Origin of the sequence: uncultured Sphingomonas sp. (assembly GCF_964235535.1) — a bacterium.
GTDB lineage: Bacteria > Pseudomonadota > Alphaproteobacteria > Sphingomonadales > Sphingomonadaceae > Sphingomonas.
Map to the genome: position 1 here is coordinate 1 of NZ_CAXSBH010000002.1, position 111508 is coordinate 111508.

The 111508-nt window shown below is 69.6% G+C and carries 110 protein-coding genes, 3 tRNA genes and 1 pseudogene (1 of these 114 cut by a window edge); 40 read left to right on the forward strand and 74 right to left on the reverse strand.

From position 1 onward, the window contains the following. Positions 1-143 precede the first annotated feature (143 nt). The 3 genes from cobC to cobT are packed head-to-tail and all read right to left on the reverse strand — an operon-like array spanning position 144 to position 2409. Positions 144-656 carry an alpha-ribazole phosphatase gene (gene cobC / locus ACFE7F_RS01315; protein WP_375402034.1) on the reverse strand — a complete coding sequence of 171 codons (513 nt, stop codon included), beginning with the start codon at positions 654-656 and terminating at the stop codon, positions 144-146. Further along, positions 647-1411, reverse strand: coding sequence for an adenosylcobinamide-GDP ribazoletransferase (gene cobS, locus ACFE7F_RS01320; RefSeq protein ID WP_375402035.1), 765 nt, complete (start codon positions 1409-1411; stop codon positions 647-649). Before cobS ends, cobC begins: the two co-directional genes overlap by 10 nt. Then, a complete protein-coding gene (gene cobT, locus ACFE7F_RS01325; protein WP_375402036.1) occupies positions 1408-2409 on the reverse strand; it encodes a nicotinate-nucleotide--dimethylbenzimidazole phosphoribosyltransferase in 1002 nt (333 codons plus the stop codon). Before cobT ends, cobS begins: the two co-directional genes overlap by 4 nt. Positions 2410-2726: 317 nt before the next feature. On the opposite strand from cobT, the gene ACFE7F_RS01330 reads away from it, so the two are divergent. After that, positions 2727-3614, forward strand: a complete 888-nt coding sequence (locus tag ACFE7F_RS01330) for an SGNH/GDSL hydrolase family protein (protein ID WP_375402037.1) — start codon at positions 2727-2729, stop codon at positions 3612-3614. Positions 3615-4034: 420 nt separating this feature from the next. On the opposite strand, the gene ACFE7F_RS01335 is transcribed toward ACFE7F_RS01330, so the two are convergent. Beyond that, positions 4035-4127: transfer RNA gene (locus ACFE7F_RS01335), tRNA-Ser, on the reverse strand. A 144-nt stretch (positions 4128-4271) separates the two neighbouring features. Here ACFE7F_RS01335 and ACFE7F_RS01340 point away from each other — a divergent pair. After that, positions 4272-4982 carry a DUF1134 domain-containing protein gene (locus ACFE7F_RS01340; protein WP_375402038.1) on the forward strand — a complete coding sequence of 237 codons (711 nt, stop codon included), beginning with the start codon at positions 4272-4274 and terminating at the stop codon, positions 4980-4982. Positions 4983-5200: 218 nt separating this feature from the next. Here ACFE7F_RS01340 and ACFE7F_RS01345 read toward each other — a convergent pair whose 3' ends face one another. Together ACFE7F_RS01345 and pyrC are read right to left on the reverse strand one after the other, a co-directional pair. Further along, a complete protein-coding gene (locus tag ACFE7F_RS01345) occupies positions 5201-6313 on the reverse strand; it encodes an FAD-dependent monooxygenase (RefSeq protein WP_375402039.1) in 1113 nt (370 codons plus the stop codon). Next, on the reverse strand, positions 6310-7335 hold the full coding sequence (gene pyrC, locus ACFE7F_RS01350; RefSeq protein ID WP_375402040.1) for a dihydroorotase: 1026 nt from the start codon (positions 7333-7335) through the stop codon (positions 6310-6312). Before pyrC ends, ACFE7F_RS01345 begins: the two co-directional genes overlap by 4 nt. A gap of 80 nt (positions 7336-7415) precedes the next feature. Between pyrC and ACFE7F_RS01355 the strand changes: the two genes are divergently transcribed. Together ACFE7F_RS01355 and ACFE7F_RS01360 are read left to right on the forward strand one after the other, a co-directional pair. After that, the gene (locus ACFE7F_RS01355) at positions 7416-8150 is read left to right on the forward strand and encodes a YgfZ/GcvT domain-containing protein (protein ID WP_375402041.1); all 735 of its coding nucleotides are present in this window, start codon (positions 7416-7418) and stop codon (positions 8148-8150) included. Positions 8151-8172: 22 nt separating this feature from the next. Further along, complete coding sequence (locus tag ACFE7F_RS01360; protein WP_375402042.1) at positions 8173-9108, forward strand: carbon-nitrogen hydrolase family protein; 936 nt, start codon at positions 8173-8175, stop codon at positions 9106-9108. A 92-nt stretch (positions 9109-9200) separates the two neighbouring features. Here the strand turns inward: ACFE7F_RS01360 and ACFE7F_RS01365 are convergent, their stop codons facing one another. The 21 genes from ACFE7F_RS01365 to acs form a co-directional block, all read right to left on the reverse strand. Beyond that, positions 9201-9590, reverse strand: a complete 390-nt coding sequence (locus tag ACFE7F_RS01365) for an ImmA/IrrE family metallo-endopeptidase (RefSeq protein ID WP_375402147.1) — start codon at positions 9588-9590, stop codon at positions 9201-9203. 91 nt (positions 9591-9681) lie between these two features. Then, positions 9682-10059, reverse strand: a complete 378-nt coding sequence (locus tag ACFE7F_RS01370; RefSeq protein WP_375402043.1) for a hypothetical protein — start codon at positions 10057-10059, stop codon at positions 9682-9684. A 271-nt stretch (positions 10060-10330) separates the two neighbouring features. After that, the gene (locus ACFE7F_RS01375) at positions 10331-11467 is read right to left on the reverse strand and encodes an OmpA family protein (RefSeq protein WP_375402044.1); all 1137 of its coding nucleotides are present in this window, start codon (positions 11465-11467) and stop codon (positions 10331-10333) included. A 140-nt stretch (positions 11468-11607) separates the two neighbouring features. Next, a complete protein-coding gene (locus ACFE7F_RS01380; RefSeq protein WP_375402045.1) occupies positions 11608-12111 on the reverse strand; it encodes a DUF2793 domain-containing protein in 504 nt (167 codons plus the stop codon). A gap of 10 nt (positions 12112-12121) precedes the next feature. Beyond that, on the reverse strand, positions 12122-14275 hold the full coding sequence (locus tag ACFE7F_RS01385; protein ID WP_375402046.1) for a phage tail protein: 2154 nt from the start codon (positions 14273-14275) through the stop codon (positions 12122-12124). A gap of 1 nt (position 14276) precedes the next feature. Continuing rightward, positions 14277-15335 carry a DUF2163 domain-containing protein gene (locus tag ACFE7F_RS01390; RefSeq protein ID WP_375402047.1) on the reverse strand — a complete coding sequence of 353 codons (1059 nt, stop codon included), beginning with the start codon at positions 15333-15335 and terminating at the stop codon, positions 14277-14279. Further along, entirely contained in the window at positions 15332-17590 is a 2259-nt protein-coding gene (locus tag ACFE7F_RS01395; protein WP_375402048.1) for a DUF2460 domain-containing protein, read from the reverse strand. Before ACFE7F_RS01395 ends, ACFE7F_RS01390 begins: the two co-directional genes overlap by 4 nt. A 228-nt stretch (positions 17591-17818) precedes the next feature. Further along, complete coding sequence (locus ACFE7F_RS01400; RefSeq protein ID WP_375402049.1) at positions 17819-18397, reverse strand: tail tape measure protein; 579 nt, start codon at positions 18395-18397, stop codon at positions 17819-17821. Beyond that, positions 18390-18593, reverse strand: a complete 204-nt coding sequence (locus ACFE7F_RS01405; protein ID WP_375402050.1) for a phage tail assembly chaperone — start codon at positions 18591-18593, stop codon at positions 18390-18392. The genes ACFE7F_RS01400 and ACFE7F_RS01405 overlap by 8 nt, the downstream gene beginning before the upstream one ends. After that, a complete protein-coding gene (locus ACFE7F_RS01410; protein WP_375402051.1) occupies positions 18590-18901 on the reverse strand; it encodes a gene transfer agent family protein in 312 nt (103 codons plus the stop codon). The genes ACFE7F_RS01405 and ACFE7F_RS01410 overlap by 4 nt, the downstream gene beginning before the upstream one ends. A gap of 156 nt (positions 18902-19057) precedes the next feature. Continuing rightward, entirely contained in the window at positions 19058-19465 is a 408-nt protein-coding gene (locus tag ACFE7F_RS01415) for a phage major tail protein, TP901-1 family (RefSeq protein ID WP_375402052.1), read from the reverse strand. Continuing rightward, a complete protein-coding gene (locus tag ACFE7F_RS01420; protein ID WP_375402053.1) occupies positions 19465-19863 on the reverse strand; it encodes a DUF3168 domain-containing protein in 399 nt (132 codons plus the stop codon). Before ACFE7F_RS01420 ends, ACFE7F_RS01415 begins: the two co-directional genes overlap by 1 nt. Then, the gene (locus ACFE7F_RS01425; protein ID WP_375402054.1) at positions 19860-20051 is read right to left on the reverse strand and encodes a hypothetical protein; all 192 of its coding nucleotides are present in this window, start codon (positions 20049-20051) and stop codon (positions 19860-19862) included. The genes ACFE7F_RS01420 and ACFE7F_RS01425 overlap by 4 nt, the downstream gene beginning before the upstream one ends. After that, the gene (locus tag ACFE7F_RS01430) at positions 20048-20392 is read right to left on the reverse strand and encodes a head-tail connector protein (protein WP_375402055.1); all 345 of its coding nucleotides are present in this window, start codon (positions 20390-20392) and stop codon (positions 20048-20050) included. The genes ACFE7F_RS01425 and ACFE7F_RS01430 overlap by 4 nt, the downstream gene beginning before the upstream one ends. A 174-nt stretch (positions 20393-20566) precedes the next feature. Next, complete coding sequence (locus tag ACFE7F_RS01435; RefSeq protein WP_375402056.1) at positions 20567-21580, reverse strand: phage major capsid protein; 1014 nt, start codon at positions 21578-21580, stop codon at positions 20567-20569. Between the two features lie 111 nt (positions 21581-21691). After that, a complete protein-coding gene (locus tag ACFE7F_RS01440; RefSeq protein WP_375402057.1) occupies positions 21692-22126 on the reverse strand; it encodes an HK97 family phage prohead protease in 435 nt (144 codons plus the stop codon). Then, positions 22126-22425 (reverse strand): DUF6127 family protein, encoded by a 300-nt coding sequence (locus tag ACFE7F_RS01445; protein WP_375402058.1) that lies wholly within the window; start codon positions 22423-22425, stop codon positions 22126-22128. Before ACFE7F_RS01445 ends, ACFE7F_RS01440 begins: the two co-directional genes overlap by 1 nt. Next, positions 22422-23516 carry a phage portal protein gene (locus ACFE7F_RS01450; protein ID WP_375402059.1) on the reverse strand — a complete coding sequence of 365 codons (1095 nt, stop codon included), beginning with the start codon at positions 23514-23516 and terminating at the stop codon, positions 22422-22424. The genes ACFE7F_RS01445 and ACFE7F_RS01450 overlap by 4 nt, the downstream gene beginning before the upstream one ends. Before the next feature lie 15 nt (positions 23517-23531). Then, complete coding sequence (locus ACFE7F_RS01455; RefSeq protein WP_375402148.1) at positions 23532-24827, reverse strand: DNA-packaging protein; 1296 nt, start codon at positions 24825-24827, stop codon at positions 23532-23534. A gap of 77 nt (positions 24828-24904) precedes the next feature. Next, the gene (locus ACFE7F_RS01460; protein WP_375402060.1) at positions 24905-25378 is read right to left on the reverse strand and encodes a hypothetical protein; all 474 of its coding nucleotides are present in this window, start codon (positions 25376-25378) and stop codon (positions 24905-24907) included. Between the two features lie 232 nt (positions 25379-25610). After that, positions 25611-27542, reverse strand: coding sequence for an acetate--CoA ligase (acs, locus tag ACFE7F_RS01465; RefSeq protein WP_375402061.1), 1932 nt, complete (start codon positions 27540-27542; stop codon positions 25611-25613). Between the two features lie 336 nt (positions 27543-27878). Between acs and ACFE7F_RS01470 the strand changes: the two genes are divergently transcribed. Together ACFE7F_RS01470 and ACFE7F_RS01475 are read left to right on the forward strand one after the other, a co-directional pair. After that, on the forward strand, positions 27879-29726 hold the full coding sequence (locus ACFE7F_RS01470) for a phosphoenolpyruvate carboxykinase (GTP) (RefSeq protein ID WP_375402062.1): 1848 nt from the start codon (positions 27879-27881) through the stop codon (positions 29724-29726). Between the two features lie 344 nt (positions 29727-30070). Next, positions 30071-30718 (forward strand): PEPxxWA-CTERM sorting domain-containing protein, encoded by a 648-nt coding sequence (locus ACFE7F_RS01475; protein ID WP_375402063.1) that lies wholly within the window; start codon positions 30071-30073, stop codon positions 30716-30718. Between the two features lie 95 nt (positions 30719-30813). Here the strand turns inward: ACFE7F_RS01475 and ACFE7F_RS01480 are convergent, their stop codons facing one another. Continuing rightward, a complete protein-coding gene (locus ACFE7F_RS01480) occupies positions 30814-31638 on the reverse strand; it encodes an oxygenase MpaB family protein (RefSeq protein ID WP_375402064.1) in 825 nt (274 codons plus the stop codon). Between the two features lie 74 nt (positions 31639-31712). Between ACFE7F_RS01480 and ACFE7F_RS01485 the strand changes: the two genes are divergently transcribed. Next, positions 31713-32102, forward strand: a complete 390-nt coding sequence (locus ACFE7F_RS01485) for a hypothetical protein (RefSeq protein WP_375402065.1) — start codon at positions 31713-31715, stop codon at positions 32100-32102. An 11-nt stretch (positions 32103-32113) separates the two neighbouring features. On the opposite strand, the gene ACFE7F_RS01490 is transcribed toward ACFE7F_RS01485, so the two are convergent. From ACFE7F_RS01490 to ACFE7F_RS01500, 3 genes are read right to left on the reverse strand one after another with little or no spacing between them, the layout of a single operon-like run. Next, positions 32114-32251, reverse strand: coding sequence for a hypothetical protein (locus ACFE7F_RS01490; protein ID WP_375402066.1), 138 nt, complete (start codon positions 32249-32251; stop codon positions 32114-32116). 25 nt (positions 32252-32276) lie between these two features. Continuing rightward, positions 32277-33233, reverse strand: coding sequence for a diaminopimelate epimerase (gene dapF, locus ACFE7F_RS01495; protein WP_375402067.1), 957 nt, complete (start codon positions 33231-33233; stop codon positions 32277-32279). Next, positions 33230-33898 carry a glutathione S-transferase family protein gene (locus ACFE7F_RS01500; protein ID WP_375402068.1) on the reverse strand — a complete coding sequence of 223 codons (669 nt, stop codon included), beginning with the start codon at positions 33896-33898 and terminating at the stop codon, positions 33230-33232. The genes dapF and ACFE7F_RS01500 overlap by 4 nt, the downstream gene beginning before the upstream one ends. A gap of 119 nt (positions 33899-34017) precedes the next feature. Between ACFE7F_RS01500 and ACFE7F_RS01505 the strand changes: the two genes are divergently transcribed. Together ACFE7F_RS01505 and ACFE7F_RS01510 are read left to right on the forward strand one after the other, a co-directional pair. Then, the gene (locus ACFE7F_RS01505) at positions 34018-34776 is read left to right on the forward strand and encodes a hypothetical protein (RefSeq protein ID WP_375402069.1); all 759 of its coding nucleotides are present in this window, start codon (positions 34018-34020) and stop codon (positions 34774-34776) included. 158 nt (positions 34777-34934) lie between these two features. After that, complete coding sequence (locus ACFE7F_RS01510; RefSeq protein WP_375402070.1) at positions 34935-37253, forward strand: beta strand repeat-containing protein; 2319 nt, start codon at positions 34935-34937, stop codon at positions 37251-37253. Positions 37254-37509: 256 nt separating this feature from the next. Here ACFE7F_RS01510 and ACFE7F_RS01515 read toward each other — a convergent pair whose 3' ends face one another. Then, positions 37510-37977 carry a DUF6456 domain-containing protein gene (locus ACFE7F_RS01515; RefSeq protein ID WP_375402071.1) on the reverse strand — a complete coding sequence of 156 codons (468 nt, stop codon included), beginning with the start codon at positions 37975-37977 and terminating at the stop codon, positions 37510-37512. A 50-nt stretch (positions 37978-38027) separates the two neighbouring features. Between ACFE7F_RS01515 and ACFE7F_RS01520 the strand changes: the two genes are divergently transcribed. Together ACFE7F_RS01520 and ACFE7F_RS01525 are read left to right on the forward strand one after the other, a co-directional pair. Then, the gene (locus ACFE7F_RS01520; RefSeq protein ID WP_375402072.1) at positions 38028-38609 is read left to right on the forward strand and encodes a helix-turn-helix domain-containing protein; all 582 of its coding nucleotides are present in this window, start codon (positions 38028-38030) and stop codon (positions 38607-38609) included. Between the two features lie 49 nt (positions 38610-38658). Next, positions 38659-40107: a M48 family metalloprotease gene (locus ACFE7F_RS01525; RefSeq protein WP_375402073.1), complete on the forward strand. Its 1449-nt coding sequence runs from the start codon at positions 38659-38661 to the stop codon at positions 40105-40107. A 5-nt stretch (positions 40108-40112) separates the two neighbouring features. On the opposite strand, the gene ACFE7F_RS01530 is transcribed toward ACFE7F_RS01525, so the two are convergent. The 8 genes from ACFE7F_RS01530 to ACFE7F_RS01565 all read right to left on the reverse strand — a co-directional run bounded on the left by ACFE7F_RS01530 (position 40113) and on the right by ACFE7F_RS01565 (position 44932). Then, positions 40113-40188: transfer RNA gene (locus tag ACFE7F_RS01530), tRNA-Val, on the reverse strand. Between the two features lie 37 nt (positions 40189-40225). Beyond that, entirely contained in the window at positions 40226-41050 is an 825-nt protein-coding gene (locus ACFE7F_RS01535; RefSeq protein WP_375402074.1) for a winged helix DNA-binding protein, read from the reverse strand. 90 nt (positions 41051-41140) lie between these two features. After that, positions 41141-42604, reverse strand: a complete 1464-nt coding sequence (locus ACFE7F_RS01540; protein WP_375402075.1) for an NAD(P)(+) transhydrogenase (Re/Si-specific) subunit beta — start codon at positions 42602-42604, stop codon at positions 41141-41143. A gap of 23 nt (positions 42605-42627) precedes the next feature. Beyond that, positions 42628-42921 (reverse strand): NAD(P) transhydrogenase subunit alpha, encoded by a 294-nt coding sequence (locus ACFE7F_RS01545; RefSeq protein WP_375402076.1) that lies wholly within the window; start codon positions 42919-42921, stop codon positions 42628-42630. A 4-nt stretch (positions 42922-42925) separates the two neighbouring features. Further along, a complete protein-coding gene (locus tag ACFE7F_RS01550) occupies positions 42926-43072 on the reverse strand; it encodes a hypothetical protein (RefSeq protein WP_375402077.1) in 147 nt (48 codons plus the stop codon). Between the two features lie 3 nt (positions 43073-43075). Continuing rightward, positions 43076-43291, reverse strand: a complete 216-nt coding sequence (locus ACFE7F_RS01555) for a type II toxin-antitoxin system HicB family antitoxin (protein WP_375402078.1) — start codon at positions 43289-43291, stop codon at positions 43076-43078. Between the two features lie 251 nt (positions 43292-43542). After that, positions 43543-44670 carry an NAD(P) transhydrogenase subunit alpha gene (locus ACFE7F_RS01560; protein ID WP_375402079.1) on the reverse strand — a complete coding sequence of 376 codons (1128 nt, stop codon included), beginning with the start codon at positions 44668-44670 and terminating at the stop codon, positions 43543-43545. A gap of 4 nt (positions 44671-44674) precedes the next feature. After that, positions 44675-44932, reverse strand: a complete 258-nt coding sequence (locus ACFE7F_RS01565) for an aa3-type cytochrome c oxidase subunit IV (RefSeq protein ID WP_375402080.1) — start codon at positions 44930-44932, stop codon at positions 44675-44677. Positions 44933-44935: 3 nt separating this feature from the next. On the opposite strand from ACFE7F_RS01565, the gene ACFE7F_RS01570 reads away from it, so the two are divergent. After that, positions 44936-46411 (forward strand): sigma-54-dependent transcriptional regulator, encoded by a 1476-nt coding sequence (locus tag ACFE7F_RS01570; protein WP_375402081.1) that lies wholly within the window; start codon positions 44936-44938, stop codon positions 46409-46411. A 14-nt stretch (positions 46412-46425) separates the two neighbouring features. Here ACFE7F_RS01570 and ACFE7F_RS01575 read toward each other — a convergent pair whose 3' ends face one another. The 7 genes from ACFE7F_RS01575 to glmM all read right to left on the reverse strand — a co-directional run bounded on the left by ACFE7F_RS01575 (position 46426) and on the right by glmM (position 56154). After that, on the reverse strand, positions 46426-49695 hold the full coding sequence (locus ACFE7F_RS01575; protein WP_375402082.1) for a PAS domain S-box protein: 3270 nt from the start codon (positions 49693-49695) through the stop codon (positions 46426-46428). A 302-nt stretch (positions 49696-49997) separates the two neighbouring features. Then, complete coding sequence (locus ACFE7F_RS01580) at positions 49998-50888, reverse strand: bestrophin family protein (RefSeq protein WP_375402083.1); 891 nt, start codon at positions 50886-50888, stop codon at positions 49998-50000. A gap of 51 nt (positions 50889-50939) precedes the next feature. After that, positions 50940-52007: a dihydropteroate synthase gene (folP, locus tag ACFE7F_RS01585; protein WP_375402084.1), complete on the reverse strand. Its 1068-nt coding sequence runs from the start codon at positions 52005-52007 to the stop codon at positions 50940-50942. Beyond that, positions 52004-53140, reverse strand: a complete 1137-nt coding sequence (locus tag ACFE7F_RS01590) for a site-specific DNA-methyltransferase (RefSeq protein WP_375402085.1) — start codon at positions 53138-53140, stop codon at positions 52004-52006. Before ACFE7F_RS01590 ends, folP begins: the two co-directional genes overlap by 4 nt. A 180-nt stretch (positions 53141-53320) precedes the next feature. After that, on the reverse strand, positions 53321-53923 hold the full coding sequence (locus ACFE7F_RS01595; protein ID WP_375402086.1) for a ribonuclease HII: 603 nt from the start codon (positions 53921-53923) through the stop codon (positions 53321-53323). Then, positions 53920-54690, reverse strand: coding sequence for a bifunctional hydroxymethylpyrimidine kinase/phosphomethylpyrimidine kinase (thiD, locus tag ACFE7F_RS01600; protein ID WP_375402087.1), 771 nt, complete (start codon positions 54688-54690; stop codon positions 53920-53922). The genes ACFE7F_RS01595 and thiD overlap by 4 nt, the downstream gene beginning before the upstream one ends. 126 nt (positions 54691-54816) lie before the next feature. Beyond that, positions 54817-56154, reverse strand: coding sequence for a phosphoglucosamine mutase (glmM, locus tag ACFE7F_RS01605; protein ID WP_375402088.1), 1338 nt, complete (start codon positions 56152-56154; stop codon positions 54817-54819). Positions 56155-56221: 67 nt separating this feature from the next. Here glmM and ACFE7F_RS01610 point away from each other — a divergent pair, with 67 nt between their 5' ends. Then, positions 56222-57463: a dicarboxylate/amino acid:cation symporter gene (locus tag ACFE7F_RS01610; RefSeq protein ID WP_375402089.1), complete on the forward strand. Its 1242-nt coding sequence runs from the start codon at positions 56222-56224 to the stop codon at positions 57461-57463. After that, positions 57460-58452 (forward strand): aldo/keto reductase, encoded by a 993-nt coding sequence (locus ACFE7F_RS01615; protein ID WP_375402090.1) that lies wholly within the window; start codon positions 57460-57462, stop codon positions 58450-58452. The genes ACFE7F_RS01610 and ACFE7F_RS01615 overlap by 4 nt, the downstream gene beginning before the upstream one ends. 419 nt (positions 58453-58871) lie before the next feature. Here the strand turns inward: ACFE7F_RS01615 and ACFE7F_RS01620 are convergent, their stop codons facing one another. After that, positions 58872-60410, reverse strand: coding sequence for a peptide MFS transporter (locus ACFE7F_RS01620; RefSeq protein ID WP_375402149.1), 1539 nt, complete (start codon positions 60408-60410; stop codon positions 58872-58874). 182 nt (positions 60411-60592) lie between these two features. On the opposite strand from ACFE7F_RS01620, the gene ACFE7F_RS01625 reads away from it, so the two are divergent. Both ACFE7F_RS01625 and ACFE7F_RS01630 read left to right on the forward strand, forming a co-directional pair. After that, positions 60593-61165: a nitroreductase gene (locus ACFE7F_RS01625; RefSeq protein ID WP_375402150.1), complete on the forward strand. Its 573-nt coding sequence runs from the start codon at positions 60593-60595 to the stop codon at positions 61163-61165. A 43-nt stretch (positions 61166-61208) separates the two neighbouring features. Beyond that, positions 61209-61562: a GntR family transcriptional regulator gene (locus ACFE7F_RS01630; RefSeq protein WP_375402091.1), complete on the forward strand. Its 354-nt coding sequence runs from the start codon at positions 61209-61211 to the stop codon at positions 61560-61562. 126 nt (positions 61563-61688) lie between these two features. Here the strand turns inward: ACFE7F_RS01630 and ACFE7F_RS01635 are convergent, their stop codons facing one another. Together ACFE7F_RS01635 and ACFE7F_RS01640 are read right to left on the reverse strand one after the other, a co-directional pair. Next, the gene (locus tag ACFE7F_RS01635; RefSeq protein ID WP_375402092.1) at positions 61689-62507 is read right to left on the reverse strand and encodes an arylamine N-acetyltransferase; all 819 of its coding nucleotides are present in this window, start codon (positions 62505-62507) and stop codon (positions 61689-61691) included. Between the two features lie 5 nt (positions 62508-62512). Further along, on the reverse strand, positions 62513-64201 hold the full coding sequence (locus ACFE7F_RS01640) for an acyl-CoA dehydrogenase (protein ID WP_375402093.1): 1689 nt from the start codon (positions 64199-64201) through the stop codon (positions 62513-62515). A 50-nt stretch (positions 64202-64251) separates the two neighbouring features. Between ACFE7F_RS01640 and ACFE7F_RS01645 the strand changes: the two genes are divergently transcribed. Continuing rightward, positions 64252-65223 carry an L-threonylcarbamoyladenylate synthase gene (locus ACFE7F_RS01645; protein WP_375402094.1) on the forward strand — a complete coding sequence of 324 codons (972 nt, stop codon included), beginning with the start codon at positions 64252-64254 and terminating at the stop codon, positions 65221-65223. On the opposite strand, the gene msrA is transcribed toward ACFE7F_RS01645, so the two are convergent. After that, the gene (gene msrA, locus ACFE7F_RS01650; protein ID WP_375402095.1) at positions 65220-65768 is read right to left on the reverse strand and encodes a peptide-methionine (S)-S-oxide reductase MsrA; all 549 of its coding nucleotides are present in this window, start codon (positions 65766-65768) and stop codon (positions 65220-65222) included. The two genes, ACFE7F_RS01645 and msrA, sit on opposite strands and share 4 nt — an antisense overlap. A gap of 73 nt (positions 65769-65841) precedes the next feature. On the opposite strand from msrA, the gene galE reads away from it, so the two are divergent. Next, positions 65842-66846 (forward strand): UDP-glucose 4-epimerase GalE, encoded by a 1005-nt coding sequence (gene galE / locus ACFE7F_RS01655; RefSeq protein WP_375402096.1) that lies wholly within the window; start codon positions 65842-65844, stop codon positions 66844-66846. Here the strand turns inward: galE and ACFE7F_RS01660 are convergent. From ACFE7F_RS01660 to folK, 3 genes are all read right to left on the reverse strand, one after another. Next, entirely contained in the window at positions 66843-67439 is a 597-nt protein-coding gene (locus ACFE7F_RS01660; protein ID WP_375402097.1) for a phosphatase PAP2 family protein, read from the reverse strand. The two genes, galE and ACFE7F_RS01660, sit on opposite strands and share 4 nt — an antisense overlap. Positions 67440-67489: 50 nt before the next feature. Further along, positions 67490-67565 (reverse strand) — tRNA-Lys (locus tag ACFE7F_RS01665). 22 nt (positions 67566-67587) lie between these two features. Then, positions 67588-68064: a 2-amino-4-hydroxy-6-hydroxymethyldihydropteridine diphosphokinase gene (gene folK, locus ACFE7F_RS01670; protein ID WP_375402098.1), complete on the reverse strand. Its 477-nt coding sequence runs from the start codon at positions 68062-68064 to the stop codon at positions 67588-67590. 22 nt (positions 68065-68086) lie between these two features. Between folK and ACFE7F_RS01675 the strand changes: the two genes are divergently transcribed. Next, entirely contained in the window at positions 68087-68749 is a 663-nt protein-coding gene (locus ACFE7F_RS01675; protein WP_375402099.1) for a uracil-DNA glycosylase, read from the forward strand. Positions 68750-68910: 161 nt separating this feature from the next. Here ACFE7F_RS01675 and aguB read toward each other — a convergent pair whose 3' ends face one another. The 4 genes from aguB to rpsD all read right to left on the reverse strand — a co-directional run bounded on the left by aguB (position 68911) and on the right by rpsD (position 72109). After that, complete coding sequence (gene aguB, locus ACFE7F_RS01680; RefSeq protein WP_375402100.1) at positions 68911-69771, reverse strand: N-carbamoylputrescine amidase; 861 nt, start codon at positions 69769-69771, stop codon at positions 68911-68913. A 98-nt stretch (positions 69772-69869) separates the two neighbouring features. Next, entirely contained in the window at positions 69870-70841 is a 972-nt protein-coding gene (locus ACFE7F_RS01685; RefSeq protein WP_375402101.1) for an agmatine deiminase family protein, read from the reverse strand. Positions 70842-70874: 33 nt separating this feature from the next. Then, positions 70875-71168 carry a hypothetical protein gene (locus tag ACFE7F_RS01690; protein WP_375402102.1) on the reverse strand — a complete coding sequence of 98 codons (294 nt, stop codon included), beginning with the start codon at positions 71166-71168 and terminating at the stop codon, positions 70875-70877. A 326-nt stretch (positions 71169-71494) separates the two neighbouring features. Beyond that, positions 71495-72109 (reverse strand): 30S ribosomal protein S4, encoded by a 615-nt coding sequence (rpsD, locus tag ACFE7F_RS01695; protein ID WP_375402103.1) that lies wholly within the window; start codon positions 72107-72109, stop codon positions 71495-71497. 200 nt (positions 72110-72309) lie between these two features. Here rpsD and ACFE7F_RS01700 point away from each other — a divergent pair, with 200 nt between their 5' ends. Then, a complete protein-coding gene (locus ACFE7F_RS01700) occupies positions 72310-72609 on the forward strand; it encodes a chorismate mutase (RefSeq protein WP_375402104.1) in 300 nt (99 codons plus the stop codon). Here the strand turns inward: ACFE7F_RS01700 and ACFE7F_RS01705 are convergent. The 4 genes from ACFE7F_RS01705 to ACFE7F_RS01720 all read right to left on the reverse strand — a co-directional run bounded on the left by ACFE7F_RS01705 (position 72606) and on the right by ACFE7F_RS01720 (position 75426). Continuing rightward, entirely contained in the window at positions 72606-73346 is a 741-nt protein-coding gene (locus ACFE7F_RS01705) for an RNA methyltransferase (protein ID WP_375402105.1), read from the reverse strand. The genes ACFE7F_RS01700 and ACFE7F_RS01705 overlap by 4 nt on opposite strands. Beyond that, the gene (gene nrdR, locus ACFE7F_RS01710; protein ID WP_375402106.1) at positions 73343-73804 is read right to left on the reverse strand and encodes a transcriptional regulator NrdR; all 462 of its coding nucleotides are present in this window, start codon (positions 73802-73804) and stop codon (positions 73343-73345) included. Before nrdR ends, ACFE7F_RS01705 begins: the two co-directional genes overlap by 4 nt. 141 nt (positions 73805-73945) lie before the next feature. Then, positions 73946-74110: a hypothetical protein gene (locus ACFE7F_RS01715; protein WP_375402107.1), complete on the reverse strand. Its 165-nt coding sequence runs from the start codon at positions 74108-74110 to the stop codon at positions 73946-73948. Between the two features lie 11 nt (positions 74111-74121). Beyond that, positions 74122-75426 carry a serine hydroxymethyltransferase gene (locus tag ACFE7F_RS01720; protein ID WP_375402108.1) on the reverse strand — a complete coding sequence of 435 codons (1305 nt, stop codon included), beginning with the start codon at positions 75424-75426 and terminating at the stop codon, positions 74122-74124. A gap of 100 nt (positions 75427-75526) precedes the next feature. Here ACFE7F_RS01720 and ACFE7F_RS01725 point away from each other — a divergent pair, with 100 nt between their 5' ends. Together ACFE7F_RS01725 and ACFE7F_RS01730 are read left to right on the forward strand one after the other, a co-directional pair. After that, on the forward strand, positions 75527-76087 hold the full coding sequence (locus tag ACFE7F_RS01725; RefSeq protein ID WP_375402109.1) for a Uma2 family endonuclease: 561 nt from the start codon (positions 75527-75529) through the stop codon (positions 76085-76087). Continuing rightward, positions 76087-76539 (forward strand): DUF3429 domain-containing protein, encoded by a 453-nt coding sequence (locus ACFE7F_RS01730; RefSeq protein WP_375402110.1) that lies wholly within the window; start codon positions 76087-76089, stop codon positions 76537-76539. The genes ACFE7F_RS01725 and ACFE7F_RS01730 overlap by 1 nt, the downstream gene beginning before the upstream one ends. Here ACFE7F_RS01730 and ACFE7F_RS01735 read toward each other — a convergent pair. The 3 genes from ACFE7F_RS01735 to murI form a co-directional block, all read right to left on the reverse strand. Next, a complete protein-coding gene (locus ACFE7F_RS01735; protein ID WP_375402111.1) occupies positions 76536-76970 on the reverse strand; it encodes a DUF695 domain-containing protein in 435 nt (144 codons plus the stop codon). The genes ACFE7F_RS01730 and ACFE7F_RS01735 overlap by 4 nt on opposite strands. After that, a complete protein-coding gene (gene hemA, locus ACFE7F_RS01740; RefSeq protein ID WP_375402112.1) occupies positions 76967-78211 on the reverse strand; it encodes a 5-aminolevulinate synthase in 1245 nt (414 codons plus the stop codon). The genes ACFE7F_RS01735 and hemA overlap by 4 nt, the downstream gene beginning before the upstream one ends. Before the next feature lie 89 nt (positions 78212-78300). Beyond that, positions 78301-79095, reverse strand: a complete 795-nt coding sequence (murI, locus tag ACFE7F_RS01745; protein ID WP_375402113.1) for a glutamate racemase — start codon at positions 79093-79095, stop codon at positions 78301-78303. A gap of 101 nt (positions 79096-79196) precedes the next feature. Between murI and plsY the strand changes: the two genes are divergently transcribed. From plsY to ACFE7F_RS01760, 3 genes are read left to right on the forward strand one after another with little or no spacing between them, the layout of a single operon-like run. Continuing rightward, complete coding sequence (gene plsY / locus ACFE7F_RS01750; protein WP_375402114.1) at positions 79197-79832, forward strand: glycerol-3-phosphate 1-O-acyltransferase PlsY; 636 nt, start codon at positions 79197-79199, stop codon at positions 79830-79832. Then, positions 79825-80940, forward strand: coding sequence for a DNA-processing protein DprA (gene dprA, locus ACFE7F_RS01755; RefSeq protein WP_375402115.1), 1116 nt, complete (start codon positions 79825-79827; stop codon positions 80938-80940). The genes plsY and dprA overlap by 8 nt, the downstream gene beginning before the upstream one ends. Positions 80941-80999: 59 nt before the next feature. Then, positions 81000-81368: a DUF4440 domain-containing protein gene (locus ACFE7F_RS01760; protein ID WP_375402116.1), complete on the forward strand. Its 369-nt coding sequence runs from the start codon at positions 81000-81002 to the stop codon at positions 81366-81368. 228 nt (positions 81369-81596) lie between these two features. Here the strand turns inward: ACFE7F_RS01760 and ACFE7F_RS01765 are convergent, their stop codons facing one another. The 3 genes from ACFE7F_RS01765 to ACFE7F_RS01775 all read right to left on the reverse strand — a co-directional run bounded on the left by ACFE7F_RS01765 (position 81597) and on the right by ACFE7F_RS01775 (position 83498). Further along, positions 81597-82376, reverse strand: coding sequence for a class I SAM-dependent methyltransferase (locus ACFE7F_RS01765; RefSeq protein WP_375402117.1), 780 nt, complete (start codon positions 82374-82376; stop codon positions 81597-81599). A 157-nt stretch (positions 82377-82533) separates the two neighbouring features. Then, positions 82534-83007 carry a type II toxin-antitoxin system VapC family toxin gene (locus ACFE7F_RS01770; RefSeq protein ID WP_375402118.1) on the reverse strand — a complete coding sequence of 158 codons (474 nt, stop codon included), beginning with the start codon at positions 83005-83007 and terminating at the stop codon, positions 82534-82536. Next, complete coding sequence (locus tag ACFE7F_RS01775) at positions 83007-83498, reverse strand: hypothetical protein (RefSeq protein ID WP_375402119.1); 492 nt, start codon at positions 83496-83498, stop codon at positions 83007-83009. The genes ACFE7F_RS01770 and ACFE7F_RS01775 overlap by 1 nt, the downstream gene beginning before the upstream one ends. 157 nt (positions 83499-83655) lie before the next feature. On the opposite strand from ACFE7F_RS01775, the gene topA reads away from it, so the two are divergent. Together topA and ACFE7F_RS01785 are read left to right on the forward strand one after the other, a co-directional pair. Next, complete coding sequence (gene topA / locus ACFE7F_RS01780) at positions 83656-86253, forward strand: type I DNA topoisomerase (protein WP_375402120.1); 2598 nt, start codon at positions 83656-83658, stop codon at positions 86251-86253. Continuing rightward, positions 86250-87134 carry an SDR family oxidoreductase gene (locus tag ACFE7F_RS01785; RefSeq protein ID WP_375402121.1) on the forward strand — a complete coding sequence of 295 codons (885 nt, stop codon included), beginning with the start codon at positions 86250-86252 and terminating at the stop codon, positions 87132-87134. Before topA ends, ACFE7F_RS01785 begins: the two co-directional genes overlap by 4 nt. A gap of 235 nt (positions 87135-87369) precedes the next feature. Here ACFE7F_RS01785 and panC read toward each other — a convergent pair whose 3' ends face one another. Next, complete coding sequence (gene panC, locus ACFE7F_RS01790) at positions 87370-88206, reverse strand: pantoate--beta-alanine ligase (RefSeq protein WP_375402122.1); 837 nt, start codon at positions 88204-88206, stop codon at positions 87370-87372. 77 nt (positions 88207-88283) lie between these two features. Here panC and ACFE7F_RS01795 point away from each other — a divergent pair, with 77 nt between their 5' ends. Together ACFE7F_RS01795 and ACFE7F_RS01800 are read left to right on the forward strand one after the other, a co-directional pair. Beyond that, positions 88284-89138, forward strand: coding sequence for a division plane positioning ATPase MipZ (locus tag ACFE7F_RS01795; RefSeq protein ID WP_375402123.1), 855 nt, complete (start codon positions 88284-88286; stop codon positions 89136-89138). After that, entirely contained in the window at positions 89135-89395 is a 261-nt protein-coding gene (locus ACFE7F_RS01800; protein WP_375402124.1) for a J domain-containing protein, read from the forward strand. Before ACFE7F_RS01795 ends, ACFE7F_RS01800 begins: the two co-directional genes overlap by 4 nt. 55 nt (positions 89396-89450) lie before the next feature. Here the strand turns inward: ACFE7F_RS01800 and ACFE7F_RS01805 are convergent, their stop codons facing one another. Further along, a complete protein-coding gene (locus tag ACFE7F_RS01805) occupies positions 89451-91274 on the reverse strand; it encodes a hypothetical protein (RefSeq protein ID WP_375402125.1) in 1824 nt (607 codons plus the stop codon). Between the two features lie 219 nt (positions 91275-91493). Between ACFE7F_RS01805 and pgmG the strand changes: the two genes are divergently transcribed. The 3 genes from pgmG to ACFE7F_RS01820 are packed head-to-tail and all read left to right on the forward strand — an operon-like array spanning position 91494 to position 94180. Continuing rightward, positions 91494-92864, forward strand: a complete 1371-nt coding sequence (pgmG, locus tag ACFE7F_RS01810; RefSeq protein WP_375402126.1) for a phosphoglucomutase/phosphomannomutase PgmG — start codon at positions 91494-91496, stop codon at positions 92862-92864. Between the two features lie 32 nt (positions 92865-92896). Then, positions 92897-93364, forward strand: coding sequence for a PH domain-containing protein (locus ACFE7F_RS01815; RefSeq protein ID WP_375402127.1), 468 nt, complete (start codon positions 92897-92899; stop codon positions 93362-93364). A 51-nt stretch (positions 93365-93415) separates the two neighbouring features. After that, positions 93416-94180: a 3'-5' exonuclease gene (locus ACFE7F_RS01820; RefSeq protein WP_375402128.1), complete on the forward strand. Its 765-nt coding sequence runs from the start codon at positions 93416-93418 to the stop codon at positions 94178-94180. On the opposite strand, the gene ACFE7F_RS01825 is transcribed toward ACFE7F_RS01820, so the two are convergent. Beyond that, positions 94177-96585, reverse strand: a complete 2409-nt coding sequence (locus ACFE7F_RS01825; protein WP_375402129.1) for a TonB-dependent receptor — start codon at positions 96583-96585, stop codon at positions 94177-94179. The two genes, ACFE7F_RS01820 and ACFE7F_RS01825, sit on opposite strands and share 4 nt — an antisense overlap. Positions 96586-96740: 155 nt before the next feature. Here ACFE7F_RS01825 and ACFE7F_RS01830 point away from each other — a divergent pair, with 155 nt between their 5' ends. Both ACFE7F_RS01830 and ACFE7F_RS01835 read left to right on the forward strand, forming a co-directional pair. Then, positions 96741-98390, forward strand: coding sequence for an alkaline phosphatase D family protein (locus tag ACFE7F_RS01830; protein ID WP_375402130.1), 1650 nt, complete (start codon positions 96741-96743; stop codon positions 98388-98390). Positions 98391-98403: 13 nt separating this feature from the next. Next, positions 98404-98802 carry a reverse transcriptase-like protein gene (locus ACFE7F_RS01835; protein ID WP_375402131.1) on the forward strand — a complete coding sequence of 133 codons (399 nt, stop codon included), beginning with the start codon at positions 98404-98406 and terminating at the stop codon, positions 98800-98802. A gap of 18 nt (positions 98803-98820) precedes the next feature. On the opposite strand, the pseudogene ACFE7F_RS01840 reads toward ACFE7F_RS01835, so the two are convergent. Then, positions 98821-99408 (reverse strand): annotated as a pseudogene (locus tag ACFE7F_RS01840) (TetR/AcrR family transcriptional regulator); the annotation flags it as partial. A gap of 101 nt (positions 99409-99509) precedes the next feature. Here ACFE7F_RS01840 and ACFE7F_RS01845 point away from each other — a divergent pair. The 6 genes from ACFE7F_RS01845 to ACFE7F_RS01870 are packed head-to-tail and all read left to right on the forward strand — an operon-like array spanning position 99510 to position 107696. Beyond that, positions 99510-100697, forward strand: a complete 1188-nt coding sequence (locus ACFE7F_RS01845) for an efflux RND transporter periplasmic adaptor subunit (RefSeq protein WP_375402151.1) — start codon at positions 99510-99512, stop codon at positions 100695-100697. A 6-nt stretch (positions 100698-100703) separates the two neighbouring features. After that, entirely contained in the window at positions 100704-103904 is a 3201-nt protein-coding gene (locus tag ACFE7F_RS01850) for an efflux RND transporter permease subunit (RefSeq protein WP_375402132.1), read from the forward strand. A 4-nt stretch (positions 103905-103908) separates the two neighbouring features. Next, entirely contained in the window at positions 103909-105438 is a 1530-nt protein-coding gene (locus ACFE7F_RS01855; RefSeq protein WP_375402133.1) for an efflux transporter outer membrane subunit, read from the forward strand. A gap of 58 nt (positions 105439-105496) precedes the next feature. Then, positions 105497-105781, forward strand: coding sequence for a hypothetical protein (locus ACFE7F_RS01860; protein WP_375402134.1), 285 nt, complete (start codon positions 105497-105499; stop codon positions 105779-105781). Between the two features lie 32 nt (positions 105782-105813). Continuing rightward, positions 105814-107142 carry an APC family permease gene (locus tag ACFE7F_RS01865; RefSeq protein ID WP_375402135.1) on the forward strand — a complete coding sequence of 443 codons (1329 nt, stop codon included), beginning with the start codon at positions 105814-105816 and terminating at the stop codon, positions 107140-107142. Then, positions 107139-107696 carry an SAM-dependent methyltransferase gene (locus ACFE7F_RS01870; protein WP_375402136.1) on the forward strand — a complete coding sequence of 186 codons (558 nt, stop codon included), beginning with the start codon at positions 107139-107141 and terminating at the stop codon, positions 107694-107696. Before ACFE7F_RS01865 ends, ACFE7F_RS01870 begins: the two co-directional genes overlap by 4 nt. A gap of 43 nt (positions 107697-107739) precedes the next feature. Here ACFE7F_RS01870 and ACFE7F_RS01875 read toward each other — a convergent pair whose 3' ends face one another. Beyond that, complete coding sequence (locus tag ACFE7F_RS01875) at positions 107740-108141, reverse strand: response regulator transcription factor (protein ID WP_375402137.1); 402 nt, start codon at positions 108139-108141, stop codon at positions 107740-107742. A gap of 9 nt (positions 108142-108150) precedes the next feature. Then, a protein-coding gene (locus tag ACFE7F_RS01880; protein ID WP_375402138.1) for a PAS domain S-box protein crosses the window boundary here: on the reverse strand, positions 108151-111508 show its 3' portion. It continues 266 nt past the right edge of the window; only the last 3358 of its 3624 coding nucleotides appear in the window; the start codon falls outside the window, past its right edge; it ends in the stop codon at positions 108151-108153.

The window sequence follows — 111508 nt, forward strand, 5'->3', positions numbered from 1 at the left end:
GCCCTTGCCGTTGCCGGTGTGGACCAGCACCAGCCCGCGCTCCGGATCGGCCGCCGCCTTGCGCTTGGCCTCCTGTTCCGCCTTGAGCGCCCGCATCCTCGTCTTGTGGTCGTCGCCCTCGTCCATGCCCGTTCCCGTCCCGTTCAGATGGTGATGCGGCCGCCATAGGGCAGCGTGGAGCGCCACGCATCCTCCCGGCCCGCCTGCGCGAGCGCGGCGCGGATCACGCCGTTGTGCGTGACGATCAGCGTCGTGCCGCCTATCGCGCGGGCGTCGGCCAGCGCTTCTGCAACACGCGCGGAAAATATGGCGACACTTTCCCCACCATGCGCGCGGGCATGATGGAAATCGATGGCCCAGCCGTCGATCTGGTCTCGCGGCAGGTCGTCCCAATGGCGGCCCTCCCACGCGCCGAAATCCATCTCGGCCAGTCGATCGTCGACATGCGGCACCAGGCCAGTCGCGTCGGCGACGAACTCGGCCAGCCGCCGGCAGCGGCGCAGCGGACTGGTCAGGATCCGGTCGACGCGCGACAGGCTGGCCGACACGGCGGTCGCGTCGGCCACGAAGCTATCCGCGCATTCGAGGTCGGTCGCCCCGTAGCAGACACCGGCCGCGACCGCCGGCCGCGTGTGGCGAAGCAAGATCAGGCCCATGCGAGCAGCCCCAGATAAATGCCGACCTCGCTCAGCTGCTGCACCGCGCCAAGGCAGTCACCGGTATAGCCGCCCAGCCGCCGCTCGAACACCAGCCGCGCCGCGCCGTGGCCGATCCCGAGGCCGGCGAGCGCGAACAGGACGCCGGTGCCTCCAATGTTCCACCCGATCGCGGCGGCGATCAGCGCGCCGGTGCCCAGCGCGACGAGCAGGCTTCCGGCCGCCACGCCGTCGGCGGTGAACTTGCCCGTGCCGTCGTCGCGCGCGTAGCGGCTCGTGGCGACGACCAGCACCGCCGAGAGCCGGCTCAGTCCATGCGCCGCGATCAGCGCGATCGGAACCGTCGGCGGCGGCAGCGCGGCCAGGGCGGCTATCTTGAGCGCCAACACGATCGGCAGCGCCAGCGCGCCATAGGTGCCGATCCGGCTGTCGCGCATGATCTCCAGCGCGCGCGCGCGGCCTGCGCCGCCGATGCCGTCGAACGTGTCGGCAAGCCCGTCCTCGTGAAACGCGCCGGTCAGGAGCAGCGTCGCCGCGCAGGACAGCAGGATGGCGATCAGCGGCGTGAACGGTCCGGCGGCGGCGAGCATGACCAGCGCCGCCGCGCCGCCGACCAGAATGCCGACCAGCGGGTAATAACGGACCGCGGCGCGCAGCCGCCCGGGCGTGTACGCTCCAGCCGGCACCGGCAGCCGCGTCAGGAACTGGACGGCGACGGCGAAGGTCGCGGCTTCCTCGCGCGGTCGAAACGTCAATTCCGTCCGCTCACGCCCGCGTCCTCGAAGGTGGCCATCTCGCGCAGCATCGCGGCCGCGGCCTTGACCAGCGGCCAGGCAAGCAGCGCTCCCGTCCCTTCGCCCAGCCGCATGCCGAGATCGAGCAACGGCTCCGCGCCGAGATGATCGAGCAGCAGTCGATGCCCCGGCTCGGCCGAGCGATGCGCGAAGACCACGGCGTCGCGGCTCGCCGGCTCCAGCTTGGACGCGGCGAGCGCGGCGGCGGTGGCGATGAAGCCGTCGACAATCACGATCCGCCCGGTCGCGGCCGCGCCGATCGCCGCGCCCGCCATCATCACGATCTCGAACCCGCCATATTCGCGTAGCGCAGCGCCGGACGGCAGGAGCGGATCGGTGCGCGACGCGGCCCCGGCCAGAACCGCGCGCTTGCGGTCCAGCCCGGCCGCGTCGACCCCGGTGCCGGGACCGACCAGATCGCCCACTGTCCGGCCGAGCAGCTTCGCCCCGACCAGCGCCGCCGCCGAGCTGTTGCCGATCCCCATCTCGCCCAGGCAGATCGCGTCCCCTGGCGCGGCCTCGGCGAGCTCGCGCCCGATCGCCAGCGCGGCGTCGCACTCGGCTTGCCCCATCGCCGGCTCGATCGCCGAATTGCGCGTGCCGGCCGCGATGCGGCGCGAGATCAGCGCGGGATGGGCGATCGCCTCGCCCGCGACGCCCGCATCGACGATGCGCACCTCCACGCCCACCGAGCGCGCGATGACGGTCGCGGCGGCTCCCCCGTCCAGGAAGTTCACGAGCATCTGCCGGGTGACCGTCTGCGGGTAGGCCGACACGCCGCCTGCCGCGATCCCGTGATCGGCCGCGAACAGAAGCAGCGTCGCGGTCTCGATCGTCGGGGTGAGCGAGTCCTTGAACCGGGCGATCCGAGCTGCCAGCGTCTCCAACCGCCCAAGTGAACCCGGTGGTTTCGTTTTCGCATCGAGTGCGCGTGCGATCTGGGCATCCGATAACGGCAACTTGGAAAACCTCGTGCTGGTCGTGGAACGACGGCCTATCCCAAGAAGGTCGCGCGCGGAACCGAAACGCCTCCTACTCGCAGCCGCTCGCAACGACGCGCGGCGGGAACTGCGATGAGGGGCAATGCCCGGCTCACATTGCCTGGGAACGATCAGATCGGCAGGCGCAGTCCGGCGACGCGCAAACAACGATCGTGCCCGCAGCGTATCGCTTCCATGGAAGCGGCCGTTCGTTCGACCTGATGCATTCACGCGAGGACGACCTGTATGAACATCGACGGCCAAGGGTATGACCCTACCCGTGCCGGAGGCGAGTCATGACGTACGGACGCATCATGAAATGGGGAGCGCTCGGCAGCGTGGGGGCGGTGGTCGCGGTCGTAGCGGGATACTTCTATCAGGTCCGCAAACCGCCGGCCGCCAACTCCTGGTACGTCGCGCTGGGCAGCTCCTACGCGGCGGGACTGGGACTGGGACCGCGCGCACCGGGCAGCCCGGTCGTCTCTCGGCGCAGCATCAACGGTTATCCGCAGCAGCTTGCCCGCCTGTTGAGGGTGCCATCGTTCACGGACATGACGTCGTCCGGATCGACGGTGCGGCATGTCATGTACGGAGGCCAGATGATGCTCGGGCCGCAGATCGACGCGCTTGGTCCGGAGACGCGCCTGGTGACGCTGACCGCCGGCGGCAACGATGTCGGCTATATCGGTGACCTCACGGCGATGGCGTACCGGAACGGTGGCGGTGTTCTCGGTGCGGCCATCGGCGCCTTTTGGAAGGGTGCCAAACCGGTGGCGGAGCGCGACTTCGTATCGCTGGATGAAAAGCTGCGGGCAACGCTGCGCAAAATCGCCCGACGGTCGCCCCATGCTCGGATCGTTGTGGTCACCTATCCCACGATCCTGCCTGGTCAGGGCACCTGCCCGTCGATCGGGCTCACCGAGGAGCAGGCGGCGCTGATGCGCACGGTTGGTGAGAAGCTGGCCCAAACGACGCGCGCCGTTGGCACCGGTGCCACGATCGTGGACATGGCCGTGCTGTCGGCAGGTCACGATGCATGCAGCAAAGCGCCCTGGGTGAACGGCTTCGAGCCGGAAACGGGAGCCAGCTTCCATCCAACGCTCCAGGGCGCGCGCGCGACGGCCAAAGCGATCAAGAACGTGGTCGGGTCCGTGTCTCCAACGGCGGCTGCTGGCCTCCATTGATTAAAACCGGCCGGACCGCGGACCACCTGGCGCGGGCTGCTCAGGGTCGAAGCGGCCATGTCCGTCGGAACCGGCGACGATCCCGTTGGATGGCGCCACGTCCTCCATGCGCTCGACGCTCGCCGTCACGTCCTAATGGAACCACCCCTCCGCCCCAAGTTCGGTCCAACGGTCGAAAATCGCCCGGATGACCGCGGTGGAGACCGCCGGCGTCGGCAAGCTTTCACGGCTTCTCCCGAGTAAGAGCCTCCCGGACTGCGTGATCCCTCAGCAACGGCGCCCCCTCCGATCTCGGGGATAGCCCCCCAGCTTGGCCCGGCTTCGGATGGATGCTGATGGATGATACGGAACGCGTCCGCCCGATAAAACCGCGAAAATCCAAGGTTTCTGGTCGGGTCTGGACGTCTTCGGACGGTCCGCTGGCGGAGACGGAGGGATTCGAACCCTCGGTACGGGTTTACCCCGCACGGCGGTTTAGCAAACCGCTGGTTTCAGCCACTCACCCACGTCTCCGGAACGGCCACCCGTCCGCTATAGCCAGCACGCCCCCCGCGATCAACCGCCCGGCGCATCGAGTGCGGGAGCGGCAGTTCGTTCATTGCATGGTCAGCCCGCCGTTGGTTAATGTGCAGGCAAGGTGTTCGGGGAGTAGTCGCGATGCGTGGGTGGATAGTCAGTCTGGGGACGGCGGCGCTGGCGTTGGCCGCGCCGGTTTCGGCGCAGGTGCGCACCATCGATCCCAACCGGCCGGTCGACGCCGACCTTGCGCCCCGCCCGCCCGCGCGCGACCCCGCGCCGATGCAGGACTTACCCGACGAGCCTTCCGCGCCGGTGCCTACCGCTCCGGCCGCCGACCTCGCTCCCGACGCGGCGACGCGCGCCGCCGACACGTTCGAGCGCGACGACCTGATCGCAGCGGGCGAAGATGTTTTCGGGAAGGGGGCAGCCGGGTTCGCCGGGGTGATCGAGCGCATCCTGAAGGGCCAGGGCCGCCCCAACGCCTACATCGCCGGGCGCGAGGCGGCGGGGGCGTTCGTGGTCGGCCTGCGCTACGGATCGGGCGTGATGACGCACAAGGTAGAGGGCCAGCGCCCCGTCTATTGGACCGGGCCTTCGATCGGCTTCGATTTCGGCGGCGATGCGGACAAGGTGTTCGTGCTCGTCTACAATCTGTACGACAGCCAGGAGCTGTTCCGCCGCTTCCCCGCCGCGGAAGGGCGCCTGTACGCGGTGGGCGGGTTCGCCGCGAGCTACCTGCGGCGCGGCAACGTCGTCCTGATACCGGTGCGCCTGGGCGTCGGCTGGCGCGCGGGCGTGAATGTCGGATACATGCGGTTCAGCGAAAAATCGAAGTGGCTGCCTTTCTAGCGCAGCGCGGCTTGCGCCGCCCCGGCGCAAGACTCGCGCAAGCTCGGCCGGCGTAGCAACGCTACGACCGACGGCGCGGCTTCGCCGCGACGCCCCTTCTCGGCGCAGGGCGGCCTGACGCGCCCCGCGCCAGGACTCGCGCAAGCCCGGCCGGCGGGGCCTCAGCCCCGACCGACGGCGCGGCTTCGCCGCGATGCCCCTTCTTGCACGCCCCTATTTTAATAATCCGGCATGGTCTGCACCCCCGCCGCCGCCCGCTTCTTAAGCGCCCCCGGCATCATCCGAAGCGCCGCCCGCATGGCCGCCTGCACCACCACCGGCCCATGCACCGCATACCCACCCTCCCCCGCCCGAGCGACTACCTGACGCACGCGCGGCAAGCGCATCGCCTCGAAAAGAGCCGGCACATCGGCCGGGTCGTCGGTTTGTATCGCCGCCGCCCCCAGCGCCGCCGCATCCTCGATCGCCTGGCACGCGCCCTGGCCCAGATTAGGCTCCATCGCATGCCCCGCGTCGCCCACGCACACGACGCGCCCCCGCGCGAGCCGCTTGGGCGCGGACCTGGCGTGGATCGGCCATGGGATCAGCCGCTCGGCGGGTGTCGCCGCCACCGCGTCGCGGACGGGCGCAGGCCACCCCGCGGTTCGCGCCGCGATCTCGCCGAGCGTCGGCGCGGGCTCGCCGATCCGCGCGGTGCGCATATGAAACCAGTAACGCCGCCCGCCGCCCAGATCGAACACCCCGAACCGCTCATGCCGCCCCCAATATTCGGCCGCGAGCCCGGCGGGTATGTCCCCCTCCATCGCGTCCGACAGCGCGACGACGCCGCTATAGCCCCGGTAGGTCTCCTCCGTGCCGGTGATCGCCCGACCGATCGCCGACCGTACGCCGTCCGCCACCACGACCAGATCGGCCGAGCGCCGCTTTCCGCCCGCGAAACCGATCTCGCCGCGCTCTGCCGACACGAGCTCGACCGCTTCGCGCGCCCACTCGACGGCCAAATCGCCGGCCATGTTGCGCAGCGCCGCCTGCAGCAACGCGCGCGTCGGCAGGTACGCGTCCGCGACCGCCCGGTCGATCAACGCCCCACCCTCCCGCGTCGTGAGCAGCATGCGCACGATCGGCGCCGCATCCGCCTCGATCCGCGCCGCCGCGCCCAGCCGCCGCAATCCCGCCATCGCATTGGGCCACAGGCTCAGCGCCGCGCCCGCCACTCGCGGTTCGGGCGCGCGTTCGACCAGCTCGACCGTCCACCCCGCCCGGGTCAGCGCCGCTGCCGCCGCCAACCCGGCGATCCCCGCGCCGATCACGAGCGCGGTCGGCGGGCTCACGCCTCCACCCGCCACCCCAGCCGCTCGCCCGCATGGAACGGCACGACGTCCCCCACCCGCTCGGGCACGAGGACCCCGCCCCGCACCAGCGTCACCGTCCCCTCGTTGAGCGGCAACCCGTACCACCGCGCGCCATTCTCGCTCGCAAACGCCTCCAGCCGGTCCAGCGCGCCCTCCTCGTCGAACACCGCCGCGTAGCTTTCGAGCGCGAAGGGCGCGTTGAACACGCCCGCGCATCCGCACCCGGACTCCTTGCGCGCCACCTCGTGCGGGGCGCTGTCGGTGCCGAGAAAAAAGCGCGGACAGCCGCCCGTCGCCGCGCGCCTGACCGCCAGCCGGTGCCGCTCGCGCTTGAGCACGGGCAGGCAATAGGCGTGCGGGCGCAGGCCGCCGTCGAACAGGGCGTTGCGGCTCAGATGCAGATGCTGCGGCGTGATCGTCGCGGCCAGGCGGTCGCCTCGTTCCTCAACGAACGCCGCCGCCTCCGCCGTCGTGATATGCTCCATCACCACCTTCAGCGCGGGAAAGTCGCGTAGCAGCGGCCGGAGGACCCGTTCGATGAACACCGCCTCCCGGTCGAATATGTCGACCGCCGGATCGGTCACCTCGCCGTGAACGAGCAGCGGCATCCCGGCTCGCTGCATCGCCTCCAGCACCCGCGCGATGTTCCGTACGTCCGTCACGCCGTGCGCGGAGTTGGTCGTGGCTCCCGCGGGATACAGCTTGCAGGCGGTGAACACGCCGGCGGCATGGCCCCGCACGATCTCCCCCGGATCGGCGTTGTCGGTCAGGTAGCAGGTCATCAGCGGCGTGAAGCCCGACCCCGCCGGCAGCGCGGCGGTGATCCGCTCGCGGTACGCCTGGGCCGCCGCGACTTTCGTCACCGGCGGCGACAGGTTGGGCATCACGATCGCGCGCGCGAACGTCCGCGCGGTGTGGCCCGCCACCGCCTCGAGCATCGCGCCGTCGCGCAGGTGGACGTGCCAATCGTCTGGGCGGCGGATCGTCAGGCGGTCGGTCATCGCATGGGGTTTAGCGGCGCGCTCGTGACCACGCCACCGCGCCACTTGGATTCTTCGCGAACGGCGCTAGCGTCCCCGGCATGACGAACTCCAGCCCCGGCATGCTCCCCGACCGCGCCGTATTGCGCCTGAGCGGGGAGGACGTGCGCGGCTTCCTCCAGGGGCTCGTCCCCGCCGACATCGACGGTCTGACGCATGAAGCGCCGCTCTGGACGGGGCTGCTCACGCCGCAGGGCAAGGCGCTGTTCGACTTCATCCTGTGGGATGATCGGGGCGACATCCTTATCGATTGCGAGGCCGCCCAGGCCGACGCGCTCGCGGCCAAGCTGTCGGGCTACCGCCTGCGCCGCGCGGTCGCGATCGAGCGCGACGAGCTGACCGTCCATTGGTCCCCGCACAACAACACAAGCCTGCCCGACCCCCGACTTCCCGAACTCGGCTGGCGCTGGCTCGCCCCGACCGCCCCGCGCGCGGTCGGCTGGGACGCGCACCGGCTCGCGCTCGGCGTGACGGAAGGAGTGGGCGAACTCGGGTCGGGCGAGACGCTCTGGCTCGAATGCAATGCGCGCGAGCTGAACGGCGTGAGCTTCACCAAGGGCTGCTATATCGGCCAGGAGAACACCGCGCGCATGCACCACCGCGCCAAGGTGAACCGCCGCCTCGTAGTCGCGCCGCTTGCCGAACCGGGGGACCGCACCCGTGCGGCGTATCCCGAACTCGGCCTGATGGTCGAACACCGCCGCGTCGAGACGCTGAGCGACGCGCTCCGCCCGGCCTGGCTGGAGGCGGCGCTGGGAGAGGACGCGGCCGACTAGGGTGTCGCAGGGTTCCCGCCCGGTGCGCGTCGCCGCCATCCAGATGGCGAGCGTCCCGGGCGATGTGGCCGCGAACCGCGAGAAAGCCGACGTGCTGCTCGCCCGTGCTGCGGACGCGGGGGCTGAGCTGGCTCTGCTGCCCGAGCTGGCGCTGAACGGCTATACCCTAGGCCCCGGTCTGTGGACGCATGCCGAGCCGATCGGCGGTCCGCTGACGCGTTGGCTCTGCGAACGCGCCCGCCATCACCGCCTCCATCAGGGCACGACGCTGGTCGAGGCGGCGGGGGATCACTTCCACAACAGCTTCGTCCTCGCGACGCCGGCCGGCGAGGTCGCGGGCGTCGTGCGCAAGTCGCGCCCCGCCTGGATCGAGGCCCGCTGGTACCGGGGCCGCCCCGGCCCGCACGTTATCGATACGACGCTCGGCCGGATCGGCGTCGGCATCTGCTACGAAAACTACCTAGCCGGCCCGCTTCGCGCGCTTGCGGCAGCGTCGGTCGACCTGGTCCTGCATCCCACGGCGGCGGCCACCCCGCCCGCCGCCTGGCCGATCGGCGCGCGCGGCGCCGCGGCGTTCGATGCGATGCTGGCGCGGCTCGCGCAGGACCACGCCCGCACGCTCGGCGTGCCGGTGATGATGGCGAATCTGTGCGGCGCTCACGAGGTCGCCAGGCTCGCGACCCGCTTCCCCGGCCTGTCCTCGATCGTGGACGGCTCGGGTGAGGTCCGCGCACGGTTGGGCGGCGACGAAGGCGTGGTCGTCGCCGAAGTAACGATCAGCGGCGAGCAGGCGGCGATGCCTGCGCTGCCCGACCGTACACGCCACTGGGCGGTGCCAATGCCCTGGTATGCTCCGACCTGGCCGATCGCACAGCATCTGTGCGCAGTGGGATATCGGCTGGACCGAGACCGCCGATCGCTCGCCCGTATGTCCGCCTGCGATAATGGGCTCGACTAGGGTTAATCTGTTACCGGGTGCTTGGACTTCGACGACCCGCAGGTATGATGCAGCGCGACCGCACACCACCTCAAATCATTTAGAACACCGGCTTATCTCGCCAGTCCCAGCGTCTTCAGCCGTATCTCCATTGCGGCCTTCGATACTCGAAACTCGTTCGCCATCTGCGCCGTCGTAAGCCCATCGATGTGCCGCCGGCGCACTAGAAGGGCAGGCATCACGATCTGTGCGGCAAGCCGGTTGGCCTGAACCTCGTGATGGTCGTCGAACAACGACCCGCCATCGTCGTCGGCGTCGTCGAACAGCCGATCGGTATGCCGGTTCATCCGTGATCCGTCGTCCATCAGATCACGGTGAAGAAGATAGTGCGCGAGTTCATGGGCGGCGGTGAACCGCCTACGCGGCTCGGGCTCACGCCCATTCACCACCACTCGGTACCGTTCTCCGCTCCGTTCTATCCAGCCGGACTCGCCCGTCGCTATGGCCTCTTCGCGGTATCATATGCCGAGATCGGCGAACATGCCGTCCAGATCGACCGGAGCCGATTTCGCGTGCCGCGCTATGATCTGAAGCTCATTTTCCATCACCGTCCTCCTTCCCACCGATCGCATCGACCATGTCATCCAAATCGGTGTTCGATATAGGTGCTTCGTTGCGAAATGTCTGTAGGTTCTCCTGGACGTGCCCCAGGATGAGCGATGGGGCGATCTTGCGCACCTCCGCCTCGGCGACTTCCTCAGCCTTCTCCCTCGTCGCGCCGCGAAGCGCCCAGAAACCGCCGATGGCGGCGATCCCGAACAACGTCTGGAACATGCTCATGGCGACCGCGATATGGTCGAAATCAGGCTGCCCCTTCTCCTGCCAGAGGACGAGGAGTGCCGCCGTGCCCACGCCGACGATCACCGTAAGCACGAGCAGCAGATAACCTTGCCACTCCACCAGCGTCTCCAACCGTCTGATCCGCTTTTCCATCACCCGCCCTTTCGACAGGTGACGCTAGGCGACCTGAGCTCTCCCGATCAAGTCGGGAGCGATCGGCTCGCTTGATGGCGGAGCACGGTTCGACGCCCTCCACCTGGTAGCGCGCCACTGCTGTTGACGATTACAGTCGGCGACGGAAAGGTCAGCGCTTCGGTTCGGCTCGACGGTGCCCATCGCCCAACGAAAAAGGGAGGCCGGTTTCCCGACCTCCCCGATCCATACGGTACGGTAAGCGTAGGGCTTACTGACCCGCGCCCGGTCCGTACATGACTTCCACGCGGCGGTTCTGCACTTCGCGCACACCGTCGGCGGTGTCGACGCGCGGGCGGCTCTCGCCGAACGCCTCGGTCGAGATCGAACCGTCGGGGATCGACCGCGACGACAGGTAGCCGCGGACCGCGTCGGCGCGGCGCTGCGACAGACCGACGTTATACGACGCCGCACCCGACTTGTCGGCGTGGCCGGCCAGCATGACCTGCGCGTTACCGCAATTGGTGTACTGGGTGACGGCGTTGTCGAGGATCGACGAGGCCTCGGGCGTGATGTCCGACTTGTCCCACTCGAAGAACACGATGAACGGTCCGGGCGAGCAGACCACGGCGGGCTCGGGCGGAGCCGGCGGAGCCAACGGGGCCTCCGGGATCGGAGGAGCCTCGGGCGCCGGGGGCGGCGCGGGCTCGCCGAAGTTGAACGTCACGCCACCCAGGATCGAGTGCGAACGAAAGCGCGTCTCGAGCTGACGGTTGCCGATATCCACCAGCTTGACGTCGTCGGCGTTGAAGAAGCGGTACTTCAGCGTCGCGTCGATCGTGTCGGTCAGCGGCGCGCGGACGCCCGCCAGGCCCTGGAACGCGAACACGGTGTCGGAGTCGTCGAGGAACGCGCCGCGCGTGCTCAGGCGGTAGCTGTCCGCCTTGACGCGCGCCACGCCGACGCCGCCGCCGATGAAGCCCTGGATGCCGTCATCCGCGCCGAAATCGAGCAGCCCGTTGACCATGAACGACAGCGCCGATGTGCGGCCGCCCGCATCGCGGTTGCCCGAAGCGACGTTGAACGTGCCGCCCGCGGCGTTGAACGCGGGCACGGTGACCGTGGAGGTCAGCTCGTCGACGACCGCGCTCTTGTAACCGACTTCCGTCTCCAGGCGGAACCCGCCGAAGTCGTAGCCGATCACCGCGTCGACGTCGTAGCCATAATCGTGATCGATCGAGATCGCGTTGCTGGTGCCGACGCCGGCGGCGGTGGTCACGTCGTAATCGAGATCCTCGACGATCATCGCGCCGCCTTCGACGCCCACATACCACGCATTGTCGCGGGCGAGGACGGGCGAAGCGAGAGCGGTGGAGGCGAGTGCCATCAGAACGGCAAGCTTCCGCATATAAAACCCCTTTTCCAGATTGTCCGATAGGACAGGTGAAACCCACTATCGGAGGGATCGTTTCCATGCAAGAACTGAAAAGCTCGAACCGTGTCTCCAGGGCAACAGGTGGACGGAGGATCGTACCGCCCGACGCTACGTCACGGCGCGATAAGACCATGGGTCCTGAGCGCGGCCAGCACCCGGCCCAGCATCGCACGGGCCTCGACATCGACCGTCGCACCACCCGCGGGCTCCGCGATCGCCGCCCCGCGCGGCCCCACCACCGGCACGCCTCCGACCAGCACCCGCGCGGCCCGCACCTCGCCCGTGACCCACTCGCCCCCGGTGAACCGAGCCCGCAGCTTTTCGGCGACGATCCAAACGCTTAGGCCCTCATACGGCGCGACGAACCGCCAGCCGCCGCCGGTCCACCCGGCGAGCGCACCCGCCCGGCCCGCCCACGCGGCCGTCGGCGCCGGACCGACGATCCACGCCCGCCCGGGCTCCGGATCGGACGGCGGCGCGTTCGGCCCCATCGCTTCCACCTCCGCGCCCACCACCAGGTCGAGAAGCGCCAGCGCCTCGTTGTGCGTACCTTCCTTGCCCGCCTGCCCCGTCGCAAGCAGCGGCAGTCCGAGTCGCGCGGTCGTTTCGTATTCCATCGTTCCCTCCTCAATTGCCGGAACCCGGCACGACGAGCATCGCCGCCGCCCCGATCCCCAGATCGCCCACCTGCCGGACCGTCACCGACACCGCCCCGCCCGCGCGCTCGCCCGGCTCGAGCATCAGGCCGGGAGCGTCCGTCGCCACGACCCGAACGCTCCCGTCCGCGCGCGTCACGCGTACGGCCAAGGCCTCGCGCTCCTCGCCGAGCGGCGCATCGACGCCGTCGACCCAGCTCCACCCCGCCTGGCTCCGCCGCACCCACGTCACCCACGCGCCGCCCTCGGCCGAGATCGCCGCCCGCAGATGCACGGGCGCGAGCGGCAGCACCGACCGACCGCCGATCACCGCCCGCGCCTCGACCGGCCCGTCCCGGTCGCCCACGCCCGACGCCAGCACCCGCACCTCGCGCCCGATCGCCCCGATCGGCAGCTCGACGGTCCGCGCCGCCTCCGGCTCAAGCAACGCGAAGCGCGCGCCCACCTCCGCCGGAGCCGCGCCTTCGGTCGCGAACCGCCCGCGCCGCAGCTCCTCCAGCCGCCACCGCCCGCCGCCCAGCGGCGTGGCCCGCCCGAACTGCACCAGCTCGTCGCCGAGCAGCGCCAGGTTTGCGCCCGCATCGATCGCACGAGCGTCCGCATCGCGGAGCTCCATATGCTCCGGGAGCACGACCACCACCGCCGACCGCCGGTCGATCAATGTCGCGGGCGCGGCGACGGGCGGCGTCTCGACCATTCCGATCACCGCCGGGGCCGCCGTCCCGCCCGCCTCCGTCCAGCTCGCCCCGTCGTCCAGCGAATAGAGCAGCGCCGCGCTTCGCCACCCCGCGCCGCCCGCCGCCACCATCGTCAGCCGCGGCCCCGCTCCTCGCGCGCCCTCGGCGGGCCGCTCGAACGCGTGGAGCACCGTCGCCCCCGCCACCCGGTCCGGCGCGGGCAGCACCCGCCCCGCGCTGGCCGCCGCCGGCATCGTCTCCGCCTCGACCGCGATCAGCTCGACGCTCACCGCGCCCCGCTCGCACTCGGTCGCGGCTACGCGCCATAGCCCGGCTTCGCCGCCGATCCGCACGCCGTCGCCCGGCCGGACCTCCAGCCCCGCCGGACCCAGCGACAGCGTCCGCCGGGTCCGCCCCGCCTCGCCCCGCGCCAGCAGCGCGGCCGCCAGCGTCTTGGCCGCGTCCGCCCCCAGCGCCGCGGGCAACTCCACAGCCTCGGTCCGCCCGCCTGCACCGGCGCGCGCGGCGCGCTGCACCCCGATCTGCCAGTCGCGCGCCGGATCGTGATGCGCCACCGTCACCACCCGCGCGACCGTATCGGCGGGCGCCAGCATCCGCCTCCGCCGGGCCGCCCGTCCCTCCGCCGCCACCCCCGCATCCGCCAGTTCGATCACCCGCTCGGGCCGGTCTCGTACCGCCACCCGCGATCCGCGCGCCGCGACGCTCGCCCCGCCGGCCCGCGCCAGCTCGGCCAGCACCGCGCGCACGCTCCCGCCCGTCGCGGCGAACCCCTCGAGCGTCATCGCAACCTCCGCGTCCACTTCGTCGCCCAACGCCCGCGCGACCGCGCCGATCGCGACCGGCCCCGCGTCCGCGACCACCTCGAAGGTCAGCGACGGGATGCGGTTGCCGAAATCCGCGAGCTCCAGTCCCTCGAACACCGCATAGGCGCACCCCCGAGCCGCCGGGGCCTGAGCCCCTTCGGCACTCGCGATCAACGGATCGGCCGCCTGGTCCTCGCTCCCGAGATGCAGCCGGAACCCCGTCCGCGCCTTCCAGTCGCCGCCCGCGCCACGCAGCAGCTTGCCGTCCGCCCATATCCGCCCGACGTCTAGGATCGGCCGCGCCGACAACAGCACCGCAAAGTTCGCGCTATAGCTATAGTCGGTCGTCGCCGCCCGCCCCTTGCCGCCGCCCGTGCGCCCGCGCCGCTCGATCAGGTCGGTCGCCCAGAACACCGTCCCCGCCACCCGCATGCGGCCGAACAGCCTGGGTATCCGCGTGCCGTACGAGGACGTCTGCACCGCCAGCTCCGCCAGCCGCGGCCCCTCGGGCCGCTTGGGGCCGAGCAGCCGCCGGTCGATCGCGCCGCCCAGGATGCTACCCAGCGCCGCCCCGACCGGCCCACCCACCAGCCCGCCGACCGTCGTCAGAACCAACGTCGCCATGTCACCCCTCCAATCGCCACGCGGCGAGCAGCGGCCAGGGAAATGCCCCCGGCCGCTCCACCACCCGCCCCAGCCCCGCATCCGCATGGACCAAGCCCCGCTCCGTCCTGACCGCCAGATGCACCTGCCCCGGCCCCGCCGCGAACAGCAGCAGGTCGCCCGCTCGCTCCCCGTCGGCGGCCGCGAGTCCGTCCCCGACCAGCCTTCGCACCACGCCCGCATCGCCGCCGCGCAAGGCATACCCGGTCGGCACCGGCCCGCGCCGCCCGCCCGCCGCCATCGCCAGCGCCGCCAGCCCCACGCAGTCGAGCCCCGTCCCCGCCCCCCGCCCATGTAGCCGGAACCGGGCACCCACCGCCGCGACCGCCGCAGCCGCGGCCCGCTCCCCCGCCTCCACCGCAAAGGCGGGCGGCGCGCGCAGGCGAAGCACCGCCCCCTCCGACCGCGCCACCCCGGCCTCCAGCCCGGCGTTCGCCCCGCTGAACCACCGCATCCGCCCGCCTCCATAGGCGTCCGCCACCGGCTCGGCCGCATCCACCGTCAGCGCCCCGCCCTCCGCAGTCACAATCCGCACGAACCGCCGCCGCCCCGCCATCGCCACCCGGCACCGCCGATCGCCCAGCTCGGCGCGGCATTCGGGCGAGGTCTCCTCCACCACCGCCCGGTCGAGCGCCGCCATGCTCCCGCGCAGCTCGGCGGTGAAGCCCGCATCCGACAGCTCCACCGCCCCGATCGTCCCCTCGCTCAAATCCACCCGCCGCGACACGTCGCTCCAGTCGACCGCGAACAGCAGGACGCGCGCCCCGTCCCACCTTCCGGCAAGCAGGTCCGCTTCCCCGATCGCCGCGCCGCCCAGCGCGCCCGATACGTCGCCCGTTTCCACGTCCAGCCCCTCCTCGCGCCGGATCGCCGACGGCGTCATCCCCGGCGACGCCCGGTGGACCAGCCCGTCCACCACCAGGTCGCGGTCATGCGACGTCAGCCCGATCGCCACCCCATCGCTCCGCTCCACCCGCCAGCAATAGGCGAGCGTCGTCAGCTCCTCCTCCAGCCAGCTCACCATTCGCGCACCTCGACCAGCGGCACGCTCGCGGCCTCCCCCGCCAGGAACGTCGCCCGGCTCACCCGCAACCGGTCTTCGGCGAAGCGCACCGGCACGTCGAACCGGAACCCCGCCCGCACCGACACGCCCACGCCCGGAGCCTCGTCGAGCACCACGAACCCACCCGCCTCGACCGAAAACCCCTGCACCGCCGCCCCGCCGACCCGCACCGACACGCTCCCCGGCACCGGCCGCGTGATCCGCCGCTCCTGCTCGCCGTACCGCCGGACGAGCGCGAACCGCCGCCGCGTCCCGTCGCCCACCCCTAGCAGCTCGTCCGCTCCCTCCGAGTCGAACGGATCGCGCAACCGGAACCCCCGCGCCGGTCCCAGCCGCGCCCGGAAGAACGCGAGCAGCGCCGCCACCTCCGCCTCCGACCGCACGCCCGGCCACACATCGTACGTCGTGCGCGCCTCCGCCCAGGCGGCGCTCCGCGTCTCCGCCCCGCCCGCCGCCGTCAGCACCGTCGTCGAGAAGCCAGGGGCCACCTCCACCTCGCGCCCCAGCGCCAGCGGGAATAGCACATCGTCGAACGCCTGCATTTCATCCTCCCCATCCCACCGAACGAACCCGTCGCGCGCCACCTGCGGCAGTGCCCAGACGAACGCCTGCGCGACACCCCGCGCCCGCGCGACCTGAAGCGCCGCCTCGATCGCCGCCCACTGCGCCCGCTCCTCCGGCCGCAGCACGAACCCCGACATGTAATGCTGCTGCGCCACCGGATAGCCGAGCCTCGCCCCCGCCTCCGCCACCCCCGCGGCCGTCCGCGCGGGGTCGTCGCCCGTGACCCAGTCGTAATCCTCCAGCTGCAGCACATCGAACGCCGGCCGAGCCCACCCCACCGGCAGGTTCGCCCGCCGCACCTCGGGCGCTTGGCGGTCGAGCACGCTCGGCAGATACGCCAGCAACAGGCACTCGCACCCAGGCGCTTCGTCCCGCACCGCCGCGACCAGCCCGGCAGTCGCCGCCGCCAGGCTCGCACCCGCCCGGTCAAGCGTCGCGCGCTGCGCCATCGACAGCGCCCCACGTACGCTCGGCACCGCCACCGGCGCGAACGCCGCCACGGCCGCCGCGTCGTAGAGGCAAGGCCGCCCATCCCCCGTCACCCACCACCAAGGCTCGCCAACCTGGAACCTCGGCACGAGCCCCGCCGCATTCCCGATCGCCAGGAACGCCCGCGCCACGCCGTGCAGATACGCCATCGCCACCGGATTGGCGGGCGACAGCAGCGTCGACGGCGGCACCCACCCCGTCAGCGCGGGGCTCCCGTCCGCCGTCCGCTGCTTCCACTCCTCCGGGCAATGCGCATCGAACAGCTCGAAGCTCAGCGACCAGATCAGCTCGTACCCCAGCGCCTTCGCCCGCCCCGCGAAATCCCGGTGCCAGGCCGCGCACGCGACGTTCAGCGCGCCGCCCTCCAGCGTGACGAGCCCGTCCGGCCGCAACCGGAAATAATGGCTCATCCCGACATAATGGATCAGGCTTCCCCGGTACCCCAGATGCAGCGCCTGCCGCAGCAACCGAGCGGGCGTCAGGTGGTAGCTGTCGTCGTAACCTCCCGCGATCCCGGCCCCGTGCGGCGGCACGACCGCGTCGCCGATTGCCAGCACCGACCCCGGTCCCTCGCACGCGATCCCCGTCAACTCGACCCACCCCTCCGCCGGCGCAGAGAGCGGCGCATCCGCCCCGTCGAATCCGGGCGGCACCATCGACACGAACATCCGGTCGACATCCCCCGCCCACACCGGATCCGCCTCGCCCGGCAGCAGGAACCCGCCATCCAGCCGCGCGAAGTCGATCGCGACCGCCGCATCCATCGGCGTCCCCACCGCATAATTCCACAACCGCACATACCAGGCGCGTGGGAGCCCGCCCGCATCCCGCCCCTCGATCGTCAAGGTCGGCCCGTTCACCGCATCCAGCGGCAGCACGCCCCCCGACCGCCACCGGAACCGCAGCCGACATCCCCGGAAATCCCGCGACGTCTCGTACGCCAGCAGCGGATGATCGTGCTTATCCTCCGCCTCCCAGATCAGCCCCGCCAGATCGTCTTGGGCGTAGAACGCCAGATCGACCCGGAGCGCATCGTGCGCGGGCGTAGTGACGGAGGCCATCATCGGCCGAGGAAAGTTCACCGTCCAGAACCGCGCATCGAACTGCGAGATCACGTCCGCCCGCTGCACCGTCCGCTCCGATGCAAGCCAATAAGCCATGTCGTCCTCTCCTTTTTGAAGAAGATTGGTTTCACGCGAAGGCGCGAAGGCGCGGAGGAGGAGATGAGCGTCTCGCCGCGCCAGCAGCCTTCAAAGTCGATACCCCGAGCGATTCTGCCGCTGCGCGGTGAAGAAACGACCCTCGCCCACTCCCCTCCGCGTCTCCGCGCCTCCGCGCGAACCGACCTTCTTCTCTTCGCGCCTTCGCGCCTTCGCGAGAACCACCCCTTACTCCTCCCGCAAAGCCGCCCGCACCGCCCGAGCCACCTGCCGCCCCGACCGCGTCAGCGCCTCCGGGGCCCCCACCGACCCCGCATTCACCGTGATCGCCACCCGCACTTCACGCCCGCCGCCTCCGCCGGCCCCGTTCGCCAGCACCCGCCCGCTCCCGGTCGGCACGAACAGCTCCGGCCCCCGCTCGCCGACGACGTAGGCCCGCCCCGGCGACACCGGCCCGCCCGTCGCCCGACCCGGAAGCCCCGGAGCCGCGCCGCCGAGTAGCCCGCCAAGCAACCCGGCTATCCCGCCGCCCGCACCCCCGCCGCCCAGGACCGCGCCCAGCCCGTCCCGCACGCTCGCCGCCGCGATCTCCGCCAGCACCGACAGCGCCACCCGCTTCAGGTCCTCGAACCCCAGCTTCCCCGTCCGCACCGCCCGCGCCAGAGCACCCTCCACCGCGCGCCCCGCCCGCTCCGCCCCCGCCTCGAGCGGCCCGTCGAGCGCCCCGCGCATCGCCTGCACGTCACGCGCGAACGCGCCCGTGTCCGCCCGCACGCGGATCACCAATCGGTCCAGTTCCTCATCCATCCGGAAACGCCTCCCTCAACGCGGCGAGCGTCCCCGCGTCCGGCGGCGCGACCACATCGCCTCCGCCGGTGATCGCCCGCGCCACCGCCTCCAACTCCGCCGGCGTCGCCCGCCAGAACGCGTCCGGCGACCACCCCAGCACCGCCCCCGCGTACCCCGCCAGCCGCACGGCGGAGTCCACGAACTGTCCCGTCACCGCCCCGCCAGTATCTGCCGCAGCAGCACGCGCAGCACCGGCGTCGCCGCCGCCAGCCCGGCTTGCGTCACCGCCTCCCCCAGCGCCTCGCGCGTCAGCCCCTCGGGCGGGTCGACGACGCAATGCCAGAACAGCGCGACCAGCTCGGCCAGGTTCAGCCGCCCGTCCGCCGCCCGCTCCACCAGTGCGAACAACGACCCCAGCTCTCCCTCCGCCGCCACCAGAGCCTGAAAACTGGGCCGCAGCTTCAGCGCGCACCCACCCACCCGCACCGCGGCCTCGCCGCGCGCGGAATTCGCCATGTCCATGTCCATTCTCCAAAAACCCTCTCCCGCTTTCGCGGGAGAGGGACAGGCGCGTCAGCGCCAGGGTGAGGGCAGTGCCCCTCCGAGGCGAGGTCCGGCCCTCACCCTCGCCGCGGCTACGCCGCGTCTGTCCCTCTCCCGCAAAAGCGGGAGAGGGTTCTAAGAACCAACCACCGCGCCCGAGCTCTCCAGGCTGACCGCGTAGGCCCGCTCCCCGTTGAAATCGCCCGAGTAATCCAGCCGCGTGACCAGGAACCGCCCCTGCATCACCTCGCCGCCCTCGAACGTCAGCCGGTACTCATCCAGAGCGCCCGACAAGGCGTTCCCCTTGACCCGGGCCTCCGCCGCCGACCCGGTGAACACCCCCGCCGCCGACACGCTGACGGACCTGACGCCCGCCCCGCCCAGCAGCTGCCGCCAGCCCCCGGAGTCCTTGCTCGTCACCACCACCGCCTCGCCGTTGACCGACATCTGCGTCGTCCGCATCCCCGCCACCGTCGCGAACGACGGCGTCGCCGCCCCGTCCCCGACCTTCAGCAGGAACGCGCTACCCTTCTCGACCGCCATCACTCTTCCTCCCTCCACATCCGCACGAATACATCCACGCTCCCCACCCACCGCTCGCCCGACGCCCGCGCCAGGCGGCTCCGCACCACCCTCGCCCCCGCCACCCGCCAGCCCCCGCCGAGCTCGGCCGGGAGCGATCCCACCGCCGCCTCCACCGCGCCCAGCAGCGCGCGCAGCCGCACCGGCCGCTCGCCCGCGTCCCACACCAGCACCGCGAACCGCGCCTCGTGGCCCGCGAAGGACTTGGTCCCCCACTCCCCCAGCACCGCCTCCTCGACGACCGCATGGGGAAGCGCGGCGCGGACCGGCGGCGCATCGAACACCGCCACCCCCGCCAATGCCGGATCGGCCCGGAGCCGAGCGACCACCGCCGCCCCCAACATCTCCCGCGCGCTCACCGCAGGACACTCGCCGGATCGCGGAGCACCCGCTCCGTCACCACCCGAGCCCGCAAGCCACGCCCGCTCAGCACCAGGTCGCCGCCGGTCCGCTCCACCGTCACCCCCTCCACCGCGCCCAAGGCGTCCGCCAACGCCGCCGCCCGAGCCTCGACCGCCTTTGCCGCGATCCGCTCGACCGCGCTCACGCCTGCACCCCCACCAGCCGCATCCGCCGGTGCGGCCGCCACAGCGCCGCCACCGCCGCCGGGGGCGCAGCATCCCGCCCCCGCGCCTCGAACAGATGCGCGGTCAGCATCACCACCCCGTGCGCGATCCCGGCCGGCAGCCCGTCCCAGTCCGTCGCCAGGACCGGCGCGGGCGACGCCGTCTCCCCGGTCCGCGCGACGAAGCACGTCCCCGTGAATTGCTCCCCCACCTCGATCGCCGCCCGCGCGAGCACGCCGAGCACGGCATCCTCGGCGTTCCCTACGATCCGCAGGTAAGCCCGCGCCGCCCCCACCGCCCCGTCCACCGCCCCCTGCGGCACCGGCGCTCCTCCCGTTGTCATCTGATCATCCCCGCTTTTTCTGTAATCCTCCCCCAGCTTGCTGGGGGAGGGGGACCACTCGCCCTCTCGGGCGAGTGGTGGAGGGGCTCGACGCGGCAAAGCCGCGTCGTCGGACGGCTCGGCATGACCGAGCCGCCGGCCGGCTTCTACGAATCAGCTCGCGGCGATCTTCATCAGCTTAATCGCCTCCGAATTCACCACCGCACCCCCGATCCGCTTGGTCGCGTAGAACCCCACGAAGGGCTTGTTCGAATACGGATCGCGCAGGATCGCGGTCTCCGTCCGCTCGGCGACCAGATACCCCGCCCGGAAGTTCCCGAACGCGATCGGCAAGGTGTTCGCCGCCACGTCGGGCATGTCCTCCGCCTCGACCACCGGGTACCCCAGCAACGTCGCGGGCTGTCCCGCCGTCAGCCCCGGCGACCACAGGAACGCGCCGTCCGCCGTCTTGAACTTGCGGATGCGCGCCAGCGTCGCCGCGTTCATCACGAAGCACGCCCCCTGCCGGTACGGCGCGCGGAGCGACTGGACGAGGTCGATCAGCCGCTCCTGCGGGTTGGTCCCGAAATCCGCCGCCGCCCCGGACGCCAGATGCTGCAGCGTCCCGAAGGCCCGCGTCGCGTCGCTCGCCGGGCCCGTCGGATAGGTCAGGAAGCCCTTGGGCCGGTTGACCCCCGATCCGCCCACGAACGCCGCGCCCTCGGCCTTGGCGAACTCGGTCGCGATCTCGCCCGCCAGCCATTCCTCGACATCGAACGCGGCGTCATCGAGCATCGCCTGGCTCGCCGACGGATTGGCGTACAGCTCGCCCATCGGCGGCGCGATTTCCGTGAATACCGGCGTCGCCGTCTCCGGCCGCGGGCCCGTCTCGCTCGCCCAGCCCGACGGCGTGCCGCCCGTCGTCACCAGCTTGCGGTACCCCGCCGTCCCGACCTTCACCACATTGGCGATCGCCCGGATCGGCGAGATGCCTTTCAGCACCGCGTCGATCGCCGCATCGATCTCGCGCGGCACCGCGAACCCGCCCGCATCCCCCGTCACCCCGGTGAACGCCTTCATCTCCACCGTCGTCCCCGCCCGGACGAACCCGTCGAACGCCGCCCCGCCCCGCGGAACCCCCTCGCGCGCGCCTTCCAGAACCGGCCGCGCCATCACCACGTCACTCATGCCACTCTCCTCCAGAAACGAAAAAAGGACGCCGAAGCGCCCCCTCTTGAAAACCCTCTCCCGCCTTCGCGGGAGAGGGACAGGCGCGAAGCGCCAGGGTGAGGGCCGGACCTATCCGCTCCCCACCCACTCCACCCGAGCCAAAGCCTGCATCGGCACCTTGACCAGACTCACCTCCACCAGCTCCACCTCGAACAGCTCCCGCCAAACCCCCTGCTTCGCCCGCAGCGCCCGGAACCCGACGGACAACCCCGCCACCGCCCCCGACCGAACCAACCCCGCCAGCTCGCCCCCGACCATCCCCTCCACCCGCAACCCCACCGCATCCTCCCCGATCGCGCCGATCTCCCCCACCGCCCCGCCCCAATGCGCCCACAGCAACGGTACCGGAGCCACAGCCCCGAACGCCCCCCGTCTGACCACATCCCCGACCCGGTCCACCCGGTCGAACACGGCGGCGTATCCGGCAAAGCGTATCTCCCTCTCCCCGGAAGGGGAGAGGGCCGGGGAGAGGGGAGACGCCCGGACCTCTCCAACCGACGGCATCACTTCCAGACCTCCCCGCCCCACCTGACCGCAATCCCCGCCAGCACCACCGTCGACAGCACCCGCGCGACCCAGCCCCACAGCGCCTTCCACGCCGACACCTTGGCCGCCCGCCAGCTCCCCAGCAGCTCGCGCAGCTCGGCGACGTCCCGCCCCGCCCCCGCATCCGCCAGTCCCAGCCGCGTCAGCGCCCGTGTCGCCGCAGCCTCCCCCGCCTCCTCCACGATCGCGCGCAAGGTCGCCGCGTCGACCCCCCGATCCGCCGCCTGCCCCAGCAGCTGCTCCAGCACCGCGCTCACGGCCGCACCAGCTCGCGCTTCTCGTCGTCGGACAACCAGTCCGCCGCCGATACCGATTTCCACAACATCGCCCGCTCCTCCGCCAGCGCCGGCACCCGGTCCAGATCGACCATCAGCGAGGCGTCCGGCCACCAACCGCGTAAGGCTTCCGCGATCCCCGCCAGGATCGCTCCCGCCATCGGCAGCACGCTCAACCGCCACAGCGCCCGGTTCGCCTCCCGGTAGTTCGCGTGAGTGCTGTCCCCGGGCAGCCCCAGCAGCATCGGCGGCACCCCGAACGCCAGCGCGATCTCGCGCGCCGCCGCCGCCTTTGTGCCGACGAAATCCATGTCGGCGGGCGACAGCGACAACGCCTGCCACTTCAATCCGCCCTCCAGCAGCATCGGTCGCCCGGCGTTGGCGGCGCCCTGGAACGCGCCCTCCATCTCGTCCTTCAACCGTGCCCATTGATCGGGCGACAGCACCGACCCGTCCCCCGGGTCGAACACCAGCGCCCCCGACGGCCGCGCGGCGTTGTCCAGCAGCGCCTTGTGCCACCGCGCCGCCGCGTCGTGGATCGCCACCGCCCCCGCCGCCGCGGGCAGGCACCCAAGCCCGTAATGATCGTCGACCGGGTTGAAGCTGCGCAGATGGATCACCTCCGGCCTGACCGGATCGGCCGAGAAGCGCGCCACCCGCTCCCCCACCGCGTACCGGTAAGCCGCAGGCCATCCGCCCGCATCGAGCTCCACCCGCACCCGCTCCGGCCGAAGCGCGAACAGCCCGTCCACCCCGCCCTCGGCATCGCGCATCACCGCTACGAACGCATTCCCATGCAGCAGCAGCTGCGCCGCCACTCCCTCCAGGAACGGCCGCCCCCCGCTCCGCGCGCCGACCAACGCCGCCAGCTCGGGCGCGGAGGCCTCCACCGGAGCGGACGCCACCCCCTCGCTGACGAGCTTGACCGCCCGCTGCGCCACTGCGTTCAGGCAGTACCCGTCCCGAACCTGCGCCTCATAAGTCCGCGGCCACTCGCCCAAGGCTACGCCCGACCCACGCGCCAACACCGGACGCGACTCGTCGCGCCCGGACTTGCGTCCAAACCATTTCATCGCCTGTCCCCTAGATCAAAGAGTCCGCACCGCCGGCGCCGCGGCCGGTTTGCCCAGCAGCTCGGTCAGCGCCCATACGCACGCGTCGGCCCGGTCGGGGGAGCGCCCCGGCCCCTCGTACGCGCCGCCCACGCGCAGGCCGCACAGCTCGTCCTCCAGCGCCGGAAAGCGCCCCGCATGGAACACCCGGCCCGACGCGTACCAGGTCATCACCGGCTCGGCCCGCGCCGTCTTGCTCCTGCTGGCATGGACCGGCTTGACCGGCAACGCCCTGTCCGCCCCGCGCAGCACGCTGGCGACCATCTCACCACCCTGGTTCGTCTCCGCCACCACCCGGTCCGCGCCCCAGCGCTCGGCGCAGGACGCCACGGCCGCCGCCCAGCCCTCCGGCGTCAGCCCGCCGACGCTGGCGTCCTCCAGCACGTATCCGCGCCCGTCCGCGCCGAGGCCCACGCACACGATCCCGCACGCGTCGCCCTCAGCGGTCGCGGGCGGATCGACGCCCACCACGATCCGCGCCAGCTCGGGATGCCCGTCCACGCGGGCGCGCTCGATCAGGGCGCGCGACCACAGCGCGCCGTCCGCCTCCTCGATCATCTCGCCGTCGAGCTCCTGGCGACCCTTGGCCGTCCCGCCGTAAGCGTCCTCCATCGCCTCGACGAACACGGCGGGCAGGTGGAAATTGTCGCGCGTCCGCCCCGTCGTCAGGGTCACGCCCTTCGTCGTCATGATCCTGCGCATCAGGTTGTTGGGCCGCGGCGTCGTCGTCACCACGACCCGGGGATGTGTCCCCAGCCGGAGGCCCAGCATCAGATTGTCCCACGCCGCCTCGCCGTACCGCCATTTCGCGATCTCGTCGCACCAGGCGACATGGTGTTGCGCGCCGCGCAGGGATTCGGGCGCCTCCGCCGAGAATACCTGCGCCTGCGCGCCCGATCCGAAGAGGAGCAGCCCCTGATCCCGCTTCCAGCAGGTCGCCTCGCCGTGACGCTTGCACGCCAGCAGCCCGCTCTCGCCCTCCACCATCACCTGCCGCGCCTCGCTCGCCGTCGCCCCGACCAGCGCGATGCGGGCGTCGGGCGTGGTCCGCGCGATCTCGCTGATCCATTCCGCCCCCGCGCGCGTCTTGCCGAACCCGCGCCCGGCCCGGATCAGCCAGACCCGCCAGTCGCCCGCGACGCGCTGGCCCGGCAGCGCCCAGGTGTCCCAATCCGCCTCCAGCGTCCGCAGATTGTCCGCGCCGATCCGCCGCAGCGTGGGCAGCCAGTGCAGCGCCGGATGCTTCGTGAGCCGCTCCAGCGCCGCGAGCACGCCGGCCCGTCCGCCCTCGCCGGCCCGCCCCCCATCGCCGCCCTGCCTCTTATGCGGCGGCCCCTGCACCGCGGCCTTCACGCCTCCTTCCCCGACCTCAGCCGCTTTTCGAGCAGCTCGAGCTGCCGCAGCAGCGCGGCCTCCACGTCCGCCATCGGTACGTGGCGGGTGCGGCTTATCATCCCATAGCCTCCCGGCGCGCCCGACCGCGCCTTGGCGTCGCGCCTCCCCAGCAGCGACAGCGCGAGCGCCCGGTCGACCGCGACGTCCGCCGTTTCGCCCTCCAGCGCGGCGGCGAGCAGCTCCGCCTCCAGCCGCGCATATCCCGTCGCCAGCGCCTCTTCCCACGCCGCGGCGAACGCCTCGTCGCTCCGGCGCAGCGCATAGAAGGCGGACTGGCTCGCCCCGACCGCCCCGGCCGCCCGCTTCACGTTGCAGCTGGTGCCCAGCTCCGTCAGGAACAGCTTGCGTCGCTCCGCCGTCAACCGCTGCGCCCGCCCATCCGCCCGCCGCTGCAGCGCCCGGTTCGTCCCACTCGTTATCTCGTCCATGCCCCGCTCCCCCCTGAACGCCGAAACGCGCGAAAGGCCGGCGACCCGGCCGGGGTGCCAACCCCGCCCGCGTATCCGGCCTTCCATATCCCCGACCGCCCGAACCCCGATCGGAGCCCCCCGGCCCGACTCGGTAATTCTCGACGTTCCTGTTTTGTACTTAAACAGCGTGACGATGTCAATCGGAAAAGAACCGCGCGGGTTCTTTTTCGATCGACCGGCGATGCTCATGCTACGTCACCCGCCCTGCGATCAGGTCGTCCACGACACCGGGGTCGGCCAGGGTCGAAATGTCGCCCATCGCGCCCGTCTCGTTCTCCGCGATCTTGCGGAGGACCCGCCGCATGATCTTGCCCGACCGGGTCTTGGGCAGGCCGGGCGCGAACTGGATCGCGTCGGGCGTCGCGATCGGTCCGATCTCGCGGCGCACCCAGCCGCGCAGCTCGTTCCTGAGCGCCTCGCTCTCCTCCTCGCCGACATTCAGCGTCACGAAGGCGTAGATCCCCTGGCCCTTCACCTCGTGTGGCATGCCGACGACGGCGGCTTCGGCGACCAGTCGGTGCGCGACGAGCGCGCTCTCGACCTCGGCGGTGCCCATGCGGTGGCCGGACACGTTGATGACGTCGTCCACGCGGCCGGTGATCCAGTAATAACCGTCCTCGTCGCGGCGGCACCCGTCGCCCGTGAAGAATTTTCCCGGAAAGGTCGTGAAGTACGTGTCGAAGAACCGCTCGGGGTCACCCCAGACCCCGCGCATCTGGCCCGGCCAGCTCGCGGCGAGGCACAGGTGGCCTTCCGCCGCGCCCTCCAGCACCGTTCCCTCCCCGTCGACCAGTTCGGGACGCACGCCGAACACCGGCTTGGTCGCGGAGCCCGGCTTCAGCGCCGTCGCGCCGGGCATCGGCGCGATCATCGCGCCGCCGGTCTCGGTCTGCCACCAGGTGTCCACGATCGGGCAGCGGCGCTCCCCGACCACGCGGTGGTACCACTCCCAGGCCTCCGGATTGATCGGTTCGCCGACGCTGCCCAGCAGGCGCAGCGACCGCCGGTCGTATCTGGTCACCCACTGGTCGCCCTCGCGCATCAGCGCGCGCAGCACCGTCGGCGCGGTATAGAGCGTGTTGACGCCCAACCTGTCGCAGGTCTCCCAGATGCGGCCGGGATCGGGATAACTCGGCACGCCGTCGAACATCACCGTGGTGCCGCCATTGGCGAGCGGCCCATAGACGAGGTAGGTGTGTCCCGTGATCCAGCCGATGTCGGCGGTGCACCAGAATATGTCGCCGCGCCTGTGATCGAACAGATATTCGAAGGTCGATGCCGCCCACAGCAGATAGCCGGCCGTGGTGTGCAGCACCCCCTTGGGCCTGCCCGTCGATCCCGACGTGTACAGGATGAACAGCGGATCCTCGGCGTCCATCGGTTCGGGCGGGCAGTCCGTCGATGCGGCGGCGACCAGTTCGGCATATGCGTGGTCCCGGCCGGACGTCATGGGCACGTCGGCGCCCGTGCGGCTGATCACGATCACCGTTTCGACCGAGTCGCATTGCGCAAGCGCGGCGTCGACATTGGCCTTGAGCGGGATCGTCTTGCCGCCCCGGACGCCCTGGTCGGCGGTGACGACCAGACGGGAGTCGCAGTCCCATATACGGCCGGCCAGGCTTTCCGGCGAGAAGCCGGCGAATACCACCGAGTGGACCGCGCCGATGCGCGTGCAGGCGAGCATCGCGACCGCCGCCTCCGGCATGTTCGGCATATAGATCGTGACGCGGTCGCCCTTGGCCACGCTCCGCGACTTCAGCACGTTGGCGAAGCGGCATACCTGCCCGTGCAGTTCGGCATAGCTGAGCCGCCGTCCCTCGCCGGGCTCGTCGCCTTCCCAGATTAGCGCCGTCTCGTCCGCGCGCGTGTCCAGATGCCGGTCGAGACAGTTCGCGGACACGTTGACGGCCCCGTCCTCGAACCATCGTATCCGGAAGTCGGCCCGGTCGAAGCTGGTGTCCTGGACCTTGGTGAACGGCCTGATCCAATCGAGACGCCGCGCCTCGTCGCGCCAGAAGCCCTCCGGGTCGGCGACCGAGCGCGCGTACATCGACCGGTAGCGCTCGTCGTTCACGATCGCGCGCGCGGCCGACTCCGCGGGAACGGGGTAGCTTATGGCCATGGAACCCTCTCCTTCTTCTTCGAACCGTCGGCATGGTTTCCGTCCGTCCGCGCGCGGGCGCAAGCCGGTTCCGCGCGGCGACGATCGGGGGCGCGTCGCGGCGACCCGCCCGGGGTGCTGGACTCCGGGCCCTGGATGCCGGCGCGTCGGGATCGGGCATCGACGTCGCGGCCTCGCCGTCCCAACTCGGATCGATGCCGCTCGAATCGCTGCAGGGCTGAGGCGCTCGTGACGGCTTGGATCATCACGCGGGGGCCTGTAGCGAAGCGGACATGTCGCCGCGGTTCGCGCGCGCTTGGTGAACGATTCGAATTCAGGGAAGGATGGAGGATGGCGATGCTGGCCGAACCGATCGAGGGGACGACGCGGGAGGAGGGAACCGTCCCCGCGCATAAGGCGCTGGTCGAATGGGTGCGCGGGATCGCCGCCCAGACCCGTCCCGACGCGATCCGCTGGTGCGACGGCGGGCAGGCCGAGTGGGACGAGCTCGCCGGGCAACTGGTCGACTGCGGCACCCTGACCCGGCTCGATCCCGCGAAGCGTCCGAACAGCTTCTATGCGCGGTCCGACGCGCGCGACGTCGCACGCGTCGAAAGCCGCACCTTCATCTGCTCCGAGGCCGAGGACGACGCGGGCCCGACCAACAATTGGAAGGCCCCGGACGAGATGCGCGGCGTCCTGGCTCCGCTGTTCGACGGCGCGATGCGCGGGCGGACGATGTATGTGGTACCGTTCTGCATGGGGCCGCTGGGCTCGCCGCAGAGCGCGATCGGGGTCGAGATCACCGACAGCGCCTATGTCGTGTTGTCCATGCGGATCATGACGCGGATGGGCGCCGCGGCGCTTGAGATGCTGGGACATGACGGCTTCTTCGTCCGCTGCGTCCACTCGGTCGGCACGCCGCTCGACCCGGGCACGCCCGACGTGGCGTGGCCGTGCAACGAGGAGAAATGGATCGTCCACTTCCCCGAAACGCGCGAGATCTGGTCCTACGGCTCGGGCTATGGCGGCAACGCGCTCCTGGGCAAGAAATGCTTCGCGCTCCGCATCGCCAGCGTCATGGCGCGCGACGAGGGCTGGCTCGCGGAGCATATGCTGATCCTGAAACTGACCAGCCCCCAGGGCGCGGCCCATTACGTCGCCGCCGCCTTTCCCAGCGCGTGCGGCAAGACCAACATGGCGATGCTGGAGCCCACGATCCCCGGCTGGAAGGCCGAGACGGTCGGCGACGACATCGCCTGGATGCGCTTCGGCAAGGATGGACGGCTTTATGCGATCAACCCGGAAGCCGGCTTCTTCGGCGTGGCACCGGGCACCGGCATGTCCACCAACCGCAACGCGGTGGAGACGCTGACCGGCAACGCCGTCTACACCAACACCGCGCTCACGGCCGACGGCGACGTCTGGTGGGAGGGACTGACCGACGAACCGCCCGCCGGCCTGATCGATTGGGAGGGCCGGCCCTGGGATCCGGCTTCCGGCAAGCCGGCCGCGCATCCCAACGCGCGGTTCACGGTGCCCGCCGATCAGTGCCCGGTGATCGCCGACGAATGGGACCGGCCGGCGGGCGTGCCGATCTCGGCGATGCTGTTCGGCGGCCGGCGGGCGAGCGCGGTGCCGCTGGTCACGGAGGCGTTCGACTGGAACCACGGCGTCTACCTCGCCGCCAATATCGCGTCCGAAGGCACGGCGGCGGCCGAGACCGCGGTGGGCGCGCTGCGCCGGGACCCGTTCGCGATGCTGCCCTTCTGCGGTTACGACATGGCCCAGTATTTCGAGCACTGGATCCGCATCGGCGCGGCGGCCGCGTCCGACCCCGGCCAGTTGCCGCGCATCTACATGGTGAACTGGTTCCGCAAGGGGCCGGACGGCAAGTATCTGTGGCCGGGCTTCGGCGACAACGCGCGCGTGCTCGAATGGATCGTCAAGCGCGTCGAGGGCAAGGTCGACGCGGTCGACACGGCCATCGGCCTGCTGCCGCGGCGCGAGGACCTCGCCCTGGACGGCCTGTCGCTCGACGACGGTGCGCTCGACATCCTGCTTTCGGTCGACGCGGACACATGGCGGAACGAGGCGGCGCTCAACGCCGAAGACCTCGGGAAGCTCGGCGAGCGCGTGCCCCCCGCCCTGTGGCGCGAGCAGACCCGCTTGGAGGAGCGGCTCGGGATGCCCGCGACCGCCTGATCAGGCGGTTCGGCGCGGCTATGTGGGTCCGTCACCAACCGGACGCATTGGCGAGGATGTTGCTCGACATCGTCGCCGGATTGATGGAACGGGGATTTCAGTCGTTCCACACGCGCATCGCCCGAGAAGCGGTAGTCGTGGTGTTCACCTGAATGATCTCGGGATCATGATTCCAAAAAGTTCCATACAATTTGAAGGAATAGATTCTGTCCCACTTGTGAACAACTTGCGAAAGATGAAAAGATTACCCAATATTTAACGCACGTCTAATTACTTTGCTCTCGGCTTGAGCTACGGAGCTTGCGTCCTCGAAGTGTGAGGCGCTTTTATCAAGGGGTTCCCTCATGAAATTCCATTCCCGATTTCTCCTCGCCGCCTCCCTTGCGGGCGCGGCCCTGTTCTCCACCCCGGCAGCGGCTCAGCAGATCGGCAACGGCGACGTCGCGGTTGCCAATCTGTATATCCCGTCGGTGAACATCACGACCACGCCCGCGACCTACACCGCCAACATGGGCTCGACGTTCGAGATCCTCGGCACCGGCGCGTTCGCGTCGGCTACGGGGCTGACCGGTACGCAGAACGGCACGATCAACTTCTCGACCACGGTCGGGACGACGATCAACCAGACCATCAGCAACTTCTTCTCGTTCGACGATGGTGTGGGCGGCCGCTTCAATTTCACCCCGACCAGCGCCACCACGCGCACCTTCAACGTGACGCCGGGGATCAGCTCCAGCATCTCGCTGTTCCTGCTGGGCACCACCGTCAACACGGTGCGCACCTTCGACCCGACGCCGACGTCGCTGACGCTCAGCTTCAACAACACAGGCGACTCCGACTACGCCTCCGCCGCCACCCTCTCCATCCCGCCGTCGGTCGTGGCCGCCGTGCCGGAGCCGGGTACCTGGGCGATGATGATCATCGGTTTCGGTGCGGTGGGCGGTGCCCTTCGCAGCCGGAAGCGGGGCGTCCCCCGCGCTTCGCTGGCGTAACTGCGCGCCCTCCCCGCGTAGCCGCGTGATCGGCCGGCACAGCCTTTGGGTTGTGTCGGCCGGTTTCGTTTGTGCTCCCCCCTTTCTCTCCCGCGCTACGCCTTCATCGCCCAGCGCAGCACGCCGCCCACCCCCAACGCCCCGGCACGCACCGCCGCCGCGCCCGGGAACGGCATGCGCAACCCGTGCATCCGCCGCGCCCATTCGGGCAGCAGTTCCACGCCGGCCCACAACATCAGCGCATTGGCGGGCGCGGTCGCCAGGCTCGGCGACGGTTGCGCCAGCATCAGCCGCGACACCTCGCGCGTCCGCGCATCGCTCCGCAGCTCGGGCCGCATCCGCCGCAGATACGCCGCCAGCTCCGCGCGCGTCTCCGGCACCTCCAGCGCGCCCAGCATCCGGGCGAGCCGCGCCTGCTCGGCGAGGTATGCGTCCTGCCGCTCGGGCGGGAACCACGGGTCGCGGTAGCGCAGGTGCGCGCGCAGGAACGCGTCCACCTCGGCGACATGCACCCACGTCAAAAGCTCGGGCTCGTCGGCAGCGTACGGAGTTCCGTCGGGCAGCGTTCCGCGCACATGCGCATGCACCCGCCGCACCCGCGCGACCGCCGCCTCGACCTGGGCACCGGGTCCGTAGGTCGCCGTCCCCACGAACTGCGCCGTCCGCCGCAACCGACCCATCCAGTCCTTGCGGAACCCGGAATGGTCCCACACCCCCGCCAGGACGCGTGGATGCAGCATCTGCACCAGCAGCGCGCTCACGCCCCCGATCAGCATGCTCGAAAAATCGCCGTGCACCGCCCAGCTCGCCGATCCCGGCCCGAACAGCCCCGGGTCGCCGTCCGGCCGCGCGAGCTCGACCTCGCCCGGCCCTAACAGCGCCTCCACGCGGCGCGCGATCTCCCGTTTCACCGATACCATCGGCCGTCGCTTGTCCGCGGCCTGCGCCGTCGCCACCTGCTGCCTGTAACCATCACCGATTCGGGAGCCCGATCATGCGCCTGACTTGCCTCCTCGCGACCGCCGCCGCGCTGCTCGCGGCCGCGCCGACCTCCGCCCAGCGCGGCTACGATCCGCAGGCGCGGCTCGACCGCCTGCTCGCGGGCCGCGTTGCGGGCGCGCCGGTGCGCTGCATCCCGCTGCGCCCGAACACCCGCTCCGAGATCGTCGAGGGCCGGGCGATCGTCTACCGCGAGGGCCGCCGCTTTTACGTCAACCGCCCGACGGCCGGGCTCGAATGGCTGCTGCGCGACTCGATCCTCGTCACCCGCCCGGTCGTCGGCCAGCTCTGCCGCGGTGAGCCGGTCCAGCTTGTCGACCAGCCCAGCCGCATCCAGCGCGGGTCCGTCACCCTGGGCGACTTCGTTCCCTACGCCCGCCCCTGACCGGGCGCGGGCTATTTGTGCCCGCCGTGCCCGGCATTCTGGTTGTTGTTCTTGCTGGGCGTGTTGTCCGAATTGTCCTGCTTCTTGTTGCCGCCGACATCGTCCTTGCCGTTCTTGGCGAAATCGCCCTTCTTCTTATGATCGCTCACACCACTCTCCACCGATTTCACCAACTTAACGCGTGCCCGACGCATCTGGGTCCATCCGCGTCCTCTCCCAAGCCCTGGTTTCCGCCTCGAACCGCGCCGTGACGACTGGTTCGCCCGCGTGCCGGGCCGCAAGGCCGATCTCGACCTGGCCCGTCCATTCGAAGGTCGCGTTGCCCGACAGCGTCACCCACCCGTCCGCGTCCGCCCGCGCACGCACGGGGCCGCCCGGACTCCGCACGACCAGCGCCTCCCCCAGGCCCGCGCGACCCGTCAGCCCGGCCGCGACCGCCGCCGCCGCCGCCGCGCTCCCGCATGCATCGGTCAACCCGGCGCCGCGCTCGTGAGTCCGGATGAGCGCTCCGTTCCCCCGCATCGCCACGAATGACACGTTGGCTCGGTTCGGCAGCCATGCCGGTGCCGCTTCGCAGATCAGCCCCACCCGTACCAGTTCCGCCTCGTCGATCGCTTCCACGAACGCGATCAGATGCGGGTTGGGCATCGCCACCGCCGTGAAGCGTAAAGATGGGGATAGCGGCGCCACGATCCCGTCGATCACCCGCTCGGTATCTATGGTCATCGGCCAGTCGCGCACGTCCAGCCCCGCCGGCCCCGCCCGCTCCCGGACGGTGAAGATGCCCGGCGCGAGCTCCGCTTCCACCGCCACCTCGGCCGCGCCGACCGCCAGCCGGACTGTCGCCCGCCGCAGCCCCGTCGCCGCGAGTCCCGCCCGCGCGACACAGCGCAGCCCGTTTAGGCACGTCTCCGCTTCCGTCCCGTCCGGATTGAACATCCGCATCCCGAATGGGTGAAGCGCGTCCCCGTCCGTAAGGAGCAGCAGCCCGTCGCCCCCGACTGGCCCCGCCCGATCCGACAGCGCCCGCGCCGCCGCGCTCCAGTCCGCGTCGGACACAGCAGATCCCCGCGCATCGACCAGCGCGAAATCGTTGCCAGTCCCATGACATTTGGTGACCGCCAGCCTCACGCCGCCATCATTTCCCGCACCACCTCCCGGTCGCGCGCCACCAGGTCGGCGAGCGACGGCCGCGCCAGGATCGCGTCGACGTACGACGCCGTGCGCGGATAGCGCGTGCCGTCGATCGCCGCTCCCACCCACGACGCATTGGCCAACGGCGCCGCCACCGACAGGTCGGCCAGCGTGAACCGGTCCTCCACCAGATAGCCGCTGTCGGGGATCACCCGCTCCAGGTACGCTAGGATCGGCGGCAGTTCGTCGCGCTCGGCTGCGTCCGCGATCCCGGCGTCGAACCCCGATTTCAGCACCTTGGGACCGACGAAACGATTGAAGAACAGCTTGCTCCCGGCCGCCATTACGATCGTATCGCCGAATTCCTCGTACCAGATCGTTCGGGCGCGTGCGATCGGCTCCAGCGGGATCAGGTTGGGCTCGGGATGCCTGGCTTCGAGATAATGTACGATCGCGGTCGAGTCCGAGATCGTGAAGTCGCGCCCGCCGTCCGCGCCCGGGTCGCGCAGCGCCGGCATCTTGCGGAACGGCGACGCTTCCTCGAATTCCGGCCCGCCGCGTCCCATCCCCGCCGCGCGCACCTCGACCTCCACCCCCTTCTCGCGCGCGAACGCCACGGCCTTTCGCACGAACGGCGAGATCGTCGAACCATAGATGATCATGGGGAGTGCTCCTGTGGGTTGACCCCGCCGCTATTCCCCGTCGGAGCGTCCGCGACAAGCGCCGTCCGTTCCCGGGCGCGCATTGCCCACCCCGATCCGGCGCGGTAGGCCGCCCGCCGATGCGGTCCGCCCCCGAACACGCATACCGGCCCGACCGGGACTGGCGGAGGCGAGGGTCGTCGCTCCTCCTGTCCCTCCTCCTGGTCGCGCTCATCGTGCTCGCGCTCATGCGGCTCGGCCTGCTTCCGTCCCCGGTCCGCCCGCCAGAGTCCGACCTGAACACCTTCGATGTTACAACCCCGACCCGGACGGCCGGCGCACGCACGAAGCCGGTCGCCGCCACCGAACGCGCTGCCGCCGGCGCACCGCCGCCCGCTGCGGCATCCCCATCGCCGCCGCCTATCCCCAGAATGTCCGCCACGCCCGCGCCACCTTTTCCCGACATGCTGATCCTGCGCGGCGATCAGTTCGCCCGCAGCGACATCGGCAAGCTTCCAAAAAGCGTTGAGGCGGGCGCTGCCGACGGAGCGACGGGGGACGCGGACACGGCGTCCGCCTACGGCCCGGGCGAGGGCCCCGGCGGCGAACGCCTCTTCAACGCTCAGTGGCAGACCGAGCCCACCCGCGCGCAGCTGACCGGATACCTGCCCCCGACCGGCGCGCCGCCCGGCGGCTGGGCCACCATCGCCTGCCGCACCGCCCCGCGCTTCGAGGTCGAGAACTGCCGCGCTCTGGACGAATCGCCCGTCGGCTCCGGCCTGGCGCGCGCGATGCGCCAGGCCGCCTGGCAGTTCCGCGTCCGCCCGCCCCGCATCGGCGGCCGCGCGCTGGTCGGCGCCTGGGTCCGCATCCGCGTCACCTTCGACAAGGCGGAGTAGGATGACCAAGGGCGAGCTGATCAAAGCTCGGGACGCATCTCCTTCAACGACATGGGAAAGTCTGACCTTCATATTCAGGGCACGAAGCCGACTCAGGGTGGCGCAACTTGCGCGCGCATTCCGAACCGAATAGCCAAGCCTATCACCTGGAGGTTCCTATGCCCAAGATCGTCATCGGCACCGATGGTCCAGATACGCTCTTTGGCGATCCGGGCGACACGCTGGTGGGTGGGCGCGGCGACGACACCTACATCATCTACGACCCGACCACCGTGACCAACGATCTGTTCGATTCCGGTCGGGGTGGTTATGATCGGGTATTGACGTTCACGAGCTACGATTTGAGGAACGCCTCGGTCGAGTTCCTGTCGACTGCGGTCCATGCGGGCACCGAGTCGATCAATCTGACGGGCAACGTGGCCGCGCAGACCATCATCGGCAATTACGGCGACAATATCATCGTCGGCGGAGGCGGGAGCGACGTGCTGCTCGGCCTGTTTGGTGACGATACCTACTTCGTCCGCGACGCGACCGACCGGGTGATCGAGAATGTCGGGGAGGGGTTCGACCGGCTCTTCACCCCAGCCAACTTCACGCTCGCGTCCGATGCGTCGATCGAATTCCTCGGGGTGAGCAATCCCGCCGGGGGACTGAGCGCGGTGCTGACCGGCAACCGTATCGCGCAGATCATCCGCGGCGGCGACCGGGCCGACGTGATCAACGGGGCGGGCGGGGCCGATACGTTGGAGGGCGGGCTGGGCGACGACGTCTATCTCGTGCTCGGTCAGGGAGAGACCGTGACGGAGTTGGCGACCCAAGGCACCGACCTTCTCTACACGACCGCCAGCTACGTCCTTGGGGCCGGCGTCGCGATCGAGACGCTGTCCACCGCCGTCCACGCCGACACCGCCGCGATCAACCTTCAGGGCAACGAGGTCAGCCAGACGCTGATCGGCAACTTCGGTGCCAACGTGCTCGATGGTCGCCGCGGGCAGGCGGGCGACACGCTGATCGGTTTGGCGGGCGACGATACCTATCGCGTATACGGGGTCCGCGATGTCGTCCGGGAAAGCGGCGGCGGCGGGCAGGACATCGTCTTCACCAGCGGCGATCACCGTCTTGCGGCGAGCAGCGAGGTGGAAACGCTCTCCACCGTGCAGCACACGGCCACGGACGCGATCAACCTGTTCGGCAACGAGCTGGCGAACGTTCTGATCGGCAATTCCGGTGCGAACCTGCTTGATGGCGGCGCAGCCGGCGACACGCTGATCGGGCTGGCCGGAGCCGACATCTTCCGTTTCTCGTCCGTACCGACCGGAGGCGTCGTCGACCGCGTGGCCGATTACGGCGTCGGGGCGGATGTGATCCAGCTCGACTCGGTCGCATTCGGCGGCTTGGCCGTCGGAGCGTTGACGGCGGGAGCTCTTGCTTATGGCGCGGTCGCGGCGGATGCGGACGACCGGATCGTCTATGACCCCGCGACGGGCGCGCTGTCCTTCGACGCCGACGGGAACGGTGCCGGCGTCGCGATCGGCTTCGCGACGCTCTCAGGCGGCATCGCGCTCGCCGACCTGCGCTTTACGGTCGCGCCCACGCCGGTGGAGGGCACGGTTCGCGTGACGACGCCCGGCACATTCCTTATCGGCAACGCGACGGGATCCGGCACGTCGCTGGCGACCACCTTCCCAAGCGCGACCGGCTTCATCTTCGGCTTCCCGGTCTCGGATGGGTCGCAGCGGTTCAACTTGGTATTCGGGCCGAATACTACGTCGGGCTCCGCGCCGCAGATCGGCTTCACCGACGCTACCGCGCCCGGCATATTCGACTTCTCGCAACTCGATCAGGGCTTGGTGACGCGCCCGGACCAAGGCTTCTTCGCCGCGAACGGGACGCTCCTGATCGGCGAACCACCCATAGTGCCAAACATTTCCGGTATCCCACCCCCGGCCATCATCGGAACGGCATTCGACGATGTGATCATCCGTTCGCCCGTCACGGGGAACTTCGTAACCGTGCAAACCGGCCGGTTTAGCGGCGGTGCCGGGAACGACCTGCTCTCGGGCGGAAGCGCGATGGATGGCGGACCGGGCGATGATCGGCTGATCGGCGAACTGTTCTCGAGACTGACGGGCGGCGCGGGCGCGGACAGCTTCGACCTGCCGATCCGCACACGCCAGCCGGGCACGAATTCGCAGACGGCGCCGAACAGCGTCACCGACTTCGATCCCCTCACCGACACGATAAGACTCATCCGCAATATCACGACCGATCTCGCCCCTGGCGCGCTCGATCCATCGCGCTTCGCAATCGGCGCGGCGGCGACGACGCCCGAACATCGCATCATCTACAATCCGGTAAGCGGGGAACTCCACTATGATGCGAACGGCAGCTTTGGAGATCTGACCGGCTCGATCCTGTTGTTCGCACGGCTGTCGCCCAATCTCGACCTGACGGTGGCGGACTTCCTCATCCTGTGATGGCTCGGTGCCTCTAGCGGCCTGGGGAATGAGCTGATCGTCGGCGCGTGAAAACAAGTGCCGGCAAGACAAGGGGCGTTAGGGTTGCTGGAGACGGTGATGCCGCTTTGGACACAAGCGAGTGACGAGGAACTTGGACCTGCCGCAGTGCCGAGTGAGTCCGCCTTCGGAACAAGAACACGCGTTCCAAAAACGTTGATTGATCCATGACTGTTTGAACCACCCAGAACCCGCAACATTCTGGGCGCTTCTCCCCTCACCCCGGCCCGTAATGGTCCGCCATCCGGTCGAGCGCGAGCAGCAGCACCAGCCGCCCGGCGCGCGCGGGCCAGCCGAGCGCCTTTTCCGCCACCGGCAGGCCTTCGCCCGCGCAGATCACGCGCCACGCCACATCCTGCAGACCCGGCCCCGCCGCCGCCATCACCGCGTCGAACCGGCGCTTGGCCGCGATCCGCGCCGTCGTGGGATCGGCCGCGCCACCGCCGCCGTCGACCCGTGGGCTCCAGCGCATCGTTACGCTCGGCGCCAGCGCCGCCCGTTCGTAATCGGCGCGCAGCCGCTCGCCCGCCGCCAGCTGGCGCGGGCTCACCAGCCCGCGCGACGCCAGCCAACCCAGCGGCGACTCGGCCATGTTCACCTGGACGCGTCGCCCCTCCACCGTCCGCTCCGCCAGTTCCCGCCGCATCCGTCGTTCTCCCATCCGAGTCGCGGGCGGGCTTGCCATGGCCGCGATCCTGTAGGACAGAGTGAAAACCATCTTGGTTGGAAGATACGATGATCACCGCCATCCGCGAGGTTCGCCGCGCCAAGGGTATGACGCTCGACGAGGTCGCGGGCGCCTGTACGCCGCCCACCACGCCCCAGACGATCGGTCGGCTGGAATGCGGCACGCGCACCGTATCGCTCGCCTGGCTTCGCCGGATCGCGACGGCGCTGGATGTCGTGCCCGCCGATCTGGTTCGCTTGCCCGACCGTGTCGACCTGCCCGTCGCCGCGTTGCTGGACGGCGACGGCGCACACGCGCCCCGCCGCGCGCGGCTCGTCGTCCCGCCCGCCCCAGCCCCAGGCTTCGTCGCGGTGGTCGCGACCGCGGGCGTCGGCGATCACCGCGCGGGCGACGAGATCTGGTGCGAGACGCTGCTCCCCGACCGGTTCGCGGCGGCGCTCGGCCGCGACGTGCTCGTCCCTCGCCCCGCGGGCCGCTTCCTGTTCGGCCGCCTGCTCGCGCGCGACGAGGGCCCAGACGGCGCGGTAAGCCTGTCGATCCTGCCGCCCGCCCATGGGGAGCGGCAGCAGGTCGTAGTCGACCCGCCCTGGATCGCGCGCGCGGTCAGGTTGGTGCGGGCTCTGGGCTGACTCCGGGTCGGCCGGGGGAACTCGTTACGCTCGCGGATGTTTCGCCCTCATGCGTATCTGTATTCCGTTCGCCCTTCTCCTCGCCACCCCCGCCTTCGCCCAGTCGGACGCGCTTCAATCAGGCCGTGTCGCGCCGATCACCGCGCGTGAGCGGCAACAGGGCGCGACCACAAACGCCTCAATCACCGCCGAATATGGCGGCGCGCTCACCGGCCGTCAGGCGGCCTATGTGGAGCAGGTCGGCCGCCGCGTCGCCACTCGTTCCGGCCTCAGCGCGAGCCCGACCGCGTTCAACGTGACCCTTCTCGACAGCCCTGTCGACAATGCCTTCGCGATCCCCGGCGGCTATATTTACGTCACGCGCAATCTGGTCGCGCTCATGAACGATGAGGCTGAGCTCGCGGCCGTCCTGGGTCATGAGGTCGCGCATGTCGCGGCGCGCCACAGCCGCGGCCGTCAGCAGCGCGCCACGCGTAATTCGGTGCTCGGCGCGCTCGGTCAGCTCGGCATCGGCGCGATATTCGGCAATTCGGGGCTCGCCGGCCTTGCCGCCCGCGGTGCGCCCACCCTCTTCCAAATGGATACGCTGGGCTTCTCGCGTGGGCAGGAGACCGAGTCGGACAATCTCGGCATCCGTTATCTCGCGGGATCGGGCTACGACCCGCTGGCGCTGTCGACCATGCTCGAGTCGCTCGCCGATCAAACGTCGCTTCAGGGTGAGCTGACCGGCCAGGGGCAATCGGCGACGCCGCGCTGGGCCAGCACTCATCCCGACCCCGGCCAGCGTGTCCGCAACGCCGAACAGCAGGCCGCCCGCGTCGGAGCCGCTTCCGCCCCGGCTGCGGCCCGCAACCGCGACTCCTTCCTCGCCGCGATCGATGGCATGATGTACGGCGAGAACCCGTCCGGCGGCGTGGTCGAGGGTCGCCGCTTCGTCCACCCCGCGCTCGGGCTCGCCTTCGAGGTGCCGCAGGGTTTCACGCTGTCCAACACCACCCGCGCGGTCCGGATCGCGGGGCAAGGCGTCCAGGCGGAGTTCTCGGCCGCGCCCTTCTCGGGCGACCTAGACGCCTATATCGCGAGCGTCGTGCGCTCGCTCGGCGCGTCGGCCGCGCCCGCTTCGGAGCGGACGACGGTGAACGGCATCCCCGCCGCCTACACCCAATTCCGCGCAACTAGCGGCCAAACCCAGGTCGAGGTCGTCGTCTTCGCCTACCAACTGTCGCCGACCCAGGCCGTCCATTTCGCCGCGCTTGGCCAAGCGTCCGCGCTGGAGCCCGCGTTTGGCTCGCTCCGCCGCCTGGCGCGCGCCGAGTCGGCCGCCGTCAAACCCCGCTTTGTGCGCGTCGCGACCGTTCGCGCGGGCGATACGTCCCAGAGCCTCAGCCGCCGTATGGCCTACCCCGACGCGCAGCTCGACCGGTTCCTCGTGCTCAACCGCCTCGCGCCGGACGCTCCACTGCGCGCCGGCGACAAGATAAAGCTCATCACCTATTAAGGCCGTGGTGGGCGCTGACGGGCTCGAACCGCCGACATCTTCCGTGTAAAGGAAGCGCTCTACCAACTGAGCTAAGCGCCCTTGGCTGCTCCATGCCCAAGCAGGCGACACGACGCAACTACCCGATCGCCAGTCCCGCGCGTCTAAGGCTCACCAAATAGCGCCGCATTCCGATCCGCGCGACTTCGGTCAGCGCCATGAACGCCCGCCTGCGGTCGGTCGCGTCGGGACGACGGTCGAGCAGCCCGTCCTCGGTGAGCCGCGCGATCCAGCGGAGCGCCGTGGTGGGCGCCACCGCCGAGGCGATGCACAGGCTCGATACCGACACCGGCATGTCCTCCGCCTCGGCGGCGTATAGATCGAGCAGCATGTCCCACGCGGGGTCGGAGAACAGCCCCGGTGCGAAGAAGCTCCCGCGCATGCGCCTGGCTCTGATCGCCCGGCGTATCGCCGCCGCATCCAGTTCGGCATCGCCGTCCGCATCCGAAGGCGGTTCGGCCTCGAACCCGCCGGCCGCTTCGTCGTCGCCCTCGCGCACACCGGCCGGCGGTTCGGGTTCCACCGCGGCGCGCGACAGCGCCGCCGCGCGCTCGGCTGGGTTCGGCTGGCATAACAGCTCGACCCGCGGCCCCCACAGATTCGCCGCGACCACATCGATCGATACCGCATCGAACGCGGCCACGACCGCGCACCGGAACGCCTCCGCCGCTTCGGCGATCGCGGGCAGCGCCTGCGCAAGCACGATCTCGTCCGCCCCCTCCGCTTCGACGACCAGCACGGGACGCCGCTCGCCGCTGCCTTCCGGCCCCAGCGCTTCGCCCCAGCCCAGCCGCGCGACCACGCGGCCTCCCGCCGCCGAGACCGCGGCCTCGCCGCGCGACAGGTCGCCGCCGATCAGCGCGGCGTCGAAGCGGGCGGGGTCGGGGTCGCGAGGATCGGCCATGACCGAACCCTCCCCGCTGTCCCATGCCCGTGCCACCTGAACCCGCTCCGCTTTGGATCAAGCCCGTTTCGGCTCCGCCTGGCCCTTCGGTCAGCCTAGCGCCTTCACGATCTCTTCGACCATCTTCTTGGCGTCCGCGAGCAGCATCATCGTGTTGTCGCGGTAGAACAGTTCGTTATCGACGCCCGCATAGCCGACGCCTCCCATCGACCGCTTGATGAACAGCACCGTCCGCGCGCGCTCCACATCGAGCACGGGCATGCCGTAGATCGGCGAGGTCCTGTCGGTCTTGGCCGCCGGGTTGGTCACATCGTTCGCGCCGATCACGAAAGCGACGTCGGTCTGCGCGAAGTCGGAATTGATGTCCTCCAGCTCGAACACCTCGTCATAAGGCACGTTCGCTTCGGCGAGCAGCACGTTCATGTGCCCCGGCATCCGCCCCGCGACCGGGTGGATAGCGTACTTCACGCGCACGCCCTCCGCTTTCAGGCGGTCGCCCATCTCGCGCAGCGCATGCTGCGCCTGCGCGACGGCCATGCCGTAACCCGGCACGATGACGACCTGCTCGGCCTCCTTCATCAGGAATGCCGCATCCTCCGCCGACCCGCGCTTCCACGGCCGGTCGACCGCGCCGCCCCCGCCGCTCGTATCCGCCACCGCGCCGAACCCGCCCGCGATCACCGAGATGAAGCTCCGGTTCATCGCCCGGCACATGATGTAGCTCAAGATCGCGCCTGACGCCCCGACCAGCGCGCCCGTGATGATCATCGCGGTGTTGCCCAGCGTGAATCCCATCGCCGCCGCCGCCCAGCCCGAATAGCTGTTTAGCATGCTGACCACGACCGGCATGTCCGCCCCGCCGATCGGCACGATCAGCAGGAACCCGATCGCGAAGCTCAGCAGCACGATCGTCCAGAAGATCCACGGGGCCTGGTCCTGCGTGAACCATGCGATAAGCCCGACGATCCCCGCCAGCAGCGCCAGATTGACCAGGTGCCGCCCGGGCAACAGGAGCGGCTTGCCCCCCATATTGCCGTTCAGTTTCAGGAAGGCGATTATCGAACCCGAAAAGGTCAGCGCGCCGATCGCGACGCCTAGGCCCAGCTCGATCCGGCTGACCGGTTCGATCATCGTCAGCGCACCGCCCGTGATCGGACCCAGCCCGGGCATCGGTACGATCCCGCGCGCGACCACCTCCGCGATCCCGAACGCGACCGGGTTCAGATACGCCGCCGCCCCCACCAGCACCGCCGCCAAGCCCACCAGCGAATGGAACGCCGCCACCAACTGCGGCATGGCCGTCATCGCGATCCGCCGCGCGGTGACCAGCCCGATCGCCGCGCCGATCGCGATCGCGACAAGGATCTCGGGTAGCGACGCGATCTCATGCGTGACGAGCGTCGTCACGACCGCGATCGCCATCCCGATCATCCCCAGCCGGTTCCCCCGCTGGCTCGACACGGGGCTCGACAGCCCGCGAAGCGATAGGATGAAGCATACGCCCGCGACCAGATAGGCCAGCGCCACGTAAGGATCGCCCGCGACTTCGTGCATCTACCGTCCCCCCGCCACACCGCTCACTTCGCGACCGGCCGTTCCTTCTTCTTGTACATGGCGAGCATCCGCGCCGTTACCGCGAACCCCCCGAAGATGTTGACGCTCGCCAGCACCACCGCCAGCAGCCCCAATCCCTTCGCCACCGGCGACCCCTGCGCGGCCGACGCGACCAGCGCCCCCACGATGATCACCGAAGAGATCGCGTTCGTCACCGCCATCAACGGCGTATGCAGCGCCGGCGTCACCGCCCACACCACGAAATACCCGACGAAACACGCCAGCACGAAGATCGACAGTATCGCGATGAAGGTCATGATCTCAGCGCTCCAACAATTCGCACACAGCCAACGCCACCGTAGCGCCCAACAGCGAACCGATCGATGACGCGACCAGCACGGTCGTCACGATCATCCTATCGATCCTGCGGTTCACGGCTGCGCGCGCCGCCTTCCAGCCGCCGGCCATCCTTCAAGCGGCCAAAACGCGCGGTGCTGGAACTCGTCGACCCATCTCGGTCGCCGCTTCGATCCAACATGCCACCGCGTCGTAGCCGTTGCGTAAGGCTTCCTCCGGCGTCTCCCCGTCCGACCGGCACCCGGGCAGCTCGGGCGCGGTTGCCACGAAGCCGCCGCCGTCCTCAAGCGTGAGGGGGCGGATGTCGATCTCGTAATCCTGCGGCCTCATCGACGTGTCTCCCGAACCGCCTCGACGAACCGAACCAACTCCCGAATATAGATCGGCTTGATGGGCCGATGCGCCGGGATCGTCAGTATGTCGGGCATGAGGTCGTGCTTCACTTTGAAATGTGATCCGTTGCGCGGCGGTGTGCAAGCGATCCCTTCCGCCCGACAAAGAGAGGCCACATCGTCGATCCTCCAATCGAGAGGGTTGGCTCTCATACGATCAAATAGCTTGTCAGCCGCCGTCACGCCGACTTACCCGAGCAACCGCGCATTCACCACTGCCCCGCCCCTGGTCAGCCGGATCGCGTCGCCGATCTCCGCGTCCAGCACCGGCCGGCCCGCCTCTTTGTCCCAGAACGCGCTCAGGAGATTGAACAGGTTGCGCGCGTACAACGCCGACGCGTCCGCCGCCAACCGGCTCGGCACGTTGCGGTGGCCGACCACGCGCACCCCGTGCCGTGTCGTCACCTCGCCCGGTACCGACCCCTCGACGTTGCCGCCTTGCTCGACCGCCAGGTCGACCACGACCGAGCCTGCGCGCATCGTCGCGAGCTGCGCGTCCGACACCAGCCGGGGCGCGGCGCGCCCGGGGATCAGCGCGGTGGTGATGACGATGTCCTGCTTGGCGATGTGCCCCGACACGAGCGCCGCCTGCGCTGCCTGATACTCGGGACTGGTCTCGCCCGCATAGCCGCCGGCACCTTCGCCCTCGATCCCCGCCACCCCCTCGACGAACACCGGCTTGGCGCCCAGGCTCATGATCTGCTCGCGCGTGGCCGATCGCACGTCGGTCGCCGATACCTGCGCGCCCAGCCGCCGGGCGGTCGCGATCGCCTGGAGCCCGGCAACGCCCACCCCCATCACGAACACACGCGCCGCCGACACCGTCCCCGCCGCGGTCATCATCATCGGGAATGCGCGGCCATACTCGGCCGCGGCGTCGAGCACCGCCTTGTACCCGGACAGGTTGGACTGCGAGCTCAGCACGTCCATCCCCTGCGCGCGCGTGATGCGCGGCATCAGGTCCATCGCCAACGCCTCGAGCCCCGCCGCCGCATAGCCGTCGACCCGTGCCCGCCCGCCGTCGCCGAACGGGTTCATCGTCGCTACCACCCACGCGCCGGACGACGCCCCCGCCAGCCCGGCGGGATCAGGTCCCTGCACGCCCAGCACCACGTCCGCCCCGCGCAGCACCGCCGCCCGCTCGCCGACCTCCGCGCCCGCCGCGGCAAAGCCCGCATCGTCGAACGAGGCGTGTAGGCCGGCCCCCGACTCGACCGCCACCGTCGCGCCCAGCGCCATGAGCCTGCGCACGGTCTCCGGCGTCGCGGCGACGCGGCGCTCGCCGTCCGCGCGCTCGGTGAGGACGGCGATCCTCACGAGGCTACGAAATCAGCCAGATGACCAGCGCGGCGATGACCACCACTGCCATCGTACCGTATTTGAACATCGTCATCATACGTGAATATGTATGCTCGTGACTCTTCAGGTCGTTGTTTTGGGCCATCGGTCCGGTTCCGAAAAGGATTGGATCATGCATCCTAGGGGCGACCCGCTTCACGCTCAACCCCGCGCCGCCGCGCTTAAGCAGCCCTTTACCGCCGCGCGCGTACAGGCGGAGGTCGAACCACGGGGTGACCACCGAATGACGCGCAACGGCCAGCGCCTGCTGCTCCTGATCGACGACGAGCCCGCCCAGCGCCGCTTGGTTGCCGCGCTCGCCGCGCGTGCCGGGTGGCGCGCCATCTTCGCCGCCGAGGCCGAACAGGCGATCGCCACGCTTGGCACCCAGGACGGGATGCAGCTCGATGCGGTCCTGCTCGACTATTGGGCCGCCGCCGGGGAGGAGGAGGACGCCGACGCCACCGACGGGGGCAAGATGACCGCGCCCGGACTCATCGCCGAACTCCGCATGCGTCGCCCCGCGCTTCCCATCCTCATGCTCACCGCCAACGGCTCGGTTGCCGCCGCCGTCTCCGCGATGCGCGCCGGGGCGACCGACTTCCTGGTCAAGCCGCTCGCCCCCGACCGCCTGCTCGCCGCCCTCGAGGCCGCCGTCGCCGACACCGCCGCGGGCGAGCTCCGCCCGCTCACCGAAAAGATCCCCGCCCTCCTCGCCTTCAACGAAATTGTCGGCTCCGCTCCCGAGTTCCGCGCCGCGCTCGCCATCGCCGCCAAGGCCGCCCGCGCGCGCATCCCCGTCCTGGTCGAGGGCGAGTCGGGCGTCGGCAAGGAGGTGGTCGCCGAGGCGATCCATGCCGCGAGCCCCCGCGCGAAGAAACCCATGGTCGCCGTCAATTGCGGCGCGCTGCCGCCCAATCTGATCGAGTCGGAGTTGTTCGGTCACGAGAAGGGCGCGTTCACCGGGGCGTTCGAGCGCAAGATCGGACGGTTCGTCGACGCCGACGGCGGCACGCTGTTCCTCGACGAGATCGGCGAGATGCCGCTCGACTCGCAGGTCAAGCTGCTCGGCGTGCTGCAATCGGGCGAGATCCTGCCCCTGGGCGCGCGCCACCCCCGCGCCGTCGATGTCCGAGTCATCGCCGCCACCGACAAAAAGCTGATCGAGGAGGTCGAGGCCGGGCGTTTTCGCGAGGATCTGTATTACCGACTGAACGTCGTCCCCGTAACGATTCCCCCCTTACGCGAGCGCGCCGGCGACATCCCGGCGCTCACCCGTCACCTGCTCGCGCGGATCGCGCAGCAGCCGGGCCTGCGCCCGCTGGGCGTGACCGACGATGCGCTACAGCTACTCGGCGGATACGGCTGGCCCGGCAACGTCCGTCAGCTCCAAAATGTGCTCTTCCGCGCCGCCGTGCTGTGCGAGGGCGCCGCGCTCACCCGGGCCGACTTCCCCCAGATCGCCGCCGCCGCCGTGCGCGGCCCGGCCGGGATCGGCGGCGCGGTCGGCGTCATGACCGTCCCGCCCGGCGGCGGCGGCGTCACGCTCTTCCGCCCGGACGGCAACATGCGCGCCCTGGAGGAGATCGAGGCCGACGTCATCCGCCTCGCGATCGGCCACTACCGGGGCAGGATGACCGAGGTCGCGCGCAGGCTGGGGATCGGGCGGTCGACCCTGTACCGAAAGCTGGGGGAGCTCGGGATCGACAACGCCGCCTGACCGGGCGAGCCGATCTACCCCGCCACCGGCGACGGCGTATGGTCGGGCGCATCCAGCACCGCGCGCACCTTGGCCGCCAGTTCCTCGATCGTGAACGGCTTGCCGATCAGCTCCACCCCCGGGTCGAGCACGCCGTTATGCACCACCGCGTTCCGCGTGTAGCCCGTCGTGAACAGCACTCTCAGCTCCGGCCTGCGCCGCCGCGCCTCGTCGGCCAGCTTCGCGCCGTTCACGTCGGGCATCACCACATCGGTGAACATCAGCGCGATCTCGGGATGCTCGTCCAGCAGGCGAAGCGCCGCCGCCGCGCCGTCAGCCTCGACCACGCGGTAGCCAAGCTCGGTCAGGGCGTCGACGCTGAAGCGGCGGACGGCGGGCTCGTCCTCGACGACCAGCACCAGCTCCTCGCGCTCGCCCAGCGGCAGCGCGCGCACCGCTTCCTCCGTCTCGAAACCGTGCTCCGCCCCGACCAGCCGCGGCAGATAGACCTTCACCGTCGTCCCCTGCCCGGGCTCGGAATAAATCTTCAGGTGCCCGCCCGACTGCTTGACGAAGCCGTAGGCCTGGCTCAGCCCCAGCCCCGTCCCCTTGCCGACCTCCTTGGTGGTGAAGAACGGGTCGAACGCCTTGGCGATCACCTCCTCGGGCATCCCCGACCCCGTGTCGGTCATGGCGATCAGCACATACTGCCCCGCCGGCACGCCGGGATGCGCCGCCGCATAGCGCTCGTCGAGATGCGCGTTCTGCGTCTCGATCGTCAGCCGCCCGCCGCCCGGCATCGCGTCGCGGGCATTGACCGCCAGGTTTAACAGCACGTTCTCCAGCTGATTCGGGTCGGCGTTGGCGCGCCAGCCGCCGCCCGCCAGCACCGTCTCGAACCGGATGTCGCCGCCGATCGACCCGCGGATCAGGTCGGACATCCCCGTCACCAGCCTGCCCGGGTCGACCGGCTCGGGCCGGAGCGGCTGCTGCCGCGAGAAGGCGAGCAGGCGCTGCGTCAGGAGCGCCGCGCGCCGAGCGCCGTCCCCCGCCGCTTCCAGATAGCGCCGGGCGCGCGCGTCGTCCGACCCCAGCCGCCGCCCGAGCAGGTCGAGCGATCCGATCACCACCGCCAGCATGTTGTTGAAGTCGTGCGCGATGCCGCCCGTCAGCTGCCCCACCGCCTCCATCTTCTGTGCCTGGCGCAGCGCATCCTGCGCCTTGGCGAGCGCTTCGGCCTGCTCGCGCTCGTGGGTGGTATGACGTCCGCTCGCATAGACGCGGCCGCGCTCGAACGCTCCCGTCCACGCGAACCAGCAATAGCCGCCGTCCTTGTGTCGTAGGCGGTATTCAAACGGGGTGGTCAGCGGCGTGTCGAAGATGCCCGCGAACGCCGTCAGTGTCGCCTCGAGATCATCCGGATGCGTGAACTCGGCGAAGGGCCTGCCGACGAGCTCGTCCGACTCCCACCCCAGCAGCGCCGTCCAGGCCGTGTTGACCGCCGCGAGCGCGCCGTCCCCGCTAGCGACGGCCATCAGGTCCTGCGACAGCCGCCACGCCCCGTCACGTTCTGCGGTGCGCTCCGAGACGCGCTCCTCAAGCTGCGCGTTCAGCGCGTGCAGAGCCCTTTCGGCTTCCTTGCGCGCCGTAATGTCGTTGAACAGCACCGCGACGCGAGGCTCGGCCACCGATCCCGTCCGGAACGCATGAACGTCGAACCAGCGCCCGAGCGGCACCGCCTCCTCCTCGAAGCGGGCAGGCTCGCCCGTCGTCGCGACGCGGCCATACAAGTCGAACCAATGCCGCTCCAGCCCGGGCGCGACTTCCGACGCCCAACGGTTTTCCGCGCCGTGCAGGCCGGTCTGCCCCTCGAAGGCCGGATTGATTTCGGCGAATCGGTAGTCCACCGCCCGCCCGTCCCCGTCGAACTTCATTTCGATGATGCAGAACCCCGCCTCGATCGCCTCGAATAGCGTCCGGTAGCGCGCCTCGCTTTCGCGCATCGCCGCCTCGCTCCGCGACCGCTCGGTATCGTCGCGCAGCGTCAGCACCGCGCCGACTTGCCCGCCCGCCGCGTCCAGCACCGGCCGCGCCCCGCCGATGGCCAGCACCTCGTCGCCGCCGGGCCGGCGGATGCGCCAGCGCTCATCGAACACTACCTCGCCGTCCCGCACCGCGCGCGCGAGCGGGAGCCGGTCGGGCGGATACGGCTCGCCCTCCAGCGTCAGCAGGTGATACGTCTCGCTATAGGCGTCCGGCTCGACATCCAGCCTCGTCACGCCGTGCAGCCGCGCCGCCGCCTCGTTGACGAAGGTGATCCGCCCCGCCCGGTCGGTGACGATCACCCCCTCGGCCAGCTGGCCCAGGATCGCGGCCCGCTCGGCGGCCAGGCGCTCCGCTCGCGCGGTGGTCAGGCGAAGCGCCACCTCCATCTCCCGCCGCTCGTCGATATCGATGATCGATCCGACATAGCCCAGGAACACGCCGCCCTCGTCGAACCGAGCGGCCGCAGCGTCGATCGCCCAGCGATAGGTGCCGTCGGCCCTTCGGACGCGGAACTCGACGCGGTAGTCGCGCCCCGCCGCGTTGGCGGAGACGAACGCCTCTTCCGCCATGGCACGGTCCTCGGGGTGGACCGCGTCAAGCCAGCCATACGCCTCGCCCGCGCCCGCCGCCTGGCCCGTGAACGCGTACCAACGCCGGTTGAGGTAGGTGCAATGGCCGGTCGGGTCCGTGACCCAGATCATGACGGGCGCGCCGTCGGCCATCGCGCGGAACCGCAGCTCGCTTTCGCGGACCGCCTGACCGTCGCGCCCGCGCTCGTCGGCCAGCGCGACCGCCGCGGCCTCGGTCACCCGCGACTCGCCGAGCCGGTCCACCGTCCGCCGCAGCTCGGCCTCCAGCTCCACCCGCGCGCCGACATCCTCCGCCCGGTGGAACGCGCCGATCACCGCGCCGTCGACGCCGCGAATGGGCGTATAGCGGATCGCCCAATGCGGCGCGCCCAGCTCGGGCCGCCCGAATTCCTCGACGACCGTGAACGCCTCCCCCGCCAGCGCACGCGCCATCAACGCGCGCATCACGGGGCGCTGTTCGGGGACGAACAGGTCGGGGAACACGTCGCCGACCTTGCTGTCGAACCCGTTTACGCGCCGGAACTCGTCGTTATGCGCCCGGTTGAACGCGGTGAGCCGATATTCGGTATCGAATGCGCAGATCGGCGCGGGATCCGACAGGATCATGGCTTCCCAAACGGCGTCAGGCTCGGACTGCATCGGCACCTCGAAATCAACGTGGGTTTGCATGCCTCACCAGACCGTGAAAATACAATGGTGCAGCGAGTCCTGACGCGCCGCGCGTCAGGACTCGCGCAAGCCCGGCCGGCGACGGCGCGGGTCCGCACCGCGCCTGTCGTTCGACGACGCGGCTTTGCCGCGGCGTGGCTTGGCGGTCTCTAACCCGGTGGGCAGCGCCGCGGCGAAGCCGCGTCGTCGGTCGTATGCTGCGTTGCGCCGGGGCACCCCTCGAAGAATTACTTCGTGGGGTGCCCCTCGGCCGGGATAGGGCGTCTCGCTTCGAGCTGCGCTCGGCGCGTGCGCCGCGGCGCTCACCAGAGAACGCCTTTGACGGAAGCTAACGGCTCCGGCGCGGGATCCCCGATCGCTTCCAGCAGGTCGATCTCGATCGTTCGGCACATGGCCGACATCGGCACGTCGTGGACCGTGTCGGCGAACGGGTCGACCAGGTCGTCGCCGATCTGCAGCACCGCCAAGAACATCAGCCCCGCGATCGTCGATCCCACGGGCGTCGCCACCCCCAGCGTCTCGACCAGCCCGACCGGCAGCAGGATGCAGAACAGCCGCGTGAACAGCTGCGGAAAGAAGCGGTACTGGTTCGGCAGCGGCGTATTCTTCAGCCGCTCCATGCCCCCTTGCGCGTTGGCGATGTCGACCAGCACGCCCTCCATCGACGCCTGCTGGATCGAATCGATCCACCCCTTCTTCCGCGCATCCTCGATCCGCCGCGACGTGCCGTCGAGCAGCCCGTTGGGGACGTTGGTGCGCTGCAAGGCCGGCTCGGCCTCGCCGCGCGACAGGAAGCGCAGGAGCTCGCCCTCGCGAAAGTCGGGGTGGCGGCGCAGCTGGCAGCGGAGCGCGTTCACATAGGCGATCTGGCGGAGCACGATCGTCCGCTTCAGGTCGCGCGCTTCCGGGTCGGGCAGGAAGTTGCGGGCCTGCCGCGCGAGGCTGCGCGACGCGTTGATCATCGCGCCCCACAGCGTCCGTCCCTCCCACCAGCGTTGGTACGCCGAGCTGTCGCGGAACCCCAGGAACAACGCCAGCGCCGTGCCGAACAGCGTCAGCGGCAGTTCCGGGGCCTTGAACGGGGAGATGATGTAGAAAGCCGTGACCGCGCAGTCCCACAGGAACAGCGCCGTCAGCGGCTTCCAGACGTCCGCCACGATCTTGGTCAGGCGCGGCCTGGCATCGATGATCACGTTCGCCCCCTCACATCGTCGCCCACCGAGCGCGCGGGCGGTCCGGTGCGCCTAGCCCACCAGCGCGCGGTCGCGTAAGCCCCGCCATACCCGGATCGCCTGCACCGTCTCCGCCACGTCGTGGACGCGGAGCAACTGCGCGCCCGCCTGCGCACCCAGCAGCGCCAGCGCGACCGATCCGCCGAGCCGCGCCTCGACCGGGGCCTCGTTCGACAACGCGCCGATCAGCCGCTTGCGGCTCGCTCCCAGCATTACCGGGCAGCCGAGCCCGTGGAACATCGTCAGCCCGTTCAGGAGCGCGAGATTGTCGGCCAGCGATTTGCCGAAGCCGATACCCGGATCGACGATCACCCGGGCGCGGTCGACCCCGCCCGCCACGACCGCCGCGATCCGCGCCTCCAGCCAGTCGAACACCTGGGTGAGCACGTAGCGGTACCCGCTCCCGCCGTGGGGTCCCTTGGCGGGGTCGGGCGAGTGCATCAGCACCACCGGACACCCTGTGCGCGCGACCACCGCCAGTGCACGGTCGTCCCACAGGAGCGCCGACACGTCGTTGACGATCGCCGCCCCCGCCGCGATCGCCGCCTCCATCACCCCGGCTTTCCGCGTATCGACCGACACCAGCGTCCCCGCCGCCGCCAGCCGCTCGATCACCGGCACGACGCGCCGGGCCTCGTCCTCCTCCCACACCGTCGTCGCGCCCGGCCGCGTCGACTCGCCGCCGACATCGACCAGCGCCGCGCCCGCCGCCGCCATCGCCACCCCCGCCGATGCCGCGCCCGCCGGGTCGTCATGCGCGCCGCCGTCGGAAAAGCTGTCAGGTGTGACGTTCAGGATGCCCGCCACCTGCGGCTGGTCGAACCTTATCGTCCGCCCGCCCAGCACCATCGCCGGCCGCGCGGCCGTAATCGCCCGGTGTAGCGTGGCGGCGCGCTCGTCGGTCACGCCCAGCGTCCGCTCGAACTCGGTGACCGACACCGTCCGCTTCGCGCCGCCCTCGATCACCTCATATGCAGCGAACCATTGCATCCCCCCCGCCAACCGCGCGACCTCTCGGTCGCGCCCGACGGGCGTATCGACGAACTGGACGGGGCGGAGGTGGAGGCCTGCGGGACTCAAGGTTGGGTTGCGAGCAAATATGTCTGCCGCAGCTCGTCAATCGGCTTAAGCGCGTCCTCCGCCTCGTAATGCCAGAACGTCCACCCGTTGCACGCCGGCGCGCCCTGAAGCACCGAGCCGAGCTTGTGGATCGACCCCACGACGCCGCAGCCGCTGAGCAGTGATCCGTCCGCGCGCACGCTCGCCGACCAGCGGCGCTTGGCGTCGCGGATCACCGATCCCGCCGGGAGCATCCCCGTCTCGACCAGCTTGCCGAACGCCACCTTGGGCGCGGCGCGGGGCGACCGCATCGTCGCCAGCGCCGACTCGTCGAGCGGCAGCGCCGCGTCGATCCGCAGCGCGGCGGCCGCGCAGTATTCCGCCTCCCGCTCGATCCCGATCCAGCGCCGCCCCAGCCGCTTGGCCACCGCTCCCGTCGTCCCCGTCCCGAAGAACGGGTCGAGCACGACGTCGCCCGGCTGCGTGCAGGCCAGCAGCACCCGGTACAGCAGCGCCTCGGGCTTCTGGGTCGGGTGCACCTTGACCCCGTCGCGCTTCAGCCGCTCTCCGCCGCCGCAGATCGGGAAATCCCAGTCCGACCGCATCTGCAGCTCGTCATTGAGCGTCTTCATCGACCGGTAGTTGAACGTATATTTCGCCTGGTGGCCCTTGGACGCCCAAATGAGCGTCTCGTGCGCGTTGGTGAAGCGGGTGCCCCGGAAGTTCGGCATCGGATTGGCCTTGCGCCACACGATATCGTTCAGGATCCAAAAGCCCAGGTCCTGCACCGCCGCGCCCACGCGGAAGATGTTGTGGTACGACCCGATCGTCCAGATCGTGCCGGTGTCCTTCAGCACCCGGTGCGCCTGCGCCAGCCACGCGCGCGTGAACGCGTCATAGGCCTGGAGGCTGTCGAACTTGTCCCAGTCGTCGGTCACCGCGTCGACATGCGAACCGTCGGGCCGGAACAGCTCGCCCCCCAGCTGGAGATTATAGGGCGGGTCGGCGAAGACCATGTCGACCGACCGGTCGGGCAGCGCGCGCATGGCGGCGATGCAGTCGCCCATCATGATCTGGTCGAGCGGAAGGACGGCGCCTTCCGCGGTCGCGTCTTCCGGCGCGCGAACCCGCGCGATCGCGTCGATCGCCCCCATCTCACCCCTACCCGAACTTGGACCCCATCATCCCAGCCGACCCCGGATTCCGTCAAGCGGACAATAGTTAACCACGGCGGCGAAGATCCCGTCGACGACCCGCGCGTCGCGCGTCCTCATCCAGATGTTGGGGTGCACACGCGAGCGGGACCCAACGGCTTGCGGTGTGGCGGGGAAGCCTCAACGCCCGAGATATGAGCGCGCGACCGGCGCGAAGCTCCGGCGGTGGAGCGGCGTCGGCCCATGCTCCGCCAACGCCGCGAGGTGCCGGGGCGCGGGATAGCCCTTGTTCGACGTCCAATCATATTGCGGGTGCGCTTGCGCCGCGGCGACCATGATCCGGTCCCGGGCGACCTTGGCGACGATCGACGCGGCGGCGATCGACAGGCTCCGGGCATCGCCCCCGATCACCGCCGTCGCGGGATAATCCAGCAGAGGCAGGAACTTGCCGTCGACCAGCACATGGCTAGGCCGGACGGGTAGCGCCGCCACCGCCCGCGTCATCGCGAGGAGCGTCGCGCCGTGGATGTTGAGCCGATCGATCTCCTCCGCCTCGACCATCGCGACCCCGACGACGGCCGCCTCGGTGATTCGCGCCGCCGCCCGTTCGCGCGCGGCGGGCGACAGTTTCTTCGAATCATCGATCCCCGCCGGATCGAACCCGGGCGGCAGGATCACCGCCGCCGCGACCACCGGCCCGGCCAGCGGCCCGCGCCCGACCTCGTCCACGCCTCCGACCGGCCCCGGAAAGCCGAGATCGAACTCGGCCAGCGTCCCGCTCACCCCTCCAACTGCTCGTAGGGGTTGTGGCCCAGATTGTGCCCGATCGGCCCATGCCCCTCGCCCAGCCCCGGCGCGGACAGGATCGCGATACGCACGAACCGCACCGCCTGTTCGAACGCGTCCGCGACCGGCATCCCCGCCGCGAGCCCGCAGGCCAACGCGCTCGCCAGCGTGCATCCGGTGCCGTGCGTGTCCGCGCTGTCGAACCGCTTGCCCTCCAGCCGCGCGACCTCCTCGCCGTTCGGCGCGAGCAGCCGGTCGACGACGTAATAGCCCTCGGCGTGCCCGCCCTTGGCGAGCAGGTGGCACCCATGCGCCAGCACCGCCGCCTCGCCGCCCAACGCCGCCAGTTCGGGCAGGTTGGGCGTCGTCACCGACGCCAGCCGTATCAGCCGCTCGAACGCCGCGATCGTGTCCGCGTCCGCCAGCACCGACCCGCTCGTCGCCACCATGACGGGATCGAACACGATCGGCATGTCCAACCGTTCCAGCTCGTCCGCAACCGCATGCGCCGTCTCCGCCGACCCGATCATCCCGATCTTGACCGCGTCCGCGCCGATATCGTCCAGCACGGACCGCATCTGCCGTACCACGAACTTGGCAGGCACGGGATGGACGCCCTGCACCCCGAGCGTATTCTGCGCCGTGATCGCCGTGATCGCCGTGGTCGCATATCCGCCAAGCATGGTGACGGTCTTGATATCGGCCTGGATCCCCGCGCCCCCGCCCGAGTCCGACCCGGCGATGATGAGTACCCGCGGCGTCAATTTTTAGTCACCCCCGACTTGTTCCGGGGTCCATCGCTGTCCCGAACACCCAATCCGCCGAGTACGATCGCCGATGGATGCCGTAACAAGTCCGGCATGACGGGAAGAGGCGAGAACCGCCCCATCTCACGCCGCCGCCCGCACCGATTCGCAGATGCGTGTCACCACCCGCTCGATCTGGCCCAGGTCCTCGCCCTCGGCCATCACCCGGATCACCGGCTCGGTGCCCGACGGGCGGATCACCAGCCGCCCGGTCGCGGCCAGTTCCGCCTCCGCCTCGGCGATGCACGCCCGCACGCCCGCATGCTCTAGCGGCCTGCCCCCTGCGAACCGCACGTTCCTGAGCAGCTGCGGCAGCGGCTCGAACCGGTGGAGCACCTCGCTGGCGGGCGCACCTGCGCGGCGCACCTCGGCCAGCACCTGCAGCGCCGCGACCAGCCCGTCGCCCGTCGTGGCGTAATCGGACAGGATGATGTGCCCCGACTGCTCGCCGCCGACATTGCAGCCGCGGATGCGCATCGCCTCCAGCACGTGCCGGTCGCCGACCTGCGTCCTGACCAGCCCCAGCCCCTGGGCGGCCAGATGCCGCTCCAGCCCCAGATTCGACATGACGGTCGCGACCAGCCCGCCCCCCGCCAGCCGCCCCGTGCGCGCCCAGGCGGCGGCGATCGTCGCCATCAGCTGGTCGCCGTCGACGATCCTGCCGCCCTCGTCGACCACGATCAGCCGGTCGGCGTCGCCGTCCAGCGCGATGCCGATCGCCGCGCCGCTCGCCACCACCGTCTCCGACAGCAGTCGCGGCGCGGTCGATCCCACGCGGTCGTTGATGTTCTTGCCGTTCGGCTCGACGCCGATCGAGACCACGTCCGCGCCGAGTTCCCACAGCGCCGACGGCGCGACCTTGTACGCCGCCCCGTTCGCGCAATCGATCACCACCTTCATCCCGTCGAGCCGCTGAGCCTCGGGAAAGGTCGATTTGGCGAAGTGGATGTAGCGCCCCTGCGCGTCGTCGATCCGGCGTGCGCGCCCGATCTCGGCCGCCGAAACCAGCGGAACGTTCCCGTCGATCAACGCCTCGATCGCCGCCTCCGCTTCGTCGGACAGCTTGTATCCATCGGGCCCGAACAGCTTCAAACCGTTGTCCTGGTAGGGGTTGTGGCTGGCCGAGATCATCACGCCCAGGTCCGCGCGCATCGAATGCGTCAGCATCGCGACCGCAGGCGTCGGCATCGGCCCGACCATCACCACGTCCATGCCCACGCTGGTGAACCCCGCCACGAGCGCCGATTCGAGCATGTAGCCCGACAGCCGCGTATCCTTGCCGATCACCACGCGGTGCTTGTGGTCGCCGCGCAGGAAATACGCGCCCGCCGCCATCCCGACGCGCATCGCCATCTCGGCGGTCATCGGCCTGGTGTTAGTCAGCCCGCGGATGCCGTCGGTGCCGAAATATCTTCTTGCCATTTACGCCCCGAACGCCTCGCTATGCCCCACCCGGCGGTCCTAGCGCCGCGCATGGTAAAGAGCGAGCATGTCCCGAGCCACCCGCATTCTCCTGTCCCTAGTCGCCGGCCTGCTGGCGGGCGTGGCCCTGGTCGCGGTCTCGCCCCTCGCCGCCACCCGCGCGGTGCTGGTGGCCGAGCCGATCGGGAACGCCTGGCTGTCGGCGTTGCAGATGACGGTGATCCCGCTCGTCACCGCGCTGCTCGTCACCGGCGTCGCGCAAACAGCCGAGGCCGCGAGCGCGGGCCGCGTCGCCGCCCGCGCGATCGCGCTCTTCATCACCGGCGTGTTCGTGACGGGGGCGATCGCCGCGCTCGTCACCCCGCTCCTGCTCCGCCTCGTCCCCGTCCCCGCCGAGGCCGCCGCCTCGCTCCGCGCCGCGCTGACCGGCGCGGTTCCGGTCGCCCCGCCGCCGCCGATCACCGAGTTCTTCGCCACGATCGTCCCCACCAACATCGTCGCGGCCGCGGCGAACAACGCGCTGCTGTCGCTGATCGTGTTCTTCCTCGCCTTCGCCTTCGCGGTGACGCGCATCGATCCCGCCGGCCGCGACCGGATCGTCGAACTGTTCGCCGCGATCCGCGACGCGATGCTCGTGCTGGTCGGCTGGATCCTGGTGCTGGCGCCCGTCGGCGTGTTCGCGCTGGCGTTCGTGGTCGGCGCGCGCGCGGGCGGGGCGGCGTTCGGCGCGCTCCTTCATTACATCGCGGTCGTGGCCAGCATCGGCGTCGTCGTGATCGCGCTGTCCTACGCGCTCGCGCTGGTCGGCGGCCGCATGTCCCCGCTCCGCTTCGCCCGCGCGATCCTGCCCGCGCAAGCCGTCGCGGCGAGCACCCAGTCCTCCCTCGCGACGCTCCCCGCGATGATCGACGCCGCCGCCGCGCTCCGCATTCACACCGCCGTTTCGGGCGTGACGCTGCCCGTCGGCGTCGCCATGTTCCGCGCGACCCAGCCCGCGATGAACGTCGCGGTGGCGCTCTATATCGCCGCCTGGTTCGGCGTTCCTGTCGAGCCCGGCAACCTCATCGCCGCCGTCGCCGTGGGCGCGCTGGTGTCGCTGGGCAGCGTCAGCCTGCCCGCGCAGATCACCTATTTCGCCTCGATCGCGCCGGTCGCGGTCGCCTTGGGCGTGCCGATCGCGCCTTTGGGACTACTGATCGCGGTGGAGACGATCCCGGACATATTCCGCACGCTCGGCAATGTCTCGATGAACCTGGCAGCCACCGCGACCGTTTCCGCCCGGACCCGTCACGAGGAGACAACGGCATGAAGTACCGCACGCTCGGCCCCGCCCTGGAGGTCTCCGCGATCGGCATCGGCTGCATGCCGATGATCCGGGACGGCAACATCACCTACGGCGTCGCGACCGAGGACGAATCCACCCGCACCATCCACGAGGCGCTGGATCTCGGCGTCACCTTCCTCGACACCGCGCAGATCTATGGGCCCTTCCAGAACGAGGAGCTGGTCGGCCAGGCGATCCGCGGTCGCCGCGACGGCGTCGTCCTCGCCACCAAATTCGGCTTCAAGTTCGACGGCCTCGAGATCGTCGGCGTCGACGGCTCCCCGGCCAACGCCCGCGCCTCGGTCGAGGGATCGCTCCAGCGCCTGGGCGTCGAGACGATCGACCTGTTCTACCAGCACCGCGTCGACCCCAACGTCCCCATCGAGGAGACGGTGGGCGCGATGGGCGAGCTCGTCGCCGAGGGAAAGGTTCGCTTCCTCGGCCTTTCCGAAGCCGGCCCCGACACCCTCCGCCGCGCCGCCGCCACCCACCCCATCACCGCGCTCCAGAGCGAATATTCGCTGTGGGAGCGCGACGTCGAGGACGAGATACTGGGCATCTGCCGCGAGCACGATATCGGCTTCGTCCCATACAGTCCGCTCGGCCGCGGCTTCCTGGCGGGCGGCATCACCAGCCTGGACGATCTCGCCCCCGACGACTGGCGCCGCAACGACCCGCGCTACTCGGCGGAGAACATGCCCGCCAACCTCGCCATCGTCGCCGCCGTGAAAGCGGTCGCCGACCGCCACGGCGTGAGCAACGCACAGATCGCGCTCGCCTGGCTGCTGGCGCAAGGCGACGACATCGTCCCCATCCCCGGCGTCAAGCGCCGCGAGACGATGCGCGACAGCGCCGGCTCGGCGGAGGTGCAGCTGACGACGGCGGACCTGGCCGAGCTGGACGAAGCCGCCCCACGCGGCGGCACCGCCGGGCCGCGCTACACGGAAAGAGGCATGAAGATGGTCCGCCTCTGACTTCACCCCTCTCCCGCTTTCGCGGGAGAGGGAAAGACTTGCCGAAGGCACGGCGAGGGTGAGGGCCCGACCGGTGCCCGAAAGACGGGCAGGAGCCGCCCGACATCCATCGATCGCGCGGCCGCACACCCGCGCGTGGGTACCACTATCCTAAAAGCCTGATCCCTGATCCAAGCTGGCCGGTGGCGATTCGGCCCACCTTGACGACGCCCCACGGCCCGCCGGGCGCGCGCGCATGCGTGGAGGTGCGACCTTCGCCCGTCCTTCGATCACGAAACGCGCGTGAGCGTCACCCGGCGTTACCTACTTTCCCCAAACCATCCTCACCGCGCCCCGTGCGTCCACCGCCGTATCAACGGCGGCAGCGAGGTCAGCGGGCCGCCGATCTCCGCCGCCCGCGCGACGGGTTCACCGACGCATCAGGCAGGCCGTGTCTCGCCGCGAAGTCGCGTCCCCGCCGCTTCGGGCTCGGCGAGTTGCGCCTCGCCCGACATGGCATGGTCCGCATCATCCTCGAGAGTATCCAAGTGCATCAGCCGCTTCACCAAAGGCGACACGGCCAACACGGCGACGCCAATGCCGATCGTCCACCAACCGATCGCCGAGTAGACGTCCAGCGTTCCTTCCTTGGTCATGGCCCCGCCTTCGCCGCTTGTGGCCTCGCCGATCCTACCCGCGACGAAGTTCCCCACCGCCGTCATGTAGAACCATGCACCCATGATGAGGCTGGCGAGCGTCGCGGGCGCCAGCCGGTTCATCGCCGACAGTCCGACCGGCGACAGGCACAGCTCGCCGGTGGTCTGCAGCAAGTAGATGAGGAATACGAACAGCACCGGCGTCGCCACCGCCAAGCCCACCGATTGGGCACCCCACACGAACACCAGGAACGACAGTCCGACCTGCAGCAGCGCCAGGCCGAACTTGGCGGGCGCCGACGGCTCGTAGCCGCGCTTGCCCATCCACACCCACAACCCGGCGAACAGCGGCCCGAGCAGGACGATGTAGATCGAGTTGATCGACTGGAACAGCGACGCCGGCACGCCCGCCCGGTCGACGTAACGGTCGGTGTACAGGTTGAGCGATCCGCCGGCCTGCTCGAACAATCCCCAGAACACCGGGTTGAGCGCGATCAGGAACAAGATGGCGAACATCCGGTCGCGCGCGTGCGGTTCGAGCTTGAATGCGGCGTAGAGCACATAGCCGAGCAGCGCGACGCCCGACACGATCAGCAGGTTCTGGATCACGTCCTGATACTGGATCAGCGCCCACATCACCGCGACGGCGGCGAAGCCGATGCCATACAGCGTCCATTCGCGCGCGCGGGTCAGCACGCCGGGCGCTTCGCCCTTGCCCAGCAACAGCGGCTTGCCGAGCACGAAGACGATCAGGCCCAGCAGCATGCCGACACCCGCCGCGCCGAAGCCGTAACCCCAGCCGTAAACCTCGCCCAGATACCCCGCCAGGATGACGCCCAACGCACCCCCGGCGTTAATGCCGATGTAGAAGATCGTATAGGCGCCGTCGCGGCGTACGTCCGTACGCGGATAGAGCTGTCCGACGATGACCGAGATGTTCGCCTTCAGGAACCCCGATCCGACGATGATGAAGGCGAGCGCGAGCCAGAAGACGTTGATCGCCGGGTCGGCCTGACCGCCCCCTCCCTCGAACGCCATCAGGAAATGGCCGAGCGTCAGCAGCACAGCGCCAAACAGCGTGGCGCGGCGCTGCCCCAGATACCGGTCGGCCAAATATCCGCCAAGCACGGGGGTGACGTATACCAGGCTGAGATACGCACCGTAGATCAGGTTCGCTTTGCCGTCCCCGAACAGCCAATGCTTGGTCAGGTAGAAGATCAGCAGGGCGCGCATGCCGTAGAAGCTGAACCGCTCCCACATCTCGGCGAAGAACAGGACGTACAGACCCTTGGGATGCCCTGCGAACTCGGGGCCGGGCCGCATCGCCGCGATGCCTCCTCCGACGAGCAGCAACGCCAAGAACCCGAGGGCGATCGAGGGGATTATGGGCAATACGCTCTCCGGGATACGCGGGGTCGCCGAGCGCGCGCTCGGCCTGTACGCCTCGGAGCCTAGCGGCATCGATACCTATGTAAATAACCGCGAACGCACCTATGTCGCCCACCATGCTTAACGACCGCGCCTCCTACCTTTCCGGCCTTTCCACCCGCCGCTCGGGCAAGCCGCGCGATCTCGTCGCGCCGGGTCCCTCTCCGCAGGAGCTCCGCGCGATGCTGGTCGTCGCCGCGCGGACGCCCGATCACGGCAAGCTGTCCCCCTGGCGTTTCGTGACGATCGCCCCCGACCGCCGCGACGCGCTCGCCGAACTGCTGCTCGAAGCGCGTCGCGCCGACCCCGCGCCGATCAAGCCCGGCGATCTCGAAGGGCTGGACCAGTTCGCCCGCTTCGCGCCGACACTCGTCGTCGTCCTCTCCGCCCCCAGCACCGAACGCCCGATCCCGGTATGGGAGCAGGAGATGTCGGCGGGCGCGGCGGTGATGAACCTGCTCCACGCCGCCCACGCCCACGGCTACGCCGCGGGCTGGCTCACCGGCTGGGCGACCACCAGCACCGCCGTCCGCGACGCCTTCGGTCACGAAAGCGAGCGCGTGGTGGGCTTCGTCTTTATCGGCACCCCCGCCCGCCCGCTCGAGGAACGTCCCCGCCCCGACCTCGACCGCATCGCCTCCGCATGGTGAGGCGGGCCTCGACGACGCAAGCGCGATGCTGTACTAACTCACTATGACAGCATTCACCGAGGACGGCCCCGTCTACCTCCGCCTGCGCGGCCATATCGCGGCGGGCATCCTGACGGGCCGCTTCAAGGCCGGCGACCAGCTTCCCTCCGTCCGCTCGCTCGCCGCCGAGCACGGCGCGAACCCGCTGACCGTAGCCAAGGCATATGGGAGTTTCCAGGACGACGGCTACGTCGAGGTTCGCCGCGGGGTGGGCATGTTCGTTCTTCCCGGCGCCGCCGACCGCCTCCGCCAGGCGGAACGCGACAGCTTCGTGACCGGCCAATGGCCCCGCATCCGCGAGCATATCGAACTGCTCGGGCTGGACGCAGGCGACCTGCTGGAGCGCGAGCGGGTCTAGGGCAGACCGGACTTTGCCCCCTTCCGTTCGTGCTGAGCTTGTCGAAGCATCGTTCTTCTTCGACGGTCGCAAGAAAGACGACCCTTCGACAAGCTCAGGGCGAACGGAAGAGGAGAGGGGCCGTGCCTAGAACAGACCCAGCTCGGCGACCCGCTCGGCCGACAGGTCGATCCCGAACATCATGCTCAATCGCATCCGGTACACGCGCGGGTCGGTGATGGACCCGGCGGTCTGGGCGTCGGCGGCCGAGCGCCGATACTCGGCGCCCGCCAGCGTCGCGAAACCATGCGGCAGGACGATGCTGACGATCGGACGGCGGCGCATGGGGCTGGCCAGCGCGGTCGCGGCCCAGTGGCTGCCCATCACGAGATCGGCATCCCATACCGGGTCCTGCGTAAAGCTGTATTGCGGCCGCCAGCCCGGTGCGGTGTCGCGGCCGTCCGTATTGGCCGGATCGCCTTCGCGCAGCACCATCCAGCCGTGGGACGCATCGCGCGCGAGACGGAAGCGGGCGCCGTCGGGAGCGGCCGCCTCGGCACCGTCGGCGAGCGGCAACGGCGGAGCATAGCTCCCGCCGAAACCGGCATCGGCGATCCAGTCGCCCTCGTCCAGGCCGACCAGCGCCAACGTATGGGCGCGGGGCGGAGCCTCGGTCACGCCCAGCCAGACGCGCGCCAGGAGCGGGCGGGCGGTGAAGCCCAGCGCGGCTAGCGCGTCCAGGAACAGCCGGTTATGCTCGAAGCAATAGCCGCCCCGCCGCGCGGTCACGAGCTTGGCGAACACCGCGTCGCCGTCGATCGCAATGTCGCGGCCCAGGATCACATCGAGATTCTCGAACGGGATCGCCAGCCGGTGCGCATGTTGCACCGCCCGCAGGCCATATTCATCGACCGTCGGCCGCACGGGCAACCGCACCCGCTCCAGATAGGCCTCAAGGTCGAACACGGACGTCAGGCCGCGAACGCCTCGGCCTCGACCTCGTACAGCCTGTCCGCGCCCGCCGTCGCCGCCGCGCGGAGCCCCAGCGCCTCGGGCACGACCTGCTCGACATAGAAGCGCGCCACCGTCCGCTTCATCGCCCCGAACTCGTCGTCGCCGGTCGCGCGCGCCTGCCGCTCCATCAGCCACCCGCACACAGCGGTCGAGAGCATGGTCAGGAACGGATAGCTCGCCGCCAGCCGGTCGTCGTGATCCAGCCCCTGCATCCGCCGTCCGGTCTCGTCGCACAGTTCGACCAGCGCGCGCAGATCCGTGCCCTCCGCGTCGCGGCGCATATCCTCGATCAGCCGCGCGAACACGCCGCCATTGTCCTGGGCGAGCTTGCGCCCGACCAGGTCGGCCGCCTGGATGCCGTTCGTCCCCTCATAGATCGGCGTGATCCGCGCATCGCGGAAGAACTGCGCCGCGCCCGTCTCCTCGACATATCCCATGCCGCCGTGAACCTGGATGCCGATCGACGAGACCTCGCATCCGATGTCGGTCGCATGCGCCTTGGCGAGCGGGGTCAGCAGCTCCAACCGCGCCTTCGCCTCCGCATCGCCAGCATACGCCCGGTCGACCATCCCGGCCGCGTAATAGACCAAAGCCCGCGCGGCCTGCGTCTGCGCCTTCATCCGGAGCAGCATGCGGCGCACATCGGGATGCTCGACGATCCTGACCGGCTTGCCGCCCGCGACGCCCGCACGCGCCGACTGGACGCGGTCGAGCGCGTAATGCACCGCTTTCTGCGTCGCGGCTTCGGCCACCTGCACGCCCTGCAGCCCGACATTCAGCCGCGCATTGTTCATCATCGTGAACATCGCACGCATCCCGCCACCCACCGGCCCGATCAGCTCGCCCACGCATTCGCCGTTGTCGCCGAAGCTCAGTACGCAGGTCGGCGAGGCGTGCAGCCCCATCTTGTGCTCGATCGACACCGCGCGCACGTCATTGAACGCACCCGGCGTCCCATCCTCGTTCAGCCGGTATTTAGGCACCAGGAACAGCGAGATCCCCCGCGTCCCCTCCGGCGCATCGGGCGTCCGCGCCAGCACCAGATGGACGATGTTCTGCGCCAGATCGTGGTCGCCGTATGAGATGTAGATCTTGACGCCCGACACGCTCCACTTGCCGTCGCCGATCGGCTCCGCCTTGGCGCGGAGCGCGCCGACGTCGGAGCCCGCCTGCGGCTCGGTCAGGTTCATCGTCCCCGTCCATTCGCCCGTCGCCAGCTTGGGAAGGTACAGCGCCTGCTGCTCGGGCGTCCCGTGATGCGCCAGCGCCTCGATCGCGCCCACCGTCAGCGTCGGGCACAGCGCGAAGCCCATGTTGGCCGTCCCCAGCGTCTCCAGCACCGCCGTCTGGATCGCGAACGGCATCCCCTGTCCGCCGTGCGCCTCCGGGACGCCGATCGTGCCCCAGCCGCCCTCGACATAGGCTTGGTAGGCCTGGGGGAATCCGTCGGGCATCTTCACGCCGTCATCGGTCCACTTCGCCCCGATCACGTCGCCCACGCGCTTGAGCGGCGCCCACTCGCCTTCCGCGAACTGGCCTACGCCATCCAGCACGGCGTCCACCATGTCCGTGTCGGTCAGCTCGGCGATCCCAACGATATGGTCGAGGACGAAACGCTGCTCGGCGGCGGCGGGAGTGAAGACCATCGCGGTTCCTCTGGCGGTTGGAATATATTCTATCGATATAGCGCCCGCCCATGCCCGCACCAGACCCGACACCCCCGCCCGTCATCCTGGGATACAGCGACGCCGCGATCGCGGAGGCCGCGCGCATGATCGGGAGCGGCGGGATCGTCGCGGTTCCCACCGAAACGGTTTACGGCCTAGCCGCCGACGCGACGGACGGCGCGGCGGTCGCGCGCATCTACGCCGCAAAGGGTCGCCCCCGCTTCAACCCGCTGATCGTCCATTTCCCGACCCAAGCGGCCGCCGAGGCGCTGGCCGGGTTCGACGACGACGCGCGCGCGCTCGCCGCCGCGTTCTGGCCCGGCCCGCTCACCCTGGTCCTACCGCTCCGCCCGGGTGCGGCCGTGGCCGCGCTCGTGACCGCCGGACTCACCACCGTGGCGATCCGCGTCCCCGACCACCGCGCAATGCGGGGGCTGCTCGCCGCTACGGGCAAGCCCCTGGCCGCTCCCAGCGCCAACCGCTCCGGCGGCATCAGCCCCACCCGCGCCGAGCATGTCGCCGCCAGCCTGGGCTCGGCCGTCCCGCTGATCCTCGACGATGGCCCGACCCGCGCCGGCCTGGAGTCCACAATCGTCCAAGGCCGCACGATCCTGCGCCCCGGCCCGATCACGGCCGAGCAGCTGGAAGCCGTGCTATCCCCGACGCGCCTTCCCGACTCAGGCGGGAGTTCAGCCCCGCCAAGGACGCCCGACCGCCCCACCGCCCCCGGTCAACTACTTAGCCACTACGCCCCGACCAAACCGCTCCGCCTCGACGCGACCGACGCCGCTGCGGACGAGTGGCTGATCGGCTTCGGCCCGGTCACCGGCGATGACGACCTGTCGTCCGCCGGCGACCTCATCCAGGCCGCCGCCCGCCTGTTCGACGCGCTCCACCGTGCGGATGCAAGCGCAAGGCCCCGCATCGCCGTCGCGCCGGTTCCACACACCGGCATCGGCGAGGCGATCAACGACCGCCTCCGCCGCGCCGCACATCCTTAAGCGCTGACCGCCGCCTTCGACTTGGACCGCATCGCAAAGCTCTTGCGCAGCTTCTGCAGCTTGGGCGGGATCACCGCCAGGCAATAAGGATTCGCCCGGCCCGACGTCTCCCAATAATCCTGGTGGTATCCTTCCGCCTCGTACCACTCGCTCATCGGCTCGATCGTCGTCACGATCGGCTTGGCGCTCTCCCCCTGCGCGCGTTCGATTGCGGCGCGCGCCTCGCGCTCCTGCCCCTCGTCCGCGGGGAAGATCGCCGAGCGGTACTGCGTCCCGACATCGTTCCCCTGCCGGTTGAGCTGCGTCGCGTCGTGCGTCGCGAAGAAGATGTCGAACACGTCCGCCAGCGTCACCTGGTCGGGGTCGTATCCCACCCGGATCGCCTCGGCGTGACCGGTCGTCCCGTCGCATACCGCGCGGTAGGTCGGGTCGGGCACGTCGCCGCCGATATAGCCGCTCTCGACGGTGTCCACGCCGATCACATCCTTGAACACCGCCTCCGTGCACCAGAAGCATCCGCCCGCCAGCGTCACATATTCGGTCATGCCTGATCTCCGTTTGTTGGCCGGGAGATAGGAACCCGCTAGGGGCCCGGCAACGACGATGGGGGTTGGCGGCATGGCGGATTTCAGCGGCAAGGTGATGGTGACGGGCGGCGCGGGCTATATCGGCAGCCACGCCGTGCTCGCGCTCCTCGACGCGGGCCGCGAAGTCGTCGTGCTCGACAACCTCGTCACCGGCTTCGACTGGGCCGTCGATCCCCGCGCCGCGCTGGTCGTCGCCGATGTCGCCGACGACGACGCGGTCCGCGCCGCGCTCCAGGGTCACGGCGTGCGCGCGATCATGCACTTCGCCGGATCGGTGGTGGTGCCCGAGTCCGTCTCCGACCCACTCAAATACTACCGCAACAACACCGCCGCCTCGCGCGCGCTGATCGAAAGCGCGGTCGCGTGCGGCGTTCCCCACTTCATATTCTCGTCCACCGCCGCAACCTACGGCACGCCCGATCGCGTACCCGTGCGTGAGACCGATCCGACCGTACCCATCAACCCCTACGGCACGTCCAAACTGATGACGGAGGCGATGCTGCGCGACGTCGCCGCCGCCCACCCGCTCAACTATTGCGCGCTCCGCTATTTCAACGTCGCGGGTGCCGATCCGGAAGGACGCGCGGGCCAATCGACCGCCGGCGCGACTCATCTCCTCAAGATCGCCGCCGAGGCCGCGACCGGCAAGCGCGCGTCGGTCGGCGTGTTCGGCACCGATTTCCCGACTCGCGACGGCACGGGCGTGCGCGACTACATCCATGTCAGCGACCTGGCGGCCGCGCATGTCGCCGCGCTCGATCTGCTCGTCGCCGAGCCGACCCGAAGCCACACGCTCAATTGCGGCTACGGCCGCGGCTTCTCGGTGCTGGAGGTGCTCGACGCCGTCGACCGTGTCACCAACATGCGCGTCGACCGCAAGCTGGAGGGCCGCCGCCCCGGCGATCCGGCCGAGCTCGTCGCCGACAACTCCGCAATCCTGAACGCGATCGACTGGCGGCCGCAGCGCGACGACCTCGACACGATCGTGAACGACGCGCTCGCCTGGGAGCGCAAGCTGGCGGAGATGGGGCGCTAGGGCCTGATCTCCGCGCCGAGCCGCCACCAGCCCAGCGCCCAGAGCGCCCCGAAGCTCCATCCCGCCAATACGTCCGACGGCCAGTGGACGCCCAGATACACCCTGCTGATCCCGATGGTTCCGACCAGGATGACCGCGCAGGCGAGAAGATACGTCCGCACCCGCGGTTCGCGCACGGTTTGGGCACCCAACGCCGCGAGCGTGAGGTACACGACCGCGCTGCTCGCGGCATGCCCGCTCGGAAAACTGAGCTCGCGCACGTCGACCAGCCGGGGCACGATGTCGGGCCGCGCCCGCCCGACCTGCTGCTTGACCAACGCCACGACCTGACCGCCGCTCCACGACGCGAGCACGATCATCAGCGCGGAGCGGTACAGCCGCCGTACGACCAGCAGTCCTGCCACCGCAACCACGATCAGCGTCAGCAGCAATCCACCGCCGAGCGCGGTCACATCGCGCATGAAGGGGAGCAGCCACGCCGGCCCGATCGGGGTAGCGGGATCGCCAGGGATCCGGAGCGCGAGCATGATCGCGCGGTCCCACATAAGCGGCCAGCGGTCGATCAAGCGCGCGAACAGCAGAAGCAGACTCACCGCGACCGCCCCGATGCCTATCGCCGACAACACGGGCGGCGGACGGCGCTTGGTGGGTTCGCCGGGGTTCGAACCCGGGACCGGTCGATTAAAAGTCGAATGCTCTACCAACTGAGCTACGAACCCCCGAACCAGACGCCCGCGCGAACTAGGGACGGCCCGCCCGCCGGTCAACCAGCGCGAGCAGCTGGCGCGGCGTCCGCCCGCCGACCGGATCGCGCCATCCCGGCGCGACCGCGACCAGCGGACACAGCACGAAGTCTCGCTCCCGGTACGCCGGATGCGGCACGGTCAGCCCCGGCCCCGCCCACGCGCCGCCCGACCACAGCACCAGGTCGATGTCGATCACCCGCGCGCCCCAGCGCCGCCCCCGCCGACGCCCGAACGCCCGTTCGATCGCCTTGACGCGCGCGAGCATCGCCGGCGGGTCCTCGTCGCTCGCCACCAGCGCGACCGCATTGGCATAGGCGCGGGACGACGGCCCCATCGCCGCCGTCCGCATGACGGGCGACACCGCCCGCACCCCGCCGATCGCGCCGAGCGCCGCGTCGATCGTCCGCGTCGGGCTCCCGAACCGGCTCCGCCTGTTCGATCCCAGCGCCAGCGCGTAGGTTGCCGTTCCCATCGCCCCGCCCTAGCGGAGCGGGGTGCCCGCCGCATCCTCTCCGCTTCCCCACACCGAGCCGCCGCGCGACTGCCCGCTCTGCCCGCGCCTCGTCGCCTTTCGCGAGGAATGCCGCCGGGAGCATTCTGCCTGGTGGAACAGCCCGGTCCCTGCCTTCGGCGACCCCGACGCCTGGCTGGCGGTGGTCGGCCTGGCACCCGGCAAACACGGCGCGAACCGCACCGGCCGCGCCTTCACCGGCGATTATGCGGGCGAGTTGCTCTACGCGACGCTCGCCAAGTTCGGCCTTGCGGAGGGGACGTACGACCGCCGCCCCGACGACGGTTTCCGCTTGCGCGGCGCGATCATCGTCAACGGCGTGCGCTGCCTGCCGCCCGCCAACAAGCCCACCCCCGCCGAAATCCGCACCTGCCGCCCGTTCCTCGAAGCGCCCGTCGCGGCGCTTCCGTCGGTGCGCGTCTTCGTCGCGCTCGGCCAGATCGCCCACGACACCGCCGCCCGCGTGCTGGGGCTCAAGCCCTCGCGCGCCAAGTTCGGCCATCTCGCCGAACATCTGCTCCCCGATGGTCGCGTGCTCGTCGACAGCTATCACTGCTCGCGTTACAACCAGAACACCGGCGCGCTCACGACGCCGATGTTCGAGGCGGTATTCGCCCGTGCACTGGCGTTGCGGGGCGGCGGATGATCTCACTACCCTCTCCCGCTTTCGCGGGAGAGGGACAGGCGCGCCAGCGCCAGGGTGAGGGTCGGACCTCGCCCGGACAGGTCCGGCCCTCACCCTCGCCGCGCTACGCGCGTCTCTCCATCTCCCGCAAAGGCGGGAAAGGGCTAAGGAGCGCCTGTCGGCTAACGGTCTTCCACCAACCGCCCATACAGGTCCGGCCGCCGGTCACGGAAGAAGCCGAACGCTGCGCGGTGTCGCTTGACGCGGGCGAGGTCGATCGTCGCGGTGATCACCCCTTCGTCCCCGCGCCCGAGCTCGGCCAGCATATCGCCGCGCTCGTCGCAGATGAAGCTGGTGCCGTAGAACGTCTGGCCGTGCTCGATCCCCACCCGATTGGCGGCGACGATCGGCACCACGTTCGACACCGCGTGCCCCACCATCGCGCGCCGCCAAAGCCGGGCGGTGTCGAGCGAGGTGTCGTGCGGCTCCGATCCGATCGCGGTCGGGTAGAACAGCACCTCCGCCCCCATCAACATCATCGCGCGCGCGGTTTCGGGGTACCATTGGTCCCAACACACGCCGACGCCGAGCTTCGCGTCGGGTGCGCCGGGCGGTCCCGGCCACACCTTGAACCCGGTATTTCCAGGGCGGAAGTAGAACTTCTCCTCGTACCCTGGCCCGTCCGGGATGTGGCTCTTGCGGTACACCCCTTGGACCGCGCCGTCCGGCCCGACCATCGCCAGCGAGTTGTAATGATGCGGCCCATCCGCCTCGAAAAAGCTCGTCGGGATAGTCACGCGCAGCTCGGCCGCCAGTTCGCGCATCGCCAGCACCGCCCGGTGCTCGCTCACCGGCTTCGCATCGGCGAACAGGCCTTCATCCTCGACCCGGCAGAAATATTTGCCCTCGAACAGCTCGGGCGGCAGGATCACGCTTGCCCCCCGCGCCGCCGCCTCGCGCACCAGCCGCGAGACGGCCGTGATGTTCGCCTCGATGTCCGGTCCAAAAGCCAGCTGGAGCGCCGCCACGGTGATCTCGGTCATTTACCATTCCCCGTCACCCCGGACTTGATCCGGGGTCCCGCTTCTTCTCACCCGCCGCAGGATAAAGCGGGACCCCGGGTCAAGCCCGGGGTGACGAACTAACTGCGAGGCGGGATCTGCTGCGAGATGCAGTGGAAGCTACCGCCCCCCGTCAGGATATGGTCCGCGCGCAGGCCGACCGCGCGCCGCCCCGGAAACAGCGCTCCGATCGCCGTCACCGCCGCATCGTCGTTGGCTGCGCCGTAGGTCGGCACCACCACCACCGCGTTCCCGAGGTAGAAGTTCATATAGCTCGCCGGCACGATCTGCTCGTCCCGCAGCACCCGGCCGGGCGAGGGCACCAGCACTACCTCCAGCCCCGCCGCCCGCGCATCGCGGAGCGCGTGGACATACACCTGCCAGTTCGGGTCGTTCTCGCCCGGCTCGGGGATCGCGACGCGTCCCTCGCCGACGAAGCGCGCGAGGTTGTCGACATGGCCGTCGGTATGGTCGTTCAGCAACCCCTCCTCCAGCCACACCACTTGGCGAAAGCCGAGTTCCTCGCGCAGTCGACGCTCGACCTCCGCCTCGCTCAGACCCGGATTGCGGTTCGGGTTGAGCACGCATTGGCGTGTGGTGACGACGGTCCCCGTCCCGTCCCCGTCGACCGCACCGCCCTCCAGCACCCAATCGTTCGACGACAACACCAAGCCGGCCCGCGCCGCGAGCCGCGCAGCCAGGTCGTCGTCGCCTTCCAGCTCGTACTTGCCGCCCCAACCGTTGAACCGGAACGCGTGCGCCCGCCCGTCGCCGCCAATGATCGGCCCGGTATCGCGCAGCCAGATATCCCCGAACGGCTCGACGATCACCTCGGCGAAGGGGCACATCGCCTCCGCCGCGCCGCCCGCCTCCGCGTCGGCGGCGACCAGCAGCACCCGCTCGCCCGCGCCCCCCGCATGAACCGCAAGCGCAAATGCGGCGACCTCGGCGCGCGCGGGCTCCAGGTCGTCGGCCCAAAGCTCCGGATGACTGGGAAAGCCGATCCACACCGCGTCATGCGGAGCCCATTCGGCAGGAGGGGGCGTCGTCATGCCCGCGCTCCTGACGCGGGCGCGCCCGCCTGTCTAGCGCCCGCCCTTGCCCGCCAACCCCGAGCTGGGCGCGGAGCTGACATCGTCGGCGTTCTCGCCCGACTTGGTGACGCCGGCCGCATGTTCGATCTCGTGCTTGCCGAACATCAGCGCGCCCGCGCCGAATAACGGCAGCACCGTGACGATCGCCCAGATCATCGCCGGCCCTTTTGCGGACAGCTTGCCACGCTTGTGCAGCACCCACCCGATCACCGCGAGCAGCAACGTCGCGCCGATGCATAGGAAGAGGTTGATAAGGATCGGGTTTATTGTGGCGTTTGTGCCCATGGCGGCTCCGATTGCGCATGGCGCGCGACATACTCATGCATCAAACAGAGACGTGCGCCCTTCTGTTCCAGTCCTGCTGCCGCGCCCGCGCAATCGGAGCCGCCCGGCCGGCGGGGCCGCAGCCCCGTCCGACGACGCGGCTTTGCCGCGGCGCCGCTCCGAGCGCGACCTTCTTGCCAGCCGCAAGCGACAAGGGGCGGCCCCTCGCGGAACCGCCCCCATGTGCAAGAGCGTCGCGGCGAAGCCGCGCCGTCGGTCGTCGCCCGAGCGACGCCGGCCGCTCGCGCTGAGTGTTCGGCTCGGCTTAGCTTCGCTAAGCCGCCGCCTCAGCGCGAGTAGAACTCGACCACGAGGTTCGGCTCCATCTTCACCGGATACGGCACCTCGTCCAACGACGGTACCCGCACGAACGTGACCTTCGCGGTCCCGTCCGGCGCCACATAGTCGGGGATCTCGCGCTCGGCGAGCGACTGCGCCTCGAGCACCAGCGCCATTTCCGACGCCTTGCCGCCCAGCGTGATCTCCTCGCCCACAAACACGCGGCGCGAAGCTACGTTGCACTTCACCCCGTTCACCCGGACATGGCCGTGGCTGACGAGCTGGCGCGCGGACCAGATGGTGGGCGCGAACTTGGCGCGGTAGACGATCATGTCCAGCCGCTGCTCAAGCAGGCCGATCAGGTTCTGGCCGGTGTCGCCCTTCATTCGGGCGGCCTCGTGATAGCAGGCGCGGAACTGCTTCTCGGTGACGTCGCCGTAATAGCCGCGCAGCTTCTGCTTGGCGCGCAGCTGGATGCCGAAATCCGACACCTTGCCCTTGCGGCGCTGACCGTGCTGGCCGGGGCCGTATTCACGCTTGTTGACCGGGGATTTGGGACGACCCCAGATGTTCTCGCCCATCCGCCGGTCGAGCTTGTATTTGGCGCTGGCGCGCTTCGACATCGTGTATTCCTTTGCAATCGCTGCTGACGAGTCCGCCCACGGATGAAACGGACATATCCCGGTTGTCGCCTGCCGTCCGTTTCCGGGAACAGGGCCACCGCTTCACCGGGGTGCGGGGCCATTGCGAGCGCGCGCCCTACCCGCGACGACCGGTGCGGTCAAGCTGGACAGGCCCGCCGCGCCCCAATAGCGCCCTGCCTATGACGATCCTCGATCCCCGGGAATGCACCACGATGGCGGAGGTGCGCGCGGGCGTCGACGCGGTCGACCGCGATCTGATCGCGCTGCTCGCCCGCCGCTTCGCCTACATGGACGCGGCCGCGCGGATCAAACCCGTGCGCGAGACCGTGCGTGACGAACGCCGCAAGGCGGAAGTGGTCGCGAACGCCCGTACGCTGGCGGAGGCGGCGGGCCTACCCGGCGGCGCGGTCGCAAACCTGTGGGACGGACTCGTCGAGGCTTCGATCGCCTATGAGCTCGCCGCCTTCGACCGGCGCTAGCCTTTCGGCCCCTTCGCGCCGCCCAGCGCCGACAGCATCCCGCGCACTGTGCGTACTTCCTGCGACGACCAGCCCGGCTTGGTCAGCAGCGTGCGGATCGTGCGCCTGACCGTCGGCGTCCGTTCGGGCGGGAAGAAGTAATGCCGCTCAACCAGCAGCGCGTCGAGCTGCGCGATCATGCCCTCCAGCTCCTCCTGGGGAGCGGGTGGAAGGATGTCGACCTCCGGCGGCCGCGCCAGCGCCTCGCCCTTCGACCATTCATACGCCACCACCATCACCGCCTGGGCGAGGTTCAGCGACCCGAACTCGGGGTTGATCGGCACGGTGACGATCGCGCGCGCCAGCGCCACATCGTCGGTGTCGAGCCCCGACCGCTCCGGCCCGAACAGGATCGCCGAGCGCTCCGGAGTACCCCGCACCAAAGCGGCCACCTGCTCTGGCGTCACAACAGGCTTGGTCACCCCGCGCTTGCGCACCGTTGTCGCATGGACATGCGCGCAGTCCGCCACCGCGTCCGCAACACTCTCGAACACCCGCGCCTCGGCCAGCACCACGTCCGCCCCGCTCGCCGCCGGTCCGGCGCTCGGATTGGGCCACCCATCGCGCGGGGTGACGAGCCTGAGCTCGCGCAGCCCGAAATTGAGCATGGCCCGCGCCGCCTTGCCGATATTCTCGCCAAGCTGCGGGCGGACCAGGACGATCGCGGGATGCGGCGCGACCGGAAACACGTCGGTCACCCGCGCCCGACCTCCTCGACCGTTCCCGCGAACGCCTCGAAATCGCGTGCCTCGCTGAAATCGCGATAGACGCTCGCGAACCGGATATAGGCTACGGAGTCGAGGCCTTTGAGCCCTTCCATCACCATCTCGCCGATCCGTTGCGACGTGACCTCGCCCTCGCCCAGCGTCTCCAGCTGCCGCTGGATGCCCGACACCAGCTTCTCCAGCCGCAGCGCGTCGATCGGCCGCTTGCGCGCCGCGATCGCCACCGATCGCAGCAGCTTCTCGCGCTCGAACGGCTCTCGCCGGCCCTCACTTTTGAGCACCGTCAGCTCGCGCAGCTGGATCCGCTCGAACGTCGTGAACCGCGCCGCGCAGCCTTCGCACTGCCGCCGCCGCCGGATCGCCGCCCCATCCTCGGTGGGACGGCTGTCCTTCACCTGGCTGTCGTCATGCGCGCAGAACGGACAGCGCATGGTTTAGGCGTCCTCACGGACATGCCGCACCGGCCCGCTCCCCCACCCGGCCACCCACAGCATATCCTGGATGGGTGGCCGGGTGGGGGAGCGGGCCGGTGCGGCATCGGCGCGCGAGCGCTGACGAAAACGCCAGCGCATTCAGATCTTGTTGCGCTTCGAATAGGCGTAGGCCGCGCCCGCGATCCCACCCAGCACCGGACCGATCACCGGAATCGGGATCGCCACCACCGCGCCGAGCGCTCCCCACTTGGCCATGCTCTTGCCCAGCCCGGGCCTGCTCTTGATCTCATCCTGAATGCCCATGTCGTGTGCTCCTAATAGATGGGGAAACGAGCGCACAACGCTTGAACACGCGTCCGGATGCCGGCCTCCACGACCGGGTCGCCGCCCTCGCCCTTCGCGCGCAGCCCGTCGAGCACGTCGGCGACCATGTGACCGATCTCGCGAAACTCGGCCGGACCGAAGCCGCGCGTCGTGCCCGCGGGCGAACCCACCCGGATGCCGCTCGTCTTGACCGGCGGCTGCGGGTCGTTCGGGATGCCGTTCTTGTTGCAGGTGATGCCCGACCGCTCCAGCGCCTCGTCCGCGTCACGTCCCGTGATGCCCAGCGGGCGCAGATCGACCAGCGCCAGATGCGTGTCGGTCCCGCCCGCGATCAGGTCAGCCCCGCGCTCCTTGAGCGTCGCCGCCAGCACCTTCGCGTTCTCGACCACGGCCGCGATGTAGGATTTGAACGATGGCTCCAGCGCCTCGCCGAACGCCACCGCCTTGGCCGCAACGACATGCATCAGCGGCCCGCCCTGCAGCCCCGGAAATACCGCCGAATTGATCTTCTTGGCCAATGCCTCGTCGTTCGTCATGATCATGCCGCCGCGCGGGCCACGCAGCGTCTTGTGCGTGGTCGTCGTGACCACATGCGCATGGCCGAACGGCGACGGATGCAGCCCCGCCGCGACGATCCCCGCGAAATGCGCCATGTCGACCATGAAGTACGCACCGACCTTGTCCGCGATCGCCCGGAACCGCGCGAAGTCGATCCGCCGCGGATAGGCCGATCCGCCCGCGATGATCAGCTTGGGGCGGCGCTCGGTCGCCAGCGCCTCGACCTGGTCGTAATCGATCAGGTGGGTGACCGGGTCGACGCCGTACTGGACCGCGTCGAACCACTTGCCCGACATGGCGGGCTTGGCCCCGTGCGTCAGATGCCCGCCCGCATCCAGGCTCATTCCCAGGATCGTGTCACTCGGCTTCACCAGCGCCAGCATCACCGCCCCGTTCGCCTGCGCCCCCGAATGCGGCTGGACGTTCGCGAACCCGCACCCGAACAGCCGCTTGGCGCGCTCGATCGCCAGCGTCTCGACCGCGTCCGACGGCCCACAGCCCTGGTAATACCGCTTGCCCGGATAGCCTTCGGCATATTTGTTCGTGAATACCGACCCCTGCGCCTCGAGCACCGCCCGCGACACGATGTTCTCGCTCGCGATCAGCTCGACCTGCGTGCGTTGACGATGCATCTCGGCGTCGAGCCCGCCGAATACCGCCGGGTCGCTCTCGGCGAGCCCGCGTGAGAAGAAGCCATTGGGCTGGACGTCGTATAAAGTGGCGGGCTGGGTGCTCATGGGCGTAGCTCCTGGGCGGGGCGCTGAATCGGGACTGCTATCTAGCGGCGATTGGCGCGATGCGCTACCGCCGGTGACCTCGCCGATCGGGTGGAGCGCCATGAACGACCTTTCGTCCAAGATCGTCGCCGACCCGGGCCGCTCGCCCGGACGGTTCACCACCGCCGAGTTCCAGCGCATGTGCGACGTCGACGCTTTCAGCGGAATGAGCGTGGAACTGGTGGATGGGGAGATCGAGCGCTTGAACCAGCCCAAGAACCCACATTCGCGCCGGCAGGCGCAGCTGCTGATACTCCTGGCCGAGGTCTGCCCCGCTGCGCTCCTCCGCGTCGAGGTCGGCATCGAGCTGGACGAGACGACCGTTCTCGGATGCGACGTGGCGGTACTACGTGTCCCGGTCGACGGCCGGGACTGGCTCGAGCCTTCCGATTTCGCGCTGGTGATCGAAGTGGCGGTGTCCTCGCTGGCGCGCGATCTCGGGCTCAAGCTCGCCCGCTACGCCGCAGCCGGTGTCGAGCGCTATTGGGTCGTGGACGACGCTGCCGCGGCGATACACGTCTATGGTCGCCCGGTCGGCGGCGAATACCAAGATAAGGCGGTGGTCCGCTTCGGCGAGCCTTTAAGCGTCTCCGGCACGGATACGACGATCATCATCGACTGATGCCGCCCGCCGCCATCGCCCGCACCACTCGCCTGCTCGGCTTTGCGGGCCTCCTCCCACAACTAGTCGCCGCCGCGCTGGTAGCGTCTGGCCGGGGCGAGCCATTCTTCTTCGGCCGCGTCCTCGCGCTCGTTTACGGCATCATCATCCTGAGCTTCCTGGGCGGCGTCTGGTGGGGCTTCGCGGTGCGCCGGACGACCGGTCAGGGGGCGCTTGCCGCGATAGCCGTTCTCCCGTCGCTGGCGGGCGTCGCGCTTATGATCGCGACCCAGTTCGGCCTGCCGCTGCCCCGCGCGCTCGTGACGCTCGGCACGCTCATCGCCCTGACGCCGGTCGTCGACCGCCGCCTCGTCGCTACCGGCGAAGCGCCTGCAGGCTGGATGCGCCTGCGCGCGCCGTTGTCGCTCGGGCTCGGCGGTCTGACGATTCTCGCGGGGCTGCTCGCGCTTTAGTGCGCCATCGCCAGCGGCACGAGCTCGCGCGCCGCTTTCCAGCTCGGATCGTCCCACGCGCGCACTTCGAACTCGTAGGACGGATGCCCCTCCAGCGCCTGGAGCAGCACCCGCATGAACGCGTCGCGGTCGGCCGCGTAGAACAACCACTCGCGCGCCGCCCCGCCCGTCAACACCGCCACCCCGACGGCGTGACCCGGCGCGTCGAGCGCCTCGTACGCCGCAGCCTCGAACGCCGCCATCGCCCCGAGCGTCGACTCGTCGGGCGCCCCGTCCAGTCCGGCGCCCGATCCGGGCTCGAACGGCCAGGTGATCCACATGGCGAGCGGATGGGCGGCGCGCTCGTCCGCGCCGGGCAAGCGCGTCCGCGCGCGCAGCAGGAATACCCCATCCTCCGCGCGCCGCTCGGTTACGCTCCACCCGTCGCTCACGCGGCTTGGCGCAGCTCCAGCCGGCTCCAGATCTCGACCAACGCGTCCACCAGCTCGCGCATCATGGCCTCGTCATGCGCGGGCCCCGGCGTGAAGCGCAGCCGCTCCGTCCCGCGCGGCACCGTCGGATAGTTGATCGGCTGGACGTACACGCCGTACTCGGCGAGCAGGATGTCGCTGATCCGCTTGGCCTCCACCGGGTCGCCGACCATGACCGGCACGATATGCGTGTCGCCCGGCATTACCGGCAGCCCAGCCTCGGTCAGCATGCGCTTCAGCATCGCCGCCGCCGCCTGCTGCCCACCCCGCTCGACCGACGACGCCTTCAGATGCCGCACCGAAGCGAGCACCCCCGCCACCAGCACCGGCGACAGCGACGTCGTGAAGATGAACCCCGGCGCATACGATCGGATCACGTCGATGATCGTCCGGTCGGCGGCGATGTACCCGCCCATCACCCCGAACGCCTTGCCCAGAGTCCCCTCGATCACCGTCAGCCGGTGCGCGACACTATCGCGCTCGGAGATGCCGCCACCGCGCGGGCCGTACATCCCGACCGCATGCACCTCGTCGAGGAAGGTCAGCGCGTTGTACCGATCCGCCAAGTCGCAGATCGCCGCGATCGGGCTGACGTCGCCCTCCATCGAATAAACGCTCTCAAACGCGATCAGCTTGGGGACGCTCGGGTCCTCCGCCGCCAGCAGTTCCTCGAGATGCGCGAGGTCATTGTGCCGGAACACGCGCTTCTCGCATCCCGAATTGCGGATGCCCGCGATCATCGAGGCATGGTTCAGCTCGTCCGAGAAGATCACGCAGCCCGGCAGCACCTTGGCCAGCGTATGCAACGTCGCCTCGTTCGACACGTAGCCGCTGGTGAACAGCAGTGCCGCCTCCTTGCCGTGCAGGTCGGCGAGCTCATGCTCCAGATCGACGTGGTAATGCGTGTTGCCGCCGATGTTGCGGGTGCCGCCCGATCCTGCGCCGACATCGTGCAGGGCCCCTTCCATTGCCGCAATGACCGCGGGATGTTGGCCCATCGCGAGGTAATCGTTCGAGCACCAGACTGTGATCGGCTTGGGGCCGTTATGCCCCGCGAAGCAGCGCGCATTGGGAAACTGGCCCTTGTTGCGCAAGATGTCGATGAACACGCGGTACCGACCCTCGGCGTGGAGCCGGTCGATCGCCTGGGCGAATACGCGCGAATAGTCGACGGGCTGGGCTACCGGGCCGATGCTGTCCATGACCAACACTTAGGCCCGGAAAGCCTAATTTTCCAGCGCGAACGGCTCGCAAGATGTCGGGTGTTATCGTCCGGTGAGAGTACGCGAACCTACAGCGCTTCGATCGTCGGGAAGCCCCTGGCGGCAAGCGCGGGGGCCAGTTCCCGCTCCGCGTCAGTGACCCGCGTGAACACCGCCACCCCCGGCGGCGTGCGCGCCGGCCACTCCGCGCCGCCGCACAGGAACGCGATCCGCCGCGCGATCCCCTCGCCCCCGTCAACGAAGCGCACCGGGTGCGGCGCGGCGGCCGCGAGTTCCGCCTCGACCAGCGGAAAGTGCGTGCAGGCGTTCACCACCACGTCAATCAGCCCGCCCCCCGGCTGCCCGAACAGACCGTGCAGCGCCGCCGTATACCGCTCCGGCTCCACCATCCGCCCGCGCAGCTTCAGCTCCGCCAGCTCGACCAGCTCGGCCGAGCCGTACCGGATCACCAGGCAATCGCCTGCATGGTCGCGCGACAGATCGTCGACATAGCTCTGCGCCACCGTCGCCTCCGTCCCAAGCACCCCGATCACGCGAGTCCGGCTGAGCGTTGCTGCGGGCTTGATCGCGGGTACCGTGCCCACGACCGGCAGGTCCAGCGCCGCACGCACCGCGGGCAGCGCGATCGTCGAGGCGGTGTTGCACGCGATCACGATCAGCCGCGGCCGATACCGCTCCGCCAACCGCCCGAGCAACACGGGCACCCGCGCCGCGATCTCGTCCGCGCTCCTGGTACCGTACGGAAATCCGGCCGAGTCCGCGGCGTAGACGAACGGCGCGCCCGGCAGCGCCGCCCGCGCCGGCCCGACGATCGACAGTCCGCCCACCCCGGAATCGAAGAACAGGATCGGTCGCTGGTCCACCTACCGACCGCTACCCTGTCCGCAGCCCTGCAACCAAGCTGATTCAAGTTGTTGGCTTGTCGCAACGACTAGGGTATCCCGTTTCACCGGGGGAGAAGTTCGTGCCGACCGAGGTCCTTTGGATCGCGCCGTTGACCGCCCTGCTCGGCGGCTATCTGCTGGGCTCCATCCCGTTCGGGGTGCTGTTGACGCGCGCCGCCGGAGCGGGCGATCTGCGGAAGGTGGGATCGGGCAATATCGGCGCGACCAACGTGCTGCGCACCGGACGCAAGGGCCTCGCCGCCGCTACCCTCCTCCTCGACATGCTCAAGGGCGCGCTCGCGGTCTGGATCGCGCTGCGCTGGTTTCCCGCCGATGCGCCGCTCGCCGCCGCCGGCGCGTTCATCGGGCATTGCCATTCCGTTTGGCTGCGTTTGGGCGGCGGCAAGGGCGTGGCGACGTTGATGGGGGTTTCGGTCGCGCTCGCCTGGCCCATCGGCCTGACCTATGCGCTCGTGTGGCTCGGCGTCCTCGCGCTGACCCGCTACTCCTCGCTCGCCGGGATAGCCGCCGCGATCGCCGCGCCCGTCGCGGCGGCGCTGTTCGACCGTTTCGACCTCGTGCTGCTGTTCATCGCGTTCGCGGTCATCGTGCTCTACAAGCACCGCGAGAACATCGCTCGCTTGCTCGGCGGCACCGAGCCCAGACTCGGCGCGGACCGGACCGAAACGCCGGACGCCGACGCCGCGCATGGCTGACGCAGGACTGTTTCCCGAAGCCGCGCGCGCCGCGGTCCGCGACTCCGCCGCGCGATTGCGCCTGATCCGCACACCGACGATCGGCCCCGTCACCTACCGCCAGCTCCTGGCACGCTTCGGCTCGGCCGAGGCCGCGCTCGACGCGGTCCCGCTCCTCGCCCGGCGCGGCGGCGGCCGCCCGCCCGCGCTCGCCGACCCCCGCGCGGTGGCGAGCGAGATCGCTCGCGTCGCCGATCTCGGCGCGCGCCACCTGTTCATCGACGACGCCGACTACCCGCCGCTTCTCGCCCAGCTCGAGAACGCGCCCGCCGCCTTGATCGCGCGCGGCGACCTCGCCTTCACCCGCCGCCCCTGCGTCGCGATCGTGGGCGCGCGCAACGCGTCGGCCGCCGCCTGCCGCTTCGCGCGCGAGCTCGCGGTCCATCTGGGCGAGGGCGGGGCGACCGTCGTCTCGGGGCTCGCGCGCGGCGTCGACACCGCCGCGCATGTCGGCGCGCTCGGCACCGGCACCGTCGGCGTGATCGCCTGCGGCATCGATGTGGTGTTCCCGCCCGAGAACGCCGCGCTTCAGGAACAGGTCGCCGCGCAAGGCCTGCTCCTGGCCGAACAGCCGCCCGGCACCGAGCCCCGCGCGCGCCATTTCCCTTTCCGCAACCGCATCATCGCCGGGCTATCGTCGGGAACGGTGGTGGTCGAAGCCGCGCCGAAGTCCGGGTCGCTCATCACGGCGCGCCTGGCGGGCGAGGCGGGGCGCGAGGTCATGGCCGTCCCCGGCTCCCCCCTCGATCCGCGAGCCCAGGGGTGCAACCTGCTGATCCGCGAGGGAGCGACGCTCGTGCAGAACGCCGACGACATCCTCCAGCAGATCGGGCCTATCGACCCCCGCATGGTCCGCACGCCCGTCAACGGCTATGAGGGTCAACCGTTGCTCGATGCGAGCGACGGCGTACGCCGCGACGTCGAACGGTTGCTCGGCCCGGTCGCGGTGGACGAGCTCATCCGCCAGTCGGGCCACGCGCCCGCGGTGGTATCCATGGTGCTGTTGGAGCTCGAGCTCGGTGGCCGGCTCGAGAAGCACGCCGGAGGCCGCGTGAGCCTCATCGGCTGAGCGGAACGATCCGCCCCCGCAGCGCGCTTGTGCTTCGACCATCTCACGGGAGCACGAATATGGACGACGACCGCCTCTGGGGCTTCGAGCAATCCTTATGGCTCGAAGGCGAGGAGAATTACCGCGAGAAGGTCGATGCGGAAGTTCGGATGGTCCTCCCCATGCCCCCTTACGTCTATGCCGGCGAGGACGCGATCAAGGCGGTGTCGGCAACCCCCATCTGGGACCGGTGCGAACTGACGGAGCGCAGCGTCTCGCGCCCGCAGGAGGGCCTGATCGTCATCGCCTACCGCGCCCAGGCCGAAAAGGAGGGCGTGGCCGGCTACGAGGCGCACTGCACCTCAGTGATCCGCCGGCTGGAGCATGAGGTGTGGCGGGTCGTACAGCATCAGCAAACGCCGCCTCTGGCGGCGATTGCTGATGGCTAAGCGAAGCTTAGCCGGGCGTCGCACGACCCGCCCGGCCGACGACCGGCGGGCCCTTGTCCCGCCGTGTCGATCGACGGCGCGGCTTTGCCGCGACGCGGGTAGGATACAAACCGAGCCCGACTAATCAAACGCCTGCTTAGGGTGGAAAGTCAGCCGAGCCGCCACCGCAAGGATCGATCGGGAAGGATATCTTCGCACAGCTCGCCATCCGATCGGCTACTGTCCGACCTACGACGTGGTCATAGACTCACCCCGCCCGCTCACGCCCGTACCCGCAGGATAATGGGTCGCCCCGGTCACGTCGTCGATGTCGACCGACCGCCAATCATGATCCGAGACCTCGCGTACCTTCCTCGCCATGATGGCGCTGTGACAATAGAGCCCTTCCACAGGGCGTAGGCGTAAATACGGATCGGCGAGAATGGAGTAGCGACCGACGATCGGGTTGCTCATGCTCGCCTCGACGCACTCGAAACCGAGCGTCGGCGAGAACAGCGCACGAAGCGCCATGTCGCTGAACTGGAAGAAATGCCACGGCCGTTCATGGACGGAGGTCGAGAAATGGGTCTCGGTGAACGCGAACCCTCCGACCTTCAGGACCTTGGCGATCTCCTCGGCCGCGACCCAAGGCATCGCCAGATGCTCGAAGACGGCGGTCGAATAAACGATGTCGAACGGCTCGTCGAAATACGTGGAAAGCTTGTGCGCGTCGCCGACCACGTCGACGTTGGCTCCCGCATAATAGTCGAAGCCGACATACTCCGCCCCGCTCCCTTCGAGCCGCGCCTTGAGGCTGTGCGAACCCGTGACCTCGCGGCTTCCGATCTCCAGCACGCGCATGCCGGTCTTGCTCCCGAGCTCCACCACATGGTCGCGCATGCCCGAATGGCTGGTCCGGTGCGACGGCGCCGGCACGTCGGCCGCCAGGTAACGGCGGTCCAGCAGCCGCGCGCCCGGATAAATGGCCGCCTTGACGACCTGCTTCGCTAGCGATCTCACGAACGACACGGTTTAATCTCCTTCTGTGGTCGCCATGCACGGACAGCGTGGATGTCGGCAATGGGCCGGAAGCGGACGAATGACGATTAGGTGCCAGCCCCTCCGTGACATGGATCTCGGCACACCAAGGCCGCGACGAGCGTCCAGACCCGACGCGATAAGCGCGTTAAGTCGCCGGTTCGCCCGCGCATCGGACCAGATGCTCTTGCGGGGTCTCCACCGTCATCCGCGGAAACAGCGACCGGAGGTGGCCGGTGTTCCAGGTCACTATCACCCGCACGCCGGCGATCACCGCCGCCTGCCCGATAAGATGGTCATACAACCGCGCGCCGATCCCGCCCGCGGCCGCGTAGAGCCGCACCGCATCGAGCGTCTGCTCGGGCGTCAAGCCGACCAGGCGCGTGACCGCCTTAACGCGCGCCAGCGCCTCCCACGCCTCTTCAGGGGCCAAGCGGAACTGCCCGCGAGGCCCGAACCGGGTCAGCGCGGTGAACGCCTCGGCGTAGGAGTGCGCGGCCACAGCGAAGCCGCCCGGCCGGGTTACATCCAAGACGGCGAGTGACGGCGCGTGGTGTTCGTGCTTCTCCGCTACCGCCGCCACGAGCACGTTGCTGTCGAGCAGCGCCTCGGGTTGTTCCATCAACAGCGCTCGTTACGTATCTCTTCGATCGCGGCCTCGACCTCCGCGACGGTGATGGCGGGCTCCCCCTCCTCGGCTGGCATCACCAGGAAGCGCCCGCGCCGCACCAGCCGCCCCGGCGGCGGTTCCTCCGGCGGCCGCTCGTCCGCTACCGGCGGCGCGTACGCGCGCAATGCCTCCTCGACCACCTGTACCTCCGTCATGCCCGTGCGCCGCGCCAGCTCGGCCGCGCGTTCGCGCGCGAAGCGCGACCGGATGTGCAGCGCGTCGTCGATGGTCGCCATTCCGGCCGCATAGCCCATGCCGATCCCGCCGCCCAGCCCGGCGATTTCCTCTGTCCTACAAGCAGCGACCCGTGCCAGCGTTCGCGCCGTGCCTGACGCGACTCGACACGATACGCCCGCCTGCCCCTTTCGCGCCACGATCGCGCGGGGCGTCAGGGTGCGGCCACGTCGCCCGCGTGTCGCGTTGGTGTCACATCCCGGACGCATCGCCGCGGCGTCATGAGTGCGCGCGGTCGCAACGCGCGTCCACGTGTCAACCTCCGTCAACTTCCTTCGCGCCTGATGCCCGTCCCGCCCCGCTTGACGCGGCCTTCCCCACCCCGCCACCCTCGCGCGTACACGAGAAGGACCCCAGATAGCCCCCATGCAGCTCGTCATCGTCGAATCGCCCGCCAAGGCGAAAACCATCGAGAAGTATCTCGGCAGCGATTTCCGTGTGCTCGCCTCCTACGGCCACGTCCGCGACCTGCCCCCGCGCGACGGATCGGTGAACCCCGACGACGGCTTCGCGATGGAATGGGAGAATTACGCCGACAAGGCCAAGCAGCTCCGCGCCATCGCCGACGAGGCCAAAAAGGCCGACCGCCTGATCCTCGCGACCGACCCGGACCGCGAGGGCGAGGCGATCTCGTGGCATGTCCAGGAGGTGCTGCGGAATCGCAAGGCGCTCCCCAAGGACGTCCAGCGCGTCACCTTCAACGCGATCACCAAACAGGCCGTCACCGACGCGATGAAGCGCCCGCGCGAGCTCGATCACGACCTGATCGACGCCTACCGAGCCCGCCGCGCCCTCGATTATCTCGTCGGCTTCACCCTCTCCCCGGTCCTATGGCGCAAGCTGCCGGGGGCCAAGTCGGCGGGCCGAGTCCAGTCCGTCTCCCTACGCCTCATCGTCGAGCGCGAACGCGAGATCGAGGCCTTCCGCGCGCAGGAATACTGGTCCGTCACCGCCAGCCTCGAGCATGACGGCACCCCCTTCACCGCCCGCCTGACGCAGTGGGACGGCCGCAAGCTCGACCGCCTCTCGATCGGCAACGAAGGCGACGCGCTCCGCGCCAAGGCGGACGTCGAGGCCGGTCGCTTCTCGGTCCAGTCGGTCGAGACCAAGCCCGCGACGCGCAACCCGCCCCCGCCCTTCACTACCTCGACGCTCCAGCAGGAGGCCGCGCGCAAGCTGGGCTTCTCCGCCGACCACACGATGCGGATCGCGCAGCAGCTCTATGAGGACGGCTCGATTACCTACATGCGGACCGACGGCGTCCAGATGGACGGCTCGGCGATCAGCGCCGCGCGCCTGGCGGTCGCGAACCGCTACGACGCGGGCTACGTCCCCGACAAACCGCGCCAATACACCGCCAAGGCCAAGAACGCGCAGGAAGCCCACGAGGCGATCCGCCCCACCGACTTCGCCCGCGACAAGGTAGGCTCCGGTGACCACGCGCGCTTGTACGACCTCGTCTGGAAGCGCGCGCTCGCGTCACAGATGGCGAGCGCGCGCCTGGAGCGCACAACCGTCGAGCTCGCGGAAGGCACCGGCCGCCACTTGCTCCGCGCGACCGGCCAGGTCGTCCTATTTCCCGGCTACCTCGCGCTTTACGAAGAGGGCTCCGACGACAGCGCCGACGAGGACAGCCGCCGCCTGCCCAGGATGCGCGAAGGCGACGCTCCCGCGAGAAAGGCGGTAAACGCCGAACAACACCACACTCAGCCCCCGCCCCGCTTCTCCGAAGCGTCGCTGGTCAAGCGCATGGAGGAACTCGGCATCGGGCGCCCCTCCACCTACGCGTCGATTATTAAGACGCTGAAGGACCGCGCTTACGTCCGAATCGAGAAGAACCGCTTCTTCGCCGAGGAGAGCGGCCGCCTCGTCACCGCGTTCCTCGAACGCTTCTTCGAGAAGTATGTCGGCTACGACTTCACCGCCGGGCTCGAGGACGAGCTCGACGAGGTGTCGGGCGGCCGCGCCCAGTGGCAGGCGGTGCTCGACGCCTTCTGGCGCGACTTCAAGCCGCTCACCACCGACGTCATGGAGCAGAAGCCGAGCGAGGTGACCGCCGCGCTCGACCTGTTCTTGGCACCCTACCTGTTCCCCGAGCTCGCCGACGGCGGCGACCCGCGCCTGTGCCCGAATTGCGGCGAGGGCCAGCTTGCGCTGCGCGGCGGAAAGTTCGGCGCGTTCATCGCCTGCTCCAACTACCCCGACTGCAAATACACCCGCCGCTTCGCCCAGGGCGGCGAAGGCGCGGAAGGCGCAGACACCGGTCCCTCCACACTCGGCATCGACCCCGCGACCGACCTCCCCGTCGAGCGCAAGTCCGGTCGCTTCGGTCCCTACATCCAGCTCGGCGAAGGCGACACGCGCAAGCTCGCCTCGATCCCCAAGGACATTGGCGAGCTCGACCTGGAGATGGCGCTAAAGCTCCTCAGCCTGCCTCGGACCGTCGGCAAGCACCCGGAGACCGGCGAGGACATCACCGCCGCGATCGGCCGCTACGGCGCGTATCTCAAGCATGCGGGCAAATACGCCCGCCTGACCTCCACCGCCGAAGTGTTCGAGACCGGCATGAACGCCGCCGTCGTCAAACTCGCCGAAGCCGCGGCGGGCGGTGGCCGCCCCGGCCGCGGCGCGGCGCGCGAACCGCTCAAGGTCTTGGGCGCACACCCGCGCACCGAACTGGAACTCAAATTGATGGAGGGCCGCTACGGCACCTACGTCACCGACGGCACCACCAACGCGACCCTGCCCAAATCGATCGACCAGAACGCGCTGACGCTGGAGGAGGCGGCCCAACTCATCGACGACCGCGCCGCCGCCGCCCCGCCGTCCAAGGGCAAACGCAAGGCCGCGCCGAAGAAGGCGGCTCCCAAGAAGACCGAGGCGAAAAAGGCACCCGCCAAGAAGCCCGCCGCCAAGAAACCGGCCGCCAAGAAGGCTAAGGTCTCAACCGGAGAAGCAGTATGATCGATCAACCCCGTATCGCCCTCATCACCGGCGCGAACAAGGGCATCGGCCGCGAGGTCGCCCGGCAACTCGGCCACGCGGGGCTGCACGTCCTGCTCGGCGCGCGCGACCTCCAGGCGGGCGAGGCCACCGCCGCCGTGCTTGTCGAAGAGGGCGTGGACACCCGCGCGGTCCATATCGACCTCGACGACCCAGCCGGCATCGCCGCCCTCGCCGCCTCGATCGACGCGGAGCACGGTCGGCTCGACATCCTCGTCAACAACGCCGGCATCGTCGCCGAGGGCGACGGCCCGCCCGAGACCGCCGACCTTGCCGCCGCCCGCCGTATCTTCGAGGTGAACTTCTTCGGCACGCTCGCCGTCACGCAAGCCATGCTCCCGCTGCTCCGTCGCGGGCGCTCGCCCCGGATCGTCAATGTGTCGAGCAGCCTGGGCTCGATCGCGCTCAACGCCGACCCGGCCTGGCAATACGCCGCCGTCAAGCTCACGGGCTACAACGCGTCCAAGGCCGCGCTCAATATGCTGACCGTGCAGTTGGCGGCGACGCTCTCCGACGTAGGGATCAAGGTCAACGCCGCCAATCCCGGCTACACCGCCACCGACCTGAACGGCCATGCCGGCCACCAGACGATTGAACAGGGCGCGGAGGCTGCGGTCCGGCTGGCGCTGCTCCCCGACGACGGCCCGACCGGCGGCTTCTTCAGCGCCGACGGGCCGGAGCCCTGGGGAATTCGGGCTAAGCCGCCATGCGCGCCCGGCCCGTGCCCAGCCACGCGCGCGCCTGGCGCTGCGCTTCGGCGATCTCGCGCGCGGTCATGTCCTCGGCGACCTCCCCGCGCGCGTCCTGCGCCGCAGCCAACCCGGACGCTGCGGCCAGGTTGAACCATTTATGCGCTGCGATCAGATCGGTGGCTACCCCGTTGGTTCCCGTCGAATAGGTCACGCCCAGATCGTACAGCGCCTCCACGCTTCCGCGCGCCGCATCGCGCATCCGGCTCGCCATCAGGAAATCCGCCGTCCTCACATTGCTGTCCGTCATTACGTCCCACCCCTCGATTCGCTTGCGTGGATGGAACTTGGACCCCGACTCCTCCCCAACTGGTTAATGCGGTTAGGGTTACTTGACAGGCAAATTGTCGATCAGCCGGGTCCCCCCCATTCGCGCTGCCGCCAGCAGACGCCGTGGCCGCCCCGGTTCCGCCTGTCCGAGCGTCGCCGCATCGACCAGCTCGACATAGTCCACCACGAACCCCGCCCCCGCCAACGCGTCCCGAGCCTCGCCCAGCGCGCCCTCCACATCCCCGCCATTCCCGATGGCGAGCGCCGCCGCCGCCAGCGCGCGCGGCATGGCCACCGCCCGCCGTCGCTCGTCCGCGCCGAGATAAATGTTGCGCGACGACAGCGCCAACCCGTCCGCCTCGCGCACCGTCGGCACACCCACCACCTCGACGCCCATATCCAGATCGACCGCCATCCGCCGCACGACGGCCAGCTGCTGCCAGTCCTTCTCCCCGAAATATGCGTGCGTCGGCCCGACCTGCGCGAACAGCTTGGCGACCACCGTCGCGACCCCGTCGAAATGCCCCGCCCGCGCCGCCCCGTCGAGCACGTCCGTCAGCCCGCCCCCGACCGTCACCCCCGTCGCGAAGCCCGCCGGATACATCGCCTCGACCGTCGGCGCCCACAGCAGGTCGCACTCCGCCGCCGCCAGCATCGCGGCGTCCTCCGCTTCCCGCCGGGGATAGCGGCCCAAGTCCTCGTCCGGCCCGAACTGCCTGGGGTTCACGAAGATCGATGCCACCACCCGCGTCCCAGGCTCCCGGGCTGCCGCGACCAGCGCCATGTGTCCCGCATGCAGCGCTCCCATGGTGGGCACCAGCGCCACCCGAGCGCGATCCGCCCGGAACCCGGCCAAGGCGGCGCGCAGCGCACCCAGGGTGCGGACGGTCAGCATGTAGAAAACCCTCGTTCGTTGCCCCCCGCGCCCTTATGGAGCGGTGACAGGCCAAGCAACCAAGGACCGACGCCCCCATGGCCACCGCGCCTGCCCCCCCCGCCCCACACGTGATCGTCTTCGCCAACGAGAAGGGCGGCACCGGCAAGTCGACCACCGCCGTCCATGTCGCGATCGCGCTGGCGGCCAAGGGCGCGCGCGTCGCCTGCCTCGATCTCGACCACCGCCAGCGCACCGTCGGCCGCTATCTCGACAACCGCGCCGCCACCATCACGCGAACCGGGGCCGAGCTGCCCATGCCCGTCCACGCCACGCACGACGGCCACACCGACGCGGTGTTCGAACGGCTGTGGCACGAGCTGTCCGACGGGGCCGACTTCCTCGTCGTCGACACGCCGGGCCGCGACGATCCGTTCGCGCGCCTCGCCGCCTCGCTCGCCTCCACGCTCGTCACCCCGATGAACGACAGCTTCGTCGATTTCGACCTGATCGGCCAGGTCGACCCCGAAACCTTCAAGGTCACGCGCCCGTCCTTCTACGCCGAGCTGATCTGGGACGCCCGCAAGCAGCGCGCCCGCGCCGACGGGACCACCATCGACTGGGTCGTGCTCCGCAACCGCCTCCAGCATATCGAGGCGCGCAACATGCGCCGCGTATCCGACGCGCTCGGCCAGCTCTCCAAGCGCGTCGGCTTCCGCATCATCCCCGGCCTGGGCGAGCGCGTCATCTACCGCGAGCTCTTCCCCTCGGGCCTCACCATGATCGACGCCAAGATGTTCGGCTCGATGGGCCTATCCCACGTCGCCGCCCGCCAGGAACTGCGCGAGATGATGGGTGCGCTGCAACTGCCCGAGGCAGGCGCAGCGCACCCCGCGCTCGCCCCGACGCCCGCCCCCATGCCGACCCCAATGCCGACCGAGGCCGCCGCGTGAAGTACCTCCTCATAGCCGTCATCGCCTGGGCGATCTGGCGCTTCCTCCTCCGCCGCCCCAAGCGCTCGACGCTGATCGTCCGCAACGAAGCCCAAGCGAGAGCGGTGCTAGGCGTAGCCCCCGACGCCGACGCCGAAACCATCCGCGCCGCCCACCGCCGCCTGGTAGCCGGCGTCCACCCCGACCGCGGCGGCTCAGCCGAACTGGCGCGGCGAGTGAACGCGGCGAGGGACCTGCTGCTGGGACGGATGGAGTAAGTAGCTTAAAGGTGGACCCATATAACATATGAGTCCACGTCGCTCCTCACCTCATTTACGCCATAGTTCCAATTCGACCCAGCTTCTGACCTAAAACGCGTTTTATGCTCATGTCGATGTGGTAGCGCGGTAGAACACAAGCAGTCAGGGCTGTATCATCCCACAGTTGTGACAGCTCTTGCATACTCCATTTACCACTCTGCTTGAGCGCCAATGCACTCATCACAGTCTCAATAAGCTGCTGCTCAAACCACTCACGAGTTACCTCCTCGACGGTCGTTTTACAGCCTGGCACATGATCATATCTTTCCGTCCACCTGTCGATCATGTCTGTAAACGCTCGAAAGTCAGCGTTAATTAATAATATGTTCTGGTCTGGCAAAAACTTAGCCGCGCGATCTTCCAGGTCTCCATGACTTCGTGAACCATCATCCGAACTAACCCATTTTGTCTGAGGCTCCGTCGGAAGATCAACGAGTTCAGATGGTACTCCAACCTCGTTAGCGAACAGTGAGTAAATATCACCCCTTGATCCACCACGGCCGCCGCTCGGAGCCGAAGCTTCCTTCTTTACTCGCTCATTTGCCGAGTCGCTGCTACCACCGACGTTCTCGCCTGCTATAGATTTGTAAACTCCTCCCGCTTTCGGACGATAACGACCAAACCTAAATAGATCGCGAACCGATTTAAGACGTTCACGGATCGCCTTACGATGATCGGTTTGGTTAGCTACAGAGCCAATCTCGTCCTGATAATCTCGCAGTTCTTGAGGCATAAGCACTCTAAACTCAGTCGCATACACAGGCCAGTCAAGAGGATCATTCGCAATCAGTAGCTGGGTGCGGGCCGTGTTTGCACTTACAAGTCTATCTCCGCTGCTGTCTGGCTCCAAATAAAGCACGACTCGATCGCCGCCGAATACTACTCCGAAGGATTGCAGGCGAGCAAAGCCTGCAGGACCAAAAACTAGCTCGTACAACTCGTTCTGAAACAACGCCGCAACGTGCCCGCCCGGCGTGTAATGACCGCTGTTCGTATCAGCGTCAGGCTTGATAATCCACCAGTGTAGATTTGCGCCGTTTTCTGGAAGGCGCACCACGCCGGAGACTGTCGAGTTTTCTTCGAGCCAAGGGCGCTGACCTGTGGCTTTTCGGAGGAAATTATGTCGATCTCCCCGAGGGAGATTCCAGCCCTCCCTTGCCGAGATTGTCACACCAGCAGGAAATGAAGAGAATCGTGAATTTATATACCGTAGTATCCACTTACGTGGCATCCTCACCCCAGGAGGCGGTTCCACTGTCGCCTGGTCAGCAGATTTGCCTAAAAGTATTACCATAGTTCCGTGTTCACGGATTGGCTCCGGTTTCAAGTCGTCTTGTATATGCTGCCAGAACTCTCCATTTTTAAAACGCAGAAGTCCATAATCGCCAGTAGCGTGATCCTTGTGTAGAAGGATCATAGATCCGACGCCATTTTTCCAGCTTAGATAAACCAGGCCTTCAGGGTTTAGCGGTGCGGCCGCAATCTTTGCCCCAACGCCAAAGTTACCGGTAGCTGACTGCTCGTGAATGGAAGAGGACAATTTATTTATATAATCCACCATCTCCTCGCCGGTCATACCGGCTCCGGTGTCGATCACGCAAAGCTTCTGAGCTAAATCCTCACCGATCAAATCGGCGCGATTCCAATCTACGTCCCAACGGATTTCACCCACCGGGTTCTCAAGTCGCTGAATCGCTTCAACGGCGTTCTTTGTTAGCTCTCGAAGAAACTGAAGCGGCGAGCAATCTCGGTTGAGCTGGTCAACTAAGAAACCCATCTTCGCCACACCCATAGGGTGGAAGTCAGGCGCGCTGCGGCCGTGCATGGAACTCGCCATGTTATTACCTCGACTATATCGGAGCGGAATTAGGATCGGCTCAGATACATAAAGTGTGTCATCCCGTAGGACAGATCGCCTGTGCGACATCGTGACACGACAAACTGCTAACCCAACTATGAGCCTTTGGTCAACTTGCTGATGACTCAAGCCGCGCTTTGCTAAGGTCGTGCGCTATGGCCGCACCCACCCTGTTAACGCCGAAGAAGAATTGCTCCCATGACCCACCACTTCCACCCCTCCATCCTCCGCGAGTACGACATCCGCAGCCCGGTCGGCCCCCTGCTCGGCCCCGCCGACGCCCACGCCGTCGGCCGCAGCTTCGCCACGCGCGTCCGCCGGGTCGGGGGCTCCCGCGTCGCGGTCGGGCGTGACGGCCGGCTCTCCTCGCCCGAGCTGGAGGCGGCGCTGGTCGCGGGCCTCGTCGCAGGCGGCGTGGACGTGGTCCGTATCGGCCTCGGCCCCACGCCCATGCTCTCCTTCGCGGAGGCGACGCTTGGGGTCGATGGCGGGATCCAGGTCACGGCCAGCCACAATCCCGCCGGCCATAACGGCTTCAAGCTGATGCTCGGTCACCGCTCCTTCTTCGGCGACGACGTCCAGGATCTGGCGCGGCTCGCGGCGGCGGGTGACTGGACGGAGGGGGCGGGGACGGTCGCGGACATCGACATCCTCGACATCTATGTCGCGCGCCTGCTCGACGCCCGCCCCGCCGCCGCGCGCGTCGGCTGGGACACGGGCAACGGCGCGGCCGGGCCGGTGATCGAGGCGCTCACCGCCCGCCTCCCCGGCGAGCATCACCTGCTCCACACCGCGGTCGACGGCCGCTTCCCCAACCACCATCCCGACCCGAGCGTGGAGGAGAACCTCGCCGACCTCAAAGCCCTAGTTCTGCGGGAGGGCCTGGATTGCGGCTTCGCCTTCGACGGCGACGGCGACCGGATCGGCGCGGTCGACGGCCTGGGCCGAGCGGTGCGCGCCGACCTGCTGCTCGCGCTCCTCGCCGAGCCCGTGCTCCGCGACCTGCCCGGCTCCACGATCATCGCCGACGTGAAATCGAGCGCCGCCCTGTTCGACCGCGTCCGCGAACTCGGCGGCCGCCCGCTCATGTGGAAGTCCGGCTACAGCTCGATCAAGTCGCGGATGCTCCAGGACGACGCGCCGATCGCGGGCGAGCTGTCGGGCCACATCTTCTTCGCCCACCGCTGGTACGGCTTCGACGACGCGCAATACGCCGCCGTCCGCCTGCTCGAACTGCTGGCCGACACGGGCCGCACCCTCGCCGACCTCGTCGATGCGCTCCCCCGCTACCACGCCAGTCCCGAACTGCGCTTCCCCGTCGACCCCGCGCGCCGCCTCGCCGTCGTGGACGAGGTGCTCGCCCGCCTTACCGCGCGCGGCGCGACGGTCGACCCGGTCGACGGCGCGCGCGTGACCACGCCGGACGGCTGGTGGCTGCTCCGCGCCTCCAACACCGAGTCGCTCCTCACCATCCGAGCCGAAGCGCGTGACGAGGCCGGCCTCGCCCGCCTCCTCGCCGAGATCGACGCCGAGCTCGCGGCCAGCCGGGTCGCACGCCCCGCAGATTGACACCGCGAGCGCCCGGCCTACCCTCCACGCCCATGGACTATCCCACCGAGCGCCCCGTCGACAGCTTCCGCTCGTCCACCGCGCGCTGGCTGTTCGGCAGCTTCGCCGGCTGGGCCACGCTGCTCCTGTGCCTGGTCGGCGTCGGTTTCGTGATCCTCGGGGTCCGCTGGCTCCGCAATCTCGGCAGCCTGTACGAGATCACCGACCAGCGTCTCATCGTTCGCCGCGGGATCCTGGTGAAGACGGTGGACGAGATCGAACTCTACCGCGTCAAGGACGTGCGGCTCGAATATTCGGTCCTGAACCAGATGACTGACATCGGCACCATCGCGCTCACCTCGTCCGATCCCTCTACCGGCGGCGGGACGTTCGTGCTGCGCGACGTCCCCATGGCCCGCGACCGCCGCGAAGGCTTGCGCGGCCTGGTCGAGCGCGCCCGCGTCCGCCGCGGCGTGCGCGAGCTCGACATGGATATGGGCGATGCGCCCGCGCTGACCTGAGGCCGCCCGCGCGGCTGGATAAACGCCCGCGCATGTCCCATGTCCGGGTCCATGCCTCCCGCTCCCCAGCCGCAGCTCGTCCGCGTCATCGACCTCGAAACCACCGGCAACGCCCCGCCCGCCCACGCGGTGATTGAGATCGGCTGGCAGGACGTGGCGCTGGGCGTCGATGGCCGCTGGGAGCTGCATGGCGAGGGCGGGCGTACCTTCGTCAACCCGAACCGCCCGATCCCGCCCGTCACCCAGGCGATCCACCACATCCTCGACGAGGAGGTGGCGGACGCCCCGCAATGGATCGACGTCGCGCGCCAGTCGCTCGACCCATGGCCCCGCCGCATCGCGCTCGCCGCCCACCGCTCCGATTTCGAGGAGCAATATTGCACCGCCTCCTACACCCGCAACGCCGACTGGATCTGCACCTGGAAATGTGCGCTGCGGCTATGGCCCGACAGCCCTTCCTTTTCGAACCAGGTGCTGCGCTACTGGCGCAAACCCGCCGGGCTCGACCACGCACGCGGCCTGCCCATCCACCGCGCGTACCCCGACGCCTACGTCACCGCCCACCATCTGCGCGACCAGCTCAACGAGGCGAGCGTCGCCCAGCTCCTCGCCTGGTCCGCCGAGCCCGGGCTGCTCCCCCGCGTCCGCTACGGCCCCGACCGCGGCAAGGACTGGCGCGAGATCACCGACGACAGCCTGGCGGGCTTCCTGTCCGACCGCGACGTCGATGTTCGTTTCACCGCGGAGACGGAACTGGCCCGCCGCCGCGGCGGCGGCCATGTCGGCCGCGCCTCCGCCCAAGAGCTGTTGCTCTAGAACTTCACCCCCGCCTCGACGCCGTAAAAGCGCGGCTCGCCCGCGATGTAGGTCGGTACCCCGAACCCGCCCCCCGTGTTCCCCGCATCGATCAGGTACCGCTCGTTCGACAGGTTCCGCGCGAAGCCCCCGAGCCGCCAGCGCCCTTCGGGCCCCTCCACGCCCGCGCGCAGGTTGACGAGCGTGTACCCGCCCTCGCTGATCGCCTCGCGGTTGGGCAGCTCGAAGAACACGCCCGATCGGTATGTCACCGTCGGCGTCGCGTAGAAGGTGAACCCGCCCACCGGCAGCCGCAGCGTCGCGCCTGCCGCCGCGGTCGTCTTGGGCTGCAGCCGGAACCGGTTGCCCGCGAACACGCCGTTCTCCGCATCCTCCCCGATCCCGCCATCCAGGTACGCGAAGTTCCCGAATACCGAAAAGACGGGCGAGAAGGCGTAGGTCGCTTCCAGCTCGACACCGATATTGTTCGCCGATCCAGCGCTGACCGTTTGCGCCGGCACGGTCGGCAACGTGACCTGGAACCCGTCATAGGTTTGGTAGAAGACCGACGCCGTCCCCGTCAGTCCCCCGACGCCCGCCTTGATCCCGCCCTCGTAGTTCCAGACCGTCTCGTCGGGCACGTCCTGAAAATTCGGCACCGCGCCGCCCGTCGGCGTCCGCGTAGCGGCCAGCTGCACCACGGGCGATCGCCGCCCCTTGCTGATCGTGCCATACAGATTGATCCCGTCCGCCACCCGGAACAGCACGTTGAAGCGCGGCAGCACCGCCGCGAACGACCGCTTGGCCGTGAACCGCTGTCCCAGCGTGTTGGCCGTCCCGAGCAGGCTCGTCCGAATCCCGAGCGCGGCGAGCAGGATCGAGTCCGGCTGGAACGAGCTGTATTGCGACTTCCGATCCTCGATCAGCACGCGCGCGCCCGCCGTCAGCTCGATCGCGGGCGTGGGAATCCACGTCCCGTCGGCGAAGACGGAATAGGTGTCGTTGTTGCCGAAGTTGGTGAACTCGGACGCATAGGGCACCTGACGACGCGCGCCCCCGCTCAGGGCCGCGCTCGCCCGCGTCGCCGCCGGCACGGTGCCGTCCGGCCGGACGCAGGCGGGTCCCGTCGGGATGCCCGCCGCGTTCAGGTTGGCCCGGATCGGCGCAAGGAGCGGTAGGACCGAACAGGCGATGTACGTCCCCTCCTCCGTCGAGAAGGGCACGCGCTGCAGCCCGTTCTCCAGGAACACGTTGCCCCCGAACGTCGCGCGATAGCCCCCCGCCGGCCCTTCCCCGTCGAAGTTGAACCGCGACTCATGGCTCCACTGGTCGCCCCGCGCGTCCTCCGCGAACTCCAGATACCAGGCCGGCCCGCCGTCGGCGTCGAACGTCTCCAACGCGTCGAACTTGCGGTACCCGTTGATCGTCGTGAAGGTCACGCCCTCGGCCAGGTCGATGCTGATCGCCAGGTTGGCATCATACACGTCGCGGTCGAGCCCCAGCTTGCGCTTGCCCAGCACCTCGCGGCTGAAGGGCGATCCCGACAGCTCGGCGATCCCGAAATCGCCCGTCTGCCCGCCCGTCGGCGCGAAAGCGCGGCTCTTGAACGCGGTGCCCGGATTGCGCTGCCCGTCATAGGTCAGCACCAGGTCGGCGGTCACCGCGTCGCTCGGCCGCCAGCGGATCGATCCGCGCACCCCGCGCTGGTCCTGTCCGTTCAGGTCGTCCTGATCGACCAGCCCGCCATTCTGGTTCGGCCGATCCGGATCGCCCGCGATGTTGCGGACATAACCGTCGCGATATTTGTACGCGAAGGCCAGCCGCGCCGCGAGCGTGTCGTTGCCCGCATTCAGATATCCCGACACCTGCGTCCGCTCGAAATTGCCGTACGAACCCGCGACCTCCGCCGACAGCCCCGGCTGAGGCCGCGCCGAAACGATCCCGATCGCGCCCACCGCCGACGCCGTCCCGAACAGCGTCGCCTGCGGCCCCTTGACCACCTCGACCCGCTCCAGGTCGTACAGGTCCTGATACGCCCCGCGCGACCGGCTGACATCGACGCCGTTGTAATAAAGCGTGATGCGCGGTCCCTGCTGCGCCGATCCGCTGTCGGACGTGATGCCGCGGATCACGAAGCCGGGATTGTTCGCGCTCTGCTCCTGCACCTGCAGGCCCGGCACGAACGCGGCGATCTCGTCGAGCTCCGACACGCCGATATCGGCCAACCGCGCCCCTGTCAGCGCGGTAACGGTGATCGGCACGTCCTCGATCCGCTGCTCGAGCCGCTGCGCGGTGACGATCACCTCGTCCGCCGCCGTATCCGCGCCCTCGTCGCCGCGCGGCTGGACGTTGGCCTGTGCGAGAGCACCCGACGAACAGCCGAGCGCCAGCGCGACGAACGCGCCGCGAGTGAAGAAACGCGTCATCGAACAAATCCCCCTTGGTACGGCCCGGGCGGTAGGAGCGACGTATTACGCGCGCGGGACGGCGCGATGACGGGGACGTGACGTTTATCGTCGCACCCGCGTAACAATGGCGGTGCCAAGAACGGGCGACTGCATCCACGCGACCGGGAACCATCATGACGCTCAGCCGCCGCCAAGCCCTCGCCACCCTCGGATCGGGGGCGGCGCTCGGCCTGCCCGCGACCGTCGCCTCCCAGGTGCCCACCCCTGCGCGCTTCGTGCACGGCGTCGCCAGCGGCGACCCGGCCGCGGACGGCGCGGTGCTCTGGACCCGCGCGACCCCGGTCGTCGCCGAAACGGGCGACGTGCCCCTCATCTGGACGATCGCCGCCTCGCCCGAGGGCGAGCCGATCAAGTCGGGCCGCATCCTCGCCCGCGCCGCGCGCGACCATACCGCCAAAGTCGAGGCGACCGGCCTCAAGCCCGGCCGCGAATATTGGTTCCGCTTCGAGACCGCGGCGGGCGAGCGCTCCCCCGCCGGCCGCTTCCGCACGCTACCGGTGGGCCGCACGCCCGACGCGGTCATGGCGGTGGTGTCGTGCCAGCTCTATCCCGGCGGCCTGTTCAACGCCTACCAAGCGATCGCCGAACTCCCCCGCCTCGACGCGGTCGTTCATCTGGGCGACTATATCTACGAATACGGCGCGGAAGGCTATGGCGCGGAGACCGGCCGCAAGCTCGACCGCGTGGTCGAACCCACGCACGAGATCGTCACGCTCGCCGACTACCGCGCCCGCCACGCGCAGACCAAGCGCGATCCCGACATGCAGGCCGCCCACGCCCGCGCCGCCTTCATCTGCGTCTGGGACGATCACGAAGTCGCCAACGACGACTGGATCGGCGGCGCGCAGAACCACCAGCCCGAGACCGAGGGCGACTGGCCCAAGCGCAAGGCGGCGGCGATGCAGGCCTATTTCGAATGGATGCCGATCCGCGATCCCAAGCCCGGCCGCCCGTGGGAAGCAATCAACCGCTCGTTCGATTTCGGCGACCTCGCCACGCTCGCCATGGTCGAGACTCGCGTCCTCGCCCGATCGCAGCAGGTCGCCGCCAAGGGCGAAGCGCCCGAGCCGAGCGAATACGCCGCCCTCCTCGCGGAGCGAGCGCGACCCGAACGCGAGCTGCTCGGCCCCGGTCAGCAGCGCTGGCTGGAAACCACGCTCCGCCGCTCCAAGCGCCAGGGCAAGCCGTGGCAGGTGCTGGGCAATCAGGTCGTCATGGCGCGCGTCGCCGGCCCCGACCTTGAGCGGCAGATGGGCGCGGACCGCTACGGGGCGTTCGTCGCGAAGCTTCCGCCCGCCTACGCCGCGCGGATCCCCGCCGCGGTCGCGTCCTACAAGGCGGGTATCCCGTTCAACATGGACAGCTGGGACGGCTATCCGCCCGCGCGCGAACGCCTGTATGCCGGGTTCGAGCGCGCCGGCGTCAGCCCGATCGTGCTGTCCGGCGACAGCCATGCCGCTTGGGCCAACGATCTCCATGACGCGTCGGGCAAGCTCGTCGCCGCCGAGTTCGGCACGACGGCGATCACCAGCCCGTCCTACGGCGACCTGATCCCCGGCATCGGGCCCATGATCGCCGACGCGAACCCGGAGGTCGCCTTTTGCGACCAGAAAGGGAAAGGTTTCCTGCTGCTGACGCTCACCCCGACGCAGGCCGTCGCGGAATTCCGCGCGGTATCCACCGTCACCGCCAAGCCGTTCGGCACCGCCACGGTCGCGCGTTACGCCAGCCGCCCGGGTCGCCCGCTCGAGCGCCTGGCCTGACGCCGCGGATCCCATGCCGCGCGACCGGCTTCCTGTCTTCTTCGACGGCGGGTGCCGTCCCAATCCGGGCGCGATGGAACTGGCGGTCGTGCTGGGCGGCCGGACTTATCGCCGCGCCGATCTGGGCGAGGGCGACAGCAACGAGGCCGAGTGGCTGGCGCTGCTCCATGCGGTCGGGCTGGCCGCCGCCGCCGGCGGGCGCGACGTGGTGTTCGTCGGCGACTCGGCACTCGTCATCGGGCAGGCGCGCGGGACCCAGCGCTGTCGCGACCCGCGGCTACAGGTCCATCTCGACGCCTTCCACGCCGCCGTGGCGGCGATCCCGCGCCACCGGTTCAGGCAGGTGCCGCGATCTCGGAACCTGGCCGGCATAGCGCTGGCGCGGTCGCGCCCTGACGACCTCGACCGTTAGCGCCTCCAGCTCCCGGTCGATCAACGCCCGCAGCGCCGCGGCGAGCGCGGGCAGATCCAGCGTCGGCCGCATCAGCCGGTGATGGAGCAACCCGATCGACAGCGTCATGATCGTGTCCGCCAGCGTCGCCCGGCGTACCGCGGTCTCCTCTCCCGGGGCCAGGATCGCCAGCGCCGCGAGCAGGTTGGCGCGGAAACCGTCCTGCAGCCCGCCCAGGATCGCCGCGATCCGGTCGTTGCGCGACGCCTCCGCCACGATCTCGGCGAACATCCGGTCGCCGTCCCGGTCGGTCTCCGGGTCGACGAAACGTCGAAGCCACGCATGCACCGCCTCCGAGTCGTTTCCTCCGATCGCCGCGTCGAGCGTGCGTACATCCATGAACCGTCCGCAATCCTCCTCGACCAGCGCCGCGACGATGTCCTCCTTGGCGGAGAAGTCGCGGTAGATCTGCCCGACCGCGATCCCGGACTCGCGCGCGATCTGGGCGATGCCGGTGGCGTGGAAACCATTGGCGACGAACAACATGCGCGCGGTATCGATCAGCTTGCGCCGCCGAAGATCGGCCCGGCTCGATCGCTCGCCGCAGCAGCCGTCGATCCAGCTCATGGTGAATATCGGTTCATGACGCTTGACGGCGCTCCATCGTTCGCAGTAGCAGCATTTGTGAGTGATCGCTCACTCACATGAACTGGCTATCGGAAGCGCGCATGATGTTCAAGCGAATCAGTATGGGCATCGGCGCGGCCGCGTTTCTCCTGGCGCTCGCCGGATGCGGCGCGGGAGGGGGCGAGGCCCAGGGCAAGGGCGCGCCCGGGCCCATGCCCGTCGGCTTCGTCACGTTGCGCGAGGAGCCCGTCACGCTGACCGTCGAGCTGCCCGGCCGAACCACCGCGTTCGAGACGTCGGAAGTCCGCCCGCAGGTGAACGGCCTGGTCCGGGCGCGCCTGTTCACCGAAGGCGACTATGTCCGCCAGGGCCAGGCGCTCTACCGCATCGACGCCGCGCCCTATCAGGCGCAGGTGGCGAGCGCGCGCGCCGCGCTGACCCGCGCCCGGGCGGGCACCGCGTCCAGCGCGGCGCTGGCCCGTCGCTACGGTGAGCTGGTCAAGATCAACGCCATCGCCCGCCAGGAATACGAGAACGCGCTCACCACGTCGAACCAGGCGGGCGCGGATGTCGCCGCCCAGTCGGCCGCGCTCCGATCGGCGCAGATCGACCTCGCGCGCACCACGATCACCGCGCCCATCTCCGGCCGGATCGGACGCTCGGTCTTCACCACCGGCGCGCTCGTGAGCGCCGCGCAGGCCGAGCCGCTGGCGACGATCCAGCGGCTCGACCCCGTCTATGTCGACATCCAGCAATCCAGCGCCGATCTGCTGCGCCTGCGCGAACAGATCGTCGCGGGCGGCCTGACGCGCGGCGGCGCGCGCGTCCGCCTCCGGCTCGAGACGGGTTCCGTCTATTCTCTGCAGGGTACGCTCCGCTTCGCCGACGTGACCGTCGACCCGGCCACCGGCTCGCAGACGATCCGCGCGACGTTCGGCAATCCCAACGGCCTGCTCCTCCCCGGCATGTTCGTCCGCGCCGAACTGGTGGAAGGCGTGCAGGGCCGCGCCATCCTAGTTCCCCAGCGCGCGGTGACCCGCAACGAACGCGGCCAGCCGACGGTGCTGGTGGTCGGTCGCGGCGACCTGGCCGAGCTGCGCCCCATCCAGACCAGCCGAACGGTGGGCGAGAACTGGCTCGTCACCGGCGGCGTCCGCCCCGGCGACCGCGTGATCGTGGAGGGCGCGATGATGCTGCGCCCCGGCATGCCCGTCCGGCCGCGGCCCTGGACCGACCGACCCCCCGCTCGTCCTACCGCTGCCCGTCCCACCGCAGCGCAAGCGAAGTAACCCTCCATGGCCCGCTATTTCATCGACCGCCCGATTTTCGCCTGGGTGCTGGCGATCATCCTGATGCTGGCCGGCGCGCTGGCGATCCGGTCGCTGCCGATCGCGCAGTTCCCCGCCATCGCGCCGCCGGCCGTCGCGATTACCGCCACCTATCCGGGCGCCGACGCCGAGACGCTGGCGACCACCACGACGCAGATCATCGAACAGCAGCTGAAGGGCATCGACAACCTCCGCTACTTCTCCTCCTCGTCCAGCTCGGCGGGGCAGCTGACGATCACCGTCACCTTCGAACAGGGCACCGATCCCGACATCGCCCAGGTGCAGGTGCAGAACAAACTCCAGGCCGCGACGCCGCTCCTGCCGCAGGAGGTGCAGCAGCAGGGCATCCAGGTTACCAAGGCATCGGCCAACTTCCTGGTCATCGTCGGGCTCTACTCGGCCGACGGTAGCCACGACGGCACCGACCTGGCCGACTATGTCGCGTCCAGGCTCCAGGATCCGCTCAGCCGCGTCGACGGCGTCGGCAACGTCCAGCTGTTCGGCGCCCAGTACGCCATGCGTATCTGGGTCGATCCGGTGAAGCTGAACAGCTTCCAGCTCGCCATGACGGACATCTCGGTTGCGGTCCTGGCGCAAAACGCGCAGGTCTCGGCCGGGCAACTCGGCGCTCAGCCCGCCCCCGCCGAACAGATGCTCAACGCCACCGTCTCGGTCCAGTCGCGTCTCCAGACGCCCGAGCAGTTCGGCGCAATCCGTCTGAAAGCCGCCGCCGACGGCTCGATCGTCCGCCTGCGCGATGTCGCGCGCGTGGAGATCGGCGCGGAGAATTACGGCTTCGAATCCAAATGGAACGGTAATCCCGCCGCGGGCCTCGCGCTGTATCTCGCCCCCGGCGCGAACGCGCTGACGACCGTCGACGGCGTCAAGGCGCGCGTCGCCGAGATCGCCGCCACCTTCCCGCCCGACGTCAAGGTAATCTACCCCTACGACACCGCGCCCTTCGTCCGGCTATCGGTCGAACAGGTCGTCGAGACGCTGGTCGAGGCGGTGGTGCTCGTCTTCCTGGTCATGTTCCTGTTCCTCCAGAACTGGCGCGCGACGCTGATTCCGACGATTGCCGTCCCCGTCGTGATCCTGGGCACCTTCGCGATCCTCCAGCTCGCGGGCTACTCGATCAACACGCTGACGCTGTTCGGCCTCGTCCTCGCGATCGGCCTGCTCGTCGACGACGCGATCGTGGTCGTCGAGAATGTCGAGCGCCTCATCACCACCGAGGGGCTCAGTCCCAAGGACGCCGCGCGCAAGTCGATGGACGAGATCACCGGCGCGCTGGTCGGCATCGCGTTGGTGCTGATCGCGGTGTTCCTGCCCATGGCGTTCTTCGCCGGGTCGACCGGCGTGATCTTCCGCCAGTTCTCGATCACCATCGCGTCGGCCATGGCGCTGTCGGTCGCGGTGGCGATTATCCTGACCCCCGCCTTGTGCGCGACGATCCTGAAGCCGCACGATCCGGACAAGAAGCCGGGCACCGGCCCGCTCGCGCGCTTTTTCGGCTGGTTCAACCGCACCTTCGATTCCGGCCAGCGCCGCTACGAACGCGGCGTCAAGGCGACCGCGCGCAGCTGGAAACGGTCGCTGATCGTCTATGCGCTGATCGTGGCCGGCATGGGCACGCTGTTCTACCGCCTCCCCTCGGGATTCCTGCCCGACGAGGACCAGGGCTACGTCGTCGCGCTGGTCCAGGGTCCGTCGGGCTCGACCACCGCCCGCACGGAGCGCGGGCTGACGCTGGTACGCGACCATTTCCTCAAGGCGGAGGCGGGCAATACGCGCGGCATATTCACCGTTAACGGCTTCTCTTTCGCCGGGCAGGGCCAGAATAGCGGCATCGCCTTCGTCCCGCTCAAGGACTGGGAGCAGCGCAAGGGCGCGGCGAACCGCGCGGCCGGGATCGTCGGGCGCGCGATGGGGGTCTTCGGCGGGTACTCGGACGGCCTGATCTTCGCGATCGTGCCGCCCGCCGTCGCCGAACTCGGCAACGCCACCGGCTTCGACCTTCAGATCGTCGACGAGACGGGGATCGGCTATCAACGCCTGCTCGCCGCGCGCAACCAGATGCTCGGCATGTCGCAGGCCGAGCCGCGCGTCGCGCAGGTCCGGCCCAACGCGCTCGACGACGCGCCGCAGTTGAAGGTGGAAATCGACCAGGACAAGGCGCGTACGCTCGGCGTCGATCTGGCGCAGGTCAACCAGACGATCTCGACCGCCTGGGGTGGGTCCTACATCAACGACTTCATCGACCGGGGCCGCGTCAAGCGCGTCTTCCTGCAGGCCGACCAGCCCTACCGCCAGAAGCCCGAGGATCTGGGCAGCCTGTTCGTGCGCGGCCAGGGTGGTCAGATGGTCCCCTACACCGCCTTCGCCACGCTCCGCTGGGAGAACGCGCCCGTGCAGATCACGCGCTATAACGGCTCGCCGGCGATGGAGCTGCTGGGCATCCCCGGCCCCGGCTATTCGTCGGGCGACGCGCTCGCCGCGATGGAGGAGCTTCATGCCAAGCTGCCGCCCGGAACCAAGCTTGAATGGACCGGCCTCAGTTTCGAGGAGAAGCTGTCGGGCGGCCAGGCTCCCGCGCTCTATGCGCTGTCGCTGATGCTCGTTTTCCTTTGCCTCGCCGCCCTGTATGAAAGCTGGTCGGTGCCCGTCTCGGTCCTCCTCGTCGTGCCGCTGGGCGTGCTCGGCGCGGTGCTCGCGGCGTCGCTTCGGGGGCTGAACAACGACATCTACCTCCAGGTCGGGCTGATCACGACGATCGGCGTGTCGGCCAAGAACGCGATCCTGATCGTCGAGTTCGCCGAGGAACGGATGCGCGACGGGATGAGCGCGTTCGACGCCGCGGTCGAGGCGGCGAAGCTTCGGCTCCGGCCGATCCTGATGACCTCGCTCGCCTTCGTGTTCGGCGTGCTGCCGCTCGCTCTCTCGTCGGGCGCGGGCGCGGGCGGACAGAACGCGATCGGCTGGGCGGTGGTGGGCGGCATGTTGTCGGCGACCGTGCTCGCCATCTTCTTCGTGCCGATGTTCTTCGTGGTGGTGCTCCGCCTGTTCGGCCGCGGCGGCCGGGCGCAGCCTGCGGTCCGCGACGAACCCGAGGGGCGGCCCGCGCCGCCCACCGACCCGCAGGGGCGGCCTTCGCCGCAGGGGGCTTGATCCGATGAAGCGCTTCTCACTGATCGCCCTCGCCGGCGCGACGATGCTCGCCGGCTGCAATCTCGCGCCGACCTACGTCCGGCCCGCGGGCGCGGTGCCCGCGACGCTGCCCACGGGCGGCGTCTACCCGGCCGCCGCCACCGAAGCACCGGACGTCACCGCGATCGGCTGGCGCGACTTCTTCACGGAGGATCGCCTGCGCCAGGTGATCGCGCAGGGGCTGGAGAACAACCGCGATCTCCAGGTCGCGGCCGCCAACGTCCTCCAGGCACGCGAACGCTTCCGCATCCAGCGCGCTAGTCAGGTACCCACGACGAGTCTGACCGGCTCCGCGACTTATACCAACAACGCGTTCGGCGCGGTCGGTGCCGCCGGCGGCGGGACAGGCACGGGTACGGGCACAGGCGCGGGCGCGGGCACGGGCGGCACAGGTGCAGGCGGCACAGGTGCGGGTACCGGCAGTGCAGGCGTCGGAACCGGAGCCGGGGTAGGGACGGGCTCGTCCAACCTCGAATTCTACTCGTTGAATGCGGGCTTTTCCGCGTTCGAGATCGACCTGTTCGGCCGCGTACGGAACCTGAGTCGCGCGGCGCAACAACAATATCTCGCGACGGAGGAGGCGCGCCGCTCCGTCCGCATCAGCCTGATCGCGGAGATCGCGACCGCTTGGCTGACCTATGCCTCCGACCAGGACCAGCTTCGCCTGTCGCGCGACACGCTCCGCGCGTTCGAACAGACCCGTGACCTCACCCAGGCGCAGTTCCGTGTAGGCGTCGCCTCCGAGCTGGAGGCGCGTCAGGCCGATACCAACTACCAGGCCGCCCGTAACGATATCGCCGTGCTCAGGACGCGCGTGGCCCAGGACGCCAATGCGCTCCAGCTGCTGGTCGGCGCGCCGGTCGCCGCGACGCTGCTGCCCGCCGAGCTGGGACAAGGCGAGGCGACGCTCCGCACGCTTCCGACCGGCCTGTCGTCCCAGGTCCTGCTGCGGCGCCCCGACGTGCTCCAGGCCGAGCGCCAGCTGTTGGCCGAGAACGCCAATATCGGCGCGGCGCGCGCGGCCTTGTTCCCAAACATCTCGCTCACCGCGACCGTCGGCACGATCAGTACCGCGCTGTCCGGACTGTTCGGCGGCGGCAGCTTCACCTACTCGGCGGCGCCGGGCATCTCCTTGCCGCTGTTCGACGGCGGCCGCGCCCGCGCGAACGTCCGCCTCGCGCGGGCGACGGAGCAGGTCGCGGTCGCGAATTACGAGCGCACGATCCAGGTCGCCTTCCGCGAGGTCGCCGACGCGCTGGCCCAGCGCGGCACGATCGACGAGCAGATTGCGGCCCAGTCCGCTCGCGCCGACTCCGCCCTGGTCGCCTCGCGTCTGTCGGACGCGCGCTACCGGGTAGGGGTGACGAATTTCATCACCTCGCTCGACGCGCAGCGCACCGCCTACGCCGCGCAGCAGCAGCTCGTGAATACGCGCCTGGCCCGCGCGAACAACCTGGTCGAGCTGTACCGCTCGTTCGGCGGCGGGTTGAACTAAGTTATTGCGGTCGTGGGAAATGGGCGTACGCTCCTCCGAAAATATAAGGAGAGCGATCATGGCGTCAGTGCACAATCCCGGACCTCCATCGAACGTCGACCCCGGCGATGAGAGCATCATCATCCTGCAAAGCCTCCTGTGCCTGCTGCGCGAGAAGAACATCCTCACCCGCGCCGATCTTGAGGAACTGAGCCACAAGGTGGCTCTCCGCGCATCGTGCGCGACCGACGGACCCCTGTCCTGCTGTCCCGACGCCGCCATCGCCGCCTCGGAGGATCTGCGCCGCATCACCAGCTATCTCGGCCAACGCCACGGCGGAAAGCACGCTCGCGGCCTGGGCTGACCCCTCGGTCAGGGCGTGGTAACGCCGTCGGCATGAGCCGACCAGACCCGCCCGGCCCCGTTCCGCTGCTCGGCTCGCGCGAGGCGATCGCGATTACGGTCGGGATCGTCATCGGCGCGGGCATCTTCAAGGCGCCCTCGCTCGTCGCCGGCGCGAGCGATAGCCCTGCGACGATGCTGCTCGCTTGGGCGCTCGGCGGCGCGATCTCGGTCGTGGGCGCGCTTTGCTACGGCGAGCTGGCGTCGGCCTATCCCGGCCCCGGCGGCGACTATCGCTATCTCGTGCGCGCGTACGGCGGGCGGGTCGGCTTCCTCTATGGCTGGGCGCGGCTGGCGATCATCCAGACGGGTTCGGTGGCGCTGCTGGCCTACGTCTTCGGCGATTACGTGGCGAGCGTCCTGCCCGGTGGTGCGGCCATGTGGGCGGCGCTCGCGGTCGCGGGCCTGACCGCGCTCAACTGGCTCGGCCTCCGCGCGGGCACGACGACGCAGAACTGGCTGGTGCTCGTCGAGGTGCTCGGATTGATCGTCGTAATCGTCGCTGGCCTCCTTTTCGCCCCCGCGCTCCCCGCCCGAGCCGCCGCACCCGCGTCCGGCGAGGGCGCGCTCGGCCTCGTGCTGGTGTTCGTGCTCCTGACCTACGGCGGCTGGAGCGAGGCGGTCTACGTCTCCGCCGAGCTGCGCGACGCCCCGCGCCTGATGTGGCGCGTACTGGTGATCGGCTTGGGGGCCGTTACCCTGCTCTACCTGCTCGTCAACCTGGCCTACCTGCGCGGCCTGGGGCTCGGGGGCATGGCCGCGTCGGACGCGGTCGCCGCCGACCTGATGCGCCGCGTCGCAGGTTCCGCCGGTGCGGCGCTGATCGCGGGGGTGGTCGCGGTCGCCGCGCTGACGTCGGCCAACGCGACGATCTTCACCGGCGCGCGCAGCAGCTTCGCGCTGGGGCGCGACGTGCCCGCGCTCGGCTGGCTGGGTCGGTGGGACGTACGTCGCGCGACGCCGGGCAACGCGCTTCTCGTCCAGGGCGCGGCGGCCTTGCTGCTCGTCGCGGCGGGCGCGGTCGCGCGCGACGGCTTCCGCCTGGCGGTCGAATACACCGCGCCGGTGTTCTGGCTGTTCTTCCTCCTTGTCGGCATCTCGCTGTTCGTGCTGCGCTCACGCGAACCCGGCCTGCCCCGGCCTTTCCGCGTCCCCCTCTACCCCGTCCTGCCGCTCATCTTCTGCCTGACCAACGCCTGGCTGCTCTGGTCCAGCCTCGCCTATACCGGCTGGGGAGCGCTGGTCGGCGTCACCGTGCTCGGGCTGGGCGCGCTCATGCTGCCCTGGATCGATCCCGCCCGCCATCTGGAGCCTGTCCCATGAGACACCTCGCCGCCATGCTGCTGCTAGCGATCTCGGCGCCCCCGCTCGCCGCCCAGTCCGCCGCGCCCCGGCCCGCGACACCCAAGCCGCTCCGCGACCCGGACGTCATCTATGTGCCCACCCCCTTCGCGGTCGTCGACGCGATGCTCGACCTGGCGCAGGTGAAGCCCGACGATGTGCTCTACGACCTCGGCTCGGGCGACGGGCGCATCCCGGTCACCGCATCGGCGCGCTACGGCATCCGCGCGGTCGGCGTCGACATCAACCCCACCCGCATCGCCGAGGCGCGGGTGAACGCCGCCGAAGCCAAGCTGACCGGCCGGGTCACCTTCCGCAACGAGGACCTGTTCGAGACCGACATCGCCGAGGCCACCGTCGTCACGCTCTATCTGCTCCCCGAGCTAAACGACAGGCTCCGGCCGCGGCTCCTGCGGATGCTCAAGCCCGGCACCCGCATCGTCAGCCACGCCTTCGGCATGACCGACTGGCCGCCCGAGGCGACGCGCGAGGTAGAGGGCACCACGATCTACCTGTGGCGCATCCCCGATCGGTGACGCGCCGCCGCCGGTAACGGCGCGCCGGCTAGGCGCGCGGCCGCTACGGCGTCGTATGTGAAACCTGCTTGGACAGCGCCGCGCTTCTCAGCAGCGCCTCCACCCGCCCTACCAACAAGTCGAGCGCGACGGGCTTGACCAGGTAGTCGTCGATGTCGTCCCGGTGCGCGCGCGCCGGTAGCAGCCGACTGGTCGTCGCGGTCAGCATCAACACCGGCAAGCCCGGACCGTAAGGTCGCCGTCGGATCTGGCGAAGGATCTCCAACCCCGTGACGCCCGGCAGGTCGTAATCGAGGATAATGAGTTCGGGACCGCTTTCATCGACCGCGCGGATCGCTTGGTGACCGTGATGAACGGCGCTGACCAGATGACCCGCCGATGCCAACGCGTCGACGACGATCTCCGCCAGGATCTCGTCGTCGTCGATGATCAGGATACGCGCCATCCAGCCCCCTCAAGCCGCGGCACGCAAGGCGTCCGCCATGCCGCGCGTGCGGATGGCCATGTCCGGCGCCGGGAGCGTGCGAAGCCCATGCTCCAGATCGCGGGCGCATTCGCCCAGCTCGGCTTCACCGAACATTCCTGCGGTACCTGCCAGCTTGTGCAGCAGCTCCGCGACCTCGTCGACGGCCGCTTCTGCGAACTCGCCGGATCGTACCAGCTCGTCCACCTTGCGCAGCGTTTCCGCCCGGCGAAGTCGATAACGTTCGCGGATCTTTTCGCTGATCTGGATCCCGACTTTCGCCGGCTTCATCGTCGGCCGCACCGCCCAACGCTTCAACGTGTCCTCGAGGCGCCGTAGCTGAAGCGGTTTGGCCAGGTGCGATTGCATGCCCGCTTCCAGGCACGCCGTTACATCGTCGGCATAGGCGTTGGCGGTCAGCGCCACGATCGGCAGCCGTCCGGCGTCGTAGCCGGACGCGCGCAATCGACGGGTGGCGTCGAGCCCGCCGAGCCGCGGCATCTGCATGTCCATCAACACGATCGAAAACGGTCGACCCTCCCGATCCGCGGTGGTGATCATGGTCACGGCTTCCTCGCCGTCGACCGCGATCTGCGCCGTGCAGCCGAGCCGTTCCAACATCTCCGCGACGAGAAGCTGGTTCACGTCATGGTCCTCCGCGACCAGCACGCGCAGCGAGTCGGCCAGCGGCTCGGCCGGTTCCCCGCCAGCCGCCGCTTCCCGGACGATCGGTGCCACTTCATCGACCACGACGGACTCGAGCGGCAACGTGACGATAAAGCGCGATCCGCGACCGGGCTCGCTTTCCAGCGCGATGTCTCCCCCCATCAACCGGGCGAGCTGCACGCTGATCGGCAGTCCCAGCCCCGTGCCGCCGAAAGCGGGCGCGACACCGGCATCCGCTTGAACGAAGCGTTCGAAGATGGCCGCTTGCCGATCGGGGGCGATGCCCGGCCCGCTATCCTCCACCTCGATGACGATGCGGCCGCCGTCCGCCTGACGGACCGAGCGCGCGCGCAGCGTGACCTGGCCCGTGGACGTGAACTTGGCCGCGTTGCCGAGCAGGTTCAGGATGATCTGGCGCAACCGCAATCCGTCGCCGAGCACCATCTGCGGCAACGCCGTCGACAATTCCTCCGCCAGGCGGACGCCCTTCTGCTCGACGGCGGGCTTCACTAGTCGCACGCAGGCCCTCAATGCGTGAAGGAGATCGAACGGTTCGCGCCCTACGCTCATCTGACCCGCCTCGATCTTCGAAAGGTCCAGAATGTCGTTCAGCAACCGGACCATGCTGCGACCCGAATCCGCGATCAGCTCGGCGCGGCGGCGCTGCTCGGGCGACAGGTCGCCGGCCAGCAACAGTTCGGTGAAGCCGACCACGCCGTTCATCGGCGTTCGGATCTCGTGGCTCATGTTGGCGAGAAAGTTGGTCTTGCTGTGCGCCGCCGCTTCGGCGGTTTCCCGCGCCGTCACCAGCTGCGCTTCCAGCGCCTTGCGCGCTTCGATGTCGCGGATGGCGGAGATCACGCCTTCGCACACGCCGTCGGGACCTTGCCAGCATTTCATGTGCGACTCCAGCCACCGCCAGCCGCCGCTCTTCTGCTTCAATCGGTATTGGACGGTGACCGCATCCCGAGCGCCCGTGATGATCGCGATATGGGCGGCATGTACGGACGCGTGCTCGTCCTTGTGGATGAACTCGGCGCTGTGCCGTCCCATCAGCTCGTCGGGCGCGAACCCGGACAATTCGACGCAGGACGGCGAAACATACAGCACGGAACCGTCGTCGGCCGTACGCAGCACCACATCGGTGGCGTTGTCTGCCAGCAGGCGATATTGCCGCTCGCTGTCGCGCAACGCTTCCTGCGCCGCCGTCTGAACGGTGATGTCCTGGATGACGCCGATCACCCCGACCACCGCGCCGTCCGGCGCGCGCTCCGCCTGACCCTGCACCGCGACCGACTTGGTCGAGCCGTCCCCGAGCAGCAGCGTCGCCACGAACTCGAACGGCGTGCCTTGGACGGTGGCTTGCTCGACATCGTGTCGGACCTGCTCCCGGTCGTCGGGATGGTACAAGTCGATCGCGTTCTCCAGCGTGGGAACATGGTCGTGCCCAAGGTTGTGGATGCGGTAGACCTCATCCGACCAGGCGACGGCGCCGCCCACGAGATCGACCCGCCAATGGCCGACCCGGGCCAGCGACGCCGCCATGCTGAACAACCGGTGGCTTTCCTGGAGATGCGCGGCCGACTCGGCGGCTGCGATCTCGGCCGCTTGTCGACGCTTGATGTCTCTGACGGTGGCGACGAACTCGACCGGCTCGCCGCTTCGGTCCCGTATCAATCTGTAGGCCGCCTCCAGCCAGACATAATGACCCTCTCGGTGCTGCTGCCGGTAGCTGCAGATCGGGTCGTCGACGTCCGCCAGCAACGACCGGCAGACCTCCATGACTCGCGCCCTGTCGTCCGGGTGGATCGCGGCAACGGGCGCGCCGCCGATCAGCTCGTCCGGACCGTAGCCCAACAACGTCCGGCAGGCCGGCGATACGTAGCGGCGGATGCCGTCCAGGCCGATCCGGACGATCATGTCGTTCGAATGATCGGCGAGCAGACGGTACTGCTCGTGCTGTTCCCGCCGCTGGACCTCGGCGATCGCCTGTTCGGTCACGTCCTGCACTACGCCGAAGAAGCCGGCAGGCGCTCCGGCGGCGTCCAGCTCGATTTCCGCGCGCGTCAGGACATGGACGATTTCACCGTCCGGCCGGATGACGCGCGCGCGGGACTGGTACCCCGCGCGGGTCGCCACGGCCTCCTGCAACGTCGCGCGAACCCGCGCGACATCGTCCGGATGATAAACGGCCAGCGCGTTCTCGACCGTCGCGGCCGTTTCGGCGGCAAGGCCGTATATGCGCCGTATCTGGTCCGACCAGGCCATGGCACCGGTAACGATGTTCAGCCGCCAATGCCCGAGCTTCCCCACGGACTGGGCGAGGATCAACAGCCGCTCCTTTTCCAGGATAGCCGCCGTCGTGCGTTCGGACGCCGCACGGCCGCGCAGCACCGCCGCGACCGCGCCCGCGATTATGGCCAGCAGCCCGGCGAACACCAGGAGCACGATCCGTCCGAAACGGTCGCTCCGCGCGGTGGCTTCGGCGCTTAGCGACTCTCTCGATCTTAACAGGCGTCCCTCCTCGGCCCTGATCTCATCGAGCAGCGCGGTCGCATTCTCGAGCGCCTCGCGTTCGCGGCCGACGCGGGCAGCCGCCACGGCCTGCTCGACCTTACCGGCCTTCACCAGGTCGACCACCGGCAGCGCCGTCGCGGTGAAGGTGGCGACCCGCCCGTCGAGC

Bases quoted from the DNA above. Each gene is read 5' to 3' on its own strand.
- cobC (WP_375402034.1), bottom strand. From the start codon at position 656: ATGGGCCTGATCTTGCTTCGCCACACGCGGCCGGCGGTCGCGGCCGGT.
- ACFE7F_RS01330 (WP_375402037.1), top strand. From the start codon at position 2,727: ATGACGTACGGACGCATCATGAAATGGGGAGCGCTCGGCAGCGTGGGG.
- ACFE7F_RS01340 (WP_375402038.1), top strand. From the start codon at position 4,272: ATGCGTGGGTGGATAGTCAGTCTGGGGACGGCGGCGCTGGCGTTGGCC.
- pyrC (WP_375402040.1), bottom strand. From the start codon at position 7,335: ATGACCGACCGCCTGACGATCCGCCGCCCAGACGATTGGCACGTCCAC.
- ACFE7F_RS01355 (WP_375402041.1), top strand. From the start codon at position 7,416: ATGACGAACTCCAGCCCCGGCATGCTCCCCGACCGCGCCGTATTGCGC.
- ACFE7F_RS01375 (WP_375402044.1), bottom strand. From the start codon at position 11,467: ATGCGGAAGCTTGCCGTTCTGATGGCACTCGCCTCCACCGCTCTCGCT.
- ACFE7F_RS01380 (WP_375402045.1), bottom strand. From the start codon at position 12,111: ATGGAATACGAAACGACCGCGCGACTCGGACTGCCGCTGCTTGCGACG.
- ACFE7F_RS01385 (WP_375402046.1), bottom strand. From the start codon at position 14,275: ATGGCGACGTTGGTTCTGACGACGGTCGGCGGGCTGGTGGGTGGGCCG.
- ACFE7F_RS01395 (WP_375402048.1), bottom strand. From the start codon at position 17,590: ATGGCTTATTGGCTTGCATCGGAGCGGACGGTGCAGCGGGCGGACGTG.
- ACFE7F_RS01400 (WP_375402049.1), bottom strand. From the start codon at position 18,397: ATGGATGAGGAACTGGACCGATTGGTGATCCGCGTGCGGGCGGACACG.
- ACFE7F_RS01410 (WP_375402051.1), bottom strand. From the start codon at position 18,901: ATGGACATGGCGAATTCCGCGCGCGGCGAGGCCGCGGTGCGGGTGGGT.
- ACFE7F_RS01415 (WP_375402052.1), bottom strand. From the start codon at position 19,465: ATGGCGGTCGAGAAGGGTAGCGCGTTCCTGCTGAAGGTCGGGGACGGG.
- ACFE7F_RS01435 (WP_375402056.1), bottom strand. From the start codon at position 21,580: ATGAGTGACGTGGTGATGGCGCGGCCGGTTCTGGAAGGCGCGCGCGAG.
- ACFE7F_RS01440 (WP_375402057.1), bottom strand. From the start codon at position 22,126: ATGCCGTCGGTTGGAGAGGTCCGGGCGTCTCCCCTCTCCCCGGCCCTC.
- ACFE7F_RS01450 (WP_375402059.1), bottom strand. From the start codon at position 23,516: ATGAAATGGTTTGGACGCAAGTCCGGGCGCGACGAGTCGCGTCCGGTG.
- ACFE7F_RS01460 (WP_375402060.1), bottom strand. From the start codon at position 25,378: ATGGACGAGATAACGAGTGGGACGAACCGGGCGCTGCAGCGGCGGGCG.
- acs (WP_375402061.1), bottom strand. From the start codon at position 27,542: ATGGCCATAAGCTACCCCGTTCCCGCGGAGTCGGCCGCGCGCGCGATC.
- ACFE7F_RS01470 (WP_375402062.1), top strand. From the start codon at position 27,879: ATGCTGGCCGAACCGATCGAGGGGACGACGCGGGAGGAGGGAACCGTC.
- ACFE7F_RS01475 (WP_375402063.1), top strand. From the start codon at position 30,071: ATGAAATTCCATTCCCGATTTCTCCTCGCCGCCTCCCTTGCGGGCGCG.
- ACFE7F_RS01480 (WP_375402064.1), bottom strand. From the start codon at position 31,638: ATGGTATCGGTGAAACGGGAGATCGCGCGCCGCGTGGAGGCGCTGTTA.
- ACFE7F_RS01485 (WP_375402065.1), top strand. From the start codon at position 31,713: ATGCGCCTGACTTGCCTCCTCGCGACCGCCGCCGCGCTGCTCGCGGCC.
- ACFE7F_RS01500 (WP_375402068.1), bottom strand. From the start codon at position 33,898: ATGATCATCTATGGTTCGACGATCTCGCCGTTCGTGCGAAAGGCCGTG.
- ACFE7F_RS01505 (WP_375402069.1), top strand. From the start codon at position 34,018: ATGCGGTCCGCCCCCGAACACGCATACCGGCCCGACCGGGACTGGCGG.
- ACFE7F_RS01510 (WP_375402070.1), top strand. From the start codon at position 34,935: ATGCCCAAGATCGTCATCGGCACCGATGGTCCAGATACGCTCTTTGGC.
- ACFE7F_RS01515 (WP_375402071.1), bottom strand. From the start codon at position 37,977: ATGGCAAGCCCGCCCGCGACTCGGATGGGAGAACGACGGATGCGGCGG.
- ACFE7F_RS01520 (WP_375402072.1), top strand. From the start codon at position 38,028: ATGATCACCGCCATCCGCGAGGTTCGCCGCGCCAAGGGTATGACGCTC.
- ACFE7F_RS01525 (WP_375402073.1), top strand. From the start codon at position 38,659: ATGCGTATCTGTATTCCGTTCGCCCTTCTCCTCGCCACCCCCGCCTTC.
- ACFE7F_RS01535 (WP_375402074.1), bottom strand. From the start codon at position 41,050: ATGGCCGATCCTCGCGACCCCGACCCCGCCCGCTTCGACGCCGCGCTG.
- ACFE7F_RS01540 (WP_375402075.1), bottom strand. From the start codon at position 42,604: ATGCACGAAGTCGCGGGCGATCCTTACGTGGCGCTGGCCTATCTGGTC.
- ACFE7F_RS01545 (WP_375402076.1), bottom strand. From the start codon at position 42,921: ATGACCTTCATCGCGATACTGTCGATCTTCGTGCTGGCGTGTTTCGTC.
- ACFE7F_RS01550 (WP_375402077.1), bottom strand. From the start codon at position 43,072: ATGGCCGGCGGCTGGAAGGCGGCGCGCGCAGCCGTGAACCGCAGGATC.
- ACFE7F_RS01555 (WP_375402078.1), bottom strand. From the start codon at position 43,291: ATGAGGCCGCAGGATTACGAGATCGACATCCGCCCCCTCACGCTTGAG.
- ACFE7F_RS01570 (WP_375402081.1), top strand. From the start codon at position 44,936: ATGACGCGCAACGGCCAGCGCCTGCTGCTCCTGATCGACGACGAGCCC.
- ACFE7F_RS01575 (WP_375402082.1), bottom strand. From the start codon at position 49,695: ATGCAAACCCACGTTGATTTCGAGGTGCCGATGCAGTCCGAGCCTGAC.
- ACFE7F_RS01590 (WP_375402085.1), bottom strand. From the start codon at position 53,140: ATGGGGGCGATCGACGCGATCGCGCGGGTTCGCGCGCCGGAAGACGCG.
- glmM (WP_375402088.1), bottom strand. From the start codon at position 56,154: ATGGCAAGAAGATATTTCGGCACCGACGGCATCCGCGGGCTGACTAAC.
- ACFE7F_RS01610 (WP_375402089.1), top strand. From the start codon at position 56,222: ATGTCCCGAGCCACCCGCATTCTCCTGTCCCTAGTCGCCGGCCTGCTG.
- ACFE7F_RS01615 (WP_375402090.1), top strand. From the start codon at position 57,460: ATGAAGTACCGCACGCTCGGCCCCGCCCTGGAGGTCTCCGCGATCGGC.
- ACFE7F_RS01620 (WP_375402149.1), bottom strand. From the start codon at position 60,410: ATGCGGCCCGGCCCCGAGTTCGCAGGGCATCCCAAGGGTCTGTACGTC.
- ACFE7F_RS01625 (WP_375402150.1), top strand. From the start codon at position 60,593: ATGCTTAACGACCGCGCCTCCTACCTTTCCGGCCTTTCCACCCGCCGC.
- ACFE7F_RS01630 (WP_375402091.1), top strand. From the start codon at position 61,209: ATGACAGCATTCACCGAGGACGGCCCCGTCTACCTCCGCCTGCGCGGC.
- ACFE7F_RS01640 (WP_375402093.1), bottom strand. From the start codon at position 64,201: ATGGTCTTCACTCCCGCCGCCGCCGAGCAGCGTTTCGTCCTCGACCAT.
- ACFE7F_RS01645 (WP_375402094.1), top strand. From the start codon at position 64,252: ATGCCCGCACCAGACCCGACACCCCCGCCCGTCATCCTGGGATACAGC.
- msrA (WP_375402095.1), bottom strand. From the start codon at position 65,768: ATGACCGAATATGTGACGCTGGCGGGCGGATGCTTCTGGTGCACGGAG.
- galE (WP_375402096.1), top strand. From the start codon at position 65,842: ATGGCGGATTTCAGCGGCAAGGTGATGGTGACGGGCGGCGCGGGCTAT.
- folK (WP_375402098.1), bottom strand. From the start codon at position 68,064: ATGGGAACGGCAACCTACGCGCTGGCGCTGGGATCGAACAGGCGGAGC.
- aguB (WP_375402100.1), bottom strand. From the start codon at position 69,771: ATGACCGAGATCACCGTGGCGGCGCTCCAGCTGGCTTTTGGACCGGAC.
- ACFE7F_RS01685 (WP_375402101.1), bottom strand. From the start codon at position 70,841: ATGACGACGCCCCCTCCTGCCGAATGGGCTCCGCATGACGCGGTGTGG.
- ACFE7F_RS01690 (WP_375402102.1), bottom strand. From the start codon at position 71,168: ATGGGCACAAACGCCACAATAAACCCGATCCTTATCAACCTCTTCCTA.
- rpsD (WP_375402103.1), bottom strand. From the start codon at position 72,109: ATGTCGAAGCGCGCCAGCGCCAAATACAAGCTCGACCGGCGGATGGGC.
- ACFE7F_RS01700 (WP_375402104.1), top strand. From the start codon at position 72,310: ATGACGATCCTCGATCCCCGGGAATGCACCACGATGGCGGAGGTGCGC.
- nrdR (WP_375402106.1), bottom strand. From the start codon at position 73,804: ATGCGCTGTCCGTTCTGCGCGCATGACGACAGCCAGGTGAAGGACAGC.
- ACFE7F_RS01715 (WP_375402107.1), bottom strand. From the start codon at position 74,110: ATGGGCATTCAGGATGAGATCAAGAGCAGGCCCGGGCTGGGCAAGAGC.
- ACFE7F_RS01720 (WP_375402108.1), bottom strand. From the start codon at position 75,426: ATGAGCACCCAGCCCGCCACTTTATACGACGTCCAGCCCAATGGCTTC.
- ACFE7F_RS01725 (WP_375402109.1), top strand. From the start codon at position 75,527: ATGAACGACCTTTCGTCCAAGATCGTCGCCGACCCGGGCCGCTCGCCC.
- ACFE7F_RS01730 (WP_375402110.1), top strand. From the start codon at position 76,087: ATGCCGCCCGCCGCCATCGCCCGCACCACTCGCCTGCTCGGCTTTGCG.
- hemA (WP_375402112.1), bottom strand. From the start codon at position 78,211: ATGGACAGCATCGGCCCGGTAGCCCAGCCCGTCGACTATTCGCGCGTA.
- dprA (WP_375402115.1), top strand. From the start codon at position 79,825: ATGGCTGACGCAGGACTGTTTCCCGAAGCCGCGCGCGCCGCGGTCCGC.
- ACFE7F_RS01760 (WP_375402116.1), top strand. From the start codon at position 81,000: ATGGACGACGACCGCCTCTGGGGCTTCGAGCAATCCTTATGGCTCGAA.
- ACFE7F_RS01770 (WP_375402118.1), bottom strand. From the start codon at position 83,007: ATGGAACAACCCGAGGCGCTGCTCGACAGCAACGTGCTCGTGGCGGCG.
- ACFE7F_RS01775 (WP_375402119.1), bottom strand. From the start codon at position 83,498: ATGCGTCCGGGATGTGACACCAACGCGACACGCGGGCGACGTGGCCGC.
- topA (WP_375402120.1), top strand. From the start codon at position 83,656: ATGCAGCTCGTCATCGTCGAATCGCCCGCCAAGGCGAAAACCATCGAG.
- ACFE7F_RS01785 (WP_375402121.1), top strand. From the start codon at position 86,250: ATGATCGATCAACCCCGTATCGCCCTCATCACCGGCGCGAACAAGGGC.
- panC (WP_375402122.1), bottom strand. From the start codon at position 88,206: ATGCTGACCGTCCGCACCCTGGGTGCGCTGCGCGCCGCCTTGGCCGGG.
- ACFE7F_RS01795 (WP_375402123.1), top strand. From the start codon at position 88,284: ATGGCCACCGCGCCTGCCCCCCCCGCCCCACACGTGATCGTCTTCGCC.
- ACFE7F_RS01805 (WP_375402125.1), bottom strand. From the start codon at position 91,274: ATGGCGAGTTCCATGCACGGCCGCAGCGCGCCTGACTTCCACCCTATG.
- pgmG (WP_375402126.1), top strand. From the start codon at position 91,494: ATGACCCACCACTTCCACCCCTCCATCCTCCGCGAGTACGACATCCGC.
- ACFE7F_RS01815 (WP_375402127.1), top strand. From the start codon at position 92,897: ATGGACTATCCCACCGAGCGCCCCGTCGACAGCTTCCGCTCGTCCACC.
- ACFE7F_RS01820 (WP_375402128.1), top strand. From the start codon at position 93,416: ATGCCTCCCGCTCCCCAGCCGCAGCTCGTCCGCGTCATCGACCTCGAA.
- ACFE7F_RS01825 (WP_375402129.1), bottom strand. From the start codon at position 96,585: ATGACGCGTTTCTTCACTCGCGGCGCGTTCGTCGCGCTGGCGCTCGGC.
- ACFE7F_RS01830 (WP_375402130.1), top strand. From the start codon at position 96,741: ATGACGCTCAGCCGCCGCCAAGCCCTCGCCACCCTCGGATCGGGGGCG.
- ACFE7F_RS01835 (WP_375402131.1), top strand. From the start codon at position 98,404: ATGCCGCGCGACCGGCTTCCTGTCTTCTTCGACGGCGGGTGCCGTCCC.
- ACFE7F_RS01845 (WP_375402151.1), top strand. From the start codon at position 99,510: ATGATGTTCAAGCGAATCAGTATGGGCATCGGCGCGGCCGCGTTTCTC.
- ACFE7F_RS01850 (WP_375402132.1), top strand. From the start codon at position 100,704: ATGGCCCGCTATTTCATCGACCGCCCGATTTTCGCCTGGGTGCTGGCG.
- ACFE7F_RS01855 (WP_375402133.1), top strand. From the start codon at position 103,909: ATGAAGCGCTTCTCACTGATCGCCCTCGCCGGCGCGACGATGCTCGCC.
- ACFE7F_RS01860 (WP_375402134.1), top strand. From the start codon at position 105,497: ATGGCGTCAGTGCACAATCCCGGACCTCCATCGAACGTCGACCCCGGC.
- ACFE7F_RS01865 (WP_375402135.1), top strand. From the start codon at position 105,814: ATGAGCCGACCAGACCCGCCCGGCCCCGTTCCGCTGCTCGGCTCGCGC.
- ACFE7F_RS01870 (WP_375402136.1), top strand. From the start codon at position 107,139: ATGAGACACCTCGCCGCCATGCTGCTGCTAGCGATCTCGGCGCCCCCG.
- ACFE7F_RS01875 (WP_375402137.1), bottom strand. From the start codon at position 108,141: ATGGCGCGTATCCTGATCATCGACGACGACGAGATCCTGGCGGAGATC.